At 64.1% G+C, this 112,335-nt stretch carries 108 protein-coding genes, 1 tRNA gene and 2 pseudogenes (2 of these 111 running past the window's edge); 42 read left to right on the plus strand and 69 right to left on the minus strand.

Going from position 1 to position 112,335, the window contains the following annotated elements; genetic code table 11:
- Together ACVJGD_RS09635 and ACVJGD_RS09640 are read left to right on the plus strand one after the other, a co-directional pair.
- On the plus strand, positions 1–821 hold the 3' portion of the coding sequence (locus tag ACVJGD_RS09635; RefSeq protein ID WP_456634135.1) for an MFS transporter. It extends 340 nt beyond the left edge of the window; 821 of the gene's 1,161 nt are visible here — the last part of the coding sequence; its start codon lies beyond the left edge, outside the window; its stop codon occupies positions 819–821.
- 75 nt (positions 822–896) lie between these two features.
- A complete protein-coding gene (locus ACVJGD_RS09640; RefSeq protein ID WP_456634136.1) occupies positions 897–1,313 on the plus strand; it encodes a RidA family protein in 417 nt (138 codons plus the stop codon).
- Positions 1,314–1,336: 23 nt separating this feature from the next.
- Here ACVJGD_RS09640 and dmeF read toward each other — a convergent pair whose 3' ends face one another.
- From dmeF to ACVJGD_RS09665, 5 genes are all read right to left on the minus strand, one after another.
- Positions 1,337–2,302 (minus strand): CDF family Co(II)/Ni(II) efflux transporter DmeF, encoded by a 966-nt coding sequence (dmeF, locus tag ACVJGD_RS09645; RefSeq protein WP_456634137.1) that lies wholly within the window; start codon positions 2,300–2,302, stop codon positions 1,337–1,339.
- Positions 2,303–2,419: 117 nt separating this feature from the next.
- Positions 2,420–3,349: a cation diffusion facilitator family transporter gene (locus tag ACVJGD_RS09650; protein WP_456634138.1), complete on the minus strand. Its 930-nt coding sequence runs from the start codon at positions 3,347–3,349 to the stop codon at positions 2,420–2,422.
- 179 nt (positions 3,350–3,528) lie between these two features.
- On the minus strand, positions 3,529–5,781 hold the full coding sequence (gene parC, locus ACVJGD_RS09655; protein ID WP_456634139.1) for a DNA topoisomerase IV subunit A: 2,253 nt from the start codon (positions 5,779–5,781) through the stop codon (positions 3,529–3,531).
- 77 nt (positions 5,782–5,858) lie between these two features.
- On the minus strand, positions 5,859–6,488 hold the full coding sequence (locus ACVJGD_RS09660) for a phosphoribosyltransferase family protein (RefSeq protein ID WP_456634140.1): 630 nt from the start codon (positions 6,486–6,488) through the stop codon (positions 5,859–5,861).
- Positions 6,485–6,850, minus strand: coding sequence for an energy-coupling factor transporter transmembrane component T family protein (locus tag ACVJGD_RS09665; RefSeq protein ID WP_456640216.1), 366 nt, complete (start codon positions 6,848–6,850; stop codon positions 6,485–6,487). Before ACVJGD_RS09665 ends, ACVJGD_RS09660 begins: the two co-directional genes overlap by 4 nt.
- Here ACVJGD_RS09665 and ACVJGD_RS09670 point away from each other — a divergent pair.
- Positions 6,756–7,106: a hypothetical protein gene (locus tag ACVJGD_RS09670; protein ID WP_456640591.1), complete on the plus strand. Its 351-nt coding sequence runs from the start codon at positions 6,756–6,758 to the stop codon at positions 7,104–7,106. The two genes, ACVJGD_RS09665 and ACVJGD_RS09670, sit on opposite strands and share 95 nt — an antisense overlap.
- Positions 7,107–7,149: 43 nt before the next feature.
- On the opposite strand, the gene ACVJGD_RS09675 is transcribed toward ACVJGD_RS09670, so the two are convergent.
- From ACVJGD_RS09675 to rpoZ, 12 genes are all read right to left on the minus strand, one after another.
- On the minus strand, positions 7,150–8,700 hold the full coding sequence (locus ACVJGD_RS09675) for an ABC transporter ATP-binding protein (RefSeq protein ID WP_456634141.1): 1,551 nt from the start codon (positions 8,698–8,700) through the stop codon (positions 7,150–7,152).
- Complete coding sequence (locus tag ACVJGD_RS09680; protein ID WP_456634142.1) at positions 8,693–9,304, minus strand: hypothetical protein; 612 nt, start codon at positions 9,302–9,304, stop codon at positions 8,693–8,695. The genes ACVJGD_RS09675 and ACVJGD_RS09680 overlap by 8 nt, the downstream gene beginning before the upstream one ends.
- Positions 9,305–9,452: 148 nt before the next feature.
- Complete coding sequence (gene recO, locus ACVJGD_RS09685) at positions 9,453–10,208, minus strand: DNA repair protein RecO (RefSeq protein ID WP_456634143.1); 756 nt, start codon at positions 10,206–10,208, stop codon at positions 9,453–9,455.
- A 466-nt stretch (positions 10,209–10,674) separates the two neighbouring features.
- Entirely contained in the window at positions 10,675–11,850 is a 1,176-nt protein-coding gene (locus ACVJGD_RS09690; RefSeq protein ID WP_456633344.1) for an IS110 family RNA-guided transposase, read from the minus strand.
- 96 nt (positions 11,851–11,946) lie between these two features.
- The gene (locus tag ACVJGD_RS09695) at positions 11,947–12,327 is read right to left on the minus strand and encodes a hypothetical protein (protein WP_456634144.1); all 381 of its coding nucleotides are present in this window, start codon (positions 12,325–12,327) and stop codon (positions 11,947–11,949) included.
- A gap of 13 nt (positions 12,328–12,340) precedes the next feature.
- A complete protein-coding gene (era, locus tag ACVJGD_RS09700; RefSeq protein WP_456634145.1) occupies positions 12,341–13,270 on the minus strand; it encodes a GTPase Era in 930 nt (309 codons plus the stop codon).
- A complete protein-coding gene (rnc, locus tag ACVJGD_RS09705; protein WP_456634146.1) occupies positions 13,260–14,084 on the minus strand; it encodes a ribonuclease III in 825 nt (274 codons plus the stop codon). The genes era and rnc overlap by 11 nt, the downstream gene beginning before the upstream one ends.
- Complete coding sequence (gene lepB / locus ACVJGD_RS09710; RefSeq protein ID WP_456634147.1) at positions 14,081–14,839, minus strand: signal peptidase I; 759 nt, start codon at positions 14,837–14,839, stop codon at positions 14,081–14,083. The genes rnc and lepB overlap by 4 nt, the downstream gene beginning before the upstream one ends.
- 285 nt (positions 14,840–15,124) lie before the next feature.
- Entirely contained in the window at positions 15,125–15,544 is a 420-nt protein-coding gene (gene acpS, locus ACVJGD_RS09715; RefSeq protein WP_456634148.1) for a holo-ACP synthase, read from the minus strand.
- Positions 15,541–16,311: a pyridoxine 5'-phosphate synthase gene (locus ACVJGD_RS09720; RefSeq protein WP_456634149.1), complete on the minus strand. Its 771-nt coding sequence runs from the start codon at positions 16,309–16,311 to the stop codon at positions 15,541–15,543. Before ACVJGD_RS09720 ends, acpS begins: the two co-directional genes overlap by 4 nt.
- Positions 16,312–16,464: 153 nt before the next feature.
- Positions 16,465–18,750 (minus strand): RelA/SpoT family protein, encoded by a 2,286-nt coding sequence (locus tag ACVJGD_RS09725; protein WP_456634150.1) that lies wholly within the window; start codon positions 18,748–18,750, stop codon positions 16,465–16,467.
- A gap of 215 nt (positions 18,751–18,965) precedes the next feature.
- Positions 18,966–19,358, minus strand: coding sequence for a DNA-directed RNA polymerase subunit omega (rpoZ, locus tag ACVJGD_RS09730; protein ID WP_456634151.1), 393 nt, complete (start codon positions 19,356–19,358; stop codon positions 18,966–18,968).
- A gap of 349 nt (positions 19,359–19,707) precedes the next feature.
- Here rpoZ and ACVJGD_RS09735 point away from each other — a divergent pair, with 349 nt between their 5' ends.
- Positions 19,708–20,358 carry a LabA-like NYN domain-containing protein gene (locus ACVJGD_RS09735; RefSeq protein ID WP_456634152.1) on the plus strand — a complete coding sequence of 217 codons (651 nt, stop codon included), beginning with the start codon at positions 19,708–19,710 and terminating at the stop codon, positions 20,356–20,358.
- A complete protein-coding gene (locus tag ACVJGD_RS09740; protein WP_456634153.1) occupies positions 20,336–21,001 on the plus strand; it encodes a uracil-DNA glycosylase in 666 nt (221 codons plus the stop codon). The genes ACVJGD_RS09735 and ACVJGD_RS09740 overlap by 23 nt, the downstream gene beginning before the upstream one ends.
- A 417-nt stretch (positions 21,002–21,418) precedes the next feature.
- Here ACVJGD_RS09740 and ACVJGD_RS09745 read toward each other — a convergent pair whose 3' ends face one another.
- From ACVJGD_RS09745 to dapA, 5 genes are all read right to left on the minus strand, one after another.
- Positions 21,419–22,594: an IS110 family RNA-guided transposase gene (locus ACVJGD_RS09745; RefSeq protein WP_456632918.1), complete on the minus strand. Its 1,176-nt coding sequence runs from the start codon at positions 22,592–22,594 to the stop codon at positions 21,419–21,421.
- 85 nt (positions 22,595–22,679) lie between these two features.
- Positions 22,680–23,261 (minus strand): peroxiredoxin, encoded by a 582-nt coding sequence (locus tag ACVJGD_RS09750; protein WP_456634154.1) that lies wholly within the window; start codon positions 23,259–23,261, stop codon positions 22,680–22,682.
- Between the two features lie 80 nt (positions 23,262–23,341).
- Complete coding sequence (smpB, locus tag ACVJGD_RS09755) at positions 23,342–23,815, minus strand: SsrA-binding protein SmpB (RefSeq protein ID WP_225117380.1); 474 nt, start codon at positions 23,813–23,815, stop codon at positions 23,342–23,344.
- A gap of 1 nt (position 23,816) precedes the next feature.
- Positions 23,817–24,230, minus strand: a complete 414-nt coding sequence (gene mscL, locus ACVJGD_RS09760) for a large conductance mechanosensitive channel protein MscL (protein WP_456640217.1) — start codon at positions 24,228–24,230, stop codon at positions 23,817–23,819.
- 68 nt (positions 24,231–24,298) lie between these two features.
- Entirely contained in the window at positions 24,299–25,189 is an 891-nt protein-coding gene (dapA, locus tag ACVJGD_RS09765) for a 4-hydroxy-tetrahydrodipicolinate synthase (RefSeq protein ID WP_456634155.1), read from the minus strand.
- Positions 25,190–25,507: 318 nt separating this feature from the next.
- On the opposite strand from dapA, the gene ACVJGD_RS09770 reads away from it, so the two are divergent.
- The gene (locus ACVJGD_RS09770) at positions 25,508–27,667 is read left to right on the plus strand and encodes a lytic transglycosylase domain-containing protein (RefSeq protein ID WP_456640218.1); all 2,160 of its coding nucleotides are present in this window, start codon (positions 25,508–25,510) and stop codon (positions 27,665–27,667) included.
- A 149-nt stretch (positions 27,668–27,816) separates the two neighbouring features.
- Here the strand turns inward: ACVJGD_RS09770 and ACVJGD_RS09775 are convergent, their stop codons facing one another.
- Positions 27,817–29,352 (minus strand): porin, encoded by a 1,536-nt coding sequence (locus ACVJGD_RS09775; RefSeq protein WP_456634156.1) that lies wholly within the window; start codon positions 29,350–29,352, stop codon positions 27,817–27,819.
- A gap of 1,232 nt (positions 29,353–30,584) precedes the next feature.
- Here ACVJGD_RS09775 and ACVJGD_RS09780 point away from each other — a divergent pair.
- Together ACVJGD_RS09780 and ACVJGD_RS09785 are read left to right on the plus strand one after the other, a co-directional pair.
- A complete protein-coding gene (locus ACVJGD_RS09780; RefSeq protein ID WP_456634157.1) occupies positions 30,585–31,442 on the plus strand; it encodes a hypothetical protein in 858 nt (285 codons plus the stop codon).
- Positions 31,443–32,226: 784 nt separating this feature from the next.
- Positions 32,227–32,320: transfer RNA gene (locus ACVJGD_RS09785), tRNA-Ser, on the plus strand.
- Positions 32,321–33,196: 876 nt separating this feature from the next.
- Here the strand turns inward: ACVJGD_RS09785 and ACVJGD_RS09790 are convergent.
- Together ACVJGD_RS09790 and ACVJGD_RS09795 are read right to left on the minus strand one after the other, a co-directional pair.
- Positions 33,197–33,625 (minus strand): hypothetical protein, encoded by a 429-nt coding sequence (locus ACVJGD_RS09790; protein WP_456634158.1) that lies wholly within the window; start codon positions 33,623–33,625, stop codon positions 33,197–33,199.
- Positions 33,626–33,798: 173 nt separating this feature from the next.
- A complete protein-coding gene (locus tag ACVJGD_RS09795) occupies positions 33,799–34,476 on the minus strand; it encodes an O-methyltransferase (protein ID WP_456634159.1) in 678 nt (225 codons plus the stop codon).
- A gap of 94 nt (positions 34,477–34,570) precedes the next feature.
- Between ACVJGD_RS09795 and ACVJGD_RS09800 the strand changes: the two genes are divergently transcribed.
- The gene (locus tag ACVJGD_RS09800) at positions 34,571–35,203 is read left to right on the plus strand and encodes a TetR family transcriptional regulator (RefSeq protein WP_456634160.1); all 633 of its coding nucleotides are present in this window, start codon (positions 34,571–34,573) and stop codon (positions 35,201–35,203) included.
- Positions 35,204–35,253: 50 nt separating this feature from the next.
- Here ACVJGD_RS09800 and ACVJGD_RS09805 read toward each other — a convergent pair whose 3' ends face one another.
- The 10 genes from ACVJGD_RS09805 to ACVJGD_RS09850 form a co-directional block, all read right to left on the minus strand.
- The gene (locus tag ACVJGD_RS09805; protein WP_456634161.1) at positions 35,254–35,520 is read right to left on the minus strand and encodes a hypothetical protein; all 267 of its coding nucleotides are present in this window, start codon (positions 35,518–35,520) and stop codon (positions 35,254–35,256) included.
- 758 nt (positions 35,521–36,278) lie between these two features.
- Entirely contained in the window at positions 36,279–36,662 is a 384-nt protein-coding gene (locus tag ACVJGD_RS09810; RefSeq protein WP_456640592.1) for a hypothetical protein, read from the minus strand.
- 197 nt (positions 36,663–36,859) lie between these two features.
- A complete protein-coding gene (gatB, locus tag ACVJGD_RS09815) occupies positions 36,860–38,344 on the minus strand; it encodes an Asp-tRNA(Asn)/Glu-tRNA(Gln) amidotransferase subunit GatB (protein WP_456634162.1) in 1,485 nt (494 codons plus the stop codon).
- A gap of 95 nt (positions 38,345–38,439) precedes the next feature.
- The gene (locus ACVJGD_RS09820) at positions 38,440–39,837 is read right to left on the minus strand and encodes a patatin-like phospholipase family protein (protein WP_456634163.1); all 1,398 of its coding nucleotides are present in this window, start codon (positions 39,835–39,837) and stop codon (positions 38,440–38,442) included.
- A gap of 240 nt (positions 39,838–40,077) precedes the next feature.
- Positions 40,078–40,356 carry a hypothetical protein gene (locus ACVJGD_RS09825; protein ID WP_456634164.1) on the minus strand — a complete coding sequence of 93 codons (279 nt, stop codon included), beginning with the start codon at positions 40,354–40,356 and terminating at the stop codon, positions 40,078–40,080.
- Between the two features lies 1 nt (position 40,357).
- On the minus strand, positions 40,358–41,833 hold the full coding sequence (gene gatA / locus ACVJGD_RS09830) for an Asp-tRNA(Asn)/Glu-tRNA(Gln) amidotransferase subunit GatA (RefSeq protein ID WP_456634165.1): 1,476 nt from the start codon (positions 41,831–41,833) through the stop codon (positions 40,358–40,360).
- Complete coding sequence (locus ACVJGD_RS09835) at positions 41,830–42,042, minus strand: hypothetical protein (RefSeq protein WP_225706243.1); 213 nt, start codon at positions 42,040–42,042, stop codon at positions 41,830–41,832. Before ACVJGD_RS09835 ends, gatA begins: the two co-directional genes overlap by 4 nt.
- 24 nt (positions 42,043–42,066) lie before the next feature.
- The gene (gene gatC / locus ACVJGD_RS09840; RefSeq protein WP_225706242.1) at positions 42,067–42,354 is read right to left on the minus strand and encodes an Asp-tRNA(Asn)/Glu-tRNA(Gln) amidotransferase subunit GatC; all 288 of its coding nucleotides are present in this window, start codon (positions 42,352–42,354) and stop codon (positions 42,067–42,069) included.
- A gap of 100 nt (positions 42,355–42,454) precedes the next feature.
- Positions 42,455–43,537, minus strand: a complete 1,083-nt coding sequence (locus ACVJGD_RS09845) for an NAD(P)H-dependent flavin oxidoreductase (RefSeq protein WP_456634166.1) — start codon at positions 43,535–43,537, stop codon at positions 42,455–42,457.
- A gap of 99 nt (positions 43,538–43,636) precedes the next feature.
- On the minus strand, positions 43,637–44,620 hold the full coding sequence (locus tag ACVJGD_RS09850; RefSeq protein WP_456634167.1) for an NAD(P)H-dependent flavin oxidoreductase: 984 nt from the start codon (positions 44,618–44,620) through the stop codon (positions 43,637–43,639).
- A 107-nt stretch (positions 44,621–44,727) separates the two neighbouring features.
- On the opposite strand from ACVJGD_RS09850, the gene ACVJGD_RS09855 reads away from it, so the two are divergent.
- The 4 genes from ACVJGD_RS09855 to ACVJGD_RS09870 all read left to right on the plus strand — a co-directional run bounded on the left by ACVJGD_RS09855 (position 44,728) and on the right by ACVJGD_RS09870 (position 48,447).
- A complete protein-coding gene (locus tag ACVJGD_RS09855; protein WP_456634168.1) occupies positions 44,728–45,618 on the plus strand; it encodes a LysR substrate-binding domain-containing protein in 891 nt (296 codons plus the stop codon).
- A gap of 190 nt (positions 45,619–45,808) precedes the next feature.
- Positions 45,809–46,744, plus strand: a complete 936-nt coding sequence (locus tag ACVJGD_RS09860) for a cyclase family protein (RefSeq protein WP_456634169.1) — start codon at positions 45,809–45,811, stop codon at positions 46,742–46,744.
- Positions 46,745–47,037: 293 nt separating this feature from the next.
- Positions 47,038–47,520, plus strand: coding sequence for a Holliday junction resolvase RuvX (gene ruvX, locus ACVJGD_RS09865; RefSeq protein WP_456634170.1), 483 nt, complete (start codon positions 47,038–47,040; stop codon positions 47,518–47,520).
- A gap of 3 nt (positions 47,521–47,523) precedes the next feature.
- Complete coding sequence (locus tag ACVJGD_RS09870) at positions 47,524–48,447, plus strand: AEC family transporter (protein ID WP_456634171.1); 924 nt, start codon at positions 47,524–47,526, stop codon at positions 48,445–48,447.
- A 105-nt stretch (positions 48,448–48,552) separates the two neighbouring features.
- On the opposite strand, the gene ACVJGD_RS09875 is transcribed toward ACVJGD_RS09870, so the two are convergent.
- The 3 genes from ACVJGD_RS09875 to ACVJGD_RS09885 form a co-directional block, all read right to left on the minus strand.
- Positions 48,553–49,326 carry a CPBP family intramembrane glutamic endopeptidase gene (locus tag ACVJGD_RS09875; RefSeq protein ID WP_456634172.1) on the minus strand — a complete coding sequence of 258 codons (774 nt, stop codon included), beginning with the start codon at positions 49,324–49,326 and terminating at the stop codon, positions 48,553–48,555.
- 140 nt (positions 49,327–49,466) lie between these two features.
- Entirely contained in the window at positions 49,467–51,113 is a 1,647-nt protein-coding gene (locus ACVJGD_RS09880; RefSeq protein ID WP_456634173.1) for an isovaleryl-CoA dehydrogenase, read from the minus strand.
- A gap of 122 nt (positions 51,114–51,235) precedes the next feature.
- Positions 51,236–51,958, minus strand: a complete 723-nt coding sequence (locus ACVJGD_RS09885; RefSeq protein WP_456640219.1) for a M15 family metallopeptidase — start codon at positions 51,956–51,958, stop codon at positions 51,236–51,238.
- 136 nt (positions 51,959–52,094) lie between these two features.
- On the opposite strand from ACVJGD_RS09885, the gene ACVJGD_RS09890 reads away from it, so the two are divergent.
- The 4 genes from ACVJGD_RS09890 to ACVJGD_RS09905 all read left to right on the plus strand — a co-directional run bounded on the left by ACVJGD_RS09890 (position 52,095) and on the right by ACVJGD_RS09905 (position 56,368).
- Entirely contained in the window at positions 52,095–53,048 is a 954-nt protein-coding gene (locus ACVJGD_RS09890; protein ID WP_456634174.1) for an aspartate carbamoyltransferase catalytic subunit, read from the plus strand.
- 4 nt (positions 53,049–53,052) lie between these two features.
- Positions 53,053–54,354: a dihydroorotase gene (locus tag ACVJGD_RS09895; protein WP_456634175.1), complete on the plus strand. Its 1,302-nt coding sequence runs from the start codon at positions 53,053–53,055 to the stop codon at positions 54,352–54,354.
- Between the two features lie 35 nt (positions 54,355–54,389).
- Positions 54,390–54,986, plus strand: a complete 597-nt coding sequence (gene plsY, locus ACVJGD_RS09900) for a glycerol-3-phosphate 1-O-acyltransferase PlsY (protein ID WP_456634176.1) — start codon at positions 54,390–54,392, stop codon at positions 54,984–54,986.
- Between the two features lie 161 nt (positions 54,987–55,147).
- On the plus strand, positions 55,148–56,368 hold the full coding sequence (locus ACVJGD_RS09905; RefSeq protein ID WP_456634177.1) for a patatin-like phospholipase family protein: 1,221 nt from the start codon (positions 55,148–55,150) through the stop codon (positions 56,366–56,368).
- Here the strand turns inward: ACVJGD_RS09905 and ACVJGD_RS09910 are convergent.
- Entirely contained in the window at positions 56,363–57,604 is a 1,242-nt protein-coding gene (locus ACVJGD_RS09910) for an amidase (protein WP_456634178.1), read from the minus strand. The genes ACVJGD_RS09905 and ACVJGD_RS09910 overlap by 6 nt on opposite strands.
- A 127-nt stretch (positions 57,605–57,731) precedes the next feature.
- Between ACVJGD_RS09910 and dprA the strand changes: the two genes are divergently transcribed.
- Entirely contained in the window at positions 57,732–58,844 is a 1,113-nt protein-coding gene (gene dprA / locus ACVJGD_RS09915; RefSeq protein WP_456634179.1) for a DNA-processing protein DprA, read from the plus strand.
- A gap of 212 nt (positions 58,845–59,056) precedes the next feature.
- Here dprA and ACVJGD_RS09920 read toward each other — a convergent pair whose 3' ends face one another.
- On the minus strand, positions 59,057–59,458 hold the full coding sequence (locus ACVJGD_RS09920; RefSeq protein ID WP_456634180.1) for a winged helix-turn-helix transcriptional regulator: 402 nt from the start codon (positions 59,456–59,458) through the stop codon (positions 59,057–59,059).
- A 100-nt stretch (positions 59,459–59,558) separates the two neighbouring features.
- On the opposite strand from ACVJGD_RS09920, the gene ACVJGD_RS09925 reads away from it, so the two are divergent.
- Entirely contained in the window at positions 59,559–60,167 is a 609-nt protein-coding gene (locus ACVJGD_RS09925; protein WP_456634181.1) for an FMN-dependent NADH-azoreductase, read from the plus strand.
- Between the two features lie 134 nt (positions 60,168–60,301).
- On the opposite strand, the gene ACVJGD_RS09930 is transcribed toward ACVJGD_RS09925, so the two are convergent.
- Both ACVJGD_RS09930 and ACVJGD_RS09935 read right to left on the minus strand, forming a co-directional pair.
- The gene (locus ACVJGD_RS09930) at positions 60,302–60,460 is read right to left on the minus strand and encodes a hypothetical protein (protein ID WP_456634182.1); all 159 of its coding nucleotides are present in this window, start codon (positions 60,458–60,460) and stop codon (positions 60,302–60,304) included.
- A gap of 215 nt (positions 60,461–60,675) precedes the next feature.
- Complete coding sequence (locus tag ACVJGD_RS09935; protein ID WP_456634183.1) at positions 60,676–61,464, minus strand: SDR family NAD(P)-dependent oxidoreductase; 789 nt, start codon at positions 61,462–61,464, stop codon at positions 60,676–60,678.
- Positions 61,465–61,568: 104 nt separating this feature from the next.
- On the opposite strand from ACVJGD_RS09935, the gene ACVJGD_RS09940 reads away from it, so the two are divergent.
- Complete coding sequence (locus ACVJGD_RS09940; RefSeq protein ID WP_456634184.1) at positions 61,569–62,042, plus strand: winged helix-turn-helix transcriptional regulator; 474 nt, start codon at positions 61,569–61,571, stop codon at positions 62,040–62,042.
- 947 nt (positions 62,043–62,989) lie between these two features.
- Here ACVJGD_RS09940 and ACVJGD_RS09945 read toward each other — a convergent pair.
- Complete coding sequence (locus ACVJGD_RS09945; protein ID WP_456634185.1) at positions 62,990–63,232, minus strand: hypothetical protein; 243 nt, start codon at positions 63,230–63,232, stop codon at positions 62,990–62,992.
- Positions 63,233–63,459: 227 nt separating this feature from the next.
- Here ACVJGD_RS09945 and topA point away from each other — a divergent pair, with 227 nt between their 5' ends.
- From topA to ACVJGD_RS09980, 7 genes and pseudogenes are all read left to right on the plus strand, one after another.
- On the plus strand, positions 63,460–66,195 hold the full coding sequence (topA, locus tag ACVJGD_RS09950; protein ID WP_456634186.1) for a type I DNA topoisomerase: 2,736 nt from the start codon (positions 63,460–63,462) through the stop codon (positions 66,193–66,195).
- 6 nt (positions 66,196–66,201) lie between these two features.
- A complete protein-coding gene (rnr, locus tag ACVJGD_RS09955) occupies positions 66,202–68,535 on the plus strand; it encodes a ribonuclease R (protein ID WP_456634187.1) in 2,334 nt (777 codons plus the stop codon).
- Positions 68,523–68,963, plus strand: coding sequence for a DUF983 domain-containing protein (locus ACVJGD_RS09960; RefSeq protein ID WP_456634188.1), 441 nt, complete (start codon positions 68,523–68,525; stop codon positions 68,961–68,963). Before rnr ends, ACVJGD_RS09960 begins: the two co-directional genes overlap by 13 nt.
- A 35-nt stretch (positions 68,964–68,998) precedes the next feature.
- Positions 68,999–69,748 (plus strand): NUDIX hydrolase, encoded by a 750-nt coding sequence (locus ACVJGD_RS09965; protein ID WP_456634189.1) that lies wholly within the window; start codon positions 68,999–69,001, stop codon positions 69,746–69,748.
- A 103-nt stretch (positions 69,749–69,851) separates the two neighbouring features.
- Positions 69,852–71,178 (plus strand): annotated as a pseudogene (locus ACVJGD_RS09970) (LLM class flavin-dependent oxidoreductase).
- A gap of 126 nt (positions 71,179–71,304) precedes the next feature.
- Positions 71,305–71,472, plus strand: a complete 168-nt coding sequence (gene rpmG, locus ACVJGD_RS09975) for a 50S ribosomal protein L33 (protein WP_027581235.1) — start codon at positions 71,305–71,307, stop codon at positions 71,470–71,472.
- 91 nt (positions 71,473–71,563) lie between these two features.
- Complete coding sequence (locus tag ACVJGD_RS09980) at positions 71,564–72,094, plus strand: hypothetical protein (protein WP_456634190.1); 531 nt, start codon at positions 71,564–71,566, stop codon at positions 72,092–72,094.
- Here ACVJGD_RS09980 and ACVJGD_RS09985 read toward each other — a convergent pair.
- The gene (locus ACVJGD_RS09985; RefSeq protein WP_456634191.1) at positions 72,091–73,479 is read right to left on the minus strand and encodes an ammonium transporter; all 1,389 of its coding nucleotides are present in this window, start codon (positions 73,477–73,479) and stop codon (positions 72,091–72,093) included. The genes ACVJGD_RS09980 and ACVJGD_RS09985 overlap by 4 nt on opposite strands.
- Positions 73,480–74,030: 551 nt before the next feature.
- Entirely contained in the window at positions 74,031–75,266 is a 1,236-nt protein-coding gene (locus ACVJGD_RS09990; protein ID WP_456634192.1) for an MFS transporter, read from the minus strand.
- A gap of 134 nt (positions 75,267–75,400) precedes the next feature.
- On the opposite strand from ACVJGD_RS09990, the gene ACVJGD_RS09995 reads away from it, so the two are divergent.
- Positions 75,401–75,985: a TetR/AcrR family transcriptional regulator gene (locus tag ACVJGD_RS09995; RefSeq protein ID WP_456634193.1), complete on the plus strand. Its 585-nt coding sequence runs from the start codon at positions 75,401–75,403 to the stop codon at positions 75,983–75,985.
- Between the two features lie 17 nt (positions 75,986–76,002).
- On the opposite strand, the gene ACVJGD_RS10000 is transcribed toward ACVJGD_RS09995, so the two are convergent.
- Both ACVJGD_RS10000 and ACVJGD_RS10005 read right to left on the minus strand, forming a co-directional pair.
- The gene (locus ACVJGD_RS10000; RefSeq protein WP_456634194.1) at positions 76,003–77,376 is read right to left on the minus strand and encodes a PleD family two-component system response regulator; all 1,374 of its coding nucleotides are present in this window, start codon (positions 77,374–77,376) and stop codon (positions 76,003–76,005) included.
- 15 nt (positions 77,377–77,391) lie between these two features.
- Positions 77,392–77,757, minus strand: a complete 366-nt coding sequence (locus ACVJGD_RS10005) for a response regulator (protein WP_456634195.1) — start codon at positions 77,755–77,757, stop codon at positions 77,392–77,394.
- A gap of 226 nt (positions 77,758–77,983) precedes the next feature.
- Here ACVJGD_RS10005 and ACVJGD_RS10010 point away from each other — a divergent pair, with 226 nt between their 5' ends.
- Both ACVJGD_RS10010 and ACVJGD_RS10015 read left to right on the plus strand, forming a co-directional pair.
- Entirely contained in the window at positions 77,984–78,283 is a 300-nt protein-coding gene (locus tag ACVJGD_RS10010; RefSeq protein WP_027581228.1) for a DUF3572 domain-containing protein, read from the plus strand.
- On the plus strand, positions 78,262–79,572 hold the full coding sequence (locus ACVJGD_RS10015; protein ID WP_456634196.1) for a DNA polymerase IV: 1,311 nt from the start codon (positions 78,262–78,264) through the stop codon (positions 79,570–79,572). The genes ACVJGD_RS10010 and ACVJGD_RS10015 overlap by 22 nt, the downstream gene beginning before the upstream one ends.
- A 135-nt stretch (positions 79,573–79,707) precedes the next feature.
- Here the strand turns inward: ACVJGD_RS10015 and ACVJGD_RS10020 are convergent, their stop codons facing one another.
- Positions 79,708–80,571, minus strand: a complete 864-nt coding sequence (locus ACVJGD_RS10020) for a cell envelope integrity EipB family protein (protein ID WP_456634197.1) — start codon at positions 80,569–80,571, stop codon at positions 79,708–79,710.
- A 238-nt stretch (positions 80,572–80,809) separates the two neighbouring features.
- On the opposite strand from ACVJGD_RS10020, the gene ACVJGD_RS10025 reads away from it, so the two are divergent.
- The 4 genes from ACVJGD_RS10025 (at position 80,810) to ACVJGD_RS10040 (ending at position 83,857) form a co-directional block, all read left to right on the plus strand.
- A complete protein-coding gene (locus tag ACVJGD_RS10025) occupies positions 80,810–81,277 on the plus strand; it encodes a RidA family protein (RefSeq protein WP_456634198.1) in 468 nt (155 codons plus the stop codon).
- 3 nt (positions 81,278–81,280) lie between these two features.
- A complete protein-coding gene (locus ACVJGD_RS10030) occupies positions 81,281–82,033 on the plus strand; it encodes a glycerophosphodiester phosphodiesterase (protein ID WP_456634199.1) in 753 nt (250 codons plus the stop codon).
- Positions 82,034–82,139: 106 nt separating this feature from the next.
- The gene (locus ACVJGD_RS10035; protein WP_456634200.1) at positions 82,140–83,387 is read left to right on the plus strand and encodes a GNAT family N-acetyltransferase; all 1,248 of its coding nucleotides are present in this window, start codon (positions 82,140–82,142) and stop codon (positions 83,385–83,387) included.
- 47 nt (positions 83,388–83,434) lie between these two features.
- Positions 83,435–83,857: an HIT domain-containing protein gene (locus ACVJGD_RS10040; RefSeq protein WP_456634201.1), complete on the plus strand. Its 423-nt coding sequence runs from the start codon at positions 83,435–83,437 to the stop codon at positions 83,855–83,857.
- 141 nt (positions 83,858–83,998) lie between these two features.
- Here the strand turns inward: ACVJGD_RS10040 and tsaA are convergent, their stop codons facing one another.
- The 4 genes from tsaA to ACVJGD_RS10060 all read right to left on the minus strand — a co-directional run bounded on the left by tsaA (position 83,999) and on the right by ACVJGD_RS10060 (position 86,819).
- The gene (gene tsaA / locus ACVJGD_RS10045) at positions 83,999–84,490 is read right to left on the minus strand and encodes a tRNA (N6-threonylcarbamoyladenosine(37)-N6)-methyltransferase TrmO (RefSeq protein WP_456634202.1); all 492 of its coding nucleotides are present in this window, start codon (positions 84,488–84,490) and stop codon (positions 83,999–84,001) included.
- 60 nt (positions 84,491–84,550) lie between these two features.
- A complete protein-coding gene (locus tag ACVJGD_RS10050; RefSeq protein ID WP_456634203.1) occupies positions 84,551–84,895 on the minus strand; it encodes an AzlD domain-containing protein in 345 nt (114 codons plus the stop codon).
- Positions 84,892–85,635 carry an AzlC family ABC transporter permease gene (locus ACVJGD_RS10055; protein ID WP_456640220.1) on the minus strand — a complete coding sequence of 248 codons (744 nt, stop codon included), beginning with the start codon at positions 85,633–85,635 and terminating at the stop codon, positions 84,892–84,894. The genes ACVJGD_RS10050 and ACVJGD_RS10055 overlap by 4 nt, the downstream gene beginning before the upstream one ends.
- A 221-nt stretch (positions 85,636–85,856) precedes the next feature.
- Entirely contained in the window at positions 85,857–86,819 is a 963-nt protein-coding gene (locus ACVJGD_RS10060) for a transglycosylase SLT domain-containing protein (RefSeq protein WP_456634204.1), read from the minus strand.
- 81 nt (positions 86,820–86,900) lie between these two features.
- Here ACVJGD_RS10060 and ACVJGD_RS10065 point away from each other — a divergent pair, with 81 nt between their 5' ends.
- Entirely contained in the window at positions 86,901–87,548 is a 648-nt protein-coding gene (locus ACVJGD_RS10065) for an HAD family hydrolase (RefSeq protein WP_456634205.1), read from the plus strand.
- Between the two features lie 18 nt (positions 87,549–87,566).
- On the plus strand, positions 87,567–88,502 hold the full coding sequence (locus ACVJGD_RS10070) for a glycine/sarcosine/betaine reductase selenoprotein B family protein (RefSeq protein WP_456634206.1): 936 nt from the start codon (positions 87,567–87,569) through the stop codon (positions 88,500–88,502).
- 2 nt (positions 88,503–88,504) lie between these two features.
- Here ACVJGD_RS10070 and ACVJGD_RS10075 read toward each other — a convergent pair whose 3' ends face one another.
- Entirely contained in the window at positions 88,505–89,551 is a 1,047-nt protein-coding gene (locus ACVJGD_RS10075; protein WP_456634207.1) for a phenylacetaldoxime dehydratase family protein, read from the minus strand.
- Between the two features lie 39 nt (positions 89,552–89,590).
- A complete protein-coding gene (locus tag ACVJGD_RS10080; protein ID WP_456634208.1) occupies positions 89,591–90,610 on the minus strand; it encodes a carbon-nitrogen hydrolase family protein in 1,020 nt (339 codons plus the stop codon).
- 232 nt (positions 90,611–90,842) lie between these two features.
- Here ACVJGD_RS10080 and ACVJGD_RS10085 point away from each other — a divergent pair, with 232 nt between their 5' ends.
- Positions 90,843–91,799 (plus strand): AraC-like ligand-binding domain-containing protein, encoded by a 957-nt coding sequence (locus tag ACVJGD_RS10085; protein ID WP_456634209.1) that lies wholly within the window; start codon positions 90,843–90,845, stop codon positions 91,797–91,799.
- 100 nt (positions 91,800–91,899) lie between these two features.
- Here ACVJGD_RS10085 and clpA read toward each other — a convergent pair whose 3' ends face one another.
- Together clpA and clpS are read right to left on the minus strand one after the other, a co-directional pair.
- Positions 91,900–94,302, minus strand: coding sequence for an ATP-dependent Clp protease ATP-binding subunit ClpA (gene clpA, locus ACVJGD_RS10090; RefSeq protein ID WP_456634210.1), 2,403 nt, complete (start codon positions 94,300–94,302; stop codon positions 91,900–91,902).
- A 278-nt stretch (positions 94,303–94,580) separates the two neighbouring features.
- Positions 94,581–94,914 (minus strand): annotated as a pseudogene (gene clpS / locus ACVJGD_RS10095) (ATP-dependent Clp protease adapter ClpS).
- 493 nt (positions 94,915–95,407) lie between these two features.
- On the opposite strand from clpS, the gene ACVJGD_RS10100 reads away from it, so the two are divergent.
- Positions 95,408–96,799: a pilus assembly protein TadG-related protein gene (locus ACVJGD_RS10100; RefSeq protein WP_456634211.1), complete on the plus strand. Its 1,392-nt coding sequence runs from the start codon at positions 95,408–95,410 to the stop codon at positions 96,797–96,799.
- Between the two features lie 76 nt (positions 96,800–96,875).
- On the opposite strand, the gene ACVJGD_RS10105 is transcribed toward ACVJGD_RS10100, so the two are convergent.
- A complete protein-coding gene (locus tag ACVJGD_RS10105) occupies positions 96,876–97,211 on the minus strand; it encodes a phasin family protein (RefSeq protein ID WP_456634212.1) in 336 nt (111 codons plus the stop codon).
- A gap of 405 nt (positions 97,212–97,616) precedes the next feature.
- On the opposite strand from ACVJGD_RS10105, the gene ACVJGD_RS10110 reads away from it, so the two are divergent.
- Complete coding sequence (locus ACVJGD_RS10110) at positions 97,617–99,482, plus strand: serine hydrolase (RefSeq protein ID WP_456634213.1); 1,866 nt, start codon at positions 97,617–97,619, stop codon at positions 99,480–99,482.
- Positions 99,483–99,715: 233 nt separating this feature from the next.
- Here the strand turns inward: ACVJGD_RS10110 and ACVJGD_RS10115 are convergent, their stop codons facing one another.
- The 4 genes from ACVJGD_RS10115 to ACVJGD_RS10130 all read right to left on the minus strand — a co-directional run bounded on the left by ACVJGD_RS10115 (position 99,716) and on the right by ACVJGD_RS10130 (position 103,703).
- Positions 99,716–100,432 carry a DnaJ domain-containing protein gene (locus ACVJGD_RS10115; protein WP_456634214.1) on the minus strand — a complete coding sequence of 239 codons (717 nt, stop codon included), beginning with the start codon at positions 100,430–100,432 and terminating at the stop codon, positions 99,716–99,718.
- A 159-nt stretch (positions 100,433–100,591) separates the two neighbouring features.
- Entirely contained in the window at positions 100,592–101,356 is a 765-nt protein-coding gene (locus ACVJGD_RS10120) for a VWA domain-containing protein (RefSeq protein ID WP_456634215.1), read from the minus strand.
- Positions 101,357–101,446: 90 nt separating this feature from the next.
- The gene (locus ACVJGD_RS10125) at positions 101,447–102,361 is read right to left on the minus strand and encodes an alpha/beta fold hydrolase (RefSeq protein WP_456634216.1); all 915 of its coding nucleotides are present in this window, start codon (positions 102,359–102,361) and stop codon (positions 101,447–101,449) included.
- Between the two features lie 418 nt (positions 102,362–102,779).
- Positions 102,780–103,703: a division plane positioning ATPase MipZ gene (locus ACVJGD_RS10130; RefSeq protein ID WP_456634217.1), complete on the minus strand. Its 924-nt coding sequence runs from the start codon at positions 103,701–103,703 to the stop codon at positions 102,780–102,782.
- 284 nt (positions 103,704–103,987) lie between these two features.
- Here ACVJGD_RS10130 and panC point away from each other — a divergent pair, with 284 nt between their 5' ends.
- Positions 103,988–104,839 (plus strand): pantoate--beta-alanine ligase, encoded by an 852-nt coding sequence (panC, locus tag ACVJGD_RS10135; RefSeq protein ID WP_456634218.1) that lies wholly within the window; start codon positions 103,988–103,990, stop codon positions 104,837–104,839.
- Between the two features lie 64 nt (positions 104,840–104,903).
- Here the strand turns inward: panC and ACVJGD_RS10140 are convergent, their stop codons facing one another.
- From ACVJGD_RS10140 to mgtE, 8 genes are all read right to left on the minus strand, one after another.
- A complete protein-coding gene (locus ACVJGD_RS10140) occupies positions 104,904–105,344 on the minus strand; it encodes a DUF1489 family protein (protein ID WP_456634219.1) in 441 nt (146 codons plus the stop codon).
- Positions 105,345–105,384: 40 nt separating this feature from the next.
- Positions 105,385–106,383: a hypothetical protein gene (locus ACVJGD_RS10145; RefSeq protein WP_456634220.1), complete on the minus strand. Its 999-nt coding sequence runs from the start codon at positions 106,381–106,383 to the stop codon at positions 105,385–105,387.
- Positions 106,384–106,539: 156 nt separating this feature from the next.
- Positions 106,540–106,743, minus strand: coding sequence for a hypothetical protein (locus tag ACVJGD_RS10150; RefSeq protein ID WP_454627444.1), 204 nt, complete (start codon positions 106,741–106,743; stop codon positions 106,540–106,542).
- 293 nt (positions 106,744–107,036) lie between these two features.
- Positions 107,037–107,693 (minus strand): glutathione S-transferase family protein, encoded by a 657-nt coding sequence (locus ACVJGD_RS10155; RefSeq protein ID WP_456634221.1) that lies wholly within the window; start codon positions 107,691–107,693, stop codon positions 107,037–107,039.
- Between the two features lie 94 nt (positions 107,694–107,787).
- Positions 107,788–108,591 (minus strand): hypothetical protein, encoded by an 804-nt coding sequence (locus ACVJGD_RS10160; protein ID WP_456634222.1) that lies wholly within the window; start codon positions 108,589–108,591, stop codon positions 107,788–107,790.
- Positions 108,592–108,677: 86 nt separating this feature from the next.
- On the minus strand, positions 108,678–109,496 hold the full coding sequence (locus ACVJGD_RS10165) for an aldo/keto reductase (protein ID WP_456634223.1): 819 nt from the start codon (positions 109,494–109,496) through the stop codon (positions 108,678–108,680).
- Positions 109,497–109,532: 36 nt separating this feature from the next.
- Complete coding sequence (locus tag ACVJGD_RS10170) at positions 109,533–109,829, minus strand: helix-turn-helix domain-containing protein (protein WP_456634224.1); 297 nt, start codon at positions 109,827–109,829, stop codon at positions 109,533–109,535.
- Positions 109,830–109,895: 66 nt separating this feature from the next.
- Positions 109,896–111,317: a magnesium transporter gene (mgtE, locus tag ACVJGD_RS10175; RefSeq protein WP_456634225.1), complete on the minus strand. Its 1,422-nt coding sequence runs from the start codon at positions 111,315–111,317 to the stop codon at positions 109,896–109,898.
- 121 nt (positions 111,318–111,438) lie between these two features.
- Here mgtE and ACVJGD_RS10180 point away from each other — a divergent pair, with 121 nt between their 5' ends.
- Complete coding sequence (locus tag ACVJGD_RS10180) at positions 111,439–112,221, plus strand: polysaccharide deacetylase family protein (RefSeq protein WP_456634226.1); 783 nt, start codon at positions 111,439–111,441, stop codon at positions 112,219–112,221.
- 98 nt (positions 112,222–112,319) lie between these two features.
- A protein-coding gene (locus ACVJGD_RS10185) for a polysaccharide deacetylase family protein (protein ID WP_456634227.1) crosses the window boundary here: on the plus strand, positions 112,320–112,335 show its 5' portion. It continues 1,316 nt past the right edge of the window; the window shows 16 of its 1,332 coding nt (coding positions 1–16); it begins with the start codon at positions 112,320–112,322; the stop codon falls past the right edge of the window.

Consider the following 112,335-nt stretch of genomic DNA (forward strand, 5'->3'; position numbering starts at 1 on the left):
TCTATGATGCCGCGTTCGGCGCGCTCGGGCGCATCTATGGCGAAGCGGCGCGGCGCCCGATCACCGGCATCACGCTGATGGCGGGCTTTGCCTCCACCGTCGGCTGGCCGCTGAGCGCGTGGGGGCTGGAGACGATCGGCTGGCGCGACACCTGCTTTGCCTGGGCGGCGGCACATCTCCTGATCGGCCTGCCGCTCAACTGGCTGATGCTGCCGCCGGTGCCCGGCGCCAAAGCCGCGGCGGCCAATGCGGTGAAGCCGCATATCCCGATCGACCGACCCATGATGCTGCTGGCGTTTGCATTCGCAGCCGCGTGGACCGTCACCGGCGCGATGGCGGCGCATTTCCCGCGCATCCTGGAAGCGGCCGGCGCAACCTCGGTGCAGGCAATCACCGCCGGCGCCCTGATCGGGCCGGCCCAGGTCGGCGCGCGCGTGGTCGAGGCATCGCTGCTCAGCCGCTTCCACCCGCTGCTCTCGACCGAACTGGCCTGTCTCGGCCACCCGATCGGCGCGGCGATCGTGGCCATCGCCGGCGGCGGCGCGGCGAGCGTCTTTGCGCTTTGCCACGGCGCCGGCAACGGCATCTTGACCATTTCGCGCGGCACCTTGCCGCTCGCGATCTTCGGCCCGCAGAATTACGCCTACCGCCTCGGCATCATCGGCGCGCCGGCCCGGATGGCGCAGGCGGCCGCCCCGCTCCTGTTCGGGCTGTTGCTCGACCGCATGGGCAGCGGCATCCTGATCGTCTCCTCCGCGCTCAGCCTCGCCGCGCTCGGCGCATTGCTCCTGGTGCGCGACAACCGCGCGGCGCCGAAATAGGCAGCCTTCCCTTCGCGTGATGTTTCGCGCACAACATCCCACAGAGCCTGACAATCAATTTGGGAGGAAGCCGTCATGGCAAGCGAAATGGCACCGTCGATCCGACGCGTCAATCCACCCGAACTCGGAACACCGCCCGGCTATTCACAGGTGGTGGACGCCACCGCTCACCGTTTCATCTTCATCGCGGGCCAGACCGCAGTGGACCGCGACGGGACCATCATCGGCAAAGGCGACTTCGGCATGCAGGCCGACCGGGTATTTGAGAATCTCACGATCGCGCTTCAGGCAAGCGGCTGCACGCCCGCCGATCTGGTTAAACTTACGGTGTTTCTCACCGACATGAACAACCTTGCTCGCTACCGCGAAGCGCGCAACCGTTTCTTCTCCCTGGTTACACCCGCCGCCGCACCAGCGGTAACGCTGGTGGAAGTATCAAGACTCTACGGCCCTGATTTCCTGATCGAAATCGAGGCGATCGCAGCGGCTTGAGACTTCGCCCGACCGTGCCGGGCTCAAGCGGCGTGCGCCGGCTCGTGGTGCGGACAGGTCTCGACCTCGATCGTGACATGGCTGAGGCCGTGCAGGCCACCGAGGCGGCGCTTGTAGGTCGCGGGCGGCAGCGGATGGTCGGACACGACTGCGATCACCGCCGCGCGATGGCCAGGGCCGACCTGCCACACATGCAGATCGGTGACGCGGTCGCCCTTGGTCTCGAGCCGGTCGCGAATGACCGCCTCGAGCTTCTTGTCGGCGCTGACGTCGAGCAGGATCGCGCCTGACGCCTTGATCAGGCCATAGGCCCAGCTCGCGATCACCGCGCTGCCGATGATCCCGACTGCCGGATCGGCCCACACCCATCCAGCTGACATCGCAACCAGCAGTGCCGCAATGGCGAGGATAGACGTCGCGGCATCCGCCATCACGTGGACATAGGCCGCACGAAGATTGTTGTCGTGGTGATGATGGCGATGGTGATCATCGTCATGGTCATGAGAATGGTCATGACCATGATGATGGTCGTGGTCGTCGCGCAGCAGCCAGGCGCTGGTGAGGTTGACGGCAAGTCCGAGCACCGCAACCGAGATCGCTTCCCCATAGGCAATGGACACCGGATGGAGCAGCCGGTCCACGCTTTCCCAGGCGACCTGCAGCGCAATCATCGCCAGGATGATCGCGCTGGCAAAGGCGGCGAGATCGCCGAACTTGCCGGTGCCGAAACTGAAGTGCGTGTTGCCCGCCTGCCGCCGTGCGAACAGATAGGCTAATCCGGCAATGCCCAACGCCGCCGCATGCGTTCCCATGTGCCAGCCGTCGGCAAGCAGCGCCATCGAGCCGGACCACCACCCCGCCGCGATCTCGCCGATCATCATGACCGTGGTCAGCGCAACCACGAGCCAGGTGCGCCGTTCGTTATGGGCGTGGGTCGCTCCCAGGAAGACGTGATCGTGGGACCACTGTTCGATCGAATGCGAGTGCATGGTTCATCTCCGGATAGTCGGCTCGTCGAATATAGAGATTGCGACGGAAGGTCGTTAGAGCGTTTTCGAGCGAAGTGAACACCGGTTCGCGTAAAGAAAACGCGTCAAAAAAATGCTCTAGACCAGTTCCTCCGGCGCCAGCTTGCAGGCCGCGCCGTCGGCCTCGACCTGCAGTGTCGCATGGTGGATCTTGAAGCGGTGCGAGAGCTCGGCGCAGACGTGGTGCAGAAAAGCATCGTCATGGCCGCCGGGCCGGACCAGATGCGCGGTCAGTGCGGTCTCGTTGGTGCTCATCGCCCAGATGTGCAGGTCGTGCACCTCGGAGACGCCGTCGAGCGTGCGGAGAAACTCTCTCACCTCGACGAGCTCGATGCCCCTCGGCACCGCATCGAGCGCGAGATTGACGCTGTCGCGCATCAGACCCCAGCCGCTCACCAGCACGACGAGGGCGATGACGAGGCTGATCGCCGGGTCGATCCACAGCCATCCCGTCGACAGGATCAGCAAGGCAGCGATGACGACGCCCAGCGAGACGCCCGCATCCGCCGCCATGTGCAGATAGGCGCCGCGGATGTTGAGGTCGCCGTGCCGACCGCCCATGAACAAGAGTGCCGTGCCGCCGTTGATGAGGACGCCGAGCGCTGCGACCCAGACCACCGTCCAGCCCGCCACCTCGGCCGGCTCGCGCAGGCGGTTGACCGCTTCCACCGCGATGCCGCCGACCGCGACCAGCAGGAGCCCGGCATTGAACAGCGCGGCAAGGATCGAGGCCCGGCGATAGCCGTAAGTATGCGTCTCCGTCGGCCGCCTCCCCGCCAGCCACGCCGCGCCCCAAGCCAGCAGCAGCGAGAACACATCGGATAGATTGTGGACGGCATCGGAGATCAGCGCCAGCGAATTGGCAGCATAGCCGAACACCAGTTCCGCGATCACGAAGGCGGTGTTGAGCGATGCGCCAATGGCAAACGCCCGGCCGAAATCATCCGGGGCATGGTTGTGCCCGGCATGATCGTGCGCATGGGAGTGATCGTGATGATGATGCGCCATGGGGAAGATTTATAGCGCGTCGATTTGCGAATACTATTACAGCGATCCTGCTGTCGTCCCGGCCTTGAGCCGCGACCCATAACCACAGGCGTTTGTATTGTGCTCCGCTGCAACCACTTGCTCGGACCACGAACAACCGCCTGTGGTTATGAGTCCCTGCTTTCGCAGGGACGACGAGATCACTCCACCCCGCGATTGAACTTGTTCGACTTCGGCAGGCCGTGCGCGAGGCGGCCGGCGTCGGCGCGGTTGCCGCGCCAGTCGGCGAGCTCCTTCATGCTCATGCCGTGGTCGCGGCCGGCGGAATCCTTCCAGGCCAGGCCCGCCTTGGAATCGAACACCGCGACATCGGACAGCGAGGCGCTGGTGTATTTCTGCAACCGCACGCCGCGGCCGCGGGCCATTTCCGGCACCTGCTCGAGCGGGAACAGCACCATCTTATGGTTGGTGCCGATCACCGCGACGGTGTCGCCCGCCACGGTTGTGATCGCGCGCGCCTCGTTCGGCATCTCGACGTTCAGCACCTGCTTGCCCTTGCGGGTCGTGCCGACGCAATCGTCCTCGTTGACGACGAAGCCTTGCCCCTCGCTGCTGGCAACCAGAAACTTGCGGCCGCCCTTGTTGACGAACAGCGACACGATCGCGGCGTCCTGCTCCATGTCGATGAACATGCGGATCGGCTCGCCATGGCCGCGCCCGCCCGGCAGCTTCGCCACATCGAGCGAGTAGAATTTCCCGTTGGTGGCGAACAGCAGGAGCTTCGACGTGGTCTCGGCAAAGAAGGCATGATCGAGCTTGTCGTCGGTCTTGAAGGCAAGGCCGGAGAGATCGGCGACATGGCCCTTGAGCGTCCGCACCCAGCCCTTCTCGGAGATCACGATGGTCACCGGCTCGCGCTCGACGAAGGCTTCCTCGATCGCGGCGAGATCGTGTTCGGGCGCATCCGCAAACGTGGTGCGGCGCTTGCCGAGCGGCGTCTTCGGTCCGAACATGTCACGGACTTTCCGCACCTGCTCACCGACCTTGGACCATTGCTCAGGCTCGGAGCGGAGCAGCGCCTCGATCCCCTTCAATTCCTTGCGGAGGTCCTTGTCCTCGGTCCGGATCTCCATCTCCTCGAGCCTGCGCAGGGAGCGCAGGCGCATGTTGAGGATGGCATCGGCCTGGACTTCGGTGAGCTTGAACGTCTTCATCAGCACCGGCTTCGGCTCGTCCTCGGTGCGGATGATCTTGATCACCTTGTCGATGTTCAGATAGGCGATCAGGTAGCCGCCGAGGATCTCGAGCCGGTTCTCGATCTGGCCCTTGCGATAGTTGGAGCGGCGCACCAGCACATCGCGCAGGTGGTCGAGCCATTCGCGAAGGCACTCGGCGAGGCCGACGACCTTGGGGATTTTCCCCTTCACCAGCACATTGAGGTTCAGCGAAATCTTGCTTTCCAGCTCGGTCAGCCGGAACAGCGATTCCATCATCAACTCGGGATCGACCGTGCGTGACTTCGGCTCGATCACGAGGCGGATGTCCTCGGCCGACTCGTCCCTGACGTCGCCAACCAGCGGCAGCTTCTTCTCGTTGAGCAGCTCGGCGATCTTCTCGACCAGGCGCGACTTCTGCACCAGCCACGGGATTTCGGTGACCACGATCACCCAGGTGCCGCGTGCGCCTTCTTCCTGTTTCCAGCGCGCACGCGTGCGGAACGAGCCGCGGCCGGTGGTGTAGGCCTCTGTGATCGCTTCCTTGGAATCGATGATGATGCCGCCGGTCGGGAAATCCGGTCCCTTGACCCACCTGAGCAGCGACTTCGACTTGGCGTCCGGCTTCTCGATCAGATGCAGTGCGGCGTCGCAGAGCTCGGCGGCGTTGTGCGGCGGGATCGAGGTCGCCATGCCCACCGCGATGCCCTGCGAGCCGTTGGCGAGCAGGTTCGGGAAGCCGCCGGGCAGAACCACCGGCTCCTTCGACTGACCGTCGTAGTTGGCGCGGAACTCGACGCCGTCCTCGTCGATGCCCTCCAGCAGAAGCCGCGCGACATCGGTCATGCGCGCTTCGGTGTAGCGGTAGGCGGCCGGGTTATCGCCGTCGATATTGCCGAAATTGCCCTGGCCATCGACCAGCGGGTAGCGCGAGGAGAAGTCCTGCGCGAGGCGCACCATAGCGTCGTAGATCGCCTGGTCGCCATGCGGATGGAACGAGCCCATCACGTCGCCAACGATCTTGGCCGACTTCTTGAACGGCGAGCCCGGATCGAGGCGCAGCAGCCGCATCCCATAGAGGATGCGCCGATGCACCGGCTTCAGCCCGTCGCGGGCGTCCGGCAGCGCACGATGCATGATGGTCGAGAGCGCGTAAGCGAGATAGCGCTCTTCCAGCGCATCGCGCAGCGGTACCTCGTGAACCTCAGGCGGTTCCGGCGGAATCAGTGCTTTTCCCATGTCGACGGGTTAACCGCTTCGGGCGAATCGGGCAAGAATCGATTCGGCGCCGTACCCCGCAGAAAAAGCCCGATTTTTCAGCCTGCGCCGGGCAGGGTCGCCGGATTTGGCGTGGCACGGCCATCGGCGATGCTGAATTGCGGGATGTGGCCGAGCCCGGTCACGAGAGCGGCATCCGCGCCGAGCGGCTTCTTCCACTCGTGTCCCTCGGTGAGGATCACGCCGATACCGACGACATCAGCACCGGCCTGCCGCACCAGCTTCAGCGTCGCAGCCAGGCTCGAGCCGGTCGCCACGACGTCATCGACCACGACGACCCGCCTGCCCTTCAGAAGTGGAATCGCCCGGCGGTCGAGCAGCAGCCGCTGCGAGCCGGATGAGGTCACCGATTGCACATATTCGACCAGCGCGTTGCCTAAATGGATCTTCGGCGATTTCTGCACGATGACGTATTGGTCGAGCCCCAGATGGCGCGAGACTTCGATTGCGACGGGAATGCCGAGCGTCGCCGCACCGACCACGATGTCCGGCTTCTTCTCCTTCAGCAGCGCAGCCAGCGCTTTTCCGATCCGCTCGCCGAAGCCGACGCCCATGTCGATCACCATCAACAGCGAGATCGCCAGGCGCTCGTTGATGGCGACGAGCGGCAGCTCCGTCGGCTCGCCGGCGATGTCGACGGTGTAGGTGGCGGGGGTGAGTGTGCTCATGTGGTCTTGCCTGTCAGAGGAAAGTCGGTCTGGATGGTGAGCCAGCCGATGTCGCGCCAGCTCGTGCGCGCCATCTTCGGATCGAAGCCGTAGATCGACAGCGCCAGCGAGATCGTCTCGGCCATGCGGAAGGTCTGCACCATCAGCGGCACGCCACGCGCCAGCGCATAGAGGATGCGCCGCGGCAGCGGCCCGCGGTCGAGCTCGAGGCCGCGCGCCCGCTGGGTCTCGCCGATGCTCTGGAACTCCTCGCGCATCAACGGGATCATGCCGATCACGAGCACCAGCACGAGCGTCAACGAGCCCGGCAGCCGCAGCCGGCTGCAGGCCGCGAGCAGCGTGCCGGCCGAAGTTGTCTCGATCGCGACGAAGAAACTGCCGGTGGTGGCGATCAGGGCGGAAGGCCATCCGCAAAGCATCGTCGATGGCGGCGGCGAGCGGCACGCCGTTCCAGATGAAGCTCAAGGTCCAGCTCAACGTCACCAGACCGCCGACCAGCGCCATCAGCTTCAGATAGCCTTTGGTCTGCGGCAGGCGGCAGGCGACCACGACCGCCAGCACGATCGCGGCAATCACGCCGGCCGTCACCGCGTTGCCGGCGACCCAGCCGAGAGATGACAGCACCAGCGCCGCCAGCAATTTGACGAACGGATTGATGCGATCAAGCCGATGCACGATGGCTTCCCCCGATCGACGTCGCCTTGTGATCCGGGCGCGGCCAGCCGCGGCGTGTGAAGACGTCCGAAGACCATGCCTTCTCGGTCGTCCCATCGAAGGCAAGCCGGCCGTCCTCCAGGATCAGCACGCGGTCGGCGGCGCGGTCGACGAGCTGCAGATCGTGCGAGACCAGGAGCGCCGCGCAACCCCGTGCGCGGCAGCGGTCGAGGAAGGTGAGCACGCCGGCGCGGGAGACGCTGTCGCAGGCGATCAGCGGCTCATCCAGGATCACGACCGACGGTGCGGTCGCCTCGATACACACCAGCGCCAGCATCAATTGCTCGCGCGCCGACAGCGCGAATGGCGAAAGATCCGCGCGATCGGCGAGACTGACGCCTTTCAACAGCTCGATCGCCCGCTCGCGATGCGCAGCCATGGCCTTGGCCCCGGTATCGCCGCCGGACAGCGAGAACACGACCTCCTCCACGACCGAGAGCAGGAAGAACATCCGCCGCAAATTCTGCGCGACATAGCCGATCTGACGCGCCCGCTGCGCGATGGTCCAGCCGGAGCTGTCGCGGCCGTCGATTTCGATGATTCCGCCAGCCGCCTTCTGCAGGCCGAGCAGGGTGCGCATCAGCGTGGTCTTGCCGGCGCCGTTGCTGCCGATCAACCCCGCCACCTCGCCCTTTCCGAGCGAGAGCTCGATCGACCGCAGCACCGGCTCGCCGTTGGGACGGCGGAGCGTGCTCGATAGCTTCTTGACCGAGAGCGCCGCGCCAGACTGCTCCGGCGGGACCACGGCGCGCGGCGCCGGCGGCGCAAACGGCGGCTCGATACCGGCGACCGCATACGGCGTGGTGGCGCGAACGGCCGCCTGCCAAGGCAGATCATCGACGATGCCGCCGTCCTTCATGAACACCACACGATCGGCCACGCCGTCGAACCAGGCGAGATCCTGCTCGGCCATCAACAGCGTCAGCTTCGTCTTCCTGAGCTCGCGCAGGATGCCGATCATGCGCAGCCGCGCGTCGGGATCGAGCCCGCTGGTCGGCTCATCCAGGATCAGCACATCCGGTTGCCAGATCAGTGCGGAGGCGAGCGCCGCGATCCGCCGTTCGCCGCCCGAGAGCGTGCGCACCGTGCGCCCGATCAGCCGGCCGATGTTCATCTGTTCGACCACGGCGCTGACGCGCGCGCGGATTTCCGCCCGCGGCACGCCACGGTTCTCCAGGGGAAAGGCGATCAAATCTTCGACCGAAAGATCCCAGACCTGGTCCTCGACCGATTGCAGCACGAGGCCGACGCGGCGAAACAGCTCGCCACCACCGATCTGCCCGAGATCGGTGCCGTCGAGCGCTACCGCGCCCTGCATGTGGTGAGGCCGGATCAGCTTCGGGATGAGACCGGCCGCGACCGCAAGCAGCGTCGATTTTCCCGAACCGCCCGCCCCCGTCACCATCGTGGTGCTGCCGGCTTCGAGACAGAGCTCGATATCGGACAGCACGTGAGCGTCGGCCCGAAAGCCGACGCTCACCCCGCGCAGATCAAGCATCCAATGCGCTCCCGAAGGCGGTCAGAACCGGTGCAGCGTGCCGCGGCTGATGCCGGCAAGCAGCCTGGCGCCGGGCCGCACCAGCAGCGGCGTTCCGATCACCATCGGCACGATGTCGGACAGGCCGATATAGAGCATCGCATACCAGAACGGGAAAATGCCGAGCACCGCGAGACTCGCCGACCACCGCCGCCACCATGATGATGCCGACCACGGCGCAGATCACCGCGATCTTCAGCAGCACCGGCATCGACAAGTCGAAATTGGTCTTGCGCAGGTTGACCAGCAGCGGCGGCACCGCGCCGGTCAGTCCGACCATGATGCCATCCACGATCAGCGAATGCGCGGGAATGAAGGTGCCGGCGAGCAGCGACCAGACGATGGTGCCGATATAGCCGCAGATGAACCCGCTCTTCGGCCCAAGCAGGAGCCCGATCAAGGGCGGCAGGAACGCGAAGATGCGCCACTGGATCACGCCCGGCACGAGCTGGATCGGATTGGCATAAGCCCACAACACGCCGGTCGCGACGCCGCAGACGACCGCAAGGACGATGGGAAAGAAACCGACCGAGTCGGATTCGCTGTAGGTGATTTGCGTACTCATTGCATGCTCCCCGTCATGAGTTTGCCCTGAGATTTTTTCAGGCAAGTTTCGGGCCATGCGGCATGGAACAGGCTGAGGATGCGCATGCGTAAGTGATTTGCGAGCCGGGTGTTGCGCCAGGTGGAACGCGCGGCGGGCAGCGTTGCGGTCAGGGCGGGGTGATTGCGACCCTGGTCCGGCGTCGGACCACCGCGTTGATGAACCCGTCCCTTGCGTCGGAGTGCCCCTGCCCGCGCGGCTCCAGCACGTTGCGCAGGAGGAAGCGGCCGGTGAGCGCAAAGCCGTCGAGCAGGTCCTGGTCCGACCAGGTGGCGCTGCCATCCTCGTCCTCGCGCAGGAAGGGGGGCAGCCGCATCAGGCGGTCGCGCCAGGGTTCGCCGGCGGCGCGCGATACCGCCCCGCCTGATTTTGGCGAGACGTAGACCAGTTCGGAGGTCGCGCCGGTCGCCGCGCAGTTCGAGAGGTCGAGCCCGAAGCCGAGTTCGGCCAGCATCGCCAGTTCGAAGCGGATGAGATGGACAGCGGCGGCGCCGGCATCCTCGAAATCATCCAGCGTCTGCTCCAGCATCTCGTAGATGTCCTGGTGCGGATCGCGCTCGGGCAGCAGCCGAGCGAGCGAAGCCAGATGGGTGACACCATAGACGGCATGCGACGAGGCGAGCAGGTTCGCCGCGCGCAGCCGCGTGCCCTCGAGCTGGTAATAGCCGAGATGCTCGTCGAGCCGCGCCCGCCACATCGCGGTGACGCTGTTGCCGGGTTGCAGGAGCGGCCGCATCCGCGCGCTGGCCCCGCCGCGCACCAGGCCGAGATGGCGGCCGTGCTCGTGCGTCAGCAGTTCGACGATGGCGGAAGATTCGCCATGCCGCCGCACACCCAGCACGATGCCTTCGTCGGTCCATTCCATGCCATCAAGAGTAGCATGTAGGGTGGGCAAAGCGTAGCGTGCCCACCATTCACGATCGGTCCAAGAGGTGGTGGGCACGCGGAGCCTGTCATCGGGCGCGCGTTCGCGCGACCCGTTGGCTTTGCCCACCCTCATATGGGGCTTTGTGAGTCAAGGCTCTTGAACCGGTGCGGGTTGGGTTTTTGCAGTGAGAGGGCGGCGCGCGGAGCCATGCGTAGCGTAGCGCGACGACCGGGCCCCGGGCGAGGATTGGCTTCCGAAGATTTCTGCAGCTCACTGCATCACCTCATATCCGGTCGGATCGGCTGATCCGTACCCACATTCCGCATGCTTGCGGCGAGGAAGCCAAGAGGATGAGACCCATCTACAAAGCGGCCTGGTTGGGCCCCTGGGTGGCACGGTCATCATCCATCCTGTACGGGGCGCGCGGCGCGGAGCCGCCTCGCCCTGGTGGCGTGGTCCGGTGCTAGGCCTTCATCACGGCCTGCTCCGGAACAAGGCCGGTGGTGAGATAGCGCCACAGCGCCACGATCAGCTTGCGCGCCAGCGCGACGATGGCGATGCGCTTGGCGCGCTTGCCGGCGTTTTCGGTGCGGGTGCGGAACCAGCGGCTGAGCGCGCTGTCCGGCTGATGGCGCAGCCAGAGCCAGGCCAGTTCGATCGTCTTGTGGCGGGCGCGCCGGTTGCCGGCCTTGCTGATCCCCTGCTCGCGATCGATGCTGCCGCTTTGCCAGGGACTGGGCGCCAATCCGCAATAGCTGGCGACCTCGCGCCGGTTGCGGAAGTCCTTGTAGAACACCTCGTTCACCAGCGTCGTGGCAAACGCCGGGCCGAGCGCCTTGAGCTGCTGCAACTGATCCCGTCGCTTCGCCATCGGCGCCGGCGCCGCGGCGGCTTCCGCCGCGACTTCTGCCGCGACTTCTGTAGCGACTTGGGCCTGCTCCAGCGCCTTGAGCTGGTCGCGCACCAGCATCAGCCGGGCATGCTCGCGCTTCACTTCGGCCAGAAGCTGCGGCGGCAGCGGCTGCCCTTGCCAGTCCCGCTGCTGCTCCAGCCAGGCGAGCCAGGTCCGTCGTCGCAAGGTGCCGGCCGCCATGCCCAACAGGCGCAGCAGCGCCTTGATCCGGTTGGTGTGCCCCGTCTGCTCATTCACCAGTCGTTCGCGTTCGCGGCTGGCGCGCCGGGCGTCCTCCTCGGCCACGCTCGGCACCCGGACGATTCGCACCACCCGCGGCTCGCCTCGCAAATGGGCCATCAAGGTGCGCAGCAGAAGCTCACCATCGATCCGGTCTGTCTTCGCCCGCCGCGCCCGTTGCTCCACCGCGATGCTCGCCGGGTCGAAGATGAAGTTGGTGATCCCAGCCGCCGCGAGCAGCCGGTGCAGCCAGAAGCCGTCATAGCCAGCCTCGTAGCAGCTCACCACCCGCGGCGCCGCTCCAAGCTTCGCAGTCGCCCGGGCCTTGACCTGCTCGATCAGCGCCAGCAGCCCGGCGTGATCGCCGCCTTCCAGCTTGTGGCGCGATATCCGGTCCCGATCCGGACTGTGCAGCGTCACCAGCCACGTCTTCTGACTCAGTTCGATCGCAACGAAAATCGTGCCACAATGCCCGGCGGTGGGCGTGTTCTTGGTCAATGCTTGCATCAGACTCTCCGATGGTTCGAGTGTGGAAACCCAAACCTACCGGAAAGGGCACGCTCACCGCCCCATGGAATCTACGCAGCTACGCAACCACGCGCCTCACGCGTTGAACCAGCCGTGGGCGTCGCCGGTGAAGGAGAAATACAGCCCGGCCGCCGTCAGCGCGCAGGAGATCACCTCGACGGCGCTGTCGAACTGCACGCCGGTGCTGCCGATCACCTGCAACAGCGAGATCACCGACAAGAGGAGCACCGCCGCCAGCACCCAGCGCGGCCAGTTCTTGCGGCGCTGCGCTGCGAGGTAGACGAAATAGACCAGGAGCAGGATCAGGCCGGCCTGCATCAAGGTGACGACCGTGATCATCTGTTCCGTCATCTCGCCGCTCGGGGTGCGGTCCGCGAACGCCATCGACAGCGCGTCCAGCGTCAGCGACAGATACAGCAGCACCTCGAACAGAAGCACGTTTCTGGGTAATTTCATCGGAAGTACCCGATCATTCCTTGGGAAACTCCAGTCCCATTTCCCGGTAGCGGTCGGGATCGTCGCCCCAGTTCTCGCGCACCTTGACGAACAGGAACAGGTGCACGGGAACGCCCATGATCTCGGCGATCTCCTTCCGCGCCTCCGCGCCGATCGACCTGATCGTGGCGCCGCCCTTGCCGAGCACGATCTTGCGCTGGCTCTCCCGCTCGACAAAGATCGTCTGCTCGATGCGGATCGACTTGTCGTTGCGTTCGGTCCAGCTATCGGTCTCCACCGTCGACTGGTACGGCAGCTCCTGGTGGAGCTTCTGATAGATCTTCTCCCGCGTGATCTCGGCCGCCAGGTGCCGCATCGGCGCATCCGACATCTGGTCCTCGGGGTAGAGGAACGGCCCGGCGGGCACCATGCTTGCCAATGCCCTGCGCAGGTCGTCGACACCATCGCCTGACAACGCCGAGATCATGAAAGTGTTCTCGAACCGCAGTCGGTCATTGGCGGCCTTCGCCAAGGCAAGGAGCTTTTCGCGCGGCAGCAGGTCGATCTTGTTCAGCACCAGGATCTTCGGATGGGCCACGCTATCGAGCCTCGCGAAGATCGCCTCCGCCTCCGCGTCGATGCCGGCCTTGGCGTCGAGCAGGACGCAGACGAGGTCGGCGTCATGCGCCCCGCTCCAGGCGGTCGACACCATGGCGCGGTCCAGCCGCCGCCTCGGTGAGAAGATCCCGGGCGTGTCGACCAGGATAATTTGCGCATTGCCCTCGATCACGATGCCGCGGATCAGCGCGCGCGTGGTCTGCACCTTGCGCGAGACGATGGTGACCTTCGAGCCGACCAGCGCGTTGACGAGCGTCGACTTGCCGACGTTCGGCGCGCCGATCAGGGCAACGAAGCCGCAACGGGTGCCGGCAGGACCAGCTTCCGCCCTCGCCTCAGCCGTCATGGCTGCCAGCGCCTTCGCGGGCAATCATGGCGGACGCCGCCGCCTTCTCCGCCGCGCGCTTGTTGGGACCGACACCTTCGGCCGGCGCCAGGCCCGGCAGATCGACGGCAACGCGGAATTGCGGATCGTGATGCGGCCCGGTGCGTTCGACCTCGCGGTAGACGGGCGTCGGCAGACCCCTGCTCTGCGCCCATTCCTGCAGCATGGTCTTGGGATCGCGCAGTGGCCGGCGGAGCTTGCGCATCCGGTCGATCCAGTTCCGCTCCACGAATTTCGCCGCGGCATCGAAGCCGCCGTCGAGGAAGATCGCCCCGATCACGGCCTCGCAGACGTCACCCAGCACGGATTTGCGCAGCCGCGCCCCCTCGACCGCCTTCACCATGCCGAGCTTGATGTCGTCGAGCAGGCCGAGCTGCTCGGCGACGTCGGCGCAGCTCTCCTTGCGCACGAGATCGGCCAGACGCTTTGACAATTCGCCCTCGTCCGCGCGCGGATGGGCGCGGTAGAGCATGTCGGAGATGATCAGTCCGAGCACGTGGTCGCCGAGGAACTCAAGCCGCTGGTAGCTGTCGGCGCGGTGGCGGGTCGCCGGCTTCAGCGCTGAGACATGCGTAAACGCGGTCATCAATAACGCCGGATCGGAGAACTTGTAGCCGATGCGCGCCTCGGTTGCAGCGACCGCCTGCTTCTCGGCGGCCGCCTTGCTGGCCTTGCTGCGCTTCTTCTTCGGCGCAGCGGTGCCGCCCGCGTCGGGCTGCTCGCTCGGCTCGCCGGCAGTCGGAAGACTCTGGATGACAGGCGTATCGTCGTTCATCGCACGATGGTGAATAGGCGATTCCAGCGCACCGCGGTCGGCCAGCGCCAGAACATCCAGGCGTGCTCGCCCTCGGCGATCGAGAAGAAGATCATCTGCGCCCTCCCGACGATGTTCTCGAACGGCACGTAGCCCACCGCCGACAGCACCCGGCTGTCGGTCGAATTGTCGCGATTGTCTCCCATCATGAAGAAATGGCCGGCCGGCACGGTGTAGACATTGGTGTTGTCGTAGAAGCCGTTGTCGACGCAATCCAGCGTCTCATAGCTGACGCCGTTGGGCAGCGTCTCCTTCCAGCGCTTGACGCGTGCGGTCGCATCCGATCCGCAGGGGTCCTCGCCAATGAAATCGCTGAGCCGCTCGCGCTTGACCGGGGCGTCGTTGATGTAGAGCAGCCCCTCCTTCACCTGGATGCGGTCGCCGGGCAGCCCGATCACGCGCTTGATGTAGTCGGTCGAGTCATCCTTCGGCAGGCGGAAGACGACGATGTCGCCGCGGTTCGGCTCTGAGCCGAAGATGCGGCCGGAGAACAAGGGCGGCGACAGCGGGATCGAGTAATGGCTGTAGCCGTAGGAGTATTTCGACACGAACAGGTAGTCGCCGACCAGGAGCGTCGCCTTCATCGAGCCGGAAGGGATGTTGAAGGGCTGGAACAGGAAGGTTCGGATTACGAGTGCGATGATCAGCGCGTGGATGACGACCCGGACTGTCTCGCCGAGGCCGCTTTCGGATTTCGTACCTGTGGTCACGCTCATCGCTTTCCCAATTCCCGCAACTGCCTCGACTGCACGGTGGCAGAACGCGCTCCTCACGCGAATCGCGCTTTCCGCGTTCGCGTCACGAAGATGGTTCCTACGTCTGATGTAGAGAGCAAGTCCCGGCGCGAACCCGAATTTGCCCTGGCTCGGTTTACCCTGCGGCGTTTTAGACGGTTGTTACGGAGCGCGCAATCAAGGGTCGCGTCAAAACTTCATAATCGATTGAAAAATCAACGATTTTTAGTTTTACCCGATTCCGGACCGCCGCACTGTCCGCCAACCTCAGGATTTGGCCGGTGCGACCGCCGAAATTATGACGAAGGCCTGCGCGAGCGGCCAGTCGTCGGTGATCGAAAGGTCGATCTGCGCCTCGAAGCCGTCAGGGGTGATCTGCCTGAGTCGCTCCAGCGCCCCGCCGGTCAATCTCATGGTCGGTCGCCCCCCGGGCAGGTTCACCACCCCCATGTCGCGCCACCAGACACCGCGCATGATCCCGGTGCCGAGCGCCTTGGCGCAAGCCTCCTTGGCGGCGAAGCGCTTGGCATAGGTCGCGACCACCATCTTCTCGCTGTTGGCGCGGCGCAACGCCTTGGCGCGTTCGACGTCGGTGAAGATGCGGTCGAGGAAGCGGTCGCCGTGGCGCTCGATCACCTTGGCGATCCGGGTGATGTCGATCAGGTCGGAGCCGATGCCGAGGATCATGCCGCGCCCGCACCCTCAAGCGTCTTGCGGCCGCGGTCCATCGCCGCGCGCATGGAGCGGACGGTCTCCCTCAAGCCGACCAGGATCGCCTCGCCGATCATGAAGTAGCCGACGTTGAGCTCCCTGATCTCGGGCAGCGCCGAAATAGTCTCGGCCGTGTCGTAGTCCAGCCCATGGCCGGCATGGACCTCGAGCCCCGCCGCCTGCGCCAGCTTGGCGCCCTCGACGATGCGCCGCCACTCGGCTTCCGCTTTTTCCCGATGACCGTCGACGACCGCATCGCACCAGCCGCCGGTGTGGATCTCGATCACCGGCGCCTTCAGCTTCGCCGCCATCTCGATCTGTCTGGGGTCGGCGGCGATGAACAGCGACACCCGGATGCCGGCGTCGCTCAGCCGCGCGATGAACGGCGCCAGGGCATTGTGCTGGCCGACCACGTCCAGCCCGCCCTCGGTGGTGAGCTCCTGCCGCCGTTCCGGCACCAGGCACACGGCATGCGGCTTGGTGGCAAGCGAAATCCGGAGCATGTCGTCGGTCGCCGCCATCTCGAAATTCAGCGGCTTGGAGATTTCCGCCTTCAGGCGCGCCATGTCCGCATCGCGGATGTGGCGGCGGTCCTCGCGCAGATGCGCGGTGATGCCGTCGGCACCGGCCTCGATGGCCAAGAGCGCCGCGCGCACCGGATCGGGCCGCGCCCCGCCCCGCGCGTTACGGAGCGTCGCGACGTGATCGACATTGACGCCAAGGCGGAGCGGCGGAACGGGCATGATGTAGCTCGCGAACAAAACTGATGAACCATCCCCTCATCCTGAGGAGCGGCGTCTTCGCCGCGTCTCGAAGGATGAAGGTCCGGCTCGGGCCTCATGGTTCGAGACGGCGCAAGAGCGCCTCCTCACCATGAGGATCGACAGGGTGAAAGTCTACCCGTTGACGCGCTCGACCCGTGCGACCACGGCCTTTGCGCGCAACTGGGCGATGATAGCGCTCAAATGCTTGAGGTCATAGACCTCGAGGTCGATGGTCAGCTCCGTGAAATCAGGCGAGCGGCGCGACATGTGGATGTTGTCGATATTGCCGTCATGCTCGGCGATCACGGTCGCGATCTGGGCGAGGCTGCCGGGCTCGTTGACGTTGTGGACCAGGATACGCGCCGGGAAACGCTGCGGCATGGTCTCGTCGATGTCCCAGCGCACGTCGAGCCAGCGCTCGGGCGCGTCCTCGAAATCCTTCAGGGCCGGCGACTGGATCGGATAGATCGTGATCCCCTCGCCCGGCGTCACGATGCCGACGATGCGGTCGCCCGGCACCGCGCCGCCGTTCGGCGCGAACTTGACCGGCAACTCGGAATTGATGCCGCGCACCGGGATCACCGAAGCCGCACGCGCCGGATGCGGCGGCGTCTGCGCCTTGGCGGCAAGCGCCTTCTTGGTGCCGTAGCGCACCAGCCGCTCTTCCTTGTAGTCCGGATACATCGCGCGCGCGACGTCGGAGGCCTTCAGTTCGCCACGGCCGACGGAAACCAGCACCTCCTCGATCGACGTGCGTGCCAGCCGCGGCAACGCGCCCTTCAGCTTGTCGTCGGCGTATTCGATCTTGGCGCGGGCGAACAGGCGGTCGATGATACGACGGCCGAGCCCGGCATATTGGTCACGCACGGCAGCACGGGTGGCGCGCCTGATCGCGGCGCGCGCCTTGCCGGTGACCGCGAGCGCTTCCCAGGCCGACGGCGGCGCCGACTGCGCCTTCGAGGTCAAGACCTCGACTTCGTCGCCGTTCTGCAGCTCGGAGGACAGCGGCGCGAACTTGCCGTTGATCTTGCAGCCGACCGCGCTGTTGCCGACGTCGGTGTGAACGGCATAGGCGAAGTCGATCACATTGGCGTTGCGCGGCAGCGCGATCAGCTTGCCCTTCGGCGTGAAGCAGAACACCTGGTCGTGAAACAGCTCTAACTTGGTGTGCTCCAGGAACTCTTCCGGATTGGCGCTCTCCGAGAGAATGCCGATGGTGTGGCGCAGCCACGCGAAGGCGTTGGACTCGTGCTTCAGCCGTTCGGTCGGCGATCCACCCCCTTCCTTGTAGAAGGCATGCGCCGCGATGCCGAATTCGGCGATCTGGTTCATCTCCTCGGTGCGGATCTGCAGTTCGACGCGTTGCTTGCCGGGGCCGATCACGGTGGTGTGAATCGAGCGGTAGTCGTTCTGCTTCGGCGTCGAGATGTAGTCCTTGAAACGCCCGGGCACGACCGGCCAGGTCGTGTGCACGACGCCGAGCGCGCGGTAGCACGCTTCGACGTCGCCAAGCACGATCCGGAAGCCGTAGATATCGGACAACTGCTCGAAGCCGATCGACTTGCGTTCCATCTTGGTCCAGATCGAAAACGGCTGCTTGCGCCGGCCGTAGACACGCGCGGCGAGGCCGTTCTTCTGCAGGTTCTTCGAAAGCTGGCTTTCGATCTCGCCGATCAGATTGCGGTTGCGCTCGGCAAGCGCGTCCAGTCGATGCTTGACCACCGCATAGGCTTCCGGATCGAGCACGTGGAACGAAAGGTCTTCCAGCTCCTCCCGCATCTCCTGCATACCCATGCGGCCGGCGAGCGGCGCGTAGATATCCAGCGTCTCCTCGGCGATGCGGCGGCGCGAGGCGGGCGGCACGAATTCCAGCGTGCGCATGTTGTGCAGGCGGTCGGCGAGCTTGATCAGGAGCACGCGGACGTCGTCGGCGATCGCGAGCAGGAGCTTGCGCAGGTTCTCGGCCTGCTTGGCCTCGCGCGAGACAAGCTCGAGCCGCTTCAACTTGGTGAGCCCCTCCACCAGCGCGCCGATCTCGTGGCCGAACACCTGGTCGATCTCGGCCCGCGTCGCCTCGGTATCCTCGATGGTGTCGTGCAGCAGCGCCGCGACGATGGTGGCATCGTCGAGCTTGAGGCCGGTCAGGATCGCCGCCACCTCGAGCGGGTGCGAGAAAAACGGATCGCCCGACGCCCGGGTCTGGGTGCCATGCGCCTTCATGGCGTAGACATAGGCGCGGTTCAAAAGATCTTCGTTGGTATCGGGATTGTAGGAGCGGACGCGCTCGACCAGGTCGTACTGCCGCATCATGCGGGCACGCGGCTTGGGCGGCTTGTGCACCACCACGGAGTCAGGCGCCACCGCGACCGCGTCGGTCGCAGCCTGCATCTGGCGGGGTGTGCGGCGCCAATACGCCATGGAATTCCTGCCTCAATTGGCGAGCCGACGGGCTCGCGCCTCTAATCTAGTGCGATTTCGAACCAAGCTTTAGCCCGTTCGAACCGAAAATCGTTCAATTTCCGTCAAGACTTCAGGGACGCATCTCGCCGTCGGAATGTCAACAAAAGCAAAGGCCCGGACAATGCCCGGGCCTTTAGCCAGCTCAACCGTGTTTGGGGGACCGCCGCGAGGACCTATTCGTCCTCTTCGGGCTGCTCCTCCGGCGGCGCGAGGCCCTCGAGGCCCTTCAGCAACTCTTCCTCGGTCATCCGCTCCATCGCCACCTCGGTGTCGTCGGCATCGACGCTGGCGCCGGCCGAGCCGATCAGCGGCACGGTGTCGGGCTCGGGCTCGTCGACCTCGACGAACTTCTGCAGCGAGTGCACCAGTTCCTCTTTCAGGTCCTCCGGGGAAATGGTCTGGTCCGCGATCTCGCGCAGCGAGACGACCGGGTTCTTGTCGTTGTCCCGATCAACCGTGAGTTGTGACCCCGAGGAAATCATCCGAGCGCGATGCGCAGCCAACAGGACCAGGTCGAACCGGTTGTCGACCTTATCAATGCAATCTTCGACGGTGACGCGCGCCATATGCTGTCGCTCCGTTAAGTGGACAGGAATTTGTTGATTATGGTGCGTTAGTTATAGGGCAAAGCGGGGTTTCGCAACATTAAATTTGTGATTTGCCTTCGCCCCAACCTCTGCTAACCCGTGAAGGGGCCAGAAGGCCGGAGCGTCCGTAACGCGGCGGAGCGCCGTTGTGGACAAGTAAGTCTCTTCATTGCATCGTCAAAAGTATAGGTATTTCGCCCTCGCCTCACCATAATTGCCATGGTGACTGTCGTCGGGGAAGATTCACCGAACTTTAGGCTGCAACGCAGAAAAGGTGCGCGGTTCGTTGCCACTGCGCCGAGAAGCTAACAAAAGGCGAGAAACTTTGATGTCGTCACCCGTTTCCAACAAGATCGCGCTCTTTATCGATGGAGCCAATCTGTATGCAACCGCCAAGACGCTGGGGTTCGACATCGACTACAAGCGCCTCCTGAAGGAATTCCAGAGCCGCGGCACGTTGCTCCGGGCGTTCTACTACACGGCGATCATCGAGGATCAGGAATATTCGTCAATTCGGCCGCTGATCGACTGGCTCGACTACAACGGCTACACCGTCGTCACCAAGGCCACGAAGGAGTTCATCGACGCCAGCGGCCGCCGCAAGGTGAAGGGCAACATGGACATCGAGCTCGCGGTCGATGCGATGGAACTCGCCGAACATATCGACCAGATGGTGCTGTTCTCCGGCGACGGCGATTTCCGCTCGCTCGTCGAGGCGGTGCAGCGGCGCGGCGTCCGGGTGACCGTGATCTCGACCATTGCAAGCCAGCCGCCGATGATTGCCGACGAGCTCCGCCGCCAGGCCGACGTCTTCACCGACCTGGTGGAACTGCAATCCAAGCTCGGCCGCGACCCGTCCGAGCGCCCGGCCCCGCGCGAGCGCGGGGAGCGCGGCGAGTCGCGCCACCACGCGCCGCAATTCCTGCAGCGCGCCACCACCATGGCGCCCCGGGCCGATGACGAAGATTTCGACGACTAGCCTCGTTCCCGCTTTCATCGAACCCGACCGCAACTGCCCGCTTTGTCCGCGGCTCGCCGAGTTTCGCGCTGAGGCGCGTGCGAAGCAGCCGGGCTGGTTCAATTCGCCGGTGCCATCCTTCGGCGATGCCGATGCGCGGCTCTTGGTCGTCGGGCTGGCGCCGGGGCTGCAGGGTGCCAACCGCACGGGGCGCCCCTTCACCGGCGACTATGCCGGCGACCTGCTCTACGCCACGCTCCTGGAATTCGGCTTTGCCAAGGGTGTCTACGAGGCGCGGCCGGACGACGGCTTGAGGCTGATCGATTGCCGGATCAGCAACGCCGTGCGCTGCGTGCCGCCGCAGAACAAGCCGCTGCCGATCGAGATCGCCACTTGCCGAAAGTTCCTGGCGGCAACGATCGCGACCATGCCGAGGCTTCGTGCCATCGTCCTGCTCGGCCGCATCGCGCATGAATCGACGGTGAAAGCGCTCGGGTTGCGCAACGCCGCCGCGCCCTTTGCGCACGGCGCCGTGCACAAGGCCGGCAGCATCAACCTCTACGACAGCTATCACTGCTCGCGCTACAACACGAATACCGGCGTGCTCACGCCAAAGATGTTCCGCGACGTGTTCGCGCAGGTGCGCGCGGACTTGGATCGCTGATCCGGTAGGGTGGGCAAAGCGCAGCGTGCCCACCTCTCTTGCACCGACCGTGGATGGTGGGCACGCTGCGCTTTGCCCACCCTCATATGGGGCTTTGTGAGTCAAGGCTCTTGAACCGGTGCGGGTTGGGTTTTTGCAGTGAGAGGGCGGCGCGCGGAGCCATGCGTAGCGCAGCGCGACGACCGGGCCCCGGGCGAGGATTGGCTTCCGAAGATTTCTGCAGCTCACTGCATCACCTCATATCCGGTCGGATCGGCTGATCCGTACCCACATTCCGCATGCTTGCGGCGAGGAAGCCAAGAGGATGAGACCCATCTACAAAGCGGCCTGGTTGGGCCCCTGGGTGGCACGGTCATCATCCATCCTGTACGGGGCGCGCGGCGCGGAGCCGCCTCGCCCTGGTGGCGTGGTCCGGTGCTAGGCCTTCATCACGGCCTGCTCCGGAACAAGGCCGGTGGTGAGATAGCGCCACAGCGCCACGATCAGCTTGCGCGCCAGCGCGACGATGGCGATGCGCTTGGCGCGCTTGCCGGCGTTTTCGGTGCGGGTGCGGAACCAGCGGCTGAGCGCGCTGTCCGGCTGATGGCGCAGCCAGAGCCAGGCCAGTTCGATCGTCTTGTGGCGGGCGCGCCGGTTGCCGGCCTTGCTGATCCCCTGCTCGCGATCGATGCTGCCGCTTTGCCAGGGACTGGGCGCCAATCCGCAATAGCTGGCGACCTCGCGCCGGTTGCGGAAGTCCTTGTAGAACACCTCGTTCACCAGCGTCGCGGCAAACGCCGGGCCGAGCGCCTTGAGCTGCTGCAACTGATCCCGTCGCTTCGCCATCGGCGCCGGCGCCGCGGCGGCTTCCGCCGCGACTTCTGCCGCGACTTCTGTAGCGACTTGGGCCTGCTCCAGCGCCTTGAGCTGGTCGCGCACCAGCATCAGCCGGGCATGCTCGCGCTTCACTTCGGCCAGAAGCTGCGGCGGCAGCGGCTGCCCTTGCCAGTCCCGCTGCTGCTCCAGCCAGGCGAGCCAGGTCCGTCGTCGCAAGGTGCCGGCCGCCATGCCCAACAGGCGCAGCAGCGCCTTGATCCGGTTGGTGTGCCCCGTCTGCTCCTTCACCAGTCGTTCGCGTTCGCGGCTGGCGCGCCGGGCGTCCTCCTCGGCCACGCTCGGCACCCGGACGATCCGCACCACCCGCGGCTCGCCTCGCAAATGAGCCATCAAGGTGCGCAGCAGAAGCTCGCCATCGATCCGGTCTGTCTTCGCCCGCCGCGCCCGTTGCTCCACCGCGATGCTCGCCGGGTCGAAGATGAAGTTGGTGATCCCAGCCGCCGCGAGCAGCCGGTGCAGCCAGAAGCCGTCATAGCCAGCCTCGTAGCAGCTCACCACCCGCGGCGCCGCTCCAAGCTTCGCAGTCGCCCGGGCCTTGACCTGCTCGATCAGCGCCAGCAGCCCGGCGTGATCGCCGCCTTCCAGCTTGTGGCGCGATATCCGGTCCCGATCCGGACTGTGCAGCGTCACCAGCCACGTCTTCTGACTCAGTTCGATCGCAACGAAAATCGTGCCACAATGCCCGGCGGTGGGCGTGTTCTTGGTCAATGCTTGCATCAGACTCTCCGATGGTTCGAGTGTGGAAACCCAAACCTACCGGAAAGGGCGCGCTCACCGCCCCATGGAATCTACAACTACAAATCTAACGACTCACCGGATTTTCCCGCAGCCATTCCAGCACGTCGCCGGCGTTCCGGTCGGGCGGGAACACCGGATAGAAGACCTGGGTGATCCGCCCATCGTCGATGATCAGCGCCAGCCGCTTGATCAGCGTCAGCCCCGCCACCTCCATGGTCGGCAGATTAAGCGCCTGCGTCAGCGCGAGCTTCTCGTCCGAGAGCACCGGGAACGGCAGATGCAGGCGCGAGGCCATCTCGGTCTGGTATTCGTTGCTCTGCGTCGACAGGCCGAATACGTGGCTGGCACCGGCGCCCTTGAGCTCGGCGAACAGGTCACGGAAAGCGCAAGTCTGCGGCGTGCAGCCGCGCGCGCCCGGGATCATGTCCCAATCGTCGACGAGCGCGATCTTGCCGGGCTCGCCGGTGCGCGGATAGGCGAACACCACGGTGCGCCCCTTCAGCGAAGACAGTGTCACTGACGTATCGTCGGTCGCCGCCAGGGTGACCGGCGGGATCGCCATGCCCTTCAGATGCGCAGCGCCACCATCATCGGTCGGCGCGGGAATCTTGCTCCAGTCAACTTCGAGCAAATTTGGTTGAGCCATGTTCCGCTCCGTAGTGTGGCGAGTAGCGAATGGCGAATAGGAAAGTTCTCCGCCTCTATTCGCCACTCGCTATTCGCCCTTCATCCCCGCGCGCGCATCAGGCGGCCCTTCTCGCGGCCCCAATCACGCTTCTTCACGGTTTCGCGCTTGTCGTGCAGCTTCTTGCCCTTGGCGACAGCGAGCTGCAGCTTGGCGCGTCCGCGTTCATTGAAATAGAGTTTCAGCGGGATCAGCGTCATGCCCTCGCGGTCGACGGCGCCGATCAATTTGTTGATCTGCTTCCTGTGCAGCAGGAGCTTGCGAGGACGCTTCGGCTCGTGGTTGAAGCGATTGGCCTGCAGATATTCGGGGATGTTGGCGTTGATCAGCCAGATCTCGCCGTTCCGCGCATCGGCATAGGATTCCGCGATCGTGCTCTTGCCGCCCCGGATCGACTTCACCTCGGTGCCGGTCAGCGCAATGCCCGCCTCGATCGTATCCTCGATCGCATAGTTGAAGCGCGCCTTGCGGTTCTCGGCGACGACTTTGATCGGACGTTCGTTCTTCTCGGCCACTTCAGGATTTCTTGAGGAGATCGCGGATTTCGGTCAGCAGTTCTTCCTGCCGGGTCGGTTTCGGCGGCGCAGGCGCCGCCTCTTCCCTGCGCTTCAACTGGTTCATGAGCCGGATCACGATGAACAGCACGAAGGCGACGATCAGGAAATTCAGGGTCAACGTCAGGAAACTGCCCCAAGCCAGTACGGCACCTTGCTTCTTGGCGTCCGCGAGGTTGGTGGCGGTCACCGACTTCGCCAGCGGCGTGAAATAGTTGGAAAAGTCGAGCCCGCCGGTGATCGCGCCGATCACGGGCATAATGACGTCGCCGACCAGCGAATTCACGATCGCGCCAAAGGCCGCGCCGATGATGACGCCGACCGCGAGGTCGACGACATTGCCCTTCATCGCGAACTCGCGGAATTCCTTGAGCATGCGAAGCCCCTTCTCCTCGACTTGGCCGACCGGACCAGCCATTGGCATCCACTTCGCTCGAAAGCGCTTTAGTTGATCAGGCCTGCATGCACCATGGCGCTGCGCACCGCCACACGCGTGGATTCTGCGACCGGCACCATCGGCAGCCGCAGCCGCTCCTCCAGCTTGCCGAGCAGCGACATCGCGTATTTCACCGGCCCGGGATTGCTCTCGATGAAGAGGTTGGTGTGCAGCGGCATCAACTTGTCGTGCACCTTCAGCGCGGTCGCGACATCGCCCTTCTGCCAGGCGGCATGGAACTCGGCGCACAGCCGCGGCGCCACATTCGAGGTCACGGAGATGCAGCCATGGCCGCCATGGGCCATATAGCCGAGCACGGTGGCGTCCTCGCCCGAGAGCTGGTTGAAATCCTCACCCATCGCCGCGCGCTGCTGCGACACCCGCACCATGCTCGCGGTGGCATCCTTGACGCCGGCGATGTTCTTCAGTTCCCACAGCCGCTTCATCGTATCGACCGACATGTCGATCACCGAGCGCGGCGGGATGTTGTAGATAATGATCGGGATTCCAATCGCATCGTTGATCGCCTTGAAGTGCTGGTAGAGCCCCTCCTGGGTCGGCTTGTTGTAATAGGGCGTGACGACCAACACCGCATCGGCGCCGGCCTGCTCCGCGTGCTCGGACAGCTCGATCGCCTCCCTCGTCGAATTGGAGCCGGCGCCCGCGATGACCGGCACCCTGCCCTTGGCCTCGGCGACACACCATTCGACCACCCGCTTGTGCTCGTCATGGCTGAGCGTCGGGCTCTCGCCGGTGGTGCCGACCGGAACCAGGCCGTTGGTGCCCTCGCCGATCTGCCAGTTCACCAGGAAGCGAAAAGCCGCCTCGTCCACGGAACCGTTCTTGAAGGGCGTCACCAAAGCGGTGAAAGAGCCGCGGAATTTTGTCTTGGCTGCCATGGACTTCCTCCAAACGCTGATAAGGGTTGCGGCGCGCGGGTCATAAAGGCCACTTCATATCGGGTCCGGCGGCAGGGCGAAAGGGCCGCAGGCCCTCGCCCTATTGCCAGCCGCGATTTTGCCGCTGTCATGGCGCAGACATGCTCGCGGCGACACTTTTAGCATTTTGTCCACATATTCAATCAAATACAGCTAAGGCTTCAGCGATCAGATGATTCGCCGCCGCAGAGGAAAGCCGTGACCCCTTCCCCCCGCGCAGCCGCATTGCGATCGACCGCCTTGGCGACATCGCTGGCGCTGGCATTCGGACTCGCCGCGATGGCAGAAGCCGCGGCCGATCCAAAGGTTCCAGTGCCAAAACCGCGGCCGATCGCCCGTAGCGTCGTTCCCAAGACCGCGCCCGCGACCCCCACGCCCGCGACTGCGGCCGCCAAGAATGCCGCCGCTCCCCGGACCACGTCGTCCGGCGCACCTGCTCCGCCCCCGCCCCATTTGGCGCCGGCTACGCGCCAGCACGCGGCGCCGGCCCGGAGCAAGCCGACGGTGCCGGCGGCTGTGGCCGCGACCTCATCGACCTCGCGGGGCGACAAGGATGCGCTCGAGAACGTTATCGAGCTCATCCGCAAGCAGAAGCCCGGCGATGCGACGCAGGTCGAGGCAACGATCTCCGATCCCGTCGCCAGAAAGCTTGCCGAGTGGCTGATCCTGCGCAGCGACAACAACGGTGCCGCGGTCGAACGCTACCGCGCCTTCATCTCGGCCAATCCGAGCTGGCCCTCGCAGACCTTCCTGCGCCGCCGCCTCGAGGCTGCGCTGTGGGACGACCATCGCGAAGATGCCGCGGTCTGGTCGTGGTTCGATAACGAATCGCCCGTGTCGGCCAAGGGCCGGTTCGCGCTGGCCAAGGCGATGCTGGCGCGCGGCGACCGCGCCAACGCCGAGCGGCTGGTGCGCGAAGCCTGGCGCAGCGATCCCATGAGCGAGGACACGGAAACCACCGCGCTCGACCTGTTCGGGGCGCTGCTCACCGCCGGCGATCACAAGGCGCGCATGGACACGATGCTCTATGGCACCGAGCAGGAGGCGGCCGGCCTGCGCGCGGCCAAGCGGCTGGGCTCGGGTTATCTCGCGCTCGCCAGGGCACGGATCGCTGCCAACAAGAAAGCATCCAACCTGAGGGCACTGCTGGAAGCGGTGCCGCGCGAGCTGCACGACACCGGCTATCTCTTCGCCCGGATCCAGTTACTCCGCCGCGAGGAGAAGTTCGCGGAAGCGGCGCAGTTGATGCTGAGCGCGCCGAAGGATCCGGCGAGACTGTTCAATGTCGATGAATGGTGGATCGAGCGGCGCCTCTTGGCGCGCAAGATGATCGACGTCGGCGAGCATCGCACCGCCTATCTGATCGCGCGCGATGCGGCCCTGCCGGCGCGCGACATCTACAAGACCGAGCAGGAGTTCACCGCCGGCTGGATCGCGCTGCGCTTCCTCAGAGATCCCGGACTCGCCGCGCAGCATTTCGCCCGCATCGGCGTCGGCAGCGTCAATCCGACCGCGCTGGCGCGTGCCGGCTATTGGCAAGGCCGCGCCGCCGAGGCCGCGGGCCGCAACCAGGAGGCGCGCGCCGCCTATCTGCGCGCGGCCGAGCAATCGACCAGCTATTACGGCCAGCTTGCGCGCGCCAAACTCGGCCTGCCGCAGATCGAGCTGAACGGCGTCCCGCGCGCACGCGGCCTCGGCATCGAGCGGTTGGAGGTCGTGCGCGCGGCGCAACTGCTCTATGAGCTCGACGCGCGCGAGTTCGCGATCCCCATGCTCGCCGACATGGGCGAAAACGGCGACCCCGACGCGCTGGTCGGGCTCGGTGAATTGACGTCGCGCTACAGCGATGCGCGCGGCATGCTGCTGATGGGCAAGGCCGCGCTCAACCGCGGCCTGCCGTTCGACTTCTATGCCTACCCGATCAACGGGATTCCGTCCTTCAGGTCGATCGGCCCGGAAATCGAACGGAGCATCGTCTATGCCATCGCGCGGCAGGAGAGCGCGTTCAATCCGGCCGTGGTCTCGCCGGCGCAGGCCTACGGGCTGATGCAGGTCACGCCCGACGCCGGCCGCTATGTCTGCAAGCGGGCCGGCGTCGCGTTTGATCTGAACCGCATGAAGACCGACTCGGTCTACAATGCCGCGCTTGGCGCCGCCGAGCTCGGCGGGTTGCTCGAGGACTATCGCGGCTCCTACATCCTCACCTTCGCGGCCTACAATGCCGGCCGCGGCAGCGTGCGGAAATGGATCGATCGCTATGGCGACCCGCGCGATCCCAAGGTCGACGCAGTCGACTGGGTCGAGCTGATTCCGTTCTCCGAGACGCGCAACTATGTGCAGCGGATCATGGAGAATTTGCAGGTCTATCGCGCCCGCTTCGGCGGCGGCACGCGGCTGCAGATCGAGGCCGACCTCCATCGCGGCGCCAGCGTCGAATAGAAAAGAGCGAAGGGCGAATGGTGAGTGGCGAATAGCGCATCCGCGCTGCCGCTTCCTATTCGCCACTCACCATTCGCCCTTAGCGTAAGGAAAAATCCCCGGCGGTTTCCCGCCGGGGATTTCCTTACAGAGTAGTCAGACGTTCAGGATCAGAAGTTGCGCTGAACGCGGACGTTCAAGCTGACCGTATCCTGGTCCTTGAAATCGTAGCGCGCAACCGGCTTCGGAGCCGTCGGCGCCAAGATCGCCGAGCCAGTGAACTTCTGGTCGAGGTGGAACCACATGACTTCGGCCGAGAACGTCAGGTTCTTGACCGGGGTCCAGCGGGTGATCACGCCGAGCTGAGACACGTTGAAGTCCGGGTTACAGCTATAGTCGAGGCTCGGAGCCGCAACCCGCGCAGCCGTATAGGTTGCGCAAACGAAGGCCTTCGCAGTGTTGTCGTATCGGACAGCCGAGTAGCTGCCGAACAAGCTCGACGACCAGTACGGATCCCAGTTGTGGTTGAAGGCACCACGGACACCCCACGCCTTGGTCAGGTGAAGGTCTCCGTCGCCACCGGCAAACACCGGCAGGTACACGGCGTCACTCGTCGCGCCGAAACCGATGCTCTGATAGGAGCCGAAGTTGCTGGCGCCACCGAACATCGTGAAGAGCGGCGAAGCAGCGGAAGTCGAGATCACCTGCTTGGTATCGCCGATCGCGTAGGTCGCATCCAACTTGATGTCGTCGCCGGGACCGGTCGGGATGTTCTTGATCTGCAACGCAGCCATCACCGCGCCGCCCCACTTGGTGTCCGGGTGACCGGAGAGTTCCGACGCGCCGATCGGGGCAGCACCGGGCAGACCGACCGCACCGGCCGGAGCACCGGTCGTATTCAGGGCGTTGTACGAAGCGTTGACTTGATGCGCCGCACCCGAAATCTGGAACAGACCCCAAGCCTGGTCGATGCGGATGTTACCAACCACGTCAGGAGCTGTCACGCCACCATAGGCGTTGGCGATACCGCCGGTCGACGTCAGCGGCACCGTCAGGTTGGCGATGACCGTGCGGTTGAAGACGGTCGGATCATCGAGGCCGATGGTGCCCGAAATGCCGTTGCCGAACTGCGCGGTGTACTGGATGTTGTTCACGCCGGTGACGGTGTCATGACCGCCGAGCAGGAACGACGAGTTGTTGCCCGGATAACCATGCCACGGCGTCGCGAAGGCCGAAGCCGACTTACCGAAGGTGAAGCCCGCGAACTGGATGAACACGAACTCGACCGCGACATAGCCGCCGCCGGGGGTGTCAAGCAGGTTGGAGCTTGCGACCGGGAGCGAACCGTTGATCGAGTTCGGGTTGAAGGTGTTGTTGCCGAGCGTCGAGAACTGGAAGTCGCCCTGAGCGAAGGTGCGGACGACGCCATATTCCGTTGCCGTGCGGGTATCGACCGTCAGCGCCATACGGGAGCGGGCGGCGAAGTAGTTGGCGTACCGATTGTGCTGACCGATATCACCACTCCAAGCCGGAGCATCATAGATGCCGCCGTTGAACGTGGTGTCGACACGCAGGTAACCACCGATCTTCATGCAGGTGTCGGTGCCCGGGATGTACCAGAAACCGGCACCGTAGAGCGAACAGATCCTCACGTACTCGACCGCTTTGGCCTTGACGGGAAGATCGGCCGCCTGTGCCCCGCCCATGGCGAGAAGACCCGCCGCTGAGCCGAGGATATATAAGGCTCTTAACCATCTTCATGTTAAACCTCCAAGTTGCTCTGTAAGGAAGAGCTGCGGATCCGCCGGGTGAACACCCTGAGGCTGGTTCCCTAGTCCCCCAAAAACCCGTCAAGCCGCTTCGCGCTTTCGGACTCCCGCGAAAACGCGAGGGACTTAAGCGAACCACCAAGAACGGGACGACTTCGGGATGCCCCCCTCCGTCGCACCATCAGAATTACCGAAGGGCATTGCACAAGCAACAAAGGAACCGCTCCGAACCGCTGCGCTCCGCCTGTTTTCCAACGGGTGTTGCACAAATAACACGCAGATGTGATCGAGCGGCTTTTGCAAGTCTTTGAAATTACTTGATATTATTTTTGGACGTCACTTGACCTCTCGAGGGCCTTCGCTCCGAGGCTCCGCCCCTTCTCGCTCCGCCGCTGAAGGATGCCCGTCGAATCAAACGACTCAGGGACGTCTGATTCCTCGATCCGTCGGCAGCCCGCGAGTGGCCAACCTCGCATCCGGCATCAATAGAGACTCTGAATTGAGAACTTGGAATCGAGAACCTGGCCGCGCCGCCTGCCTCTCCGTTCTCTCTGGATTCCACCGCGCTGGCGCCCGGCGTGCCGGCGGCCAGGCGAGCACTCCCGGTTCGACTGGACAGGCGACTGCCTTGAACTGACATGGACTATCTTCGGCAAACAGCCGACAGACCTCGTCCCCTCCTTGCGGGCCAAACGCGCGGAACCGGAGGGAACCGATCGCCAGCCTTGTCTCGCTGCCACGGTCCCGGAATGTCCCCGGGCGCCCCCGCCATCGAGTTCCCTCTTGGGAACCAGCGGGCTTGCGATGCGATTCCGGCACAATATAATGGAGACGGTTTTAATAATTAAATGTGTGAATTAATTCGATTCTAAATTATCTGATTTACATAATTTAATGATGAGGTAGAATTTCCTAGGCATCGTAGAGCCGTTCGATCTGCTTATTTCTATCAATGATTGTGGGGGGAACAAGAGCCATCCATTGCCCAAGCCGCGTCCGCGGCAGCTCCTCCAGGTGATCGAAAGCTGAAGTCCAAACAGGCAGACCGCGTGTTGCCGCGGCTGACGCGGCCGTGTGCTGCCTGTTGTCGTGTCCCTACCGAAGGATCGTCAAAAGCAAGAAACAAGGAGACCAGACTTAGGCAGCAACACTGTTTCATGGAGAACGGAATGAACTTCCAGACCATTGCGACCCGGATTGCTCGGGGAGAGCTCTCATACGTGCTCGGAAGGTTCAAGACGGTCCGATCCGCCTACAGCGGTGTGCGGCAACTGGCGGCAAGTCTTGGAAGCACGGCTGTCTCTGACGCCGACGGACACACAACGCTCTTTCCCGACACCGACATTTCTCACGTCGTGCAAACCATTCGTGAAGAAGCCGTCTTTATCGGCTTGCAGCTCCCCCCTCGCATAATCGCCGAGATCGAGTCATTTGCCAGATCTGAACCGCTTCACGCCATCTTTGATCCGACAGGTCCTACATTCAAATACGCCGACGTGGTTCGGGGTAAATGCATCGACGGAAGGGCGGTGCCGGTCGGAGGCATTCACGAGCCCGCGCGATGCCCTGCCGTGCAGGCCGTCATCGATGATCCGGTGCTACGCGCTATTGTACGAGGTTATCTGGGCCATGAGCCGCGTCGCGTGATGACCATACTCGATTGGAGCTTCGCGTCGGACTTTACCGACGAAGCGCGCCGAAAGATGCGGCATCACGTCATCGATTACCACTATGACGTCAGCGGCTATAACTTCGTGTACGCCAGCTTCTACATCACCGACACCGACCGCAATTCCGGTGCGCATGTCATGATGAAGCGATCGCACAATCGCAAGCCGCTTCGCATGCTGCTGGGATCGGTGACCGCGAGCGGAGCAGATGTGCGGCAGCAATTTGGAATCGAGAACGAAATTGTCATTGAAGGCCCTGCAGGCCTGGGCTTCGTTCAGGATACGTCGTGCTATCACCGCGCGTCGCCGCCGACCCAGGGCGACAGGTTGATGCTCGCCATTCGATTTATCAATTGAATGAGGGGCGCGGTCATAACACCGCGCTTAACGGCAGACGCGGCGCCCTTGCTGCTGCGAACACACGGAGGCCCCGGGCGGCGGCGGTTGCGGAGGTTGGATCGGCGCAATCGTCGGCCCCGTCATCGGGCATGCCGTCATTGGGCAATTAGGCGGAAGAAGCTCGCCGGGATTGGTGCAGATCGGCTGCATCTGGCCGTTGACGCACTGACACTCGCACTTCGCCCGCGCCTCCGCCGGAACGATCAGGCCGAGAGCCAAGATCGCGAAAAAACGGCCCATCTGGCATTCCCTCCTTCGCTGGTGGCGCCGCCTTTCAACTCCGCCGATCGATCGCTATCAGCTTGGTTAGCTCCAGGCTCTTTTCGGCCCTATTTGAACTCGCCAACGTGATGCCGGTTCGGAGCGCCATTTGTGAGCGCGAAGAGGGGTGAGGTCGTCTGAGCCGGGGCGGCAAGCCATGGACGCGGAGACATGATTCCCGAGACCGGGAACTCAGCAGCTTTCAACTGCCTGAGCAGAGGTCCGCGCTGTTCCTCGATACCGGCAATATTAATGTTCAGCTCCGGCGAGCCGGTACCGAGTCCCCGCCCCTAATCCTTACCGCGCAATCCTCTCCGTAACCAATTGAAATAATTAGCATTAATTCCAAAGGCGAATTTCAACGCCAGTATCGTTATCCACAGCGCGATCGGGCGTCGGCCGCCGCTGCCGGCGCACAGTCCGATATCCGCTGAATCTGCCGCTTGCGGGTCGCCCGCGCGTCGGGCATATCGGCGCTGCCGGAGACGTGGCCGAGTGGCTGAAGGCGGCGGTTTGCTAAACCGTTATAGGCTTGTAAAGGCCTATCGAGGGTTCGAATCCCTCCGTCTCCGCCAGAACCCTTGAAATCATTGAACTTACAGTCGCGCTCGCTGCACAGCGAGGTGCGGCGATGAATTGCGCTGATCGGCATCACGCTTGGCATGCTCGGAATCGTCTGCCGCGCATTGCTGGATCACTTCGGCGGTTGCAGGCGGGCGATGAAAGCCACTCGTTCACGTGAGCGACTGTGTCAGCTTGGCGGGCTCAGCCTCCAAGCCATGGTTGGAACGAAAACTCTCTGAGGTAGTTCAGGTGGCGCTGGGGCTCTTCAGGTTCAGAGGAGCTGGCTATGACCAAAAGCATCCTTGTTAGTCTCGCTATCCTCACTCTCTCCACTTCAGTCGCTTTGGCCGCGCAGCGCACTCATACCCGTGTGATGAAGCCAAGCGCATCTGCTGCAGCGATGAACCCAAACCCATATGCCCGTCCGATGGCCCCAAACGCATTTGCTCGTATGGGCCCGTCTCCGGTCGTCTCGCCGGGCGGTGTGAGTAGCGGCGACCGCGACCTGTATTTCCGAAATCTACGCGACTCCAGGTACGATAAGAAGAACGACTTCACCCCGAGCGGGACCATACGGACGCAATAGCATCAGGGCCGGAGGTTGATTTCCTGCAGGCTCACATGTCGCGGTGGGCGGCCGAGAGCATGATCCGGAAAAGTGTGAAGCGGTTTTCCCTCGCGACAAACGCAAAGCGTTTGCGCGGAGATCATGCTCAAACAATAACCTAAAGCGCGATGATGATTGATCCTCATCTCATCGCGCTTTAGACGCTCCCTCATGCCATCACCGCGCGGCCCCTCACGCTGGGTGGCCCGGTAGGCGATTGCCGATCTGCTACGCTCCTCGCAATCGTAAACAGCCGCTGGCTCGGCAGCACGGCTGTCCTTTACTTGCGATACTGCGCCGGCGGCTGCGGGTTGTTCGCCGGATTGGTATCGTGCTTGGAAAGTCGCGTGATCAGCTTGCCGCCGACCAGGGGCTGCAAGTCCGATTCGAGCGCGTCAGCGAGCGGCTTGGCATAGACTTCATTGCCGTCAACATAGAGCGTGAATGACTTGACGTATTTCGCCTGCTTTTCGGGATCCTCGATCGTCGCTTTCGTCCATGCGTAAAGCGGATAGTTCTCGATACCTCGCTTCTCAGCTTCGGCCACATAGTCGGCGAAGGCATCGAACTGACACTTCATCGTCGCACGATGTTTGACGAGGATGTCGGCCAGCGGCTTCATTGCTGGATTGTCGGGATCCCGCCTCGCCACCGCGGCAAGCTCGTCGCCGAGATAGATCCGTACCTGGTATTCCCATTGCTTGTTCATCGTTGGCTTCCCCGAGTCCGCCACGAGCCCGCCTCGTCGGCTATGAAAATAGTCAGCTTCGGTAAATCACTACACCACGTCATCCGATTCAGGCTCGCCGCGATCAGCACCTCGGTCCACACAAAAGTGGTTGAATGCCTTTGCAGAGATCGCGAAGCGCGGTTACGGCAACATCAAGCAACCGACCAACCGATCCGCATCGAGAGCTCGACGTCCTCGCCGAAGGGCGTGGACATGTAACCGTTCGCGGGCGAGCGAACGCGCGCCAGGTAGTCGGGGCTGTAATCGGCGTTGTCGGCAACGATGAAGGCGCCCGGCCTGAGGCGGCTTTCCACCAGGCTCAGTATCTCCGGATAGAGCCCTTTGGCGCCGTCGAGCAGCAGCAGATCGACCGTCTCGGGGAGACCTGTGCTCAGCGTCTGCAGGGCGTCTCCCTCTCGGATCTCCACGAGATCGATGAGGCCGCCGGCGGTCAGATTATCCCGGGCCCGCGCCACCTTGGACGGCTCGAACTCGCTGGCGATCAGGTGGCCACCGCCATTGTCCCGCAGGGCTGCGGCGAGATGCAGGGTCGAGATGCCGAACGAGGTCCCGAATTCGACGATCGTCCGCGCGCCGCAGCCCCGCGCCAGCATGTAGAGCAGCGCGCCGGTCTCCCGCGAGATGGCGAGCGGAAGATCTTTCAGGCGGCCGTAGAAGTCGAGGTAATCGGTCTTGCTTTGCATCAGACGCGAGTGCTCCTCGCGGGAAAGATCGGCCAGTGCGGGGTTCGCCGCCGGCGACGACGAAGCGGCCTCGTCGAACAAGCGATCCAGCAACGGCGCCAGCGGGATGGTGGTCAGGGTGGTCATGCAGGTCTCCGGTCTGAAGTGAGCGCGTCCTTGCGCTGGACCAGAAATACGACTAATTCGTCGCATTTCCTATTCGCATTGCGAGCTCCGCTCCATGACCGATCGACGAAGTGCCCGGGTTTCCTCGCGAAAACAGCCCAAACAGGCCCGCTCGACGGAGCTCGTCACCGCGATTTTGGACGCTGCTGTTCAGGTTTTGGCGAAGGAAGGCGCGCAGCGCTTCACCACGGCGCGCGTGGCCGAGAAGGCCGGTGTCAGCATCGGATCGCTGTATCAGTACTTCCCGAACAAGGCGGCGATCCTCTTCCGGCTTCAGAGCGACGAATGGCGGCAGACGAGCAACCTGCTGCGTGGAATCCTCGAGGACGACAAGAGACCGCCGCTCGAACGGCTGCGCATCCTGGTCCACGCCTTCCTCCGCTCGGAGTGCGATGAGGCCGCGATGCGTGTGGCGCTGAATGACGCCGCCCCTCTCTATCGCGACGCGCCCGAAGCGCAGGAAGCGATGGCGTCGGGAGAGCGCATTGTTCAGGTCTTCATGCAGGCGGCGTTGCCTGAGACTTCAGAAGCAACTCGCGCATTGGCGGGCGACCTTATCACAACGACGCTGACCGAGGTGGGCAGGCAGTTTTCGGAGAACGTTCGTTTCCCTGCGGAGATCGAAGCCTATGCCGACGCGATGGCCGATATGTTCTGCGCCTACCTCAGAGGTCTCCAGCACGACTGAGATAGATCAGCGCGGCGGCCACGGATGATCGCCGCGGTGCGTCCGCCGCTTCAATGCGCGGTGATCCAGGTGCGGGCTTCGCGCTGCGCCGTAGCGATCTCGGCTTCCGTCATCTGCTCGGCGATCTCGCGCCGCATCGCGATGGCATCCGTGCGGCCCTTCAGGGCAGCGAGGTTGAACCATTTGTGCGCGGCGACCAGGTTGACCACGCCGGAGCGGCCGCTCGCCCAATAGAGGCCACGCTCGAACAGCGCGTCCGGGATCGCGGTCGCGTCCACCGGAATGGCTGTCTCCAGATCGATATGTCCCTGAAACATTGTCGTATCCCCTTCTTATTGTTGGCCGCCTCCCCCGAGCGCGGCCCCCGTCCACTTCAACGCCTTAATCCCCAACGCCGTTTGCCGGCTTGTTGGGGGAGATCATGACGGCCAAATTTGAAAAGCAGTTTAAGTATCGCGATGAACGGCGTGTAAACGCGCGCCGCGCGGCGAGTTCCCGGAATCCGAGAAGTGCCTGCAACACAACGGTTTATGCGCGATGGTGAAGTTCGGTTTACCCTGGCGGTTGGCGGAACGATAACCATCGCGCGCAAACGCCGACAGGACGCGAAAGCCATTCCGCCCCGCCATATCGGCAGCGCAAGCGAACCGGTCGTCATGTGGGGGAAATCGGGAAACAAAAAAGCCGGCACCAGATGGCCGGCTACTGGAACGAGGGCGTCGGCGAACACGTCAGGATCAGATTTCACGATGGGCTTTGGGCCCTCATGAAATTGCGGAGCCGAATAGAGGTCCGCACCGAACGAAGAAACCTGTTTCTTCTGCCGGACCGACTTCGAAGGGCGAACCCTTCTTGGAAAGGCGATCCAGCCGTTTGACCTGATGTCTCGCCGACACCCTCTTTCGTCAACCGGAGCCGCCTGGGTGGATTGCTTCAGGGAAGCAGATCGTCCGAAGGTCCGGGTGACGCGCCGACGTCAATCCGCCGGCATCCTCTCTTGGGCGAGACTTACTTCTTCTTCTTCGCGACCTTCTTGGTCTTCTTCGCAGTCTTCTTCACTGCGCTCTTCGCCTTCTTAGCTTTCTTCGCCATGTTGCCCTCCAATATCGTGAGATGGCTTTACTTCGCTGCGTGCACTCGGGAATCGAGATGCACTGCATCCCGAATACACCAACACATCAAAAAAAAACAGTGTCCAGCTTAAGGAAGTGTTGATGTTACGGGCTGCGAAAAGTGCCGACGCAGCAAGCACAAGCGCGACGTTGCGCGCACGCGGCGATGCAGGAAATGCAGCATTGATCGGCATCGACACTGATCGCGAATGCAGAAAGTGCCTGTGCCACAGGCGTTTCTTGAATTCTTTTTTCTTCGCGCGTGATGTGGCTGCGATGTCGGCGAGACTCACCGAGCCGGCTGAGGGCGCGTCGCGCGGGCGTCGAGTCGCCAATTCCGGCGACAAAAAAAATTTCGTGGGTAAGCCGTATCTGCGGCATCTCCGCCCGCTGAAACGGCCTTTTCGGACGAATCGCGGTCGGCCGATTCGGTGGAGGGATGACCCCGACGCGATGATTGAAGGCGCGACGCGTGAGCCGCGGACGCCTTCGCGCGTCGCGCAGAGCGCCCGCGGCGATGCCGTTCGCGTCCGCGCGCGAGGCGTCAGAGGCCGAGCTTCGACTTCAGCAGATCGTTCACGGCCTGCGGGTTGGCCTTGCCGCCGGACGACTTCATCACCTGTCCGACGAACCAGCCGATCATCTGCGGCTTCGCTTTCGCCTGCGCCACCTTGTCCGGATTGGCGGCGACGATATCGTCGACCACCTTCTCGATCGCACCGAGGTCGGTCACCTGCTTCATGCCGCGCGCTTCGACGAGCGCGCGGGGATCGCCGCCTTCCTGCCAGACGATCTCGAACAGATCCTTGGCGATCTTACCTGAAATCGTCCCCTCGCCAATCAGGTCGACGATCGCGGCAAGCTGCTCGGACGAGACAGGCGAGCCCGTAATATCCCGGCCTTCCTTGTTGAGGCGCCCGAACAGTTCGTTGATCACCCAGTTGGCCGCGAGCTTGCCGTCGCGCGCACGATCGGCGAGGCCGGACAGCACCGCCTCATAGAACTCCGCGCTTTCGCGCTCGGCGACCAGCACGCCGGCGTCATAGGGCGACAGCGCGAAGGTATCGATGAAGCGCGCCTTCTTCTGGTCCGGCAGCTCCGGCAGCTTCGTCTTCAGCTCGTCGACGAAGGCCTGGCTGAACTCCAGCGGCAGAAGGTCCGGGTCGGGAAAATAACGATAGTCGTGCGCCTCCTCCTTGGAGCGCATCGAGCGCGTTTCGCCCTTGCCCGGATCGAACAGCCGCGTCTCCTGGTCGATGCTGCCGCCATCCTCGAGGATCTCGATCTGGCGCCGCGCCTCATACTCGATCGCCTGGCCGATGAAGTTGATCGAGTTCATGTTCTTGATCTCGCAGCGGGTGCCAAGCGGCCCGCCGGGCCGGCGCACCGAGACGTTGACGTCGGCGCGCAGATTGCCCTTCTCCATGTCGCCGTCGCAGGTGCCGAGATAGCGCAGGATCGAGCGCAGCTTGGTCACATAGGCCTTGGCCTGCTCGGCATCGCGAATGTCGGGCTTGGAGACGATCTCCATCAGCGCGACGCCGGAGCGGTTGAGGTCGACATAGGACATCGTCGGCGACTGGTCGTGCAGCGACTTTCCGGCATCCTGCTCCAGGTGCAGCCGCTCGATGCCGACGGTGACGCTGCGGCCGCCGTCGAGCTCGACCAGCACCTCGCCCTCGCCCACGATCGGCGATTTGTACTGGCTGATCTGGTAGCCCTGCGGCAGGTCGGGATAGAAATAGTTCTTGCGATCGAACACCGAGCGCAGATTGATCTTTGCGTTCAGCCCGAGACCCGTCCGGACCGCCTGCCTGACGCATTCCTCGTTGATGACAGGCAGCATGCCCGGCATCGCCGCGTCCACCAGCGAGACATGGCTGTTCGGCTCGCCGCCGAACGCGGTCGAGGCGCCGGAGAAGAGCTTCGAGTTGGAGACGACCTGGGCATGGATCTCCATGCCGATCACCATCTCCCAGTCGCCGGTCGCGCCCTTGATGAGCTTGTGTGGTGTGGCAGGTGCGTTCATTGGTCTCGGTTTCCGGACAATTGATATCTGGGGCGGCTTCCGGCTTCGCGCAACGGACCGCGCCAGTCAAGCGGCCGTTCACGAGGTTCGGGCGGTCAAAGGCCGCGTCGAAATGCCTGATAGGACTTGCTGAAGCGGAGTGCGTCGGCGCCACCAGCGATCAGGAGGTCGACCTGTTCCGGCGGCAATGCGAACCGCGTCGGGATGGCGTTCAGGATGCCGGCGCGCTCCCCGCCCAACTGATCGAAGCCAATCCGCTCGACATAGATGTTGACGTCACCGCACTGCCAGTTCCCACCGGCACCGAGGCGGGTGCGATCCGCCGCCGACAGGCCGCACCGCCATCGCTTCAGCTTGCCCGACCATTCGGTGGCAAGCGACGAGAACGCCGCATAGCTCGACCGCACGCTGGAATCGATCGCGGTATCTGCCGCGGCCGCGACCAGCTCGACCCCGCTCGGGCCCTCGAGGCGCTGCGCGAAATCGCCGGATATGCCGCGTCCGGCATCGACCACCATGAACAGGATCCGCCGGAGCTTCACGGCCTGCCGCTCGGTCAACGGCTCGTACGGCCGCTCCGCCGCCAGCAGCCCGATGCTGAGACCGGACAGGCCGAAATTGTCGACGAGCCCGCCGTCCAAGAGCTTCACGTAGCGCATGGAGCCGTCGCGGTAGCGTGCATTGGCTTCCGCAAACGCGCGCAGCAACGGCTGCGCGTTCGGATCGCGCCGCACGCGTTCGAGCCAGGCCGGCAGCGGCTTTGAGCAGCCGCCGGGATAGGTCTCCAGCACGATCGGCGCGAACGCGAGCGGCACCGCGGCCGATGCCGCAACCGCTTCGGACACGCGGTAGGAGCGGATATCGCTGCACAGCGCGTCGAAGGAGGTCTTTCCGAACACGAAGGGCGTGCGGTTATAGATATCGGAGGCGTTGATCCAGACCTTCGGTCGCCGGTCCTCGCGCAGCGCATCGAACCGTGCGCCGTCGAACAGGTTCTGGTCCAGCCACTCGGTGAGCTGGCTGTTGTTGACGCCGCCGGCGAGCGCGCGACCGATATTGCCGAGCGAGACGTTGGTCTTCAGCCCCTCCTCCGCATTACGCAGCAGGAAGCGCTCGCGGAAATCGTCGAGCGCGGCGCGCTTCTTCAGACCGAAATAGGCGGCGGTGATCGAACCGCCGGACACGCCGGAGACGAAGTCGACACGATCGAGCAGCGTTTTCGCCTGGCCGGAGCCGCCGTGGGAACGATCGAGCTCCTTGAGCACGCCGAACGAGAAGGCCGCCGCGCGCGTGCCGCCGCCGGAGAAGGACAGCGCGACCAGCACGTCGTCGTCATAGCTCGGGACATCACGCCCGAAATTGCCATCGGCGAGCGCGCCCTCAAGCGGCACGTTGCTCGGCAGGTTGTAGACGGTTGCGCATCCGGCAAGCGCCACCGCAAAAATGGCCGCCAGTATCGTCGACAGCCACGCCCCTATACCCGATCTACGCACAACGCTCCCTTGCCGCAGGCCACGCCACGTTTCCCCTCAGCCTATCGCGAGGCAATCTGGGCGCCCGCGTGGCGCGTGGAGACAGGGCAAATGTCCATTCGAGCCAATTGAACCACGGTCGCGGTAAAGAAACCGCGTCAAATTGAACCACGGTAAGCCTTCACAACTTGGAGAGGTCAGAGCGTTTTCAAGCGAAGTGGACACCGGTTCGCGTGAAGAAAACGCGTCAAAACAATAATCCTAGAGCAGCGCGGAGACGATCCGCTCCCATTCGGCTTCAAGACCATCCTTGGCTACCGGCTTACCGGCCTGGCGGTACCAATAGCTGGCATTGCCGAGATCGCCCTCGACGCGATGCAGATAGGCGTGCACCCAGGCGGCCTCGGCGGTACTTTCGTCCTGCACGATGCGGTGCGCCTTGTCCCAATTGCCTTTCGCCGCCCACCACAGCGCCGCCAGCGGCGGCGACAGCGAAGGCTCGGGCGCGTCGTCTTTGAGGCTGGCGCGGAAATCCGCCATCTCACCACCACCTGGGCGGCGTGAAGCGTCCGGCCGCCTGCTCAATCACTTCGCCGAGCGAGAACAGCGTCTCTTCATCGAAGGCACGGCCGATCAGTTGCAGGCCGAGCGGCAAGCCTTGCGCATCCTTGCCGGCGGGGACCGCAATGCCAGGCAATCCGGCCATGTTCACGGTCACCGTGAAGATGTCGTTGAGATACATCTCGACCGGATCGGCGCCGCCCTTCTCGCCGACGCCGAACGCCGCCGACGGCGTTGCCGGCGTGAGGATCGCGTTCACGCCCTTGGCGAAGCAGTCCTCAAAATCCTTCTTGATCAGCGTGCGCACCTTCTGCGCGCGCAGATAGTAAGCGTCGTAGTAGCCCGCCGAGAGCACATAGGTGCCGATCATGACGCGGCGGCGGACCTCGTCGCCAAACCCTTCGGCGCGGGTGTTCTGGTACATCTCGCCGATGCTGCTGCCGGGCGCGCGCAAGCCGTAGCGGACGCCGTCGTAGCGCGCCAGGTTCGACGATGCTTCCGCCGGCGCCACGATGTAGTAGGCCGGCAGCGCGTATTTGGTGTGCGGCAGCGACACCTCGACCAGCTCGGCGCCCGCGGCTTTCAACCATGCCGCGCCGTCGCTCCACAGCTTTTCGATTTCGGCCGGCATGCCGTCGAGACGATACTCCTTGGGGATGCCGATCTTCATCCCCTTCACCGACTTGCCGATCGCAGCCTCGTAGTCGGGCACGCCGATGTCGACCGAGGTCGTGTCCTTGGGATCATGCCCCGCCATCGAGCGCATCAGGATCGCGGCATCCCGCACCGTGCGCGCGATCGGGCCGGCCTGGTCGAGCGAGGACGCGAACGCGACGATGCCCCAGCGCGAGCAGCGGCCATAGGTCGGCTTCACGCCGACAGTCGCGGTGAACGCCGCCGGCTGCCGAATCGAGCCGCCGGTATCGGTCGCGGTCGCGCCCATGCAGAGCAGTGCGGCGACGGCGGACGCCGAGCCGCCCGAGGAGCCACCCGGCACCAGATGCGTGTTGGAGCCTTCGCGCCGCCACGGATTGACCACCGGGCCGAAGCACGAGGTCTCGTTCGACGAACCCATCGCGAACTCGTCATTGTTGAGCTTGCCGAGCAGGATCGCGCCGTCGCGCCAGAGCTGCGAGGTCACGGTCGATTCGTAAGGCGGCACGAAATTGCCGAGGATTTTTGAACACGCCGTGGTGCGGATATCGCGCGTCGCGAACAGGTCCTTGATGCCGAGCGGGATGCCCGCGAGCGGTCCGCCCTCGCCCTTGCCGATCTTTTCGTCGGCAGCCTTGGCCATCTCGCGCGCGCGGTCCGGCGTCTCAAGCACATAGGCGTTGAGCACGCGCGCCGCTTCGATCGCGGCAAGATGCGCATCGGTAAGCTCGCGCGCGGTGAAGGACTTGTTCGCCAGGCCCTCGCGGGCCTCAGCGATCGTCAGCGATGTCAAATCGGTCATTTATTGATCGGGCTGCAGAAGAACGGAGACAGGGTCTTGTCGTCGGCGGGATCGTCCTTTTTGGCGCGCGCCTTGTCGGCGGCCTCGAGCTGATCGAGCACCGTTTGCATCACCGCATTCGGATCGGCGGCCTTGCCCTGCCGCTCCATCGCGTCGAGATAGTTCATGTAGGCCTGATAGGCCTTTTCATCGTCGCAGAGCAGACACATCGGACTTCCCGCAAAAAGAGGAGTTTACTCGACGACCTTCGGCACCAGGAAGAAGTGATTCTCGGTGGCCGGCGCATTGCGGACGATATCATCGGCAATCTCGCCGTCATTGACCACGTCGGCGCGCTTCTTCATCTCCATCGGAGTCACCGAGGTCATCGGTTCGACGCCCTCGACATTCACCTCCGAAAGCTGCTCGACGAAGGCGAGCATCGCGTTCAGCTCGCCCTGCAGATGAGGAACTTCAGCCTCGGAGACCGCGATCCGCGCCAGATGCGCGATGCGGCGGACGGTCGTGGCGTCGACTGACATTATATATGGCCTTTGGGCAGCAAGATCAGCCCGCCGTATAGCAGACGCCGCTTTTGCGCCGCAACCCGCGGCACCTCTCCCATCGGGAGAGGTGTGGGCGCTAGCGGCTCAAGCCCAATTTGCCCATCCGCGCCAATGCCTCGCTGGCCAACGTCCGGGTCAGCTCGGCCGCCGGCATTTCGCGGCCCAATGGCAGCGCCTGCCCGGCCCACAGATTGGTGAAATCGACCCTGCCGCGTTTTTCGGCAGCCGCCTTCAGCGGCGCCAGCGCGGTTGCGGCATGCGGAAAGGCCGGCGCGTCCGGCGAGATTGGCCCGATCTCTGATATCACGCGGTTGGCCACCCCGCGCGCCGGCCGCCCCGTCATCACGTTGGTGATCACAGTGGAATCGTCCTTCGCCTGCGCCAGCACGGCACGCGCCGCCGGGCCCACCCTGGATTCAGGCGAGCGCAGATAGGCGCTGCCGATCTGCACGCCCGAGGCACCCAGCGCGAACGCCGCCGCGATCCCGCGCCCGTCCGCGATGCCGCCGGCCGCGATCACCGGCACCTTCACGGCATCGACCACCTGCGGCACCAGCGCGAAGAGGCCAGGCTGCTCGGCAATATTGTCGGTCAGGAACATGCCGCGATGACCGCCCGCCTCCGCACCCTGCGCGATGATGACATCGGCGCCGTGCTCCTCGAGCCAGACCGCTTCCTTCACGATGGTCGCCGACGACATCACGATCGCACCCGCATCCTTCACGCGCCTGAGCAGCCGCTCCTCCGGCAGGCCAAAATGGAAGCTGACGACTTCCAGCTTCAATTCCTCGACCACCTCGCACATCGCGTCATCGAACGGCGCACGATTGGCGACGTTGACGGGCGCCGCGGGATCCAGCCCAAACTCTGCGTAGTAAGCCCCAAGCCGCGCCTTCCAGCGCGCCTCGCGGTGCGGATCGAGCTCGTCCGGCTGGTGGCAGAAGAAGTTCATGTTGATCGGCGCGGAGACGCGCTGGCGGATGATGTTGATCTGCTCGCGCGCCCTCTCCGCCGTGAGCATCGCGCAGGGCAATGAGCCGAGCGCGCCGCCTTGCGCAGCCGCGATCACGAGGTCTGCATCCATCACGCCGGCCATCGGCGCGAGCACGATCGGAAACTCGGTCTTGAACAGATCGACAATTCGGCGGTCCGGCCACATGATTGAGCTATGCCCCCTTTTGCTCGCGAGTAAACCTCTCCCAGTTGCGCCCGTGGAGAGAACCCATCATCCGACGCGGATTGCATCCGCGTCACCCTCTCACACATTGGGTGAAGGAAAAGAATTGCGCTGCCCGCGCAAGATCTGCTCGGCCTCGCTGACGATCCTGTCAACGATTTCGCCCGCGGGTGGAATGTCGTGGATCAGCCCGACTGCTTCGCCTGCAATGACGGCGGCCACGTCGAAATTGCCGGTGGCTCTGGCCTCGGCATATTCGGCGGCAACCGTCTTCACGTGCTGCATCAGCTCGATCTCGCGCCCCATCCAGCGCCGCGCATGGTCGTTGATGAGACAGCGTCCCGTGAACGGCGCCGGCCAGACATTATTGCGCGAGAGATCGAAGATGATGCTGCGCACGGTGTTGCCGCTCTTCGCCGCGCAGATGCGCCGTTTCGCCTCCTCCGCGCCGGCGGCCTCCTCGCTCGCATAGAAGCGGGTGCCGAGCAGCACGCCGGAGGCGCCCAGCGTCAGCATCGCCGCCAGACCTCGGCCATCCGCGATGCCGCCGGCGGCAACGACAGGCACGCGACCGGCGGCGAGATCGACGATCGCCGTCACCACGTCGAGCGTGGTGCGCGAAGCGCCGTGGCCGCCCGCTTCAGTTCCCTGCGCAACCAGGATGTCGGCGCCCGCTTCCATCGCCTGCCGCGCCATGTCCTCGTCCTGCACCTGGCAGATCAGGAGCCGACCGGCCGCCCTGATCTTTGGTGCAAACGGTTTCGGATCGCCGAACGACAGCATGATCGCCCGCGGACCAGCACCAAGTGCGATGTCCAAGAGCTCCGGCTGCTTCGCCAGGCTCCAGGTGATGAAGCCGATTCCGAACGGCGCGGCGCAGGATCCGAGCTTTGCCGTCTCCCGCTCCAGCCAAGCACGGTCGCCATAGCCGCCGCCAAGGATGCCAAAGCCGCCTGCCTCACTGACGGCAGCCGCGAGCCGCGCGCCCGCAACCACATCCATCGGCGCCAACACAATCGGGTGACGAATGCCTAAAAGCGCAGTCAATGGTGTGTCGATCGGCATCACGTCCCCCAAGCGATCTCGACAGTCAGAATAGGCAGAGCTACCATTCTCTCGAAATGAATACTTGAGAACGCAACCATCTCAAATATGAAACGCAGGCTGCGATCATGGAACTCACCGACCTCCAGACCTTTGCGGCAGTCGCCCGTCTCGGCGGCATCACCCGCGCTGCCGACGAGCTGCACACCGTGCAGTCCAACGTCACCCAGCGCATCAAGGCGCTCGAAGCCGAGATCGGCACCGCGCTGTTCGAGCGCCACAGCCGCGGCATGACACTGACGGGCGCCGGGCGGCGCCTGCTCTCTTACGCGCAACGAATGGCCGCGCTCTCGCGCGAAGCGATCCTCGCCGCGCGCGACGATGGCGAGCCGAAGGGGCCGCTGGCGATCGGCTCGATGGAGACGACGGCCGCCGTTCGCCTGCCGGTGCTGCTTGCCGAATTCCATCGCCGGTTTCCGGCGGTGCGGCTGACCCTGAAGACCGCGACCACGGCCGATCTCGTCACCGCCGTGCTCGATGGCACGCTGGACGGCGCCTTCGTCGCCGGCCCGATCGATCACGCCGAACTCACCTCCACCCTCGCCTTCCGCGAAGAGCTGGTGCTGGTCACCGCGCAGCGCTGGACCAGCCTCGCCGCTTTGCGCGCAGGCACGTCGGAATCCGGACCGACCGCGCTGGTCTTCCGCACCGGCTGCACCTATCGCCAGCGGCTCGAGCAGATCTTCACCGACTTCGGCTGGCCGTCGGCCGCGCGCTTCGAGCTCGGCACGCTCGACGGCATGGTCGGCTGCGTCGCCGCCGACATGGGCGTGACGCTGTTGCCGCGCGCGGTCGTCGAGCGCAATGCGTTGCATGCCAGTGTCAGCATCCACACGCTCGACCCGTCCTATGCGCGCGCCGAAACGATATTCATCCAGCGCCGCAGCGCCCATCAATATAGCGCGCTGCAAAGTTTCGCCGCCTGTCTCGACAAGGACGACCAGGTCATCGCCGCCTGACGGCTCGTTCCGCTCAGCGAAATTCCGAAAGCCATATTTTTGTGACGGAGCCGTCACGCGCTTCGCGCGTGCGAGCACGCGCCTGATGCGACAGGCGTCATCAAAAATTTTTGGATCGTTGTACGCAGCTACGTTAGTATGCGGCGCTTTCTACCAACAACCATAACGTCAACATCTGGGAGGGACTGCGATGCGCACCGCATTCGTGTTGTGCTGTTCTGTTGCCTTGTTGGCCACGGTCGGAACGGCAAGCGCACAAGACTGGACCAAGTCGAAATGGGGGCCGAACGACGAGATCGGCGCCGCCAACTACATGACGCCCGAGCTCGTCGTCAAAGCCGCATCATTGGTGAAGACCGGCAAGACCTACGCGCTCGGCATTCCCGTCGACACCAAGACGCCGGCCTATCCGCCGCGCAGCTTCAAGATCACCATCGTTCAGCCCGGACAGGCCGGCGTCTCCGGCCTCGGTCCGAACAAGGCGACCTATAATGACGACATCCTCGATACCTGGGTCGGTATCGGCAGCCAGCTCGACGGCCTTGGCCATCTCGGCATCGAGCACGTCTACTACAACGGCAACAAGCTCGCCGATTTTGCCGATCCCACCGGCCTGAAGAAGCTCGGCATCGAGAAGGTGCCGCCGATGGTCGCCCGCGGCGTCCTGCTCGACATGGCCGCCTATTACAACACCGACGTGGTCAAGGAAGGCACCGCCTTCAATACCAAGGAGATCGAGGAAGCCGCGAAGAAACAGGGCGTCGAGATCCGCCAGGGTGACGTCGTGATCTTCCATACCGGCTGGCTCAGCCTGATCGGCAAGGACGACAAGCGCTATTCCGCGGGCGAACCCGGCCTCGGGGTCGAAGGCGCCAATTATCTCACCGGCAAGGGCGTGGTCGCCGTCGGTGCCGATACCTGGGGTCTCGAAGTGCTGCCGTTCGAATCCAACAACGTGTTCGAGGTGCACCAGATCCTGCTGGCGAAGAACGGCACCTACATCCTGGAGAACATGGACACCGCCGAGCTCGCCAAGGACAAGGGGTATGAGTTCCTGTTCGTGCTCGGGCAGCCGCGCTGGCGCGGCGGCGTGCAGAGCATGATCAACCCCGTCGCGATCCGCTGACATCAGCCACGAGCGTGGTCCCCACCTCCCCCGCTTGCGGGGGAGGTCGCTGCGCTCGAAGAGCGCAGCGGGTGAGGGTTCTCTCCCCACGCGAGGGCAGCGTGAATCGCGGAGACACCCCCACCCCAGCCCTCCCGGAGCGAGCTATGCTCGTCTCCCCCGCAAGCGGGAGAGGGAGCGCAGCATCCATCGCGGATGCAATTCGACCTGATCCATCTTCACCATCGGCCCCGCTGAGGCGAGGTGAAGGACGGCTTTGCCTACTCGGTGCACCACGTGTTAAGCGCATCGTCATGCCCGCCCCTGTCCTCCCCCTGATCGAAGCCGTCGCGCACTGGCCTGCGCGCGGTGCGTTGATCGGGATCGATCTCGGAACCAAGACCATCGGCGTCGCCGTCTCCGACCCCGATCGCCGGCTGGCCACCGGCGTCGAGACCATCCAGCGCAAGGCGTTCAAGGCCGACGCGGCGCGGTTGCTGGCGATCGTGGCCGAACGCAACGCGGCCGGCTTCGTGCTTGGGCTCCCCATCAACATGGACGGCAGCGAGGGGCCGCGGGCGCAATCGACTCGCGCCTTCGCGCGCAACCTCTCCAATCTGACCACGCTCGCGATCGGGCTCTGGGACGAGCGGCTCTCGACATCGGCCGTCGAGCGCGAATTGATCGGCATGGATGTCAGCCGCGCCAGGCGCGCCGAGGTGATCGACGAGCACGCCGCGATCTTCATCCTGCAGGGCGCGCTGGACCGGCTGGCAAAATTGCGGGGCGAGCGCTGAAGCATGGCCGTCGTCATCGCGGCGCTGTTGCCGACATTCCTCCTGATCGTGCTCAGCTTCATCCTGAAGCGGACGCTGCTCAAGCCGGAGACGCAATGGCACGGCCTGGAACGGCTGACCTATTACGTGCTGTTCCCGGTGCTCTTGATCCAGACACTGGTGAAGGCCGACCTGACAAGGGTGCCGATCGGCGGCGTCGGCGGCGCGCTGTTCCTCTCGGCGCTCGCGATGTCACTAACCTGCCTTGCGCTCCGCCCGCTGCTTGCACGCGGCGGCGTCGATGGTCCCGCCTTCACCTCGGTGTTCCAGGGCGCGACCCGTTGGCAGACTTATGTCGCGCTCGCGGTGTCAGGCAGCCTCTACGGCGACGTCGGGCTCGCGCTCGCGTCCGTCGCGATGGTCGCGATCATCCCGCTGGTCAATGTGTTCAGCGTCTCCGTGCTCGCGCACTACGCCGCGCCGCAAAAGCAGTCGGCCGGCACCATCGTCATGACGGTGGTGAAAAACCCTCTGATCTGGGCCTGCGTCGTCGGGCTGCTCTTGAACGTGACCCACTTCCCGCTGCCGAAGCTCTGGCACGACGTGGCCGATGCGCTCGGCCGCTCCTCGCTTGCGATCGGCCTGCTCGTCACCGGGGCCGGCCTGCACCTCGACGGCATGTTCCGTCCGAGCTTCGCCGCCAGCGTCACGGTGTTCCTGAAGCTGATCGCCATGCCCGTGCTTGCCGTGGCGCTCGCCCTCGCGTTCGGCCTGTCCGGCCCGAGCCTCGTCATCGTCGCCGTCGGCTCGGCGGTACCCACCTCCTCGTCGGCCTATGTGCTCGCCCGCCAGATGGGCGGCGATGCACCCCTGCTCGCCCAGATCATCACGCTGCAGACGATCCTGGCGGCGATCACGATGCCGATCGTGATTTCGCTCGTCGCCTAGCACACCGCCGTCATTGCGAGCGAAGCGACGCAATCCATCTCACCACTTGCGGAGATATGGATTGCTTCGTCGCGTTGCCCCTCGCAATGACGGCGGTGCAAGAAACTACGACTGCCCCGCCAGCCACAACGCCTGCAGCGTCGCCGCGAGATTGTTCAGCCCATGGAGCACAATGGTGAGCCAGGTCGAATCAAAGCGGTAGCGCAGATAGCCGAACAGGAAGCCGATCGAAAATACCTCGCTGAGGGAGAACCAATCATATTGCAGATGCAGCACCGTCCAGACCAGCGATGACAGCAGGATCGCGCCTCCGGGTCCGAGGGCCGTTTCCGACCAGCCGCGATAGAGGAAGCCGCGGGCGAGAAGCTCTTCCGATACCGGAGCGGCAATGCAGAACGCGATGACCAGCAGCCAGAGCGCGCCTTCGGCCTGCGCCGATTTCAATACGTCGCCCATGAAGCCCGGCGAGGCTTCGCGGCCCAGCGCGCGCGAGACCAGATCCCATACGCCAACCAACAACGCCAGCGCGGCCACGCCGATGGCAAAGTTCTTCCAGGAGGTCCAGCGCAGCGCGAGATAATCGGCGAAAGAACTCCGGGTCGGACGGATCGCGATCCAGAGCGCCAGCAAGACCCCCGGCAATCCCGTGATGACCGAGAGCGCAATCGTCAGTCCCCCGCCGATCGTTTGAATGACGGACGCGATATTGGGCGCGTCCTGCTTCAGCATGAAATAGATGACGACGGCAAGCTGTCCCAAAAACATGCCGCCGAACACGAACAATCCCCACAGCGTCGTACCCCAGAATTTCCACACCCGCGGCGGCAGCGGCGGCGGAGCAGTGGTCAGCGGCGGATTTTCGGGACTGAGGACATCCATCGGATAACTTTCATCGAGCGAGATTCTCTCTCCTCCTCGTCGTGCCCGGGCTGGTCCCGGGCATCCACGCTCTTGGTGCCGCGCGGCAAAAAAAGACGTGGATGCCCGGGTCAAGCCCGGGCATGACGGGATAGCGGCACTCAATGCGGCAGCGCCCGCTCCAGCAGCGCGCGCATATCGCTCTCGGCAAGCTCCACCGCGCCGTACATGCCGGCGTGCGTGGTCGCGAGCCGCGTCGCCGCGAACAGTTCGGCGTGACGCGGCATCACGCCATTGAGCGCGGCGCTCCCCGCGAGCATCGCCAGTTTCTCCACGGCCAGCCGCGCGACGCGCTCGCTGTCGGGTCTGCGGAACGCCTTGCCGATGAAGGCGATTGTCTCAGTCGCACCGGGCAGGCCCTGCGTCTCGCTGGCCAGGTCCTGCAGGATGGCCGATGCGGCGTCGGCCTCGCGCGAGAGCGCGCGCAGCACGTCGAGGCACATCACATTGCCCGAGCCTTCCCAGATCGCATTGACCGGCGACTCCCGGTAATGCCGCGCCAGAATGCCCTCCTCGACATAGCCGTTGCCGCCGAGGCACTCCATCGCCTCATAGAGGAAGCCGGGCGCGCTCTTGCAGGTCCAGTATTTGATCGCGGGCGTGAGCAGCCGCATATAGGCCGCCTCCTTGGCGTCATCAGGCGTGCGGTCGAACGCACGGCAGAGCCGCATCACCAGCGCGATCGTCGCCTCGACATGCAGCGCCATGTCCGAGAGCACCGCCTGCATCAGCGGCTGATCGGCGAGATGCTTCTGGAACACGCTGCGATACCGCGCGTGATGCAGCGCGTGCGCGAGCCCCGAGCGCATCAGGCCGGCGGAGGCGATCGCGCAGTCCTGCCGGGTCAGTTGCACCATCTGGATGATGGTGCGGATGCCCTTGCCCTCCTCGCCGATCCGCTCGGCATAGGCATCATGGAATTCCACCTCCGACGACGCATTGGAGCGGTTGCCGAGCTTGTCCTTCAGGCGCTGGAATCGGATCGCATTGACCGATCCGTCCGGCGCAAAGCGTGGCATGAAGAAGCAGCTCAGGCCCTCCTCCGCCTGCGCCAGCACCAGGAACGCGTCGCACATCGGCGCCGACATAAACCATTTGTGCCCGGTGATGCGATAGGCATCGCCATCGCGTTCCGCGCGCGTCATGTTGGCGCGCACATCGGTGCCGCCCTGCTTCTCGGTCATGCCCATGCCGAGCGTCATGCCGCGCTTCTCCCACCAGGGCATGAAGTCCGGATCATAGGAACGCGTGGCGATGACCGGCATCGTCCTCGCCAGCAGATCCGGCTGCGACGCGAGCGCGGCGACCGACGCACGCGTCATCGTGATTGGGCAGAGATGCCCGGTCTCAACCTGCGCGGCGATATAGAACTTTGCCGCGCGCACGACCTCCGCCGCGCCGCCCGCAGGCTTGCCGTCCGCCGTCCAGGTCGAGTTGTGCACGCCGGCATGGGCGCTGTGCGCCATCAGTTCGTGATAGGCCGGATGAAACTCGACCACATCGCGGCGGTTGCCGCGGGAATCGAAGCTGCGAAGCTTCGGCGTGTTCTCATTGGCGATGCGGCCCCGCTCCGCCATCGCCGACGAGCCCCAATGCTTGCCGAATTGCGCGAGCTCAGACTGCGCCGCGGCGCCGCCACTGGCGCCGACCGCCTCCACCAGCGGCGTGTCAAGCGTGAACAGATCAACGTCCTCGAACGGCGGCGACTGATTGAAGACCTCGTGGGTCGAGAAGCTTGATTGGGTCATGACGCTTCCTGAAAGCCGGAACTAAAGCATGATCCGGAAAAGTGGACACCGGTTCTCCGAAAAGATCATGCTCAAACAAGGAGCTAAAGCGGGATGACGATTCGAAGAAAAGTCGTCACGCTTTAGCGCCGCGGCGGAATGGGGAAATCATAGGCCTGACCGCCCGCGCCGGGCAGCGAAAAATGCCACCACTCCTTGGAATAGTTGACAAAGCCCTGTCGCGCCATCGCCGCAACCAGCCGCTTCCGCCACCGCCGCTGCGCCTGATTGATCGAGGGTGCGGCGGTATGCGCCTTGACGTCGGAGCAATCATAGCCAGTGCCCATGTCGACGCTGCCTTCCGGCGCCCGCTTTTCCGCTGATGCCGTGCAGTCGGCATAGTCTCTCGCGGGATCGAACTTACCGGAATTGTCGGCGGCCAGATCGACCAGCGTCAGGTCGAGCGCGGCCCCGCTCGAATGGCCGGATCGCGCAGCGATATAGCCGAGCCGGAACAGATCAGCCTTCCTGAACGCCGGATTGTAGCGCTTGCCGGTGACCGTCTCCTTGCCATCCCTCGACCACGCCACCATGTCGGCGACCGCCCGCACCGGCCGGTAGCAATCAAACATCTTCAATGACAGCTTTTGTCCCGCGAGTTCCTGCTGCACGGCCTTCAGCCTCAGCCCGACCTCGCGCTTCACCACGCATTCGGCAACAGCATAGCCCCTGAGCGGCCGGCCGACGAAATTGTTCGAACCGGCATAGCGGATGTCCTGGATGATCGTCGGATCGATATCGCGCAGGAACACGAACCCGCCGGGCAAGGTCTGTGCGCCGGCCGGCGTGGCCCAGGTGACGGCCATGAACGCAATCACGACAATTTTCACGAACCCCCCATCACGGCTGGCATGACCAGTCTACGACAGACCCGGGGATAACTCATCCACCCCCTATTCCCGCTTGCCCCGCCGACCATCCACGCCTATAGCTCTGGCTTTAATGACCCCATCATTGAAATCGACCTTTGTCCTCGGTCACCGGCACTTGCTGGGCATCGAGGGGCTTTCCGCTGCCGACATCACCGGGCTGCTCGACCTGTCCGAGGAATATGTCGAGCTCAACCGCCAGGTGGACAAGAAACGCGCTTCCCTGCGCGGCCGCACCCAGGTCAACCTGTTCTTCGAGGCCTCGACCCGCACGCAATCCTCCTTCGAGATCGCGGGGAAAAGGCTGGGCGCCGACGTCATGAACATGTCCGTGTCCTCGTCCTCGATGCGCAAGGGCGAGACCTTGATGGATACCGCGGTGACGCTGAACGCGATGCATCCGGATATCCTGGTGGTACGCCACCACGCTTCCGGCGCGGTGGAACTCCTGGCGCGCAAGGTTGACGGTTCCGTGATCAATGCCGGCGACGGCGCGCACGAGCATCCGACCCAGGCCCTGCTGGACGCGCTGACGATCCGCCGCAACAAGGGCCGGATCGAAGGGCTCGTGGTCGCGATCTGCGGCGACGTCATGCATTCGCGTGTCGCCCGTTCCAACATCCTCCTGCTCAACACCATGGGCGCCCGCGTCCGCGCGGTTGCGCCCTCGACGCTCCTGCCACGGGGCATCGAGCGGATGGGAGTCGAGGTCGCCCGCGACATGCGCGAGGGGCTTGACGGTGCCGACATCGTGATGATGCTGCGCCTGCAGCGCGAGCGCATGAACGGCTCCTTCGTGCCGTCGTCGGGCGAATATTTCCAGTATTTCGGCCTCGACCAGAAGAAGCTGTCCTACGCCAAATCAGACGCGCTGGTGATGCATCCGGGGCCGATGAACCGCGGCGTCGAGATCGACTCGGCCGTGGCCGACGGCGCGCAGTCGGTGATCCGCGAACAGGTCGAAATGGGAGTGGCAGTGCGGATGGCGGTGCTGGAAGCGCTCGCCCGCAACCTGCCGAACGCGTGAGATCATGCTGACCGATCGTCGCCCAATCCTGCTTGCCAATGCCCGCGTCGTCGATCCCTCACGCGATCTCGACGGGCCGGCCGACGTCCTGATCGCGGATGGGATGATCCGCGACTCCAAGCGCGGCATCGGCACCGCCGGCGTCCCCGAGGGCACCGACATCGTCAATTGCGCCGGCAAGATCGTGGCTCCCGGCCTGATCGACATGCGCGCCTTTGTCGGCGAGCCCGGCGCGAACCATCGCGAAACCTTCGCCTCGGCCAGTCTCGCCGCGGCCGCCGGCGGCATCACCACCATCATCTGCCAGCCGAACACCTCGCCCGTGATCGACAATTCGGCGACCGTCGATTTCGTGATGCGCCGCGCCCGCGACACCGCGATCGTCAACATCCATCCGATGGCGGCGCTGACCAAGGGCCTGCGCGGCGAGGAGATGACCGAGATCGGGCTTTTGAAGGCCGCCGGCGCGGTCGCCTTCACCGACGGCGACAAGAGCGTCACCAACGCGCAGGTGATGCGCCGTGCGCTGACTTATGCGCGCGATTTCGACGCGCTGATCGTGCATCACACCGAGGATCCCGACCTCGTCGGCGAAGGCGTGATGAACGAGGGCGAGTTCGCGACCAGGCTGGGGCTTGCCGGCATTCCGAATGCCGCCGAGTCGATCATGCTCGAGCGCGACGTGCGGCTCGCGGCGCTGACCGGCGGGCGCTATCACGCCGCCTCCCTCACCACGGCGGAGTCGCTTGAAATCCTCAAACGCGCCCGCGATGCCGGCGCCGACGTCTCGGCCTCCGTCTCGATCAACCACGTCACGCTGAACGAGAACGACATCGGGCCCTACAGGACGTTCCTGAAACTGTCGCCGCCGCTGCGCACTGAGGAGGACCGCCAGGCCTTGGTCGCGGCGCTGGCCTCCGGTCTCATCGATGTCATCATGTCCGATCACAATCCGCAGGATGTCGAGGTCAAGCGCCTGCCGTTCGCCGAGGCCGCCTTCGGCGCGGTCGGGCTGCAGACCATGCTGCCCGCGGGACTGCGGTTGATCCATAATGGCGAGATGGATTTCAAGACGTTGATCCGGGCGATGTCGACCCGTCCTGCGGAGTTGCTCGGCCTGCCCGGCGGCTCGCTGCGCGCGGGCTCGCCGGCCGATGTGATCGTGATCGATCCTGACACGCCCTGGGTGCTCGATCCCGTCGATCTCAAATCGCTGTGCAAGAACACGCCGTTCGACGAAGCTCGCTTCTCCGGCCGCGTCATGCGCACCATTGTCGGCGGGCGGACAGTGTATGAGCATGTGTAACATGCCAGAAACAAACCGCGGCGGGAGCGCCAGCCATGTCCTCTGACGCCTTCCTGATCGTCGCATTGCTGATCGGCTATATCTTCGGCTCGGTCCCGTTCGGCCTGGTCCTGACCAAGATCGCCGGCACGCAGGATTTGCGCTCAATCGGCTCCGGCAATATCGGCGCCACCAATGTGCTGCGCACCGGGCGCAAGGGGCTCGCCGCCGCGACGCTGATCTTCGACATGCTGAAGGGCACGGCGGCGGTCGTGCTGTCAGGCTATCTCGGCGGCCCGAATGCGGCGATGGTGGCGGGGCTCGGCGCCTTCCTTGGCCATCTCTATCCAATCTGGCTCGGATTCAAGGGCGGCAAGGGCGTCGCCACTTATATCGGCGTGCTGATTGGCCTGTTCTGGCCGGCTGCCGCCGTCTATGGCGCGGTCTGGCTCGCGACCGCGTTCACCACGCGCTATTCGTCACTCTCGGCACTGGTTGCCGCCCTCGTCACCCCGATCTTCCTGTGGTGGTTCGGCCACGCCGCACTCGGCGCGTTCGCCGCGGTGCTGATGCTCATGCTGTTCTACACCCACCGCGAGAACATCAAGCGCTTGCTGGCGGGAACCGAGGGGCGAATCGGCCAAAAGGCCTAGAATTCGCCATCAACCTGTTGAGGACCGGTCACATCTATCCGAAATTCTTGCGCGATACTGGCAAACAGTAACGCGGGCTGTCATCCTGCGATTCAAACGGCGTCATACGGTTCATACGATTGCGTCAGATGGACGGGATCGAGCAGGATGGGATTGGCGGAATGAGCGCGCGCGATGTCTCGTCGTGTCCGGTGAACACGTCCAGCGCGAGCGCCCTGCTCGCGGCCTCCGAGATCTGGTCATTCTCCGACGACACGCCGCGCGCGGTCAGTTCACCAGCCAACTCCAGCGCCGAAGCTGAGCGGCCTGCCCCGTCACTACCGGACGCCATCCTTAATATGCAGTCGGCGCGGGCCGACCTGCCGGCACGCTCGCCGGTCAGTAAGCCGAAAAAGGCGCATGCAGGCGAACCGCCCCTCTGGCCTCCGCGAAAATTGTCGCTGGCGTTGCAAGGCGGCGGCACCTTCGCCGCTTTCACCTGGGGCGCGCTCGAGCGGCTGCTGGAAGAACCGGATTGCGCGTTCGACGCCATCAGCGGTGCCAGCGCCGGCGCCGTCAACGCCGCACTGCTCGCTTGCGGCCTGGTGGAAGGTGGTCGCGAAGGCGCGCGCGCCGCACTCAACCGGTTCTGGATGCGGATCATGCACGAGGCCTCCTTCCGCTCGCTGATGCTGGTCGGAGGATTCTCGCCGGCCGGACGGTCGGTTGCATTCGGGCCGACGCTGCGGTCCGGCCAGTTCGATCCGTTCGACCTCGATCCGCTGCGCCAGGCGCTTGCAAGAGACATCGATTTCACCGCGCTGCAGAGCCCTGCCTGCCCGAAACTTCTCGTCGCAGCGACGCGCGTCCGCGACGGCCGGCAGCAGGTCTTTGGCAATGCCGAGATCACCGCCGACGTGCTGCTTGCCTCGACCTGTCCGCCTTTGATCCATTGCGCGGTCGAAATCGACGGCGAGTCCTATTGGGACGGCGGCTTCGGCGCCAATCCTCCGCTGGTCCGGCTCGTGCAGGACTCCGAGACCTCCAACGTGCTGGTCGTCCAGGTCACGCCGGCGCGCGACAGCTATGTCCCGATCACGCCGGCGGCGATCGATCGCCGCCTCGACCAGATCACGGCCAATTCCGTTCTCAACGCCGAAATCGCGGCGCTGGAATGGGCGCGCCCTGCCGCCGCACCGTCGCTGCGGCTATTCAGGATCGCGGCGGAAGACGAGATCGACGGGCTCGCCCAGCGCAGCGCCACCGATCTCGGCCCCGGCTTCATCCGCCTCTTGCATCGGAGCGGCCGCAAGGCCGCCGAACGTTTCCTGGCGCAAGACGCCGGCTCGACGCGGATCGAAACGCCGCGCAAGTCGCGTATCGCCGAGCCCGCACTGCTATAATTTCGCCAGCGCCCTTTCGACAAAGCGCGCCGCCGCTAGCGCCTTGGCGTCGGCGCCGAACGGCGCGATCACCTGCACGCCGACAGGCAAATTGGCCTCGGCGACATAAGCTGAAACGTTGACGCACGGCACGCCCATCAGCGTCCACAGCCGGTTGTAGCGGGCATCGCCGGTCGACCAGAGTCCTTTCGGCGCAGCACCTGATGCCGACAGGGTCAGGAGCACGTCGACATCCCCAAACGTCTCAGTGAGAGCCTGCCGTGCGCGGCCGGCAATGTCGACCGCCTCGTCATATTGAGCCGCAGTCAAATCCTTGCTCTTGTCGAGGCGGCCGCGCAGCAATGGCGGCATCGCGTCATGGTTCTCGCGATATTCCCAGGCGAATGACCGATGCGCTTCAAAATCCTGCACCACCGGCTGAATGCGCCAGGCTTCCGCGACGATCTCAGGCAATGACAGCGCGCGCACCGAAGCGCCGGCGCGCTCGGCCGCCTGCGCCGCGATCCGCAATGCCTCCGCGCCCGATGCATCCGGCGCACCGGCAAAGCCCTGCGTGACGACGCCGATCCGCGGCGCCGTGATCGTGTCGGGCAACAGCAGCGCCGGCCGGCCCGTCATCGCTGCCAGCGCCACCGCGAGGTCGCTCACTCCAGCCGCGAACAGGCCGACGGTGTCGAGCGTCCAGGAAAAGCATTTGACGCCGACCGTCGGCAGCAGCCGGTAGGACGGCTTGATCGCGGCCACGCCGCAAAACGACGCCGGCCGGATCACCGAGCCTGCCGTCTGCGTCCCCAGCGCCAGCGGAATCATGCCGGCCGCGACCGCCGCCGCCGAGCCCGCCGACGATCCGCCCGGCGTGTGGTCATGATTGCGCGGATTGAGCGTCGCCGTCGGATCGTTCGCGGCGAACGCCGTGGTCGTGGTCTTGCCGATAATGGTGGCGCCGGCCTGCTTCAGCATCATCACGACAGGCGCGTCGGCGCGCGGACGGTTTCCCCGGTAGATCGCCGCCCCCATCTCGGTCGGGAAATCCGCGGTGTCGATGATGTCCTTGATCCCGACCGCAATACCGCGCAACGGCCCCGAGGCTTGCGCGCGCGGACTCTCCGCCCGCGACACGAAGGCGCCGATCATCCTCTCCTCTGCATCGATCGCCGCGAGCGATTGGGCGAGCGCTGCGTCGGGCGACAGTTCGCCCTGCTCGATGCGGCGAGTGAGTTCGGCGAGCGAGATCATGGGGAATTTCTCCCTTCATTGGCGGTATTGTTTTTAAGGACCGCCTCGCGATGGGGCAAGGCACACCAGCGAATGGCTCACCCCCGGGACCGTTGCCTGCGCGCTGCGGTTGATCCATGTTGGCGCCATGCATGACCGGACGCCAAAGCACCAACTCACCGATTCCGAACGTCTCGACCGCCTGCGGTTGAGCCGCTCGGAGCATGTCGGCCCACGCACCTTCCGCTCGCTGCTCAATCATTTCGGCGACGCCCGCACCGCGCTGGAGCACCTGCCCGACATGGCGCGCCGTGGCGGCGGAGGTGCGGGACGCATCTGCACGGTCGAGGAGGCAAAGGCCGAACTTGCGGCCTGCAACAAGCACGGTATCAGCCTGGTCGCGCCGGGCGAGGCCTCCTATCCGACGCGGCTTGCCACGATCGATGACGCGCCGCCGCTGCTCGCGGTGCGCGGCGCGCTCGACGTGTTGGCGCGGCCGATGATCGCGATCGTCGGCTCACGCAACGCTTCCGGCGCGGGGCTGAAATTTGCCAGTGCCCTCGCCCGCGATCTCGGCGATGCCGGCTTCGTCGTGATCTCCGGTCTCGCCCGCGGCATCGACCAGGCCGCGCATCGCGCCACCACAGGGACCGGCACCGTCGCGGTGCTCGCCGGCGGCCATGACCGGATCTATCCGCCCGAGCACGAAGACCTGCTCGCCGCCCTGCTCGAACAGGGCGCGGCGATTTCCGAAATGCCGCTCGGCCATGTCCCGCGCGCCCGCGACTTCCCGCGCCGCAACCGCCTGATCTCGGGTGCGGCGCTCGGCGTCGTCATCGTCGAAGCCGCGCACCGCTCGGGTTCGCTGATAACAGCGCGCATGGCCGCCGAACAAGGCCGCGAGGTGTTCGCCGTCCCCGGCTCCCCGCTCGATCCGCGCGCCGCCGGCACCAACGATCTGATCAAGCAGGGCGCGGCGCTCGTGACCTGCGCGAGCGACATCATCAACGCGGTCCAGCCGATCATGGAGCGGCCGTTCACGCTCGCGGCGCGCGAAAGCGATGACGAGCCGCTCGATTTCGACACCGATCCAAGCGAGCGCGAACGCATCCTCGCGCTGCTCGGGCCGAGCCCGGTCAGCCTTGACGACCTGATCCGGATGTCGGGCCTGTCAGCCACCATCGTTCGCACGGTGCTTTTGGAGCTTGAACTCGCCGGCCGTCTCGATCGCCACGGCGGCGGGTTGGTATCATTGGTTTGAGGCGCCAGTATGCATCAGATCAAGCGGGGGCACGTTCACCTCTCCCGTAGGGAGAGGTCGCGCCGAAGGCGCGGGTGAGGGGTTACGGTCCCTCGATAGAGCGCAGCCCCCTCACCCGGATCGCTAACGCGATCCGACCTCTCCCCGCTGGGGAGAGGTGAAGGAAGAAACGGCGCTCGCCATTGCTTCACCTCAAATTCATCGCCCGTAGTTCACCCCTGCTCGCTGCGCGCATCGAACTCGCCTCGCGCGCGCTCGATCTCGGGCAGGTGCTCGAACGCCCACTGGCCGAGCGCCTGCACCGGGTTTGCAAGCCCGCGGCCGAGATCGGTCAGCTCATAGTCGACCCGCGGCGGAATGGTTGGAAACACCGTGCGTGTGACGAGCCCGTCACGCTCCAGCCCGCGCAGCGTAAGCGTCAGCATCCGCTGCGAGATGCCGCCGATCGTGCGCTTGAGCTCGTTGAAGCGGCGCGGCCCATTGATGAGCAACATGATCACCAGCACGCTCCATTTGTCCCCGACCCGCCCCAGCACCGAGGCCACGCCACGGCAGTCGCTGCTGGCATGTGGGATGGGCTCCAGGACAGGCACAGGGATGTGCTCGGGTTTCACTGATGTGCTCCGGTTAGAAAAATGTGCGTTCTTGCGGGGTTCTGCCACGGTCACTCATATAGCGCCAGTTACAAACCTATACCAAAGGGTGACACCCACCATGAAACTCCTGCATCTCGACTCCAGCGTGCTCGGCCCCCACTCCGTCAGCCGTCAGGTCTCCGCCGCCATCGTTGACCGGCTGCGCAAGACCCAGCCCGGCATCGAACTCACCTATCGAGACCTCACGACGACCCCGCTCGCCCATCTCTCAGGTTCCCATCTCGCCGCCAGCCAGGGCGCCACCCCGGAGGCGTCGCTGCAGCCGGACATCGCCGCGGGCCAGCAGATGCTGGAGGAGTTTCTCGCCGCCGACATCGTCGTGCTCGGCGCGCCCATGTACAATTTCACGATTCCCAGCCAGCTCAAGGCGTGGATCGATCGCATCCTGATCGCCGGCAAGACGTTCAAGTACAGCGCCGCCGGCGTCGAGGGCCTCGCCGGCAACAAGCGCATCATCGTCGCGATCTCGCGCGGTGGCTATTACGGCCCGGGCACGCCGATGGCGGTGGCTGAGCATTTGGAGACCTATTTGCGCTGGGTGTTCGGCTTCATCGGGGTGAGCAATCCCGAATTCATTTCCGCCGACGGAATCCAGGTCGGGCCGGAGCATCGGGAAAAGGCCGTCGCGGGCGCGCTGCAAGCCGCCGGTAGTCTCACCGCGGCTTGAGCCGTCATGCCCGGGCTTGACCCGGGCATCCACGTTGCAGCGACAAGAAAGACGTGGATGGCCGGGTCAAGCCCGGCCATGACGAATGGAGATAGCATGTGTCTTCAACCGACCCGCATGCCTTGAGGTCGCAGCTAATGCCAGGCGCCCTGCTCGCCGAAGATCACGGCGATCAGGGAAATCAACAGACCGATACCGGCAAACAGGGCGACGGATACAAATTGCGCGTCGTCTGACTTCCGCGGGGCACGGGAAGTCGGGACCGAAGTGGGGACTCGGATGGTGGTCGGCATGGCTGCTCTCCAAATCCGATGGTCAAAGAAGTTTCTCTGCCCCCACCAGAACTGTCTTGGCAGTTACGACCAAGGTTCAATCCTCCTACCTAGTCTACGGCAGCCTGATCCGGCAAGCGCGCGGCAATGTGTCGCCGCCGCGCTAGACCTTCCGCTCTTAAGGCGCTTTTCCGCGAGCCGGTGTCGCTCGAAAGCGCGCTGACCGGATCGCGCGATTATTGCCGCGGGCTCTGTCCCCGATAGATCGGAGCGCCGGCAGGCAAAGCCGTGGCACCGCCATCGACGAACAGCTCCTGCCCGTGGATATGCGCGGAATCATCGGAAGCCAGGAACAGCACCGTCCTTGAGATGTGGTCAGGTTCGCCCAGCCCGCGCAGCGGCGTCGACAGTGCGATACGTCCCTCGAATGCCTTTTCCGCTTCTGGCGTCGCGGTCGCGGCACCCCAGATCGGCGTGCGGATGGCACCAGGCGCGACCACATTGACCCGAATGCCGCGCGGCGACAGCTCGGAAGCCATCACGCGCGCCATCGCGCGCACGCCGCCCTTGCTTGCGGCATAGGCGGAATAGCCCGGATTTCCTAGCATCGAGATCACCGACCCGTTGAGGATGACCGAAGCGCCGTCATTGAGATGCGGCACGGCCGCCTGCACCGTGAAGAACACGGCGGTCAAATTGGTGCGGATCACCTGCTCGAAGGCCGCGAGCGTGGTGCCGCCGAGCGGCGTCTGGCCGGGAATGCCGGCATTGGCGAAGAGGATGTCGAGCTTGCCGAATTTCTTCACGGCCTGCGCGACCGCGGCTTCCGTCGCCGCGACGTCGGTGGCGTCGGCGACGATCGCGAGCGCATTCGGTCCCAGCTCCTGCGCGGCCGCTTCCAGCGTCGCCACGTTTCGCCCGGTGATGGCAACCTTGGCGCCCTCCTGAACGAACAGACGTGCGGTCGCAAGACCGATGCCGCTGTTGCCTCCTGTGATCAATGCCGTCTTGTTCGCCAGTCTCACGATAGCCTCCAGTGGTTGCATTATTAAACTAGATTGGACAACTAGGCGATCTGGTTTTATAATGCAACTACACAAGCCTGTGATTGCGTTCGACGGAGATCTTGATGGTGAAGCGGACAAGCCTTGAGGGCGCGGAGTGCCCGATCGCGCGCTCGCTGGATGTGCTGGGCGACTGGTGGTCGCTATTGATCATCCGTGATGCGCTGATGGGCCGGCGCCGCTTCGGCGAATTCCAGAAGAGTCTGGGGCTCGCGAGGAACATCCTCACCTTGCGGCTGCGCGCGCTGGTGGACCAAGGCATCCTCGAATTGGCCCCCGCTTCCGACGGCAGCGCCTATCAGGAATATGTGCTGACCCCAAAGGGCTTCGGCGTCTTTCCGATTCTGGTCGCGCTCCGGCAGTGGAGCGAGGAATTCGACGATCACCCGGAAGAGATCGGCACCACCATGGTCGACCGTGAGAAAGGCAAGCCGGTGAAAAAACTCGCGCTGTGCTCCCAGGACGGCCGACTGCTCTCGTCCGCCGACATCGCCTTGAAGCGCGGCGCGCCCAAGCGGGCGAAGCGCGCTGGGGCGTAGCGCTGCACCACAAACCCACCCTCATCCCGAGGAGCCGCGAAGCGGCGTCTCGAGGGATGAGCCACGGGCTCCTGACTCTCCGTCATTCCGGGGCGCGCCTCTTGGCGCGAGCCCGGAATGACAATGTGCATGACGCACGAGCCATGCAAAAATTGCCCGACGGGCAAATCACCGAAAGTCTGTCCATCCCTCGCGCAAAAAATAAAGCGCTTCCGTCGTCGGGCAAATCAGTGATTTAACTTCGCGCGTCTCACCTAGATGAGGGGCGGGTCGCGATCGTCACGAACGTTGCGGTGAGATGCGGTGGACGCGGGTGTTGCGACTGACGAGCGTGACTATCCGTGGACGGCGAAGTCGTGTGGTTCTGGCGCCCCGACGCTGGCGCTAAGTTTTTTGCGCGAAGAAGTTCGCGCGAGAGATGACGGTGGCAAGAAAGCCCGGTCACCGGGGAGAGCACGAAGTAAGCCGTAAACCATCGCGCAGGGAAAGCCGGAGTTGCTTCGGTTGACCTGTGGTCCTACCCCCGTGCTTTTTGTTGCACGGGGCCCACGGGTGCAACCGGCACCCGGCTTTCCCTGCGCCCTCTGCTATCGAGGAGGGTGACAAGTGAATCAAAACTCGGGCATCTCGTGCCGCGAGAACGCGGACTCACATCCTCTTCCCATACTCCACCGTCATGCCCCGCGAAGGCGGGGCATCCAGTAACCAGCGGCTTCTCGACTAAGCCCAAATGCCTCTGGAATACTGGATCGTCCGGTCAAGCCGGACGATGACAGCGGAGAGCTGTTTGAAAATTGAATCCGAAATCCAGAGAGCCGCGCCCTCCGATCTATCTCCTCACCCTGAGGAGCGCGAAGCGCGTCTCGAAGGGCGAGGCCACCGGCGGGCCTCATGGTTCGAGACGCGCGCGCTGCGCGCTCCTCACCATGAGGGTCTGGCAGCTCCCCTCACGACAACCTCCGCTTGCTGCGCAGCCGCAGCCGCTCTTCGGCCTCGAGCTTGGCCATGCCCAACAGATGGCTCAGCACCTCCAGGCGGTGGCGTTCCGCGAGTTTCATCAGCTCGGACACAGTCTCCGCAATGAAGGCCACGGCCTCGTCGGGGCCGCCCTCCTCGCCGGTTTCATCCAGTTGCGATCGCTTCTCCCGACCGGACGCGGAACGCTTCCGGCGGCCTCCCGCCCTAGCCAAAAATTTCTTCCAAAAGCATCATTTTGGATAAAGAATAGGCCCTTTCCGGCCGCAACTCTAGGACGCATTTTGCAACTTCCTAGATATTAAGTCGTAGGCCTGCCTCACCCCCTCATTATCCTTCGATTTGACAGGGGGCCCCTCAACACCCATGTTCGCCCCGACAGAGCGATCCGCGAGTCTCGCGGAACCCGCCTTCAGTTCCTCCCGTAAGCTATTGGAATGACATGAATATCGTCATCGTGGAGTCGCCGGCCAAAGCCAAGACGATCAACAAGTATCTGGGATCCTCCTATGAGGTCCTGGCGTCGTTCGGCCATGTCCGCGACCTCCCCGCCAAGAACGGATCGGTCGATCCGGACGCCAATTTCCAGATGATCTGGGAGGTCGATCCCAAGGCCGCCGGCCGACTCAATGACATCGCCAAGGCGCTCAAGGGTGCCGATCGTCTGATCCTCGCAACCGACCCTGATCGCGAGGGCGAGGCGATCTCCTGGCATGTGCTGGAGGTGTTGAAGGAAAAGCGCGCGCTGAAGGATCAGAAGATCGAGCGCGTGGTGTTCAACGCCATCACCAAGCAGGCGGTCTCGGAAGCGATGAAGGCGCCGCGCCAGATCGATGGCGCGCTGGTCGATGCCTATATGGCGCGCCGCGCGCTCGACTATCTCGTCGGCTTCACCCTCTCCCCCGTGCTCTGGCGCAAGCTGCCGGGTGCGCGTTCGGCCGGCCGGGTGCAGTCGGTGGCGCTGCGGCTGGTCTGCGACCGCGAGCTCGAGATCGAGAAGTTCGTGGCGAGGGAATATTGGTCGCTGGTCGCCACCCTCCTGACCCCGCGCGGCGAAGCCTTCGAGGCGCGCCTCGTCGGCGCCGACGGCAAGAAGATCGCGCGGCTCGACATCGGCTCCGGTGCCGAAGCCGAAGAATTTCGCAAAGCGATCGAAGCCGCGCTGTTCAAGGTTGCGACCGTCGAAGCAAAGCCCGCGCGCCGCAACCCGCAGGCGCCCTTCACCACCTCGACGCTGCAGCAGGAAGCCAGCCGCAAGCTCGGCTTCGCGCCGGCGCATACGATGCGGATCGCGCAGCGGCTCTATGAAGGCATCGACATCGGCGGCGAGACCACCGGCCTCATCACCTATATGCGTACCGACGGCGTGCAGATCGATCCGTCCGCGATCACCCAGGCGCGGAAAGTGATCGGTGAGGATTTCGGCAACGCCTATGTGCCCGACGCGCCGCGCCAGTATCAGACCAAGGCCAAGAATGCGCAGGAAGCGCACGAAGCGATCCGCCCGACCGACCTGTCGCGCCGTCCCGCCGAACTGCGCCGGCGGCTGGATAACGATCAGGCGCGGCTCTACGAATTGATCTGGACCCGCACCATCGCGAGCCAGATGGAATCCGCCGAGCTCGAGCGCACCACCGTCGACATCGAAGCCAAGGCCGGATCGCGCGTGCTGGAATTGCGCGCCTCGGGACAGGTGATCAAGTTCGACGGCTTCCTCGCACTCTACCAGGAGGGCCGTGACGACGAGGAGGACGAAGACTCCCGCCGCCTGCCCTCGATGAGCGTGGGCGAGCCGTTGAAGCGGCAGGATCTCGCCGTCACCCAGCATTTCACCGAGCCGCCGCCGCGCTTCTCGGAGGCCTCGCTGGTCAAGCGCATGGAAGAGCTCGGCATCGGCCGGCCCTCGACTTATGCCTCGATCCTGCAGGTGCTGAAGGATCGCGGCTATGTGAAGCTCGAGAAACGGCGCCTGCACGGCGAGGACAAGGGCCGCGTCGTGATCGCGTTTCTGGAAAACTTTTTCCGCCGCTATGTCGAATACGACTTCACCGCCGATCTCGAGGAGCAGCTCGACCGCATCTCGAACAACGAGATCTCCTGGCAGCAGGTGCTGAAGGATTTCTGGCGCGACTTCATCGGCGCGGTCAACGACATCAAGGACCTGCGTGTCGCCGAGGTGCTCGATGTGCTCGACGAGATGCTGGGTCCGCACATCTATCCGCCGCGTGCGGATGGCGGCGATCCCAGGCAGTGTCCGACCTGCGGCACCGGCCGGCTCAACCTGAAGGCCGGCAAGTTCGGCGCCTTCATCGGCTGCTCGAACTATCCGGAATGCCGCTACACGAGGCCGCTCGCCGCCGACTCAGAGGCCGCCGCCGACCGCGTTCTCGGCCAGGATCCGGACAGCGGGTTCGACGTCACCGTGAAGGCGGGCCGGTTCGGGCCCTACATCCAGCTCGGCGAACAGAAGGATTATGCCGAAGGCGAGAAGCCGAAGCGCGCCGGCATTCCGAAGGGTACCTCACCCAACGACGTCGATCTCGAGTTGGCGCTAAAGCTCTTGTCGCTGCCGCGCGAGATCGGAAAGCATCCCGAGACGGGTCAACCGATCACCGCCGGCATCGGCCGCTTCGGCCCGTTCGTGAAGCACGAGAAGACCTACGCCTCGCTGGAGGCCGGCGACGAAGTCTTCGATATCGGCCTCAACCGCGCGGTGACGCTGATCGCGGAGAAGGTCGCGAAAGGTCCGAGCGGCCGTCGCTTCGGCGCCGATCCCGGAAAGCCGCTCGGCGATCATCCGACGCTTGGCGCGGTCGCACTGAAGAACGGCCGCTATGGTGCTTACGTCACGGCCGGCGGCGTCAATGCGACGATCCCGAGCGACAAGACGCCTGACGAGGTGACACTTGCGGACGCCATCGCGCTGATCGACGAGCGCGCGGCCAAGGGCGGCGGCAAGGCGAAGGCCAAGAAAGCCAAGGCGGAAAAACCCGCGAAGGCTGACGGCGAAGCTGCAGCCAAGCCCGCCAAGAAGGCGGCGGTGAAGAAGGCAGCGAGCAAGCCGAAATCGGACGCCGTCAGCAAGGCGCGCGCGCCGGTGAAGGCGGCGAAGACATCAGCGGCAAAACCTGCCGCAACATCGAAAGCGCCCGCGAAGAAAAGCGCGGGCAAAGCATGAGGGTAAGTGAAACACAGACATGACCATGGCTTTCCGGCCAGGGACGCCATTGTCGCCTTTATCCGTGCCAATCCCGGAAAAGTCGGCACGCGGGAGATCGCGCGCGAATTCGGGTTGAAGAACGCCGATCGTGTCGAGCTGAAGCGCATGTTGCGCGAGCTCGCCGACGACGGCACGATCGCCAAGCGCGGCCGCAAGATACACGAGCCGGCCGCACTGCCGCCCACCGTCATGGCCGACGTCACCGGCCGCGATGCCGACGGCGAGCTGATCGCGACGCCGACCGAGTGGGATACGGAAGAGAACGGCACCGCGCCGAAAATCCGCATCGTCACCCCGCGCCATCAGAAGCGCGGCACCACCGCCGGCGTCGGCGACCGCGCGCTGCTGCGCATCGAAATGGTCGATGACGCCGATGGCACGCCGTATCGCGGCCGCATCATCAAGGTCATCGATCACGCCAGGACCCGCGTGCTCGGCCTCTTCCGCGCCCTCCCCGAGGGCGGCGGGCGCTTGGTGCCGGTCGATAAGAAGCAGGCAGGACGCGAACTCAACATCGCTCAGGCCGATGCCGGCGGCGCCAAGGACGGTGACCTCGTCAGCGTCGACCTCGTCCGCAGCCGCGGCTTCGGCCTCGCTTCGGGCAAGGTGAAGGAGCGGCTCGGCTCGATCGCGAGCGAAAAGGCGATCAGCCTGATCGCGATCCACACCCACGAGATCCCGCAGGAATTTTCCCGCGCCGCCGTGCGCGAAGCGGAGGAAGCCAGGCCAGCGACGCTGCAGGGGCGCGAGGACTGGCGCGATGTCCCGCTGGTCACCATCGACCCGCCGGACGCAAAGGATCACGACGACGCCGTGCATGCGGAAGTCGATCCCGACCCGCACAACAAGGGCGGCTACGTTGTCCACGTCGCCATCGCCGACGTCGCCTATTATGTACGGCCGGGCTCGGCCCTCGACCACGATGCGCTGGTCCGCGGCAACTCGGTCTATTTCCCGGACCGCGTGGTGCCGATGCTGCCTGAGCGCATCTCCAACAATCTTTGCTCGCTGGTGCCGGGCGAGCCGCGCGGCGCGCTCGCGGTGCGGCTGGTGATCGGCGCCGACGGACGCAAACGCTCGCACACCTTCCACCGCGTGCTGATGCGCTCGGCCGCCAAGCTCCACTATGCGCAGGCGCAGGCGGCGATCGATGGCAGGCCGGACGACACGACCGGTCCCCTGCTCGATCCGATCCTGAAGCCGCTCTGGGAAGCGTATAGGGTCGTGAAGCTCGCGCGCGACGAGCGCGATCCGCTCGACCTCGATCTGCCCGAGCGCAAGATCCTGCTGAAGTCGGACGGCACGGTCGACCGTGTCATCGTCCCCGAACGTCTCGACGTGCACCGACTGATCGAGGAGTTCATGATCCTCGCCAACGTTGCTGCGGCCGAGGCGCTCGAGAAGAAGGGCCTGCCGCTGATCTACCGCGTGCATGACGAGCCGACGCAGGAGAAGGTTCACAACCTCCAGGAATTCCTCAAGACGCTCGATCTTCCCTTCACGAAGTCCGGCGCGCTGCGGCCGTCCGTATTCAACAGCGTGCTGGCCCAGGTCGAGGGCGAGGACTACGAGACGCTGGTCAACGAGGTGGTGCTGCGCTCGCAGGCGCAGGCGGAATACTCCTCGGAGAATTACGGCCATTTCGGCCTCAACCTGCGGCGCTACGCGCATTTCACCTCGCCGATCCGTCGATACGCCGACCTGATCGTGCACCGCGCGTTGATCCGCGCGCTCGGGCTCGGCGATGGCGCCCTGCCCGACAGCGAGACGCCGGAGACGCTTGCCGAGATCGCCGCCGAGATTTCGATGACGGAGCGGCGCGCGATGAAGGCCGAGCGCGAGACCGCCGACCGGCTGATCGCGCATTATCTTGCCGATCGCGTCGGCGCGACCTTTCAGGGGCGCATTTCCGGCGTCACCCGCTCCGGACTGTTCGTCAAGCTCGATGACACCGGGGCCGACGGCTTCATCCCGATCCGCACGCTCGGGGCCGAATATTACGACCATGACGAGACGCGGCATGCGTTGATCGGCTCCCGCAGCGGTGCCATGCACCGGTTGGGTGACGTCGTCGACGTGCGTCTGGTAGAAGCTGCTCCGATCGCCGGCGCGCTGCGCTTTGAATTGCTGTCGGGCGGGCAAACCATTCCGCGCGGCAGAAAAAGCGAGAGCCGCCGCGAGCGGAAGAAAAAAGAAGTGCGTGGTGCGAAAGCGGGGCGCGCGCCGAGCAAGAAGGATCGCAAGCCGGGCAAGCAGAAGTCCGGCAAATCGAAGCGAGGCAAGTCATGGAAACGATAAAGCCCGCGACGACGGTGTGGACCCGCGAGGCTGCTGCGGTCGAGAAGCGCGACCTGTGGACGGCCTTGAAGCGCGGCTTTCGCTGCCGCTGTCCGCGCTGCGGCGAAGGTAAATTGTTTCGTGCCTTCCTCAAGGTCGATGGTCACTGCCCCGTCTGCGACCTGGATCTTTCGCACCATCGCGCCGATGACCTTCCGGCCTATCTGGTCATTGTCGTCGTCGGCCACATCATGGTGCCACTGGCGCTGTGGATCGAGAAAGACTTTTCGCCGCCAGTATGGCTGCAGCTCTCGTTCTATCTGCCGATGACGCTGATATTGTCGCTATTGCTGTTGCAGCCGATCAAGGGCGCAGTCGTCGGCTTCCAGTGGGCGATGCGGATGCATGGCTTTGACGAGAACGCGCCTGACGATATCCCGCCGGTCTGATAGGCCGACGTTCAAAAACAACAAACGGGGATGGAATGACCGAAGCAGCGACCGCGATCAAACAGGAAGTCAGAGAAGAAAAGGAAGCGGATCATCATCCGTACTTCCGGCCCAAGGATGCCGCGACGCTGATCCTGATCGATCGCTCCAGTGCGAGGCCGAAGGTGCTGGTCGGCAAGCGCCACGACAAGGTCGTGTTCATGCCCGGCAAATATGTCTTCCCCGGCGGCCGCGTCGACAAGGCCGACAACCGCGTGCCGGTCGCGGCTCCCATCAGCAACGAGCTTGAGGCGAACCTGCTCAAGGGCAGCCCGAAGATCACTCCCGGCCGAGCTCGCGCGCTGGCCAACGCGGCGATCCGCGAGGCCTGCGAGGAAACGGGCCTGTGCCTCGGCCGCAAGGCCGAGAAGCCTGCCAAGCTCGATGGTCCGTGGAAGCCGTTCGCCGATGCCGGCCTGCTGCCCGATCCCTCCGGCCTGTTCCTGATTGCGCGCGCGATCACCCCGCCCGGCCGTGTCCGCCGCTTCGACACCCGCTTCTTCACGGCGGATGCCTCCGCCATCGCCCATCGCGTCGAGGGGGTGGTGCATGCCGATGCGGAATTGGTCGAATTGGTCTGGGTCGAGATCGGCTCCGAGCCGCTGGCGGACGCGCATGCGATGACCAAAAATGTGCTCGCCGAGCTCGACCGCCGGCTCGCCACCGGTCCCCTCAGCCACGACGCGCCGGTGCCGTTCTTCCATTTCTACAGCGGCAAGATGCAGAAGGACATTTTGGGAGCGTGACAGGCATGTCGCGAAAGCGTGCAAAAACAAAATAATCTTCCCTGTGGCGCCGCCCCGCTTCGTGCCTATCTGCTGCTGAACGACCCACACGGAAACGGGGCAGATGGCACAGCGTCAACTCAAGCTCGGCGCGTTCATGCCGGCCGATCAGCATTCACACCGGTGCATGGCGCTATCCCGGCGCCTGGCCGGACGCCAATTTCAACTTTTCCCATATAAAGCAGCTCACCCAGAAGCTGGAGGCCGGCAAGTTCGACGCCTTCTTCATGGCGGACCATCTGGCCGTGCTGAACATGCCGATCAATGCGCTCAAGCGCAGCCACACCGTGACCTCGTTCGAGCCGTTCACGCTGCTGTCGGCGCTCGCGACGGTGACGGAGAATATCGGCCTGGTCGCGACCGGCTCGACCACCTTCGACGAGCCCTACCACGTCGCCCGCCGCTTTGCGTCGCTCGACCATATCAGCGGCGGCCGCGCGGGCTGGAATATCGTCACCACCTCGAATCCGGATGCGGCGCTGAATTTCGGGCTCGACGACCACATGGAGCACGCCGAACGCTATCGCCGCGCGCGGGAGTTCTACGACGTCGTCACCGGGCTCTGGGATTCCTTTGCCGATGATGCCTTCGTGCGCGACGTCGAGTCCGGGCTCTTCGTCGATCCTTCGAAGATGCACGTGCTCGATCACAAGGGAAAATATCTCAGCGTTCGCGGTCCCCTGAACATCGCCCGCCCGGTGCAGGGCTGGCCGGTGATCGTGCAGGCCGGCGCGTCGGAGGACGGCAAGCAGCTCGCGGCGGAGACTGCGGAAGCTGTGTTCACCGGCGGCGGCAGCATCAGCGACGGGCAGAAGCTCTACGCCGACATCAAGGGCCGCATGGACAAGCTCGGCCGCGACCGCGAGCATTTGAAGATCCTGCCTGGCGCCTTCGTTGTGGTCGGCGACAGCGTCGAGGAGGCCAAGGAGAAGCGCGCTCTGCTCGACAGCAGGGTGCATTACGACAGCGCGATCGCCTCGCTCTCGGTGATCCTCGGCACCGATGCCTCCGGCTTCGATCCGGACGGACCGCTGCCGCCGATCCCGGAAACCAATGCCAGCAAGAGCGGACGCCAGCGCCTGGTCGACGTCGCCGCGCGCGACAAGCTCACGGTGCGCCAGCTCGCGCAGCGCGTCGGCGGCTATGGCGGGCTGGCCTTCGTCGGTACGCCGAAACTGATCGCCGACCAGATGGAGGAATGGCTGACCAGTTATGCTTCCGACGGCTTCAACATCATGTTCCCGTATCTGCCGGGCGGGCTCTACGATTTCGTCGACAAGGTCGTCCCGGAACTGCAGAAGCGCGGGATCTTCCGCAAGGAGTACGAAGGCAAGACGCTGCGGGAGAATCTCGGGCTGCCGCGGCCGAAAAACCGGTTTTTCGAGCGCTGATCCGCCTGAATTGGGCCGGTTTGGGTCCGGAAAACCTTGACTTTGGGCCGATTGTGACTAGTTTGCCGGCCAAACGCGGGCCGATTGGCCGGCTCCTGATACCCCATCATTTCCTGAGGTTTAGACATGGCCAAGGCGGTCACCATCAAGGTCAAGCTCGTGTCGTCCGCCGACACCGGCTACTACTACGTCGCCAAGAAGAATTCGCGCACCATGACCGACAAGCTGGTCAAGAAGAAGTACGACCCGGTCGCGCGCAAGCACGTCGAATTCCGCGAAGCCAAGATCAAGTAAGATCGCGGGACACTACCCACTTCACGGGGCCCTTGTGGCCCCGTTTTCATTTTTCTTATGCTCCCCAGCCAGGCCCGGGCATAAGGCTCCGATGATCGCAACCTTGGACGAAGGAAGCGTTGGCGGCTATTCGGTCGCATACGGCCGCGAGGACATCTACTTTCCCGTCTACATCACTGCCGCCCTCGCCGCGATCTTCCTCACCGCCACCTGGATCACCGGCGCACTCTACTGGCTGGCGCTCGCGGCAGCGGCGGCGGGCTTTACCTACTACAACATCCCGCTGCTGGAGACCGGCCGCCCGACCATCGGCGCCAATCAATATGGCATCTTCATCCAGGCCTTCGGCCTGATCCGGTGGCGCGCCATCGAACGCATCGACCTCGTCCAGATCGCCGAGCGCGCGATGTCTGTTCATGAGTTGCAGATCGCGCTTAGCATGCCCTTGAGCGGCGCTCTCGTTGCCGACTGGCGCAAGCAGCCGGCCTATCGTCTCCTGATGCGGCTGCCGTGGCGCATGGACCACCGCGGTGTGCTGCGCGTCAACCTGGAGCCATTCGACCGGACGCCCGACGAGATCCATCAGACGTTCCTCAGGATGTGGCGCTACTATCGAAGTTAGTGCACCACCTCACCATGCAGCGCGAGGTCGAGGCCGTCGCGCTCTGCGTCCTCGTGCACGCGAAGGCCGACGAACACGTTGACGGCTGCGAGGATGATCAGGCTTACGACGGCATCGTAAACGATCACGGTGGCGACCCCGACGCACTGGTTGAAGAACTGTCCAACGTTTCCCTCCAAAACGCCCGGCGTCCCCCCATATTGCTCGACCGCGAACACGCCGGTGAGCAGTGCCCCGACGATGCCGCCAATCGCGTGCACGCCGAAGCAATCCAGCGCGTCGTCATAGTTGAACGTGCGCTTCAGGCCGGTGCATCCCCAGTAGCAGAAGACGCCGGCGCCAATTCCGATCGCAAAGGCGCCGATCGGTCCCACGAAACCGGAAGCCGGCGTGATGGCGACGAGGCCGGCGACCGCACCCGAGCAGATGCCGACGACGGTCGGCTTACCCTTGAGCGACCATTCCACCAGCATCCAGGTGAAAGCGGCAACGGCCGTGGCGATCTGGGTCACCAGCATGGCCATGCCGGCCTGCATCCCTGCGGTGACGGCGGAGCCGGCATTGAAGCCGAACCAGCCAACCCAGAGCAGAGAGGCGCCGATGAAGGTGAGCACCATGTTGTGGGCGGGACCAGTGTCTTTGCGCTTGCCGAGCAAGATGGCGCACATCAGACCTGCCACGCCGGCATTGATATGCACGACGGTACCGCCGGCGAAATCGAGCACCTTCACCCATGCGGCCTCGTTGACGGCGGCGAAGATCCCGTCGGGTCCCCAGACCCAGTGCGCTATCGGCGCATAGACCAGGATCGCCCACAGGCCGATGAACCAGAGCATGGCCGAGAATTTCATGCGCTCGGCAAATGCGCCGGCAATCAGCGCCGGCGTAATGATCGCAAATGTCATCTGAAAGCAGATGTACACGGCTTCGGGGATCGTTGCGGCAAGCGGATTGGGATTGCCGATTCCGCCCTTGCCGATATCGCTCACGATGTCCTTGAGAAACATACGATCGAGGCCGCCGACGAAGGGTGTACCAGCGCGAAATGCCATGCTGTAAGTCAGGATGGCGAATAGAATCGTGACGAGGCAGGTGACCGCAAAACTGGTCATGACGGTGTCGCCAACGTTCTTCTTGCGCACCATGCCGCCGTAGAACAGGCCGAGGCCAGGAATTGTCATCATCAAGACGAGCGCGACGGATGTGAGCATCCACGCCGTGTCGCCGGAGTTCGGTGTGCAGTTTTCGAGAACCTTGCTGCCGCAGGCCGGCGGAGCATCCTGGGCAATCGCAATGTCGCCTAACGCCAGACTGAGGAGCGCAATTCCCAGAAAAGCAGCCGCGAATTTCACGAGCTTTTCGCTCGCATAGGTTCTTGAGTGCATTATCTTCCTCCCATCGCAAGAGAAGTCAGCGAAAGGCTTGAGGAGAGGTTTGCCGCGGCAGCACGAATGCGCGCGGCTTGCTCCTCGGCGGACGTCACCAAATGTCCGGCGCCGCCCGCCCCTCCGGTTCTCGTGGTGTCTTGGAGCGCCGCAATTGGCCCGCAGTGCCTGTCCCGAACTGGCAGTAATCCCCTGACGTTCGGCACAAGGCTGCGTGAACTCGGCGCCGCGGCAAGGTCGTCGAGTTTCAATGGCCGGAGATTGGCGGCGACTAGCCTCATGGCCTCCCAGCCTTTTCCGGGTCGCCAAAGTCGGGAGACGTCCGTGCTCGTCTCCGACTCCAAATCTTAATCAGAATTAATCAAGTTTCGTGCCATCCACGATGCGTGGATAACCCATTGAATTTACAGCGACTCTAATTCACCAACGCGTGAACCATCTACCTATTGCCGAGTTTTTCGGCACGTTTCTGCCCACTATTTAATCAATCTTCTTAACTGCCCCGTGTGGGGCAGCGCATCCTTTGCGAGGATTCACCTATCCGCCGGGCTTTACGCCGCCTTCAACACGGGCGGCTGCGAGGGCCGCATTAACGCGAATGCCACCTGGATGATGCCGCCCGCGAGCCCCAGCGCGACGCCGATGCGCCAGGCCATGGTGTAGGAGCCGAGCGCGTCGTAGAGCAGCCCTCCCCCATAAGCGCCGAGGAAGCTGCCGATCTGGTGGCTCATGAAGGCAAGGCCCTGGATCATCGCCTGCCAGCGCAGTCCGAACATCTCCGCCACCGCACCCGCGACCAGCGGACCGACGCCCATCCACAGGAAGCCCATGATGGCGCCGAACAGCAGCGTGGAGGCAGGCGTCGCTGGCAGCATGAAATACCAGGCAAGCGCCAGCGAGCGCAGGATGTAGATCGCGCCCAGCAGCGCAAGCTTGTTCCAGCGCTGGCCGGCCCAACCGAAGAAGAGAGAGCCGAGCACATTGAAGCCACCGATCATGCCGAGCGTCTGCGCACTCAGCATCGGGTCGAGGCCGCAGATCGCGAGATAGGACGGCAGATGCGTGGTGAGGAAGACGAGTTGCATGCCGCAGACGAGATAGGCGCAGGTCATCACCACGAACGAGGCGTTGCCGAACGCCGCCCGCGTGGCAGCGGCAGCGGTGGCCTCGCCGATGTCCTCGGACGACGTCGGCTTGGGCAGCGGAACCTGGTCGACACGACCCGCATACCAAGCCGCGGGGATCATCAGGAGCGCCAGCACCACGAAGCCGAGCAAACCGATGCGCCAACCGAAACCTTCATTGAGCAGTTGTCCGATCGGGGCCGACAGCAGCGCCCCGAGCGACCCGGCACCCGAGACAATACCAAGCACGGTCGAACGCACCGTCTCGGGCACCGCGCGGGCTGCGACCGACATCGCGATCGCGGCTGCCGTGCACGCAAGCGAGGTACCGATCAGGACGCCACCGCCGATCATGATGCTGATGACGCCGTGCGCGCCCGCCATCAACGCAAGGCCGGCGATATAGAGCAGCGAGCCAACCACCATGATCGGGCGAAACCCGTAGCGCACCGTCATGGCGCCGGCGAGCGGCTGGAGAAATCCCCAGGCGAGGTTCTGCACCGCAAGTGCGAGCGTGAAGTCGGACACCGAAATCCTGATGTCGTGCGTCAGCGGCTGCATGAAGATGCCGAGGCTCTGGCGCAGCCCCATGCTCAGGGTAAGCATGACAGAGGCACCGATCAGGATCGGAAGCGTGGGACGCAGGACCTGCAGCAAGGGCATTGTTTTTGTTCTCCCTATCGATGGCGGCACAGCAAAGTCCACCTGCGATTCACGCGATTTTTAGTTACACAGACCTGTTTACATTGGCTATAAGAGCGTGGTGCTGTCAAGCGAGTGAGATACGGAGCCAACGCATGGCTTCTCCGCACCAGAAACAGACGATGAAGGACCGCATCCTTCGGACCGCCGACCGGCTATTCTACCTGAAGGGCATTCGCGCCATCGGCGTCGACACGATCTCCGCTGAAATCGGCATCAGCAAACGCACGCTCTACAACCACTTTCCGTCCAAGGACGCGTTGATCGCGGCCTATCTCGAGCATCGCTTTGTGCAGCCGAAGCCGTCGGACAAGTCGCCGGTCGAGCAGATCCTCGGCACCTTCGATTCGCTGGAGCGTCGTTTTGGCGCCAAAGATTTTCGCGGCTGCCCCTTCGTCAACGCGGTCGCCGAACTCGGCGGCGAAGACAAGTCCGTCAAGAAAATCGCCATCGCCTTCAAGGAAAGCCGGCGGCTGTGGTTTCGCGATCGATTGGTCGAACTAGGCGTTGCCGATCCGGAGGGACTTGCGACGCAGTTGCAATTGCTGGTCGATGGTTCGATCGCACAGGATCTCGTCCGCGACGACCCCGCGATGGCGCGCGCGGCGAAAGAAGCCGCGCGGGTGCTGTTGGAGAATGCCGGGGTGAGGATAAGTAGCCCGGATGGCGCGAAAGCGTAATACAGGCTACGTAGCGGCTATGCCGCCGCTGAAACCACTCTGTTCCGGCCATCATGCTTGGCGCGGTAGAGTGCGTTGTCGGCGCGCTTGAGCACGTCGGTCACCGACTCGCCCTTGCGTTCGAGCGTGGTGAGGCCGATCGAGATCGTGACCTCGATGCGGTTGACGCCCTTGTTGATGGAGAAGGGTTCGCCGGCGATCGAACGGCGCAGGCGTTCGGCGACCATGCTGGCGACGTGAAGGTCGGTTTCCGGCATCACGATCACGAATTCTTCGCCGCCGTAGCGGCAGGCGAGATCGATGCCGCGGATCGATTTGCGTATCCGCGTTGCAAAGTCGCGCAGGACGTCGTCGCCGGCATCATGCCCATAGCTGTCGTTGATCACCTTGAAGTAATCGATGTCGAGGATCATCAGCGCCAAGGGCTTGCCGCGGGCGGAGGCCTGCTCGGCGAGCGTCGCCAGATGGCTCTCCATGTAGCGGCGGTTATGCAGGCCTGTCAGCGCGTCCGTGATCGCCATCTCGATCGAGTTCTGCACATTGTCGCGCAGATGATCGGTATAGCGCCGGCGACGGATTTGCGTGCGGGCGCGCGCCAAGAGTTCGTTCTTGTCGATCGGCCGCAACAGGTAATCGTTGACGCCGATCTCGAGCCCGCGCAACAGCCGCGCATTGTTGTCGGCATCCGAGATGGCGAGGATCGGCAATTGGCGCGTGCGCTCCAGCGAACGCGCCTGGCTGCAGAGCCGCAGGCCGTCGTAGTTGTCGAGGCTGAGCGAGACGATCAGCAGGTCATAATTGCCCTCGGCGGCATTGAACAGCGCTTCCGCCGGGTTGGTCTCGACGTCGACCGTATGCTCGGCGGAAAGCATCGGCGCCAGCCGTTCGTAGGACGACGGCCGATCGTCGACCAGAAGAATGCGGCCGCCAAGCCCCTTGTCGGCAATCGCACTGCGTTCGGGCGCCTGCATGCCGATCTCGAGCGAGGTGATCGCGCGCATGCGCAATTCATCGGTCATCATCTTCAGCCGCGTCAGCGAGCGCACGCGTGCGATCAGCACGACGTCGGACACGGGTTTGGTCAGGAAGTCGTCGGCGCCGGCTTCCAGCCCGCGCACGCGGTCTGCCGGGCTGTCGAGCGCGGTGACGATGACGACCGGAATGAAGTGCGTGGCTGGGTTGGACTTGAGGCGACGGCATACTTCGAAGCCGTCCATATCGGGCATCATGACGTCGAGCAGGATGATGTCGCATTCGGCGCGCGCGCAGATCTGCAGGGCCTCGGCGCCGTTGGAAGCGGTCAGCACGTCGAAATATTCGGCCGACAGTCGTGCTTCCAACAACTTGACGTTCGCGGGGACGTCATCGACCACGAGGATACGCGCAGACATCGAAACTCCACTCCCCTACCCGATAAAGCGTCGGACGGTCTCAATGAATTTGCCGACCGAAATTGGCTTGGACAAATAGGCCTCGCATCCGCCTTCGCGGATGCGTTCCTCATCGCCCTTCATCGCGAACGCGGTGACCGCGACCACCGGGATCCCGCGCAGATCGGGATCATCCTTGATCCAGCGCGTGACTTCGAGCCCGGAGACCTGCGGAAGCTGGATGTCCATCAGGATCAGGTCGGGATGCAGCTTGCGGACGAGATCGAGCGCTTCGAAGCCATTGCTCGTACCGGAGGTCTGATAACCGTGCGCCTCCAGCAGGTCGCGAAAGAGCTTCATATTGAGCTCGTTGTCCTCCACGATCAGGACGGTCTTGGCCATCCCGTCCCTCCAAAGCCGTAGGAAACAGTCCCTGATACGGTACATCCGGTACCGCGGTCGGGCGCGTCGAAATGTGAATTCAAACTAGCGCCAGATTCGCTCAAACCCGTTAAGCTCGACCGCTATCTTGTGTGGCGTGGTTTCCACTTGCTTGAACAGGTCCGAAAGACTCGGGCATGATGCGTTTCATTAGAGAACATAAGTTAACGGAAAGGCAAATCGGCCGTTGAAAAAGCCTGTTCAAAACCCCCGCGAAGTAGCTGAAATCGTTGCGGTTCAGGCGCTGGGTTTCATTGCCGGCGACCCCGAAAGGCTGGGCCTGTTCCTGGCCGAGACAGGAATCGGACCGGAGACGCTCCGCTCGGCCGCTTCCGACCCAAAGTTCCTTGGCTCGGTGCTCGATTTCGTGATGCGGGACGATGCAACTGTGCAGGCGTTTGCGAAGGCTTCTGAGCTGCACCCGACCAACATTGCCGCCGCCCACCAGATCCTGAGTGATCCCAAATGGGAACGCGACGTGCCGTGAGCGCGGCGCTCACGAGCAACGGCCCCCGCTGCTTCTGCCGGGATTGTCTCGGCGATCTCGACTTCAAGGCAAGACGCTGCAGCCATTGCGGCTCACCGCGCCTGGTCCGCCATCACGCCCTGCCCCGGCTTACGCTCGCACATATCGATTGCGATGCCTTCTACGCTACGGTCGAGAAACGCGACAATCCCGACCTCGCCGACAAGCCCGTCATCATCGGCGGCGGCAAGCGCGGCGTGGTTTCTGCCGCCTGTTATGTCGCGCGGACGTTTGGCGTGCGTTCGGCGATGCCAATGTTCAAGGCGCTCGCGCTTTGCCCGTCCGCGACCGTGATCCCGCCGGATATGGCGAAATATGTCCGCGTCGGCCGCGAGGTGCGCCACGCCATGCAGGCGCTGACCCCCCTGGTCGAGCCATTGTCGATCGACGAGGCCTTCCTCGATCTTTCCGGCACCGAGCGCGTCCACGGCATGATCCCGGCAAAGGTGCTGGCGGGCTTTGCCCGCGACGTCGAGTGCAATATCGGAATTACGGTGTCGGTCGGGCTGTCCTGCAACAAGTTCCTGGCCAAGATCGCGTCCGACCTCGACAAGCCGCGCGGCTTCGCCACGCTCGACCAGGACGAAGCGCGCGAAATGCTCGCGGACAAGCCTGTCGGATTCATCTTCGGCGTCGGCCCCGCAACCCAGGAAAGGCTGATCCAGCGCGGCTTTCGCACCATCGCCGACCTGCAGCGCGCCGACGAGAACGAACTGATGAAGCAGTTCGCAAGCGAAGGCCGAAGGCTTTGGCGGCTTGCGCGCGGCATCGACGACCGTCGCGTGGTGGCGGATCGCGGCGCCAAGACGATCTCGAGCGAGACCACGTTCGAGAACGACATCCGCGATTTCGTCACCCTGGAAAAGCTGTTGTGGAGATTGTCCGAGAAGGTCTCGGCGCGGCTGAAGAACGGCGAGCTTGCCGGCTCCACCATCACGTTGAAGCTGAAGACCGCCGATTTCCGCCCGCGCACCCGCTCGCAATCGATCGCAGCACCGACGCAGCTTGCCGGAAAGATCTTTGCGGTGTCGCGCGAGATGCTGACGAAGGAGATCGACGGCACCGCCTTCCGCCTGATGGGCGTCGGCGTCAGCGCGCTGCGGCCGGGGTCTGTGGCCGATGACACCGACATGCTCGACCGACGCTCCGCCCACGCCGAACGCGCGATGGATGACCTGCGGAAGAAGTTCGGAAACGCCGCGGTGATCAGGGGAATTTCTTACAGGGGGCCGGCGAAGGCGGAGGAATAGCGTCCCCCGTCCGTCATGCCGCGCGAAGGCGGGGCATCCAGTATGCGAGAGCCAGGTAAGAATAGAGAAGCCGGTGGTTACTGGATCGTCCGCCTTCGCGGACGATGACGGCGAGACCTTACACTCGCGCCCTCGTCACTTACACGGCTTCGTGTCCTTGACGTCGAACTTGCCCATCGCGCCTGATATCACGAAGTCGTTGTAATCCAGCACCAGCGCGCGGGAGACGCCGTTCTCGTAGAGCTCGAAGGACATCGCGTAGACCGGCGTCTGCTCGCCGTCGTTGTTCTTGGCATCGCGGTCGTAATAGCTCACCGTCACCGGCCAGCGGGTCATCGACCTCATCGCATCGTTCGCGCTCGAAGCATCAGGTGATGCCGGCGCGCGGTCACCGGGGATCGGCTGACCAATCACCGAAAGCGTGTTGTAAACCTTTTCGCCATTGTCGGAGCCGTCATAGACGGTGAGCTCGAGCACGCTCTTGCCCTCGCGCGCGGCGGCGATGATGTGCTGGATCTGCTCGGTCGGGAATACGACCTTGCCATCGAGTTGGAAGGTCTTCGCCACCGGCTGCTTCAACTTGACCGTGATGTGGTCGCCCACCCGCTCCGCCACGCCATCCACTGGCGCGGATTCGCTGTCGTTCATCCGCGTATCGATCTTGAAGCGATAGCTCTTGCCGGCAGCGTCCTCCCACGACGAAGAGCGCAGGTCGGAGAGCGTCACCTTGCCCTCGCCGCTGTCGAGCTCCGATACCTGGCGGAATTCAGATGTGTAGCCCTCACAGGTATTGCCGGAGAAATTGTAGAGGATGCGCCCACGCGCGCCGCTGATCGCGTTGGACCCGCGCGACTTGACGAGATTGAGCTCGTAGAGCGCCTGATGTGACAGAAACGGCACCGTTCCGGCCGTAGCCGCCCCGTTGGTGAATCCCGATCCCGCGGCTACGGCAATGGTCATCGCCAAAACGCGAGGCGGAATCCGGAACAGGCGGGCCATGTATATCCCTTTAGGAAACGGGCGATTCGTCACAATAGTGACGGCTCTATTGCGCCGCAACTGGGGCAAGCTCACAAAAAGGTAACGTCGAACACGTGGCGACGCGTTTTTCAGCATGTTTCTCCGAGGCTTACGCAGCAAAGCGCCATTTTTGATTGATCTGTGGCTGACTTGAAAGCAGCAGCGCGATGCGCGAAACAGTGCGGCCTGATTGGTCACTGAAACGGGGACGGAAAACATGGCAGGTACGGTCGAACAGAAACTGGCGGCACAGGGCATCACCCTGCCCGAGCCCGCCGCTCCCGTGGCGAACTATGTCGGCTTCGTTCGCACCGGCAATCTCTTGTTCGTCTCCGGCCAGCTTTGCTTCGATGCCCAGGGCAAGCTGATCGCCAAGGGCAAGCTGGGTGCAGGCGTCACGCTCGAGCAAGGCAGCGCCGCCGCCCGCGGCTGCGCGATCAACCTGTTCGCCCAGATCAAGGCCGCGCTTGGCGACCTCGACAAGGTCGCGCGTGTGGTGCGGCTCGGCGGCTTCATCAATTCGACGCCCGACTTCCTGGACGCGCCGAAGGTGCTGAACGGCGCCTCGGATTTGATGGTGCTGGCCTTCGGCGACAAGGGCCGGCACGCCCGCACCACCGTTGGCGTCGCTTCGCTACCCGCGGACGCCGCCGTGGAAGTCGAGGGATTGTTCGAGGTCACCTGAGCAATGCGGGCACCCGACTGGCTGACGGCGCGGCCGGTCGCCCATCGCGGCCTGCATGATGCCGCGCGCGGCATCATCGAGAACATGCCGGCCGCCGCGGAGGCGGCCATCGCCGGCAATTTCACCATCGAGTGCGATATCCAGCTCACCGCCGACGGCGAGGCCATGGTGCATCACGACGATGCGCTCGGCCGGCTCACCGAGGGTTCGGGCCTCCTGCTCGCCAAGACGGCGGCCGAATTGAAGGCCGTCAGGTTCAAGGACACCGACGAACGCATGATGTCGCTTGGCGACCTCTGCGCGCTGGTTGCCGGCCGCGTGCCGCTGATGGTCGAGGTGAAGAGCCATTTTGACGGCGACCGCAAACTGGTGAAGCGGATGGCCGAGGTGCTGAGCAACTATTCCGGGCCCGTCGTCGGCATGTCGTTTGATCCGGACCAGGTGCTGGCGCTGCGCGAGATCATGCCAAGGCTTCACCGCGGCATCACCGCCCAGCGCACCTATGACGACGAATATTGGGCCAAGCTCACGCCGGCACAGCGCGACGGCATGCTGTACCTGCGCCACGGCTTTCGCACCGAACCGCATTTCGTCGCCTATTGGGTCAACCAGCTCCCGGCGCCGGCGCCCTGGATCGCCCGCAACCTGTTCGGCTGCCCGCTTCTGGCGTGGACTGTGCGCACGCCGGAGCAGCGCGCGAAAGCGGAGCGCTATGCCGACCAGATGATCTTCGAAGGTTTCATACCGGGAACCTGACATGTGGCTGGCGGCCTTGAAGTCAGCATTGCGATGCACGATCTTTGCAGGGCGCAGGTCACCATGGGCGATGGCCGCTCGCACAGGGGACCGGTTCAAGCTCTCGATGGCCTCATCTGAAATCACCCTCGAATCCGTTCCGTCCGTCAGCGATATCAAAGCTGTGGATTGGGACGCTTGCGCCAATCCGAAGCCCGATCCCGACTCGCTCGACGCCCTCGACACGCTGGCTTCATCCAGTCCTGAAGGCCTTGCGTGTATCCACACAAGACCTTCCCATAACCCCTTCGTTTCACATGCCTTTTTTGCGGCCCTGGAGGCTTCCGGCTCGGCCGTGCCGCGCACCGGCTGGGGCCCGCGACATCTGGTAGCCAAGCTCAACGACAAAATCGTCGGAATCGTCCCCTGCTATCTCAAGTCCCACTCGCAGGGCGAATACGTCTTCGATCGCGGCTGGGCGGACGCCTATGAGCGCGCCGGCGGCCGGTACTATCCGAAACTGCAGGTGTCGGTGCCCTTCACGCCCGCCACCGGGCCGCGGCTCCTGCTCCGCAATGGCGTCCATCGTGAGCAGATCAGGTCGGCACTTGCCCATGGCCTGATGGCGCTGTGCGATGCGACCGAGGCCTCTTCGGTGCATGTGACCTTTGCAAGCGAGGCCGAAGCGAAGTTCCTGGGCGGACACGGCTTCCTGCAGCGGACCGACCAGCAGTTCCACTGGCACAATGCCGGCTTCAAGACCTTCGACGATTTCCTCGCCACGCTGAATTCGCGCCACCGCAAGGCGATCAAGCGCGAGCGGCGCGAGGCGCTTGCGGCCGGTGTCACGATCCACTGGCTGACGGGCGACGAGATCACCGAGGATGCGTGGGACGCGTTCTTCGGCTTCTACATGGAAACCGGCTCGCGCAAATGGGGCCGGCCGTATCTGAACCGGAAATTCTTCTCGCTGATCGGCGAGAGCATGGCCAAGGACGTGCTGCTCGTGATGGCCAAGCGTAATGGACGCTGGATCGCGGGCGCCATCAACTTCATCGGTTCGGACACGCTGTTCGGCCGCAACTGGGGCGCGATCGAGCACCATCCCTTCCTGCATTTCGAGGTCTGCTATTATCAGGCGATCGATTTCGCCATCCAGAACGGATTGAAGGTGGTCGAGGCAGGCGCGCAAGGAGAGCACAAGCTCGCGCGCGGATATCTGCCGCAGACGACCTATTCCGCCCATTACATCGCCGACCCGGGTCTGCGCCGGGCGATTGCCGATTACCTCAAGCGCGAGCGCGCCTATGTCGCCGAGGTCGGCCGCGAGCTCAGCGAGGCCGGCCCGTTCCGCAAGGGCGGCGACGAAGCCTGAGCTTTCTGCTACGACCCCCGAACTTCAGACTGATGTGAGGAACCGCCATGCCCGCCTATGACCCCCAAAACCCCTTCGCAAAGATCCTGCGCGGCGAATTCCCCTGCTACAAGGTCTACGAAAATGAGCACGTGCTGGCCTTCCTCGACATCATGCCGCGTTCGCCTGGCCATACGCTGGTGATCCCGAAAGCCCCGGCCCGCAACATCCTCGACGTCTCGCCCGACGATTACGCCCATGTCGCGCGCGCCGCGCACAAGATCGCCGCCGCGGCGATGAAGGCCTTTCAGGCCGACGGCATCACCGTGCAGCAGTTCAACGAGCCGGCCGGCGGTCAGGTTGTCTTCCACCTCCACATGCACGTGATGCCGCGCCATGACGGCGTCGCGCTGTTGCCGCCCGCGAGTCGCAAGGAGGATGTGAAGGTGCTGGAGGACCATGCGACCAAGCTGATCGCGGCGCTGGGGTAGCGGCGGCGCGGGACTCTTTCCCCTCGTCATTCCGGGATGCGCCGTCAGGCGCAGGCCCGGAATCCATTAGGCCGCATGCGCAGCGGCGAAATGGATTCCGGGCTCGCGCTGCGCGCGCCCCGGAATGACGAGGAAGAGAAATCACTCCATCTCGAAATCGCCGGGCTGCGGCGGCGCCAGCGGCGTGAATTCGCAGCGGTCGGGCTTGACGTCGAGCAGCGGCGTCTCATCGAGGCAATCCAGTCCGCGCACCAGGATGACATTACCCTCGATGCCGACCAGTTTCACGATCGAGGTCGCGATCGGGTTCGGCCGCACCGGGGAGCGCAGCGAGAAGGCGCCGCGGGTTTTTCCGTTGCTCTTCGGGCTCTGCAGCACGAGATCGCGGCGCGAATGGTGCAGCCAGTAGAGCACCTCGAGATTCTCGTAGAAATCGACGCCCTTGATGGCGGGCACCCATGGCTCGAAAATCTCCAGACGACAGACAGGGCCGTCATGGCGTCCCTGCCGCGGCGTCATCAGCCGCGACGTCCAGGGCGTGCGGATGCGGCCGATGAAGATGAGGCCGGCATCGCGCGCAGTGGGCATCTCGACGGCGACTTCGCCCGGTCGTATTTCACCTTCTCGAACCATGTCTCAATCCAGGGATAGCTTTGCTCAACGCAACAGTAGCGCATTGCGCGGCGGCTGCAATCAGCCGAGCCACCATTGACCGCCGACCAGGATCACTTCGCCGATGGCTACGCCGGCGAAGATCGATTTCCGCGACAGCATGAACGCGGCAAAGCCCGCGGCCACGGCCCCATAGCGCAACAGCGCTGGGACGCTTGCGAGCGCGCCTGGCGGCTGCACCACGATCTGCGCGATGACGCCGGCCAAAATCGCGGTCGCGACTGCCCTCACCCACACCAGAAGCTCCGAGCCCTCGTCGAGCCCGCCGCCGAACCATAGGCCGAGCATACGCCAGATCTGGTTCGGGATGACGCCGGCCACGAAGAGGACCACGAGCGCATGCCAGTCGCCGATGAAGATGCTCATACGATCGCCCTTGCCCGTAGCCGGTGCACGCCGTAGGCGATGGTGCCGGCGGCAACGCCGCTGACCAGGATGTCGAGGCCGCTGTCGAGCAGCGTCGCCAGCGGATAGAACGCCAGCCCAAGCGCGAGCGCGATACCGTCGGCAAGCTCCCGGCAATTGCGTGCGGTCGAGAACAGGAATGCGAGCGGCGTCAGCATCAGGATCGCCGCGGCGAAGAGCTGCGAGAGATTGGCGGCCAGCAGATAGCCGATCGTGTTGGCCACTACAGAGAGAAACACCAACCCGCAACCGAGCCCTTGGATGAAGGCGATGCGTCGCTCCCGCGGCACCTGCGGCAGAAAGCGATGGCATTCGACCCACAGCGTTACAGCGGTGAGATGCGCCACCAGGATCAGGTGCCGCCGTTTTGTCTTTGGCGTCCGCATCATTGGCAGGACCGACACCACCATCGGAAACAGGCGGATGGCGCTGACGGTCACCGCGATCGCCGATTGCAGGATGGTCGCGCCCGAGCCGAGCGTCGACACCAGGATGATCTGCGCCGGTCCCGCCCAGACGAACACCGTGCTCGCCAAGGTCCAGGCCAGCGAGAATCCCGTGTCATGCGCCAGCGCGCCGATGCCGAGGTAGGTCGCGAACAGCACCAGCGCCAGGATGGTCGAGCCGACCGACCGCACGCCCCAAAAGAAGGCGCGGAACGAGCTGTGCCATTGCGGAGAATCGAGCGGAGGAAGCGCCACGGAGGACCGAAGAAAGGTTGAATTGAGCGGCATAGGGCGGATGAAGCCGTGCCGCGTCAAGCAAACCGGCTTCAGAGCTGTCATGCAGCGACGCTGTCGTCCCGTCCTTGAGCCGGGACCCATAACCACAGGGCGTACTTGTTTGACAAGGGCGTCGACCAGATCGCCTCACAGACGGATTCCGCGGTATGGGTCCCGGCTCAAGGCCGGGACGACAGCGACTATCCGCTCATGCCCGGATTCCGTAACACGAAGCAGGCGCCGCCGGCCTTGCGGATGCGGTTGCAGAGGTTGTCGGCTTCGGGGCGCGTGTCGGCGCCGATACGCGCCTGATAGAAGGTGGCCGTACCACGGGTGCGCAGGCGCGCGGCGAACAGGCTCGGGTCGTGGTCGCCGATCACGGCGCTCAGGCTCTTCATCGCGCGCGCATACATCGCGAGCGCCTTCTCGCGGTTGAAGCCGGCGGCAAGCTGAACGCCCCAGACCTTTGCGGCGGCGAGCGTGACGTGCTGTTCAAGGCCGGCAACGAACGGGTTCGGCGCGCGCTTCAAGAGCGCCATCAATTCGCGGCAGCTCGAGGTCTGCGGGCGAGCGGGCACCTTGCCATTGCGGCTGGCGGCCGCCCATTCGTCGACGCTGGAGCCGGTGATCGCGGACACGTAGTTGCGGGTCTCCTGCGGCATATAGCCGGTGCCGGCGAGCCATTCCTGCACGCGGCGCGGACCGGCGTTGTAGGCCGCGGCGGCAAGGCCGAGATTGCCGAACTGGCTGCGAAGCTCGCTGAGGAATTCGGCCGACTTCGGCAGCGCCTGCACGGGATTGAAGGGATCGAGCAGGCCGCGATCGTTGGCCGTTCCCGGCATGAATTGTGCGATGCCCTGCGCGCGCTGGCCGTTCCGCGTCATTGGGCCCACCGCATCGGGCTGAAACCGGCTCTCCTGCCAGATCACGCGGGCAAAGAATTCGAGCGGCAGATCGTTCGCCCGCGCCGCAGATTCGATCATCAGGCACATCGCCTCCCGCGCCTCGCTCTCGCGCGCAGTCTCGGACGGCTTTTCCGGGGGTCGCGCGAGTTCCTCGACGCTCGGGTGCACGAAACGGCTGTCGGGCTCCTCGGCCGCCGCCGGTGCCAGCCACAGCAAGATCGCAAGAGCCGTGCTGAAATGCGGGATTATTCGCATCATCTCAGACCTGATAAATCAGTCCTTGACTTAGGCGGCGGGCCAACTAGCAAACTTGGGCATTATCAACGCGCCAGGGCCGAAATGCGGACAATCTATTTTGATCTCGACGGCACGCTGACCAACCCCAAGCCCGGGATCACCCGATCGATCCAATATGCCCTGGAGCGACTGGGCCAGGCAGTCCCAAGCGAAGACGAATTGACCTGGTGCATCGGCCCTCCCCTGCACGCGAGCCTGAAGAAGCTGGTCGGCAGCGACGAACTCGCCGACCAGGCTCTGACACTTTACCGCGAGCGGTTCGCCGATATCGGCCTGTTCGAGAACGAAACCTATCACGGCATTCAGGAGACGCTGTCCGCGCTGGCCGCCGCGCATCCGCGCATGTTCGTCGCCACCAGCAAGCCCAGGGTCTATGCCGAGCGGATCATCGATCATTTCGGCCTGCGTCCCTATTTCGAACAGGTGTTCGGCTCGGAGTTCGACGGCACGCGTACCGACAAGACCGAGCTGTTGCGACATGCGCTCGAAACGACGCAGGTGGACCGCACGCAGGCAATCATGATTGGCGACCGCAGCCATGATATCGTTGGCGCCAGGAGCAACGGCATGACGGCCATCGGCGTCCTCTACGGCTATGGCAGCGAAGAGGAACTGAAGGCCGCCGGCGCGCATCATATCTGCGCGACCCATCCCAATTTGCTCGACCACTGCCTATCGCTTCCGGCTTGATCACTCGGAGCACACGAGATGACAACACCATCGGAACAAGAGCTCGGCTTCGCACCTGACGACGACGCGCCGGTCGGCTATATGAAACGGACGCGCGACTACTATGCGGCGATCGGCTACACCACGCCCTACCGCTGGGCGCATTACACCAGCGCGCCGTTCCAGCCGCTGCGCAAGCCGCTTGCTAAATCCCGCGTCGCCATCATCACCACGGCGGCGCCATTCGATCCCACCAAGGGCGATCAGGGAGCGGGTGCGAAATATAACGGCGGCGCTAAATTTTATCAGGTCTACGACGGCGACACATCGAAGCAGCACGATCTGCGCATTTCCCATATCGCCTATGACCGCGTGCACACCTCCGCCGAAGACAGCGGCACCTGGTTCCCGTTGCCGCAACTGATGCGACTGGCGCAGGAAGGACGGATCGGCGAGATCGCGCCGCGCTTTTTCGGCGCGCCCACCAACCGCAGCCACCGCCTCACCATCGAGACCGATGCGCCGGAAATCCTGGCGCGCTGCCGCGCCGACGGCGTCGATGCCGCCGTGCTGGTGCCGAACTGCCCGGTGTGCCACCAGACCGTCAGCCTGGTGGCGCGGCATCTGGAGGCGGGCGGCATTCCGACCGTCGTGATGGGCTGCGCTAAGGATATCGTCGAGCACGCCGCCGTGCCACGCTTCCTGTTCAGCGATTTCCCGCTCGGCAATTCAGCCGGCAAGCCACATGACGTGGCTTCGCAGGCGTTCACGCTGGAGCTTGCGCTGCGCGTACTGGAGTCCGCGCCGGGACCGCAGACGACAGTGCAGTCGCCGCTGCGCTGGAGCGCTGACCATTCCTGGAAGCGCGACTACAGCAACGCCGACGCGCTGAGTGCCGAGGAACTGGCACGGCTCCGCCGCGAGTTCGACGCGCAGAAGGAAATCGCGAAGGGCATTCGCGAGAGCGCGGCTTAGATCTAGCTGGCGTCCGCAAGCTCGATGGCTGCGAGCATTCCCGTCCGCGGGTGGCAATTGAGATATTCGAAAAACTGCTCGTCGGCCGCGGCCACCGTGACCTCGTGGTAGAGGCGCAGCTTTGCGCTCGGTCCGAGCGTCGACAGATATTTCATCGCTGCGCCGAAAATCCTGACATGGGTCGGGTGCGATTCCGCCCAGCGCTCCAACGCCGCAAGGCTCCTCCACCAGCTCTGGCCGTAGGATTTTTCGATTTGTCCGCCGTCGGCGCTGAGCACGCGCATGTAGCGATTGGCGTAGCAGCCGATCGCCACGCCCTGGTCCCGCAGGAAGTCCATGCCCTCGCGCAGTACCGGCTCGACGTCGTCGAGATACATCCGGCGCTCGGAGGCGTCCGTGTCGCTCCAGTCCTGCCCGGAGCGGATCAGGCAGAGATTGTCGCGGGCGACTACCCGCAATCGCGAACCCTCGCGCAGGAGCACGGGCTCGCCGCCGGGCGCCATCTCACTCGTCTGCGACAGCGGGATGCGGTCGCGCATGCCACCCCAATAGGCGTGTTCCTGCACCTCGGAGCTCATGCCGTCGGCGAGCACCGCGACGCCTTCGGGCCGATCAGGCGATGAGAACAGCGTTTCATAGCGCTCGATCGCCGGCCGCAGCACTTCGATGAAAGTACCGATGCCGCCCTGCTCGTCGCCGCCAGTCCACTCCTCGCGTGCCGTCGCGAACCAGGCGTCGAAGCGGGCAACGTCGTCCCAATAGGCGACCGAAACGACGTTGGTGAATCCGGCCTGGTCGTCATATTGCGCGCGATCCCAATGCGACGGTCCGTTGTCTCCATTGAAGCGTGCTGCGATCTGCGTCAACACAGCGCCGGCCGCTGCCGATGGCGTGCCGCGATACTGGACGCCGAAATAGGCCATCACGACGCGGTTGATCGTAGGCTTGTGCCGCGCCACGAACGACGGGTATGGCGGCGCATAGTCGTCCGGCACGCGCCGATGGCGGGTGCGAGCTGTCTGCAGATGTACGGGGATGGCGGATTCCATCGTGACCTCCCGGGATTGCTGCCCAAGCCTCGCCTTCGTTCAATGCAGCGGCACGGTCTCCGGCTCTTCGATGACGACATTGTCGACTGGCAGCGCAAAATGCTCGACGCGCCTGGCGGGCTTCCTGTTGAGCAGAAGCCGCGTCACATCCGGGCGCGAGTAATGCCCAGCCGGGTCGGCCGCGTTCTTGGCCACCCCGATCGCGCCGAGATCGATGTCGGCATACAGCAGGCCTTCCTGATCTGGCGGCAGCTTTTCCGCGATCGAGCTGCCATCCGGCCCGTAGATCGCGGCGTGGCCACCGCCGACATGCAGCAGCGCATGCTTGTCGGGACGGTCGCACAATTCGTCCACCATTGCCTGCGAGACGGTCGCGCAAGGCGCCAGCACGAAGCAGGAGCCCTCGACGGCATAGACGCGGGAGGCGGCGTTGTTGACCTCCCAGCCGAGCGCCGGCGCGAAGGGATCGTAGAGTGAAAAGCTCGGCCAGGCCGCCACATGCACCTGCTCGTTCTGGGCGTACATCGCGTATTTCGACAGCGGCTGCAGATGCTCCCAGCAGCATAGCGCGCCGAGACGGCCGATATCGGGACGGTCATGCACGGCAAGGTCGCTGCCGTCGCCCTCGCCGTAGACGGTTCGCTCGGCATGGGTCGGCCGCAACTTCCGTCGTTTGGCGATCGTCTCGCCATCCGGGCCGATCAGCCATTGCGCGAGATAGAGGCTGCCTCCCTCCCGCTCCGACAGGCCGAGCACCACCGTGATGCCGGCCTTCTTCACGGCAAGCCGTAACCGCTCCGCCTGCGGGCTGTCATAGGACAGCGAATTGTCGAAGTAGCGCTGCACAAAGCCGCGGCCGATCGCCCAGGCCGGGGAGTCGAGCCAGATGTACCAGGGATAGCCGGGGACGAAGGCTTCCGGAAATCCGATCAGCTTGGCGCCGTTTGCGGCGGCCTCCCTGATCAGGGCGATAGCCTTGTCGACGGACGCGTCGAGATCGAGCCAGGCCGGCGCCGCCTGCACCACCGCAACCCTGTATTTCGGATGTTCGATGCCCATCGCTGTCCTCCTCGCTGTCGTGGCCAGCCACCGATTGGCATTGCCAGGCCCCCAAGAGGCCGGGCATCATGATGGTCCAGGCCATGGTCAGCCGTTCGTCCAAGACGGAAGGAAAACTCGACTGCCGCCGGCGCCCCAGCTCTTGCCGCATCGCAGCGCGAATCATCGGGCGGTATAGGTTTTGCTTGTGATTTGAGAGGCTTGCATATCGACTTGTGAAGGGAGTGAGGTCATGCCGGCTCTGTTCACCACCGAACATGCCCCGACCCATCGGCGTCTCGCGCTATGGCAGGACATCGTCTGCGACGTCTTTGTGCAACTCGACTGCAAGTCCGACCTTGGGGTGAACTTTCACGGCGCAATCACGAGTGCTGCGATCGGAAAGGCCAAATGTTCGGAAGTATCGTCAAACCAGCAGCGCGTGTTTCGGACCCCTTCGCGGATCTCGCGCGCAAATGACGACTTCATCCTGATCGCGCTCGGCAAGCGCGGCGTCGGCGCCGTACTGCAGGATGGCCGCGAGACGATCGTCCATCCGGGCGAGTTCGCCATCTACGACACCACCCGGCCCTATGAACTGCAGTTCAACGATGCGTTCACGCAAACGATCTTCCAGGTGCCGCGCGAGATGCTGCATCGACGGATCGGTCGCACGGAAAGCCTGACCGCCATCTCGTTCACAGCCGATCGCCCGCTGCAGCAGCTCGCCTACAACTTCATCGCGTCGGTGGCCGAGATCGCCGACCGGCTGGACCAGGACACAGCGCTCCGCCTTGCCGATCAGGCCGTGGATCTGGTGGCGATGGCGATGAGCGAACGGCTGGGCGACAATTCGCTCTCACCTTCGACACATCGCTCGGCACTATTGAACCGGCTCAAGACGCATGTCCTCGCGCACCTGGGAGACCCGGATCTATCTCTCAGCGAGACGGCCGCGGCGTTCGGCATCTCGCCGCGCTACGTCAACGATCTCCTTGCCGACGAACACACCTCATTCCAGCGCTACGTGCTGGCGCAACGCCTGGAGCGCTGCAAGCGCGACCTTTCGTCAAGGATGCAAGCGCACCGCCATGTCGGCGAGATCGCGTTCGCCTGGGGCTTCAATGATCTCTCGCATTTCGGGCGCGTCTTCCGCGAGCATTTCGGCATGTCGCCGCGCGACTTCCGGCATAGCCGCTTGTCGAACTGACGGCGCGGCAACGCTCGGCTTCAAGGCGCCGCCGCCACGACCTGAAGGCATGAAAAAAGGCCGGCGATAAAGCCGGCCTTTTGCACGTCGATCTAACTTGTCACACCTTCACCAGCGGTCCGCGCGCCGGCCCCTTGGAGCCACCACCGCCGTTGGGACCGCCCGGCTTCGGCTTGCGCTTGCGGGCGCCGGGGAGCTTCTCCGGCTTCGGCGTGACCGGGCCTTCGACGAACTCGAAGCCGATCTTGTCTTTGCCGGTCGCCTCGTCCTTGACCAGGACGACGCGGACATGGCCGCCGCCCTTGAGCTGGCCGAACAGCACCTCATCCGCCAGCGGCTTCTTGATGTGCTCCTGGATCACCCGCGCCATCGGGCGCGCGCCCATCTGCTCGTCATAGCCATTCTCGATCAGCCAGGCCTTTGCGGGCTCGGACAGTTCGATGGTGACGTCGCGGTCCGCGAGCTGCGCCTCGAGCTGAAGCACGAACTTCTCGACCACCATGCCGATCACGTCGGCATTGAGATGCGCGAAGGAGACGATCGCATCGAGCCGGTTGCGGAATTCCGGCGCGAACTGGCGATTAATCGCCTCGTGGTCGTCGCCTTCCCGCTTGCTGCGGGTGAAGCCGAAGGCCTGGCGTGCCAGATCGGCCGCGCCGGCATTCGTGGTCATGATCAGGATCACGTTGCGGAAGTTGACCTGCTTGCCGTTATGGTCGGTCAGCCTTCCGTGATCCATGATCTGCAGCAGCACGTTGTAGAGATCCGGATGCGCCTTCTCGATTTCGTCGAGCAGCACGACGCAATGCGGATGCTGGTCCACGCCGTCGGTCAGCAGGCCGCCCTGGTCGAAGCCGACATAGCCGGGAGGCGCGCCGATCAGGCGCGACACCGTATGCCGCTCCATGTATTCGGACATGTCGAAGCGCAACAGCTCGACGCCGAGCGACGCCGCGAGCTGCTTTGCCACCTCGGTCTTGCCGACGCCGGTCGGGCCGGAGAACAGGTAGCAGCCGATCGGCTTCTCCGGCTCGCGCAAGCCGGCACGCGCCAGCTTGATCGAGGCCGACAGCGACTCGATCGCCTTGTCCTGTCCGAACACGACGCGCTTCAGGGTCTGCTCGAGATGCTTCAGCACCTCGGCATCGTCCTTCGACACGCTCTTCGGTGGGATGCGCGCCATGGTGGCGATCGTGGTCTCGATCTCCTTGATGCCGATCGTCTTCTTGCGCTTGTTCTCGGCGACCAGCATCTGCGCCGCACCGGACTCGTCGATCACGTCGATCGCCTTGTCGGGCAGCTTGCGGTCGTGGATGTAGCGTGAGGAAAGCTGCACCGCCGCCTCGATCGCCTCATTGGTGTATTTCAGGCGATGGTAATCCTCGAAATAGGGCTTGAGGCCCTTGAGGATCGCGATCGCGTCTTCCACCGTCGGCTCGTTGACGTCGATCTTCTGGAACCGGCGCACCAGGGCGCGGTCCTTCTCAAAATGCTGGCGGTATTCCTTGTAGGTTGTCGAGCCCATGCAGCGGATGGTGCCCGAAGCCAGCGCCGGCTTGAGCAGGTTGGACGCATCCATGGCTCCGCCCGACGTGGCGCCGGCGCCGATCACGGTGTGGATCTCGTCGATGAAAAGGATCGCGCTCGGGTGCGCCTCCAGTTCCTTCAGCACCTGTTTCAGGCGCTCCTCGAAATCGCCGCGGTAGCGCGTGCCGGCGAGCAGCGTTCCCATGTCCAGCGAGAACACGGTGGCCGTGGCCAGCACTTCCGGGACCTCGCTGTCGACGATGCGCTTGGCCAATCCCTCCGCGATCGCGGTCTTGCCGACGCCGGCTTCGCCGACGAACAGCGGATTGTTCTTCTGCCGACGGCACAGCACCTGGATCGCGCGATTGATCTCGGCGTTGCGCCCGATCACGGGATCGATCTTGCCGTCACGCGCCTTCTTGTTGAGGTTGACGCAATAGGTCTCGAGCGCCTCGCCCTTCTTCTTGGAGTCCTCGTTGCCCTTGGCCTCGGTCTCCTCGTCGACGCCGCGCACGGGCCGCGCCTCGGAGACGCCGGGCCGCTTGGCGATACCGTGGCTGATGTAGTTGACTGCGTCGTAGCGCGTCATGTCCTGCTCTTGCAGGAAATAGGCGGCATGGCTCTCGCGCTCGGCGAAGATCGCGATCAGCACATTGGCGCCGGTCACTTCTTCGCGACCCGACGACTGCACATGGATCACCGCGCGCTGGATCACGCGCTGGAAGCCGGCGGTCGGCTTCGCGTCATCCGCGCCATCCGTCACCAGGTTTTCAAATTCGGTCTCGAGATAGTTGACGAGACTGGTCCTCAGCTTGTCGAGATCGACGCTGCAGGCCCGCATCACCGCTGCCGCATCCGAGTCATCAATCAGCGACAACAGAAGGTGCTCAAGCGTCGCGTATTGATGGTGACGCTCGTTTGCAATCGCCAATGCACGATGCAGGGATTGTTCAAGGCTTTGGGAAAAAGTAGGCATTCGCGTCCTCTGTGGCCCCCGGCCATCATGATCGCCATTGCCCGGTCAGGCAACAACAACCTTTGTCATCCCCTGTCATATAGTTACGCACGATCGTGGCAAAAGACCGGCTTCACGCAGCGGTCGGCCAATCCTGTGAAGCCACCGCGACCGAGAGCCACATCCCGCCAGTCAGCGGGAACGCCGTCCGCTTCCGTCAGGCAAAGCGCTTCCGTCAGGCAAGTCAAATGCAAGACCCGTTCCGCCTCGTGGCGGGTCTTCTCGACGCTGGGCCCGCGCTACTTTTTTTCCATCACACATTGCAGCGGATGCTGGTGCTTCCGCGCAAAATCCATCACCTGGGTCACCTTGGTCTCGGCGATCTCATAGGTGAAAACGCCGCACTCACCGATACCGTGGTGATGGACGTGTAGCATGATCTTGGTTGCAGCTTCCGCGTCCTTGTTAAAGAACTTCTCCAAAACATGAACGACGAACTCCATCGGCGTGTAGTCGTCGTTCAAGATCAGGACGCGGTACAGATTGGGGCGCTTGGTCTTCGGCTTGACCTTGGTGATAACCGAAGTGGACGGACCTCCCGTCCCCCCCACTACGGCCCTCGTCGTTGCTCATCCGGGGCGCTGATGGCGCGGCAAGCGCCGATACGGGCGAATTGGTTGCGAAAATTATCTGCGACATGGCTCAGGCGTTCGACATCCCCAAAGGAAACACGTTGGCGCACTTGGAGGTTGCGCAACGCCGAAGGCAGCCGTCACGGAACTTCCAGCACGCTCACGAGATCGCCGTTTCCCGGTCCGATCCTTTGCTCGGTCGGCGCTAGGCAATATGGGGCCGGCTTTGTCCCGCTGCAAGCGCAGAAGCATGGCTCACGCGGGGCCGGCCGGCCCGACTCCCGGGTCTCGGCACTCATGCCAAGGTTAATCGTTTCTGGCGGGTTTGACAAAGGAAGCGGACCGCCCGTTTAGCAGCCATTGACAATAGGGCCGCTTTCGCACCCGTCGTTCGGCTTTTGCCTTGGCTTTGACCCGTTTTTATGAGGACCGGTTTACCACCCATTTAGCGGCGCGCTGAGAAATGGCGGCACAACCAGATTGCGGTGAGCGCCATGTCCGTCACAGCCATTTTTGATCGCCTTCGTACGGCGGCCCGCCGGTTTGCCGGCGCCGACCAAGGCAATATAGCGGTAATTTTTGCCCTCGCTTCAGTTCCGATCATCAGCTTCGTCGGCGCTGCGATCGACTATTCCCGCGTCAATGCCGCCCGCTCCTCGATGCAGGCGGCGCTCGACTCGACGGCACTGATGGTGGCGAAGGATCTGACTGACGGCAGGATCAAGACCTCGGACGTCAACAGCACAGCGCAGAAATATTTCAGCGCCCTCTACACTAACCCCGACGCCAAGTCGGTGGCGGTCACCGCGAGCTATACGCAGAACACCGGGAACGGCTCGACCATCAAGGTCGACGGGTCTGGCAGCGTGAGCACCGACTTCATACGGCTCGCTGGCCTCCCCACCCTCGGCTTCAACGTCAGCTCCACCTCGCTCTGGGGCATCGTGCGAATGCGGGTCGCGATGGCGCTCGATAACACGTTATCGATGAAGGACGATGACAAGATGCCGGCGCTGCAGAATGCCGTCGCCGGAACCGGCGGCCTGATCGACCAGCTCAGCAAGCTCGTCAGGGACAACGGCGACATCTACATCTCGGTCGTGCCGTTCTCCGTGGAGGTCAACTACGGCAAGGACGCCACCGGTGCGAGCAACGCCAAGCAGCCGTGGATCGACTGGAGCTATTGGGACACGCTGTCAGCCACCGATAGCTGGGGAACTTGCAGCAGCTCCCAATACTCGAAACGAAGCACATGCAAGGCCAACGGCAAAACTTGGACTCCGGATCGTTCGCGATGGACCGGATGTTTTAGAGACCGCACCAAAGACTACGATACGACAAATACGACGCCGGACCCGGCGAGCCCGGCGACACTGTTCCAGGCGGACGAATACAGCAGCTTCTGCAAGTCTACGAACAACCTGTATCTGCAGCCGATCATGCCGCTGACCTACGATTGGAGCGCCCTCAAGACACGGGTCAACAACATGGAGCCGACGGACTATACAAATCAGGGTATCGGCATGGCGTGGGCATGGATGACGCTCGGTACGGGAACGCCTTTCAATGCTCCGGCAAAGGATCCGAACTATACCTACAAGGACGCTATCATCCTGCTGTCCGACGGAATGAATACGAAAAACCGATATACCACCCAGACGGCTCAAATCGACGCCCGACAGAAAATCCTCTGCGACAATGCCAAGGCGGCCGGTATCACGATCTACACCGTTCAGGTCAACACCGGTAGAGATCCGACGTCGGAGGTGCTGCAATATTGTGCGAGCGGCACGAGCAATTTCTACCTCGTGACGTCGGCCAGTGAGACGGCCTCGGTCTTCAACTCGATCGGAGCCTCGCTGTCCAAGCTGCGCGTTGCGCGATAGCTACGGATCCCCCTCGACGAACAAAAAGCCCGGCCGAACGGCCGGGCTTTCGTTTTGGGAACGCGGGCAGCACCGGTCAGTGCGCCGGGCCGAACTTGGCGACCAGGCCTTCGAACGGCTTGAAGGTCTGCTTGGCGCAGTCGCTGTAGAGGCCGGCGATCTTCTGCGATTCCGCGACGAAGGTTTCGTAGGCCGAGCGGGCATACTCGGTTTGGGCTTCCAGCGCCTTGTCGAGCGACTTCACCCCGGACAGCTTTTCCACAAACGACTTGGTGTCCTCGAACGACTTCTTCGCGTAGTCGCCATAGGCGGTCGCGATCGCCTGGACGCCGTTCTGCAGATTGCTTGCGGAAGCCGTCATCGATTCAAGCTGCTCTTTTCCGTAGTTCTGAATGTCTTCAACCTTGACCATTGGAATCCTTTCCCAAGACTTGTTCGCGCAAACCCACCGTCGGCGCAGGCCGACGCCCCGAACGGGCGGTCAAACTAGTGCGGCGCACAATCAAGTCAAGGAGTATTGTGCATCGCACAAATCGTTCGAATTTGCCGAAAACCCCGGGTCTCTACGCAACGCTTAATTAAGCTTTTGGAAACTCGGGCCGCCTAACCTTGATTCCCGGACGGGTTCATCTTCCCACAGGCAGCCTGAAAACTGTTTGTGAACAGCATCTTAGCCAGAACAGCGACCTTGGTCGGCGGATGTAGCCGGAGCCTCGTTTCCGGAAGCCATCGTCGAACAGGGGGATGTCAGCGGCCGTCGGGCACAATTTTGCCTCACGTGCCGGTGATCAAGATAGAAATTGGGACGGGGAAGTAAATGCTTCGTACAACCTTAGCTTCCTCGCGCGTATTGCGAGTTGGCGTTCTCGGGCTCATCACCTTCACCACAGCGATCCTGATCTCGAGCGAGAGCGCAGAGGCGCGTCGCTACCGGCACCGCCATCACGTGCGCTCTCACCAGGTCGATCGCGACAGCTACAGCCCCCAATTCTCCTCCATCATCGTCGACGGCAATTCCGGCTCGGTGCTGGCATCCAACAATCCCGATGGTCTTCGCCACCCGGCCTCGCTGACCAAGATCATGACGCTTTATCTGCTGTTCGAGCGCCTCGAGGCCGGCAAGATGAAGCTTGATACCGAAATGCAGGTATCCGAGCACGCCTCCGAGCAGGCGCCCACCAAGCTCGGCCTCCGGCCCGGCCAGACCATCAGGGTCGAAGACGCCATCAAGGGCCTGGTGACGCGTTCCGCCAACGACGCCGCCGTCGTGATCGCGGAAGCGATCGGTGGCGATGAGGATGACTTCGCCAAGATGATGACGCGGAAAGCCCGCTCGCTCGGCATGAGCAAGACGGTCTACCGCAACGCCTCGGGCCTGCCCAATGATGAGCAGGTGACGAGCGCGCGCGACCAGGCCACCCTCGGCCGTGCGATCCAGGATCGGTTCCCGCGCTACTATCGGTACTTCTCGACCACCGTGTTCAATTATCGGGGCCAGTCGATCCGCAATCACAACCACCTGCTCGGCAAGGTCGAGGGCATCGACGGCATCAAGACCGGCTACACCCGCGCTTCCGGCTTCAATCTCGTCAGCTCGATACGGCGCGGCAATCGCCATCTGGTCGGCGTGGTGATGGGTGGCCGCAGCGGCGGCTCGCGCGACGCCATCATGCGCGGCCTGCTCGCCGAGAACCTCGAGAAGGCCGCGACCGTCCGTACCGCCAGCGCCATCACCGAGAAGAATGTCGCGGATAGCAATACCGACGTGGCGGAAGCTGATAGTCCGTCCCGCGGCAACGACCATGCGGCGCAGGTCACTTCCAGCGCCGCGGCCTCTGCGGAGCCCGCCGTGGCCGCGCTCACGCCGGCGGCCCCCCGCCCGGCCGCAAAGGCATCGCTGATGGCCGCAGCGGCCGCCGCCCTCCCACCGCCGCCGGCGAGGGTTGAGCCAGCGGCCAAGCCGGAGCCCAAGTCCGAAGCTAAGTCAGAACCCGCGCCCCTGACCAACGGCGTAATCCAGAGCCAGCCGATGGCCATCATCCCGGGCTCGGCCGAGCCGATGAAGCCGGTCAAGGTGAAGACGGTTCAGGTCAAGGCCGGTGGCACTAAGCTCGCCTCCGCCGCGCCGTCCCAGCCGGCGCCGCCGATCACCAATGCGATCCCAGCCCGCCCGGAAATCGCCGAGACCTCCAGCGCCGTCGTGGCAAGCGCCGAAGTCGCCAAGACCGATGCACCCAAGACCGAAGCCGCCAGGCCCGCAGCCAGGACCGAAATGCCGCCGCAGCCGGCCGGGTTCGGCACCGGCAATGGCATCCTCGGCGTGTTGCCCGCGTCGAGCCTGCAGGCGCCCACCTCGGCGCCGCAAACGGTCGCCGCGATGCAGCCGCAAGCGGTGCAGCCGGCCGCGGTCGCCAAGCCGACGCAGCTTGCCGTGCATACCGGCTGGATCATCCAGGTCGGCGCGCTCGAAAGCGAAGACGAGGCGCGCCAGCGCATCGATCTCGCTCGCAACCAGTCGCGCGGCATGCTTGGCAAGGCCGATCCCTTCACCGAACCGGTCGTCGGCAAGGATAACCGCAAGCTCTACCGCGCCCGCTTTGCCGGCCTCGAGCGCGAGCAGGCGGAGGCGGTGTGCCGGACGCTGAAACGCGCCGACATCTCCTGCATCACCATCCGTAACTGATCCATCGGTCGACGGAAAATTGCAAAGCCGGCGCCACCAGCGCCGGCTTTCTTGCGTCGGCTTGCAGCAACGACAGCTCCTTGTTCCCTCGCGAAACTTCTCGGCAAGGATTTACGGTTAAGCTTTCGAGAACGGGGATCGACCACGCCGGATAACGGCGGGCGAGACCGGGGCGTCAGCACAGAGAAGCAGCGGCAACTCTCGGTTTGTAGCGTTTGGTAGCGTTGCCGGAGTTAGCTAGAATGCGTGCGAAGCAAGGTATCCTTGGCCTCGTTTACACGGGCAGCGAGGTACGTCGACCCCCCTTGGTCGGGATGCAGTTTCTTCATGAGGTTGCGATGCGCCCGGCTGATCTCGTCACGCGACGCTCCCGGCTGCAGGCCAAGGACCTGGTAGGCCTCCTCTTCCGTCATTTTGCCGCCCGGCGTCGCGCGGCGCTGCCCCCCTGCCCCGTTGCCCTGCGCGTCCTGACGCCAGGCGGGAAACCGGCGGTCCAGATAGCTTTCAAGTAAGGTGACGCTCTCGGCGTCGAAGCCGGCCGCCATCGCCAGCAAACCCTGAAGGTCGAACTCGTCGAGCGAGCGGCCGGCATTCGGCCCTTCCACGATCCGGCCCGACAGCCCGCCTGTGTCGTGGTCGAGGCTCATGTCGAGATATCTCGAGCGCACGCGCGAACTCTGTCCGGCGGAGCGCTGCGCGCCGCCGAAGATGCTGCCGAAATTGCCGAGCACGTTCGGCGACCAGCCGAGCAGGCCGGCACCAAAGATCCCGAGCGGGATCGCCACCGCAAGTTCTCCCCTGATGCCGGTATAGGCGGCGACTGCGAGCGACAATACGCCGCCGATGATCTTGATCGCGCGTGCAAGCATCGCCGGATTGGCGGCGCGAAACATCTGCAGCAAGAGATAAAGCGTGACAACGGCGACGACGCCGGCAATCAGAGTTGGCATGGGCGCAATATAATCGCAGCGGCGAGGAAAAGCATCGCAAGGCGGCTCCTGACGCAAGCGTGAGACAACATGCCTTGGTGTCTCCTTGGCGTCCCGCCCGCCTCGTCCACCAGGCTCACGCCTGCAACGGTGACAAGCTGAGCCTGCTGCAGCAATCAGTCACTTCATCTGGCCGATCAACTTGGCCGCGCCGCTTGCCGTTTTCGACAACTGCAGCAGCGCCTCGCGGCCGCCAGCGGCGTAGGCCGCAGCCGCGCGCAGCAGCTCGCGCAATTGCGCCGCCGCACCGGGATCGAAACGGCAATAGGCGCCGCCGGTCAGCCGCGCAATCTCGCGGAACGCCTGCTCGGCGGTGGCGTCGCCGCCTTCCTGGAACATGAAGACGGGTACCTTGAGCAGCCCGAGTTCGCCGGCCTTGGCGCAGAGATCATCGACGGGTTCCTCCATGGCGTCGCCGACGAACACCACGGCCCGCACTCCCGAGGCGACCGCCTCGCGGCGCGTTTCGGACAACACTTTGCCGATCTGGGTATTGCCGCCCTCGCAATCGATCTTGCCCATCAGTCTGGCAAGCTGGGTGCTGTCGGAAATCCACCCAGTCGCCCGGCATTCGTTGAAACCGCGGTAATAGACCAGGCGGATATCGAGACTGCCCAGAGCGGCGGCCTCTCGAAACATGTCTGCCTGCAGCGCGCAGGCCATGTCCCAGGTGGGCTGCCGGCTCATCGTGGCGTCGAGTGCGAAAATCAGCCTTCCGCGCCCGCCGGCGTGATGCGGCGACATCGCGCGCGCCTTTGCAACGAAGGCGGCGATATCTGCCGAGCTCGACGGAGATGCTTCCGGCAAGCGACCGGACTTGCGGGCGTCAGCCGCCTGCGCAGCGATGTCGCTACCGGATTTCGGTTTGGTCGGTTCGGCAGCCATCAATCCTCGCCCTTGCTGCGAGGAATATGTGGGCCGGGACCAGGAAAGGGTCAATGCGCTGCGTGGCTGGGTCGAGCGCGAGGGCGGAGGTCAGTTTGGTACCGCCGAGCGATCCTTGTCGGTCTCGCTGTTCTGGACCTTCTTGGTCGAGGAGTCCGGAACGTAGAGCGTGACCGGCCCGGGCTCCAGGATTTTCGGCGGCGCACTCTTGGTGTCGACCGGCGCCACGTCGCTGTCGGTATCGACCAGGAACTTGTCGAGCATCGACTGGATCGAATTCTTCGCCGCGTCCGGGCCGGTGTCGCGCATGTCGTTATGCTGGAAGTCGGTGTTTACCACCGTGATGCCAGACTTCTCGCACTGGTCGGCATCGGGCACGACGCCCGGATCAGGCTTGAACTGGGTGTCCTTCGAGCGGAAGGACAGAATCTTGAACTTGGCGTCGGTCAGGAATGGCACGCGCAGATTGTCCAGCGTCACGACCTTCTTGATCTCGTCCGGATACTGCTTGGCGAAGTACATCGAGATGTCGCCGCCCATCGAGTGTCCGACCATGGTGACCTTGGCGTAGTCGGCATTGGGCTGGATCTTCTTCATTTCGTCGATGGCGAAGTGGATGTTGGCCACGCCGCGCTGGATTTGCGGCAGGCGGCCGACATAGAGCTCGCCGACCTTGGTCACCATCGGAGGATCCGTCGGCAGGTCGTGCTGGGGGCTGATCACCAGATAGCCGCGCGCAGCAAAGATATTGGCCAGGAACGAGTACTCGCTGTTCTTGACGGTGTTCCCGTGGTTGAGGATCGCCACCGGCAGGGTGATCATGCCGGCGGTGGCCTGCATATCCTTGTCCCAACGCACGGCAACGTCGACGGCAACGAGGCGGTTATCGCGGGCCGGGTCATAGAACTTGAGGGTCTCGTGACGGATAGCCCACTTGCTGGCGGTGAAATACGCGCCAGTTACAAGCACGGAGAGTGAAAGCAGAACGGCAATTCCACGTTTCATATTCGTCCTCGGCGCGCCCGCCTCTGGCGCTATATCCCATTTTTCCGGACTCTGACGGTCCGTGTGGATGATATATGTCACAGCGACGTGACAGGAAGTCCAAATGTTGTGTGTTGACCGCCTGAACGTTGTGCGATGCACCTAATCCTTGTGCATCGGCACAGCGCGCGTGGCGTTGGGGCATTCCTCCTAACCTTATGACGGCGCCTGCAAAATTCGGGTTCAGGCGCTCGATACATTTGTAATGAAACGGGCCACTTTCAGGTTTGTTCCGAGGTCTTGGACCCTCCCCGTAGTCGCACGGGGTCAGACCGGGCTAACGGACAGGTTCGAGTGCCGGGTCGGCACGGGCCACTTGGCGACGTCGGGGCCGGTCAGTTTGGGACAACGGTCCTAAGGCCGACGTGAACCGCACCGGTCAGGTTGCGATGATGTCGTGGACCTCGAGCGGTTTGTCGACCTGGCTGAACCATTCGGCCCGGTTGGCCGCGCGGCGGCGGCCGCGCTCGTCGAGCGGCAGCTTCAATTGGCGCAGAAGGCCTGTCACTTCCTCGCGCGCGGTCACGTGGCCCATACTGGGCCGCGTGCCAAGCGTCTGCTCGTCGATATCGTCGAGCGCGGTCAGGCCGCGCGGGAAGAATTCGCGGTAGACGACGCGCTCGGCAAAACCGTCGATCGAGCGGAAACCTAGCCGCAGCGACAACTGCTTCAGGCCGTTGGCGACGAGTTGCTTGTTGCGCGACCCAAGCATCGAGAGGCGGTTGCGGACCACGATCCAGTCCGTGGTGGTGCCGTCCACCTGGCGGCGCTTGCGCCTGACGTCGCGCACCATCTCGGCGTAATGGCTTTCGCCCGTCACCGAATAGGTGGCGGGATCGACGGTGCCCAGCACGTCGAAATCGAGGAAGCTGTCATTGATCGGCGTCACCAGCGTGTCGGCCATCGAATGCGCGAGCCGCATCAGGTAGCTGTCCGTGCCCGGCGTATCGACGACGATGAAATCGAAATTGCGCTCAACCGCGCTGATCGCCGCCATGAACTGCTGGAACTCGGCGTCCTCGTTCTCCGCGATCTGCATCGTCTCACCGTACTTGATGCAATGATGCACGGGGATTTCGAGATCGAGATTGGTACGCCGCGCCCAGGCGCGCCGGTTATTGATGTAGCGGGTGAAGCTCTGCTGGCGGCAATCGAGATCGATGGTGGCGACCCGCTGGCCGGCCTTCATCAGGGCGACCGCGACGTGCAGGGCGGTGGTGGATTTGCCCGAGCCGCCCTTCTCGTTGCCGAGCACCACCACATGAGCGGAGCCGGATCGCCCCTGACCAGCCTGTACCAGCATGCCTTGATCCCCTCGATATCTTCAAATCAGGCGCTTCGACGGTCAAGTGAAATGCGCCACGCGCTCAGGGAGCAGCCGACTATCTTCCCTTAGTGATGGATCGATCACGAGACATGTCAGGCTGCGCCAACGGCAATCGCTTGACGTCACCCGGGCGGACCAGGTGCGCGCGCCTGCCGCCTTGGCGTTGACGGCTTCCCCTTGGTATGGTCGCGCGCCCACCGCACCGAGCGAGTCCAAGTCGGTCTCGCCCTTCCTGAACCAGCCCAAGAGATTGAATCCAGATGTCGCGAAGTCCCATGGTCGTCCGCACCGTCCCTGCCTTGCGCCGCGCCGTCGAGGCTTTGCGCGGCAGAAAGGCGATGACGGCGCTGGTGCCAACCATGGGAGCTCTCCATGACGGGCATGTGTCGCTGGTGCGCCTTGCCAAACGACGCGCCCAGCGCGTCATCGTCTCGATCTTCGTCAATCCGACCCAATTCGCGCCATCAGAGGATTTCGGCTCCTACCCGCGCACCTGGAAGACCGACGTTGCAAAGCTCGCCGCCGAGAAGGTCGACCTGATCTGGCATCCCGACGTCAAGACCATGTACCCGGATGGTTTTGCCACGCGGATCGCGCCGGAAGGGCCCGCCACCGTCGGCCTCGAAGATCGCTTCCGCCCGCACTTCTTCGGCGGCGTCGCGACGGTGGTCGGCAAACTGTTCACGCAGTGCCGACCGGATTTTGCGATCTTCGGCGAGAAGGATTTTCAGCAGCTCCGCGTCGTGACCCAGATGGCGCGCGACCTCGACCTCGGCGTCAAGGTGATCGGCTCCCGGACCGTGCGCGAGCGCGACGGGCTCGCAATGTCCTCCCGCAACGTCTACCTCTCGCCCGAAGAACGGCGCGTGGCGCCAGAACTTTATCGCGTCATGAAGGAAACCGCCCGTCGCATCCGTGCCGGCGAAGCGATCGAGCCGGCTGTCGCCGGCGGCGCCGAGCTGATCGAAAAGGCCGGCTTCAAGCTCGACTATCTGGAAGTGCGCCACGCCGAGACGCTGGCACCGATCGCCTCGATCAAGGACGGCCCGCTGCGGATGCTGGTGGCCGCAAGGCTCGGCACCACGCGGCTGATCGACAATATCGCAGTCTAGAGCGGCCGCGCGCTCACTTCACCTCTCCCGCAAGCGGGAGAGGGAGCGGAGGATCCATCCCGCGTTACAGCAACCCGAGATCGCGCAGTTCGCGCCGCATCGGCTCGGGCATCGCCGCGACGCCGGAGGCGGCCGATTTGGTCAGGTCGGGCGGCGCAGCATCGGCGGTGAGATAGCGCCAGCCCTGGAAGGGGCGCATCGGGCGCGGCGATACGGTGATGACCTTGGGCTGCATCACGATGCGGCAGCGGCCGATGCCGTCCTTGTCGCGGAACGGCTCGATCGCGATGATCTTCTCACGTGCGGCGATCTCGCCGCGGATCACCCAATACAGCGAGCCGCCGGCAAGGATTTCCTCCTCCCGTTTCGGCGTCATCCGCGTGATGTGGACGTGACGCTGCGTCAGGCCCTTCTTTTTCGCGATCGCCATCCGTTCGGCGACCCAGGTCTTGAGTTCCTTGACCGAGTCGCAACCGACGGCGAGCTTGATGAGATGAAGCGGCATGATCGTTTCGCTTTAGCCGCCGACACGGACTTTGAAAAGATCAGTCGTCCGATGTTGCCGGAGCGGCTGTGGATGCCGGTGGAGGCGGCGCGATCGGCACCGGCGCGGGCGGCGGTGGACGTTTGGCGGCGGCCTGTTTCTTGGCAGCGGCCTGCGGCGCGGGCGAAGCCGCTGGCGCGGGACGCGGTGGCGCAGGCGGAGCCGCGGTTGTAGCGGCCGCCGCGGCCGATGGCGCCGGCTTCGATGCGGGCTCAGGTGACATGATGCTGATCGGCGGAGTGTTCGCGGCCGACGGAAACTCGGCGTTGGTAGGTTTGCCGGTTGGAACCGATGGCTGCAGTGCTCCGAGCATCCCTGCTCCGGGCACTGCTGCTCCGGCCGCCGCCGTGTTGGCGGGCGCCGGCGCGTTCCACGTCGGCGCGTAGCGGGTGATCAGGTTCTCGTAGAGATGCTCGTCCATATTGGACGCGATCTGCTGGCTGGTCCCGAGCGAACGGAACGCTGCGCATGAGGCAGGCGTGCAATGGTCGCGCGCCGTCAGCACATAGGCCATCAGCCCGTAGCGGTCCCGCTCGATCGAGCGGCGCAGCGCCTGCAGTTCGGGCGATGTGTTGCGCTCGGCCGTCGCGATATCGCCGAACGACGTCAGGCGGGTGATCTGGGAAGCCGCATAGGCAACCGCGGCGGCCGCGGAGTCGGCGGAGCCGAACAACACCTTTTCACAGGCGTTGAGCACGGCATCGCCCGCGAGGTCATCGATACAGGCCAGCGCGGCCGGCGCCGCGACGACCGGCTGCGCCGATCGCGCATCAGCAGAAGCAAGCCGGCTACCGGAATCGAAGCCACGGATGGTTGCGGCAGCAGCGACCGCGATTGCGAGCAAGGTAATGACCGTCAGCGCGCCGTTGGCCACGGATTTCTCCGCGCGCAACAGCGTGATCAGCAGGATCACTCCAAAAAACCCCGCAGCGGCCAGCGTCAGCCACATCGGAAAGGTCGCCGAGCGCCAGATATGATCCAGCGAAGAAGCCCAGTTCATGCGCGATGTCCCTCAACGCAGCATAAGACACAGTCACCGCAGGCGAATGCCTTCTTTAGGGCATTCGGCCTTCGGCAGGGTGGTTCTGCGAACGGGGCCTTTTGACGGCGACCCATCAGGGAACCGCGTCAAGCGGTTGCTTGCGCACAGCTCTCTTCAGGACAGGACGAGCTGGCTTTCCTTGGCAACCCGTTCGAAAGCTTCGGTCGAGCTCTTGATGCGATACTGACAATCGTCACCGTCGGTCGGCAGCAGCCGAACCACCTGGTAGGTCCCACTGGCGGCCGGACGCGACACGTTGCTCGCAGTGAAATAGACAGTCTCTCCAACGGAGTACTTATGCTTCAACGCCCTCTCCATTTTCTTGGATCGTCGGCGCGCCGCCTTAGGTCCCACAGCAGCGGCCAACATTGAGAACCCTGCGTCAAGCTAGCACACCGAAGCCCCCGAAATCCAGCATGATCGAGGGATGGAAAATGCACGAAATTCGCAGATTTTTCAGTACGATAGGAGGTCCGCCGGCGGACCGGCCGCGTTCCACGGCGAGAACGGCGAAAAGTGCAGGTTCCCGCGATCAGGCGCCATGGGCAGGCTTGCGAACCGAGCTCGCATGGTCGGCGGCGGCCCGGATGCTGCTGGGCTAACGCCCTGGGTTACACGGTCTCGAACCGCTCGATGATGAGGGTTTCGGCAAGCCCATCGCGCGTCCATTCCTGGAATGCCGGCAGCGACATCATGGCATCGACATAGGCCTGCGCCTCGGGCTTCACCGGGATCGCATAGGTGCGGAAACGATGCACGACGGGCGCGAACATTGCATCCGCGCCGGAGAACGCACCGAACAGGAACGGACCTTGCCTGCCGTGGCGCGCGTGGCAGTCGGCCCAGATCTCCTGGATCCTCGCGACATTGGCGCGAGCGTCGTCCGACAACGGGATCGCCCGGATCGGACGATGCAGGTTCATGCCGCATTCACTGCGCAGGGGCACGAAGCCCGAATGCATCTCCGCCGAAACCGAGCGCGCATGGGCGCGGGCGGCACGATCCTCCGGCCACAGTCTTGCTTCCGGAAATTTCTCGGCAAGGTATTCGATGATCGCGAGCGAATCCCAGACCGTGATGTCACCATCGATCAGCGACGGGACCTTGCCGGAACGTGAGAAGCTGAGGATGCGGTCCTTGTCCGCCTTCACATTGGTGTAAAGTGGGATGAAGATTTCCTCGAATGGGATGTTGTTGGCCCGCAGCGCCAGCCATGGCCGCATCGACCATGACGAGTAATTCTTGTTGCCGATGATGAGCTTCAACATGTGCGGGAAATCCGGTTGGATAGCTATTTTGCCATAGCGCGGCACGACCGTCCAACCTGTGGTTGGCTGCGCGTGGCGACTTCATTCAAGAAACCTAGGAAGCAAAATCCTGCGGCGTGAAGCTGAGGTCGAGCACCTTCCACTCGCCATAGCGATCCGCCGGGAGCATCGTGTAGGGCTGGCACGCCTCCAGTGCATTCATCGCACCACGCATCAATACCGGTCCCTTCTCGGACGCACTCGCCTCGATCAGCAGAGGTTCGTCGGCGAGTCGCCCCTGCGGTGTCATGAACACGCGCAGCGTGACCTTGACGTCGTCCGAGGGTCTTAGCGCTGCCGGCAGCTTCGAGCACGTCTTGAGATGGCGGCGAAACTCGGCGACCACGCTCGGGGTGAGGTCGGCCGCTCTGACTGCCGGTGAATCGAAATCGTCGTCCACCCTGCCACCGTAGCGGGCGGCCGGGGCTGGAGCTGGGGCTGGCGCCGCCATCGGTGGGAGGTTCGGCGGCAGGCCGAGCTGGACATGATATTTGACCGAGAGGTCAGGCTCTGGCGGCGTGTAGGCTGGGGTGGAAGCCGGCTTTGCCGCAGGCTGCGGCCGAGCCGAACTTGATTCCGCAGGCGCCGGCTGCTGCTGGGGCGGCGGCGCCGACGCTGCCGGCTGCGGCGCGGGTGCAGGCGGAGTCGTTGCGGCCAGCTGTTGGAGCGCGGACAGATCGATCGACGGCGACGGAGAAGGCGACGGGGTCGGTTCGGGCTTCTTCTCGATGTCCTGCGGCGTGACGATGTCGACCGGGACAGTGTCGGCCGCCACGATGTCAAATGGATGTACTTCGGACAAGAGCAGCACCAGGGCCACCACCGACAGGTGCGCGACCGCCGATGCCGTCACGTCCACAGGAATGAGCTCCCGCAGGTTCATTCGCAACTGATCAGGTTTGAGAGCCCCCTGCCCGTCAGCATAGCGGGCAATAGAGGTGTGTCTCAATCCCATTTCGGCGCAAAGCCGAAATCGGTAAGGCGGCGTGAGGCGCTGCCCATGGCCGAGATCAGGCTCATGTCGTCCTCCGACAATTCGAAATCGAAGATGTTGATGTTCTCGGAGAGCCGTTCGAGCTTCGATGTCCGCGGGATCGCGGCAACATTCTGCTGTACCAGCCAACGCAGGCAGACCTGGGCCGCCGTCTTGCGATAGCGGTCGCCGATCCGCGCCAATGCGCGGTCGTTCCTGATGCGGCCCTTCGCGATCGGACTATAGGCGACCAGCGCCATGCCGTGCCGGGCGCCGGCGGCCTTCACCTTTGCTTGATCGAGATAGGGATGATACTCGACCTGGTCGCACACCAGTGGCTCCGTGCAGGCCGCCACCGCCTCCTCGATCAAGGCGACCGTGAAGTTGGACACGCCGATATGGCGCGCCAGCCCGAGCTGCTTCGCGCGCGCCAGCGCGCCCATCGTTTCCGCAAGCGGCACCTGCGGGTTCGGCCAGTGCAGCAACAAGAGGTCGATTTCGGTGAGCCGCAGCCGCGCCAGGCTCTCCTTGGCCGAACGCTCGAGGTCGTTGGGCCTGAAATGGGTGGTCCAGACCTTGGTCGTGATGAAGACATCGTCGCGCCTCACGCCGGATGCGCGCAGCCCCTCGCCGACCTCGCGCTCATTGTCGTACATCTGCGCCGTGTCGATATGGCGATAGCCGAGCCTGAGCGCCTGCTCGACAATCCGCGCGCAGGTGCGTCCGCGCAATTCCCAGGTACCGAGCCCGATTGCTGGGATCCTGGCGCCATTGGCTTCGATGATGCTCATGCGCCCATTATGGGCCGCCGCGGCTCCGCTGCCAAATCAGGCCGCTGAGGATTCCGTCGCCAGCGCCGCGAATACCGTTTCGGGCGAATGGGCGATGACCGCCAGGAGCGCCCGTGCCGGTCCACGCGGGGCACGCTTGCCCTGCTCCCAGTTGCGGATCGTTTCCACGGGCACACCGAGCTTGGCGGCAAATTCGAGCTGGGTCAGGTGAGATCGTCGGCGGAGATCGCGGACCGTGAACGGCCCCGTCGGAGTCTCAGGCGCGAGCGGGAACTCCTGCCCGTCGCGCAATTCGACGATCCGTCCATCCGCTTTCAGCCGCAGGCGCTTCATGGTCTGCTCCGGAAAGTCGCATTGTAGGCGAACCGACTTAAGGCGCGATTAACGCTAAGCGAGACGCTAATTCAGGCCGAACCACAAAGTGGCGATGCCGAGGAAGCAGAAGAAGCCGACCACATCCGTGATCGTGGTAACGAAGGTGCCGGACGCAACCGCCGGATCGGCGCGCACCCGTTCCAGCACCATCGGGATCAAAATCCCGCCGAGCGCACCGGCAACCAGATTGCAGACGATGGCAAGCCCGATCACCACGCCAAGGCCCGGAATCCTGAACCAGGCGACTGCGGCGATGCCCGTGATGACGGCGAAGGCAAGGCCGTTGACGAGGCCAACCATGATCTCACGCAGGATCACGCGAACGGCGTTGTAGGATCCGAGTTCGCGGGTGGCCAGCGCGCGCACCGCGACCGTCATGGTCTGGGTCGCGGCATTGCCGCCCTGGCTGGCGACGATCGGCGCCAGCACCGCAAGCGCCACCATCTTTTCGAGTTGGCCCTCGAACAGGCCCAGCACGGAGGACGCAAGAAAGGCGGTAGCGAGATTGACCAGAAGCCAGTTGAAGCGCCCCCGCGCGATCGTCCAGACATTGTCCGACAACTCTTCGTGGCGGGTGACACCACCAAGTGCCTTCAGGTCTTCGTCGGCCTCTTCCTCGATGACGTCGACGACGTCGTCGATGGTGATGACGCCGACCAGCCGGTTTGTGGTGTCGACCACGGGCGCGGCCACCAGATTGTACTTGCCGAACATCCGCGCGACCTCTTCCTGGTCTTCCAGGGCCGAGACGCGACGGCGATCCTCGTCGATCAGGTCGGTGAGCGGCACCGGGCGGCTCGAACGCAGCAGTATGTCCAGCGGTACCGCGCCCAGCCAGTGGCTGTCGTTGTCGACCACGTAAATCTCGTAGAAGCGGTGCGGCAGGTCGGGCGTGTTGCGCATGTAGTCGATGGTCTGCCCCACCGTCCAATCGGGCGGCACCGCGATGAACTCGGTCTGCATCCGCCTGCCGGCGGAATTTTCCGGATACAGCAGGCTGCGCTCGAGCTCCGCGCGCTCTGACGGCGGAAGCCTTTCGAGGATCTCCTCCTTGTCCTCCTCGTCGAGACCTTCGAGTAGCTCGATCGCGTCATCGGATTCCAGTTCGCGAACGCCTTCCGCGACAGTCTCCGGCTCGAGCTCTTCGAGGATTTCCTCGCGCACGGCATCGTCGACCTCGTTCAGTGCCGAGAAGTCGAAATCCGTGCCGGTGATCTCGACAAGGCTGACGCGGTCTTCCGGCGCGAGCGCCGCGATGAGATCGCCGAGATCGGCCTCATGCAGTTCCGCGACGACCTCGCAGAGGAACGGCCGGTCGGCCGCGTGGATCGCATTCGCAATCTCCTCGACGAATTCGTGGCGGAGCTGCCCTTCCTCGTCCCGCATTGGCAGCCGTTCAAGGATGGATGCTTCGGCGGGATTGGCAGCATCGATCTTCTCGGCCATGCCGCGCCTCACCGTTTGACAGAAGGAAGGAACTCGTCTGAGTTATCGCCGCACGCATTACCCAATCGGCTGCGTCCAGCGCAATGCCAAATGTCGACAACCGCGAAGAACAGGTGTGCTTATGAGAACGTTTGGTGCAGCCATTCTTGCCGTGCTCGCGTGGACCGGCGCGGCGCGCGCCGCCGCCGAATGCCCGCGCAAGGATGCGCTCGGAACGTCGCGCGTCCTGACCGTCGATCCCGCGACCTATCCGCGAGTCGGCACCAAGAGCTTTCCGGGCACATTGCCCCTGCAGGATCACGAGGTGGTGTTGACCTTCGATGACGGGCCATGGCCGTCAACCGACCGGACGATTCTCGCGGCACTCGCCCATGAATGCGTGCGCGCCACCTTCTTCATGATCGGAAAGCCGGCCTCCGAGCATCCGGATCTGGTCCGCCAGATCGCGGCACTCGGCCACACGGTCGCCCATCACACCTGGACGCATCATAACCTCAAATACATGAAGCCGGACGACGCCATTGGCGAGATCGACAAGGGCATCGCCGCCGTCGAAACGGCGCTGCATGGGCGCGCGACCACGACGCCGAGCACGCCGTTCTTCCGCTTTCCCTTCTTCGAGATGTCGCCGGAGACGCTCGCGAACCTCGAGAAGCGCGGCATCGCGGTGTTCGGCGCCGACCTCTGGGCGAGCGACTGGAACAAGATGTCGCCGCAGGAAGAGCTGAAGATCTTGACCGAACGCCTGAACGCCGCCGGACGGGGCATCATCCTGCTGCACGATCCCAAGACGCAGACCGCAGCAATGCTCCCGGCTTTCTTGCGCTATCTGCGAGAGCACAATTACCGGATTGTGCATATCGTGCCGCCGGGCCCGAAAACCGTGTCGAATCAAACACATTGAACCAAACGACGACTGTAGGTTACAAATCATTAAGGCGGTGTTCATGACACCGCGCGTAGGGATTTCGAATTGGACAAAGAGAGTGCAGCCGGGGTGTTATGATCGCTAGCGTTG

The sequence above is a fragment of the Bradyrhizobium sp. USDA 10063 genome, assembly GCF_054063735.1.

Coding starts and splice junctions, on each gene's coding strand:
- ACVJGD_RS10110 (WP_456634213.1), top strand. CDS start 97,617: ATGCTTCGTACAACCTTAGCTTCCTCGCGCGTATTGCGAGTTGGCGTT.
- ACVJGD_RS10115 (WP_456634214.1), bottom strand. CDS start 100,432: ATGCCAACTCTGATTGCCGGCGTCGTCGCCGTTGTCACGCTTTATCTC.
- gatB (WP_456634162.1), bottom strand. CDS start 38,344: ATGAACGCACCTGCCACACCACACAAGCTCATCAAGGGCGCGACCGGC.
- ACVJGD_RS10145 (WP_456634220.1), bottom strand. CDS start 106,383: ATGAACTGGGCTTCTTCGCTGGATCATATCTGGCGCTCGGCGACCTTT.
- gatA (WP_456634165.1), bottom strand. CDS start 41,833: ATGACCGATTTGACATCGCTGACGATCGCTGAGGCCCGCGAGGGCCTG.
- dprA (WP_456634179.1), top strand. CDS start 57,732: ATGCATGACCGGACGCCAAAGCACCAACTCACCGATTCCGAACGTCTC.
- ACVJGD_RS10170 (WP_456634224.1), bottom strand. CDS start 109,829: ATGAAGCGCCTGCGGCTGAAAGCGGATGGACGGATCGTCGAATTGCGC.
- ACVJGD_RS10140 (WP_456634219.1), bottom strand. CDS start 105,344: ATGCCGCTTCATCTCATCAAGCTCGCCGTCGGTTGCGACTCGGTCAAG.
- ACVJGD_RS09835 (WP_225706243.1), bottom strand. CDS start 42,042: ATGTGTCTGCTCTGCGACGATGAAAAGGCCTATCAGGCCTACATGAAC.
- dapA (WP_456634155.1), bottom strand. CDS start 25,189: ATGGCAGCCAAGACAAAATTCCGCGGCTCTTTCACCGCTTTGGTGACG.
- ACVJGD_RS09745 (WP_456632918.1), bottom strand. CDS start 22,594: ATGCAAGCATTGACCAAGAACACGCCCACCGCCGGGCATTGTGGCACG.
- ACVJGD_RS09905 (WP_456634177.1), top strand. CDS start 55,148: ATGAGCGCGCGCGATGTCTCGTCGTGTCCGGTGAACACGTCCAGCGCG.
- ACVJGD_RS09845 (WP_456634166.1), bottom strand. CDS start 43,537: ATGTGGCCGGACCGCCGAATTGTCGATCTGTTCAAGACCGAGTTTCCG.
- ACVJGD_RS09895 (WP_456634175.1), top strand. CDS start 53,053: ATGCTGACCGATCGTCGCCCAATCCTGCTTGCCAATGCCCGCGTCGTC.
- acpS (WP_456634148.1), bottom strand. CDS start 15,544: ATGATCCTCGGCATCGGCTCCGACCTGATCGACATCACCCGGATCGCC.
- ACVJGD_RS10065 (WP_456634205.1), top strand. CDS start 86,901: ATGCGGACAATCTATTTTGATCTCGACGGCACGCTGACCAACCCCAAG.
- ACVJGD_RS09995 (WP_456634193.1), top strand. CDS start 75,401: ATGGCTTCTCCGCACCAGAAACAGACGATGAAGGACCGCATCCTTCGG.
- ACVJGD_RS09980 (WP_456634190.1), top strand. CDS start 71,564: ATGATCGCAACCTTGGACGAAGGAAGCGTTGGCGGCTATTCGGTCGCA.
- ACVJGD_RS10125 (WP_456634216.1), bottom strand. CDS start 102,361: ATGAAACGTGGAATTGCCGTTCTGCTTTCACTCTCCGTGCTTGTAACT.
- tsaA (WP_456634202.1), bottom strand. CDS start 84,490: ATGGTTCGAGAAGGTGAAATACGACCGGGCGAAGTCGCCGTCGAGATG.
- ACVJGD_RS10085 (WP_456634209.1), top strand. CDS start 90,843: ATGCCGGCTCTGTTCACCACCGAACATGCCCCGACCCATCGGCGTCTC.
- ACVJGD_RS09940 (WP_456634184.1), top strand. CDS start 61,569: ATGGTGAAGCGGACAAGCCTTGAGGGCGCGGAGTGCCCGATCGCGCGC.
- ACVJGD_RS10050 (WP_456634203.1), bottom strand. CDS start 84,895: ATGAGCATCTTCATCGGCGACTGGCATGCGCTCGTGGTCCTCTTCGTG.
- topA (WP_456634186.1), top strand. CDS start 63,460: ATGAATATCGTCATCGTGGAGTCGCCGGCCAAAGCCAAGACGATCAAC.
- ACVJGD_RS09795 (WP_456634159.1), bottom strand. CDS start 34,476: ATGACCACCCTGACCACCATCCCGCTGGCGCCGTTGCTGGATCGCTTG.
- ACVJGD_RS09720 (WP_456634149.1), bottom strand. CDS start 16,311: ATGCCCGTTCCGCCGCTCCGCCTTGGCGTCAATGTCGATCACGTCGCG.
- ACVJGD_RS09825 (WP_456634164.1), bottom strand. CDS start 40,356: ATGGCGGATTTCCGCGCCAGCCTCAAAGACGACGCGCCCGAGCCTTCG.
- ACVJGD_RS09775 (WP_456634156.1), bottom strand. CDS start 29,352: ATGGGCGGGGCACAGGCGGCCGATCTTCCCGTCAAGGCCAAAGCGGTC.
- ACVJGD_RS09740 (WP_456634153.1), top strand. CDS start 20,336: ATGACGAAGATTTCGACGACTAGCCTCGTTCCCGCTTTCATCGAACCC.
- ACVJGD_RS09750 (WP_456634154.1), bottom strand. CDS start 23,261: ATGGCTCAACCAAATTTGCTCGAAGTTGACTGGAGCAAGATTCCCGCG.
- ACVJGD_RS09690 (WP_456633344.1), bottom strand. CDS start 11,850: ATGCAAGCATTGACCAAGAACACGCCCACCGCCGGGCATTGTGGCACG.
- ACVJGD_RS09770 (WP_456640218.1), top strand. CDS start 25,508: ATGGCAGAAGCCGCGGCCGATCCAAAGGTTCCAGTGCCAAAACCGCGG.
- ACVJGD_RS09650 (WP_456634138.1), bottom strand. CDS start 3,349: ATGGCGCATCATCATCACGATCACTCCCATGCGCACGATCATGCCGGG.
- ACVJGD_RS09860 (WP_456634169.1), top strand. CDS start 45,809: ATGCGCACCGCATTCGTGTTGTGCTGTTCTGTTGCCTTGTTGGCCACG.
- gatC (WP_225706242.1), bottom strand. CDS start 42,354: ATGTCAGTCGACGCCACGACCGTCCGCCGCATCGCGCATCTGGCGCGG.
- ruvX (WP_456634170.1), top strand. CDS start 47,038: ATGCCCGCCCCTGTCCTCCCCCTGATCGAAGCCGTCGCGCACTGGCCT.
- ACVJGD_RS09725 (WP_456634150.1), bottom strand. CDS start 18,750: ATGGCGTATTGGCGCCGCACACCCCGCCAGATGCAGGCTGCGACCGAC.
- ACVJGD_RS10000 (WP_456634194.1), bottom strand. CDS start 77,376: ATGTCTGCGCGTATCCTCGTGGTCGATGACGTCCCCGCGAACGTCAAG.
- ACVJGD_RS10165 (WP_456634223.1), bottom strand. CDS start 109,496: ATGAGCATCATCGAAGCCAATGGCGCCAGGATCCCAGCAATCGGGCTC.
- rpmG (WP_027581235.1), top strand. CDS start 71,305: ATGGCCAAGGCGGTCACCATCAAGGTCAAGCTCGTGTCGTCCGCCGAC.
- ACVJGD_RS09800 (WP_456634160.1), top strand. CDS start 34,571: ATGACCGATCGACGAAGTGCCCGGGTTTCCTCGCGAAAACAGCCCAAA.
- recO (WP_456634143.1), bottom strand. CDS start 10,208: ATGGAATGGACCGACGAAGGCATCGTGCTGGGTGTGCGGCGGCATGGC.
- ACVJGD_RS09880 (WP_456634173.1), bottom strand. CDS start 51,113: ATGACCCAATCAAGCTTCTCGACCCACGAGGTCTTCAATCAGTCGCCG.
- ACVJGD_RS09890 (WP_456634174.1), top strand. CDS start 52,095: ATGACCCCATCATTGAAATCGACCTTTGTCCTCGGTCACCGGCACTTG.
- parC (WP_456634139.1), bottom strand. CDS start 5,781: ATGGGAAAAGCACTGATTCCGCCGGAACCGCCTGAGGTTCACGAGGTA.
- ACVJGD_RS09985 (WP_456634191.1), bottom strand. CDS start 73,479: ATGCACTCAAGAACCTATGCGAGCGAAAAGCTCGTGAAATTCGCGGCT.
- ACVJGD_RS09640 (WP_456634136.1), top strand. CDS start 897: ATGGCAAGCGAAATGGCACCGTCGATCCGACGCGTCAATCCACCCGAA.
- ACVJGD_RS09925 (WP_456634181.1), top strand. CDS start 59,559: ATGAAACTCCTGCATCTCGACTCCAGCGTGCTCGGCCCCCACTCCGTC.
- ACVJGD_RS10060 (WP_456634204.1), bottom strand. CDS start 86,819: ATGATGCGAATAATCCCGCATTTCAGCACGGCTCTTGCGATCTTGCTG.
- ACVJGD_RS10070 (WP_456634206.1), top strand. CDS start 87,567: ATGACAACACCATCGGAACAAGAGCTCGGCTTCGCACCTGACGACGAC.
- ACVJGD_RS09680 (WP_456634142.1), bottom strand. CDS start 9,304: ATGAGTACGCAAATCACCTACAGCGAATCCGACTCGGTCGGTTTCTTT.
- ACVJGD_RS09850 (WP_456634167.1), bottom strand. CDS start 44,620: ATGCCGATCGACACACCATTGACTGCGCTTTTAGGCATTCGTCACCCG.
- ACVJGD_RS09780 (WP_456634157.1), top strand. CDS start 30,585: ATGAACTTCCAGACCATTGCGACCCGGATTGCTCGGGGAGAGCTCTCA.
- ACVJGD_RS09790 (WP_456634158.1), bottom strand. CDS start 33,625: ATGAACAAGCAATGGGAATACCAGGTACGGATCTATCTCGGCGACGAG.
- ACVJGD_RS10180 (WP_456634226.1), top strand. CDS start 111,439: ATGAGAACGTTTGGTGCAGCCATTCTTGCCGTGCTCGCGTGGACCGGC.
- panC (WP_456634218.1), top strand. CDS start 103,988: ATGTCGCGAAGTCCCATGGTCGTCCGCACCGTCCCTGCCTTGCGCCGC.
- plsY (WP_456634176.1), top strand. CDS start 54,390: ATGTCCTCTGACGCCTTCCTGATCGTCGCATTGCTGATCGGCTATATC.
- ACVJGD_RS10035 (WP_456634200.1), top strand. CDS start 82,140: ATGGCCTCATCTGAAATCACCCTCGAATCCGTTCCGTCCGTCAGCGAT.
- ACVJGD_RS10130 (WP_456634217.1), bottom strand. CDS start 103,703: ATGCTGGTACAGGCTGGTCAGGGGCGATCCGGCTCCGCTCATGTGGTG.
- rpoZ (WP_456634151.1), bottom strand. CDS start 19,358: ATGGCGCGCGTCACCGTCGAAGATTGCATTGATAAGGTCGACAACCGG.
- ACVJGD_RS09660 (WP_456634140.1), bottom strand. CDS start 6,488: ATGAGCACACTCACCCCCGCCACCTACACCGTCGACATCGCCGGCGAG.
- ACVJGD_RS10025 (WP_456634198.1), top strand. CDS start 80,810: ATGGCAGGTACGGTCGAACAGAAACTGGCGGCACAGGGCATCACCCTG.
- mscL (WP_456640217.1), bottom strand. CDS start 24,230: ATGCTCAAGGAATTCCGCGAGTTCGCGATGAAGGGCAATGTCGTCGAC.
- ACVJGD_RS10105 (WP_456634212.1), bottom strand. CDS start 97,211: ATGGTCAAGGTTGAAGACATTCAGAACTACGGAAAAGAGCAGCTTGAA.
- dmeF (WP_456634137.1), bottom strand. CDS start 2,302: ATGCACTCGCATTCGATCGAACAGTGGTCCCACGATCACGTCTTCCTG.
- ACVJGD_RS09870 (WP_456634171.1), top strand. CDS start 47,524: ATGGCCGTCGTCATCGCGGCGCTGTTGCCGACATTCCTCCTGATCGTG.
- ACVJGD_RS09930 (WP_456634182.1), bottom strand. CDS start 60,460: ATGCCGACCACCATCCGAGTCCCCACTTCGGTCCCGACTTCCCGTGCC.
- ACVJGD_RS09910 (WP_456634178.1), bottom strand. CDS start 57,604: ATGATCTCGCTCGCCGAACTCACTCGCCGCATCGAGCAGGGCGAACTG.
- ACVJGD_RS10040 (WP_456634201.1), top strand. CDS start 83,435: ATGCCCGCCTATGACCCCCAAAACCCCTTCGCAAAGATCCTGCGCGGC.
- ACVJGD_RS10030 (WP_456634199.1), top strand. CDS start 81,281: ATGCGGGCACCCGACTGGCTGACGGCGCGGCCGGTCGCCCATCGCGGC.
- ACVJGD_RS09670 (WP_456640591.1), top strand. CDS start 6,756: ATGCCGATCACGAGCACCAGCACGAGCGTCAACGAGCCCGGCAGCCGC.
- ACVJGD_RS10155 (WP_456634221.1), bottom strand. CDS start 107,693: ATGTTGAAGCTCATCATCGGCAACAAGAATTACTCGTCATGGTCGATG.
- ACVJGD_RS10020 (WP_456634197.1), bottom strand. CDS start 80,571: ATGGCCCGCCTGTTCCGGATTCCGCCTCGCGTTTTGGCGATGACCATT.
- ACVJGD_RS09960 (WP_456634188.1), top strand. CDS start 68,523: ATGGAAACGATAAAGCCCGCGACGACGGTGTGGACCCGCGAGGCTGCT.
- ACVJGD_RS09965 (WP_456634189.1), top strand. CDS start 68,999: ATGACCGAAGCAGCGACCGCGATCAAACAGGAAGTCAGAGAAGAAAAG.
- ACVJGD_RS10005 (WP_456634195.1), bottom strand. CDS start 77,757: ATGGCCAAGACCGTCCTGATCGTGGAGGACAACGAGCTCAATATGAAG.
- ACVJGD_RS09675 (WP_456634141.1), bottom strand. CDS start 8,700: ATGCTTGATCTGCGCGGGGTGAGCGTCGGCTTTCGGGCCGACGCTCAC.
- ACVJGD_RS09875 (WP_456634172.1), bottom strand. CDS start 49,326: ATGGATGTCCTCAGTCCCGAAAATCCGCCGCTGACCACTGCTCCGCCG.
- clpA (WP_456634210.1), bottom strand. CDS start 94,302: ATGCCTACTTTTTCCCAAAGCCTTGAACAATCCCTGCATCGTGCATTG.
- ACVJGD_RS09855 (WP_456634168.1), top strand. CDS start 44,728: ATGGAACTCACCGACCTCCAGACCTTTGCGGCAGTCGCCCGTCTCGGC.
- ACVJGD_RS09735 (WP_456634152.1), top strand. CDS start 19,708: ATGTCGTCACCCGTTTCCAACAAGATCGCGCTCTTTATCGATGGAGCC.
- ACVJGD_RS09695 (WP_456634144.1), bottom strand. CDS start 12,327: ATGAAATTACCCAGAAACGTGCTTCTGTTCGAGGTGCTGCTGTATCTG.
- lepB (WP_456634147.1), bottom strand. CDS start 14,839: ATGAGCGTGACCACAGGTACGAAATCCGAAAGCGGCCTCGGCGAGACA.
- ACVJGD_RS10120 (WP_456634215.1), bottom strand. CDS start 101,356: ATGGCTGCCGAACCGACCAAACCGAAATCCGGTAGCGACATCGCTGCG.
- ACVJGD_RS09885 (WP_456640219.1), bottom strand. CDS start 51,958: ATGGCCGTCACCTGGGCCACGCCGGCCGGCGCACAGACCTTGCCCGGC.
- ACVJGD_RS09990 (WP_456634192.1), bottom strand. CDS start 75,266: ATGCCCTTGCTGCAGGTCCTGCGTCCCACGCTTCCGATCCTGATCGGT.
- rnc (WP_456634146.1), bottom strand. CDS start 14,084: ATGAACGACGATACGCCTGTCATCCAGAGTCTTCCGACTGCCGGCGAG.
- ACVJGD_RS10080 (WP_456634208.1), bottom strand. CDS start 90,610: ATGGGCATCGAACATCCGAAATACAGGGTTGCGGTGGTGCAGGCGGCG.
- era (WP_456634145.1), bottom strand. CDS start 13,270: ATGACGGCTGAGGCGAGGGCGGAAGCTGGTCCTGCCGGCACCCGTTGC.
- ACVJGD_RS10100 (WP_456634211.1), top strand. CDS start 95,408: ATGTCCGTCACAGCCATTTTTGATCGCCTTCGTACGGCGGCCCGCCGG.
- ACVJGD_RS10075 (WP_456634207.1), bottom strand. CDS start 89,551: ATGGAATCCGCCATCCCCGTACATCTGCAGACAGCTCGCACCCGCCAT.
- ACVJGD_RS10015 (WP_456634196.1), top strand. CDS start 78,262: ATGGGAACGCGACGTGCCGTGAGCGCGGCGCTCACGAGCAACGGCCCC.
- ACVJGD_RS09805 (WP_456634161.1), bottom strand. CDS start 35,520: ATGTTTCAGGGACATATCGATCTGGAGACAGCCATTCCGGTGGACGCG.
- mgtE (WP_456634225.1), bottom strand. CDS start 111,317: ATGGCCGAGAAGATCGATGCTGCCAATCCCGCCGAAGCATCCATCCTT.
- ACVJGD_RS10150 (WP_454627444.1), bottom strand. CDS start 106,743: ATGGAGAGGGCGTTGAAGCATAAGTACTCCGTTGGAGAGACTGTCTAT.